Source organism: Stutzerimonas kunmingensis (assembly GCF_900114065.1).
Taxonomy (GTDB): domain Bacteria; phylum Pseudomonadota; class Gammaproteobacteria; order Pseudomonadales; family Pseudomonadaceae; genus Stutzerimonas; species Stutzerimonas kunmingensis.
Window position 1 is genome coordinate 110726 of record NZ_FORS01000004.1, and the last position, 112856, is coordinate 223581.

Sequence of the window (112856 nt, forward strand, 5' to 3'; positions counted from 1 at the left end):
ACAGGCGCTGGAGCGGCGCCTGGCCCTGGAAAGCCTGCAAGGAGATTGACCGATGCGCCGCCTGGCGACTCTGCTGCTCGTACTGACATTCAGTCCCCCCCTGTTCGCCGAAGACATTCGGATACCTGTTGGCCAACAAGGCCTGCCGGAAATGACCATGCCGACTCGTGGCGACTCGAAGAACCAGGTTCTGGACCGCTTCGGCCTGGCCGATGAAGAGCGACCCGCCGTCGGCCAGCCGCCGATCACCCGCTGGGATTACCGGGAGTTTTCCGTGTACTTCGAAGGCGACCGGGTGATCAACAGCGTGCGCCATCATCAACGCACCCCATCACCCCCTAAGGAAGACTTGCAACCGTGACACTCATCTACGGCCATCGCGGCGCCAAGGGCGAAGCGCCAGAAAACACCCTGGTGAGCTTCGAGCAATGCCTCCAGCACGGCGTGCGCCGCTGCGAGCTGGATCTGCATCTTTCCCGCGACGGCGAATTGATGGTCATCCACGACCCGACACTCAAGCGCACCACCGGTCGCCGGGGAAAAGTCCTGCAACATGATGCCGACGAGCTTGTGAACTACGACGCCCGGGAAGGCGGGCCTGGCTGGAAGACACCCAGCCCTATTCCGAGGCTGAGCGAGCTGTTCGAAAAATGCGATTTCGAGCACTGGCAGCTTGAGGTCAAGAGTGCTTCACGGGTGCGCGCCGCGCGTACGGTCATGGCGATCAAGGAGCTGGCCGAACAGCATCGGTTGCTCGATCGCATCACCGTCACGTCGAGTTCTCGTGAAGTCCTCCGCGCGCTGAACCGGCTGGCGCCGGAGATATCACGCGGGCTGGTAGCCGAGTACAACTGGCTAGACCCACTGAAGGTCGCCCGTCAATATGGCTGCAGCCTGCTGGCATTGAAGTGGACGCTGTGCACCCCGGAGCGCCTGGAAAAAGCGCGTAAACAGGGCCTGCATGTATCGGTGTGGACAGTCAATGAACCGGCCCTGATGCGCCGCTTGGCCGACTTCGGCGTCGACAGCCTGATCACCGACTACCCCGGCCTGGCTGTCAGTACGCTATCGCGATCCTGACAGCCAACACACCGCGGCACGATCCGGCAGCGCAGGCCGCTGCCGGACTCACCCTCACCTGATCAGAAGCTCTCCCGGTTAGGCCAATGCCAATCACGGGAGTCGCCGCCCTCTCCAGCCGCCTCAGGCCAGCGGCCGGAGCTGCTCAAAAAAGCCGGTTGAGCCCGTCGAACGCAGCGACGCGGTAGGCTTCGGCCATTGTCGGGTAGTTGAACGTGGTGTTGACGAAGTACTTGATGCTGTTCGCCGGCCCCTTCTGGTTCATGATCGCCTGGCCAATGTGCACGATCTCCGAAGCCTGATAACCGAAGCAGTGCACACCGAGCACTTCCAGCGTTTCGCGGTGGAAGAGAATCTTCAACATGCCCACTGGCTCGAACGAAATCTGCGCCCGCGCCATGCTTTTGAAGAACGCCTTACCGACTTCATAGGGAATCTTCGCCTGGGTCAGTTCGCGCTCATTCTTGCCGATCGAGCTGATCTCGGGAATGGTGTAGATACCGGTCGGTACGTCATCGACGAAACGCCAGGAGTCATTCTCGACGATGCTGCCCGCTGCCGAGCGGCCTTGGTCATAAGCGGCACTGGCCAGCGACGGCCACCCGATCACATCGCCGGCAGCGTAGATATTGCCGATCTCGGTGCGGTAGTGCTCATCAACCTGGACCTGACCACGACTGTTGGCCTTGAGCCCGATGTTCTCCAGCCCGAGCTTATCGGTATTGCCGGTACGTCCGTTGCTCCAGAGGAATGCGTCTGCCTTGATCTTCTTGCCCGACTTGAGATGCAGGATGACGCCGTTCTCCAGCCCCTCGACCCGCTCGTACTCTTCGTTGTGGCGAATCAGCACGTTGTTGTTGCGCAGGTGATAGCTGAGCGCATCGGAAATCTCGTCATCGAGGAAGCTGAGCAGCTGCTCGCGGTTGTCGATCAGGTCGACCAGCACGCCCAGACCGCTGAAGATCGATGCATATTCGCAACCGATGACGCCGGCCCCGTAGATGATCATCCGGCGCGGCGTGTGACTGAGAGTAAGAATGGTGTCGCTGTCGTAGATACGCGGGTGATTGAAGTCGATATCAGCCGGTCGATACGGGCGCGAGCCGGTGGCGATGACGAACTGGCTGGCAACCAGCTTTTCCACCATGCCATTGAGGCAGACCACTTCGACGCTCTGCTCATCGGAGAAGCTGGCAGTCCCGAAGAAGGTATCGATGCGGTTACGCGCGTAGTAACTCGTGCGGGAAGTGACCTGCTTGCTGATGACCTTCTCGGCACTCTTCAGCACGTCCGGAAAGGAGAACCAGCGTGGTTCGCCGATCTGGCGGAACAGCGGGTTGGTGTTGTACTGCATGATCTGCCGTACCGAATGGCGCAAGGCCTTGGACGGGATGGTGCCCAGGTGTGTGCAGTTGCCCCCAACCAGCGGACGGTTATCTACCACGGCGACCTTGCGTCCCGCCTTGACGGCATTTATTGCCGCGCCCTCCCCGGCCGGACCGGAACCCAATACCACCAAATCGTAGTTATAGACCGCCATATACACTCCTGAAAACGCAGCGGGAGACGCCGCTGCTGTCAACGAATTCGCCGATGTCCAAAGACGCAAACCAGCCACTTCTTTCAAGCTCTGCGCGCGCAGTGCCCGTCCGCGAGCCCGGCCAGGCAAGTCCGCTCAGGGCTGCCTGGACGCGCAAAGGTTCACATCAACGCTTGGTGGCGTCGTAGGCGAGATCGGCGTTACCCGCGTTCTTCGCCTCGTTCACTTCTTCGCACTTCTCGCGGCTACCGCCACAGATGGAGCACTCCTTCTCAATGCCCAGATTGGCGATACCCCCGCAGGAACCCGCGATGGGCTTGCGGCCCATGATCACGCCGATGGCCATGCCGAATACCACAAGCAGCATCACCAGAAAAACCAGTAACCAAGTCATTGCTCTACTCCCGCACCGAACAGCTCGTCAAAAGCCTTGGTGCTCGTTGTTACGAAGCCTTGCCCCTCGCGCACGACGAAGAACGCGGCGATCGCATTACGCTCTGCCAGTGCCAGCCCCCGCTCGGGCCCCAGCACCATCAGCGCGGTAGACAACCCGTCAGCACGCAAAGTCGATTTATCGATGACCGTCACCGCAGCGAGGTGATGCTCGATCGGTCTGCCGCTTTGCGGGTCCAGGGTATGTGAATAACGCCGGCCGTCCTGCTCGAAATAGTTTCGATAGTCGCCGGAGGTGGATACGCCCAGACCATCGAGTTCGACGATCTTCTGCGCAACCCGCTGGTCATCCCTGGGCGCTTCAATGGCTATGCGCCACGGTGAATCATCGGGCTTGCGGCCCTCAGCCTTGAGCTCGCCAGTGATCTCAACGAGGTAACTCTCTACGCCGAGCGCCTTCAAACGATCGACAACGCGATCAACCGCATAACCGGCAGCAATACTGTTGAAGTCCAGCTGCAGCGCCACCGTCTTGCACAACTGATCGCCATCGATACGTAAATGCCGATGGCCGGTCAACGCCCGCGCCGCCTCGATATCCGCCGCGGATGGAACCTGTTCGGCACGACCTTGCGGACCGAAGCCCCAAAGGTTCAGCAATGGCTCGAGTGTAAGATCGAACGCGCCATCGCTGTCGGCCGATAGCTGATCGCCCGCTGCGACCAATTCGCGCACCGTATCCGGCATCGGCTCGCAGCTTCCGGCGGGCAGCGCATTGAAGCGCTCGACATCGGAATCGCTTCGGTAGGTGGACAGCTGTTTGTCGATATCGCCGAGAATGGCCTCGACTTCACCGTGCAGCTCCTCCCTGGACGGGACGTCGCCGCTGCTTACGTACTTGACGGTATAGGTACTGCCCATCGTTGGGCCGCTGATGACCTCGACCCTGTCCTGAAACAGACAGCCCGTCAGGGCTGCCGCGAGAGCGACAGCGATGACGGGCCGGAGGTACACGACAGCATGGAGAGCCTGCAGTGACGCTCGGGTCATGCTAGCCGCCGAAGTCGTCGAGCAGAATATTCTCCGGCTCGACGCCGAGGTCGGTGAGCATCTTAATCACCGATGCGTTCATCATGGGCGGGCCGCACATGTAGAACTCGCAATCTTCCGGAGCCGGATGATCCTTCAGATAGTTCTCGTACAGCACGTTGTGGATAAAGCCGGTCGGGCCATCCCAGTTATCTTCCGGCAGCGGATCGGACAGGGCCAGATGCCATTGGAAGTTCGGATTCTCCGCCTGCAACTGGTCGTACTCTTCCACGTAGAAGGCCTCGCGCATGGAGCGCGCGCCATACCAGAAGCTCATCTTGCGCTTGGACTTCAGGCGCTTGAGCTGGTCGAAGATGTGCGAGCGCATCGGTGCCATCCCCGCACCACCACCGATGAAGACCATCTCGGCGTCGGTGTCCTTGGCGAAGAACTCGCCGAACGGTCCGTAAACGGTGATCTTGTCGCCCGGCTTCAGGCTGAAGACATAGGATGACATCTTGCCCGGCGGAATATCGTCACGGCCTGGCGGCGGTGAGGCGATACGGATGTTGAACTTCACCAGGCCACGCTCTTCCGGATAGTTGGCCATGGAGTAGGCGCGAATAACGGTCTCGTCGCACTTCGACACGTACTTCCACTGGTCGAACTTGTCCCAGTCGCCGCGATACTCTTCCTGAATGTCGAAGTCCCGGTAACGCACTTCATGCGGCGGGCACTCGAGCTGCACATAACCACCAGCGCGGAAGTCGACGTTCTCGCCTTCCGGCAGCTTGAGTGTCAGTTCCTTGATGAAGGTCGCGACGTTGGGGTTGGACTCGACGGTGCATTCCCACTTCTTCACGCCGAAGACTTCTTCCGGCACTTCGATCTTCATGTCCGCCTTGACCGGAGTCTGGCAGGACAGGCGCCAGCCCTCGCCCGCCTCACGACGGGTGAAGTGCGACTCCTCGGTAGGCAGCATCTCGCCACCACCGCTCTCGACGATGCACTTGCACTGCGCGCAGGTACCGCCGCCACCACAGGCTGACGAGAGGAAGATGTTGTTGGCGGCCAGGGTCTGCAGCAACTTGCCACCGGCGGGCACGGTAATCGTACGCTCACCGTTGATTTCGATTGACACGTCACCGCTGGATACCAGCTTGGCGCGTGCAGCCAGGATGATCACCACCAGCGCAAGCACGATGGCGGTGAACATACCGATGGCGAGGAAAATTTCGTAACTCATCAGTTCGTTCCGTCCTTACAGCTGTACGCCAGAGAAAGACATGAAGCCCAGCGACATCAGTCCGATGGTGATGAAGGTGATACCCAACCCCTGCAACCCATCCGGAACATCGCTGTATTTCAGTTTCTCGCGAATACCGGCCAGCAAAGCAATGGCCAGCGCCCAGGATGCGCCGGAGCCGAACCCGTAGACGACACTCTCGCCCAGGTTGTAATCACGCTCGACCATGAACAAAGTGCCGCCCATGATGGCGCAGTTCACGGTGATCAGCGGCAGGAATACGCCCAGTGCGTTGTAGAGGCTAGGTACGTACTTATCCAGCAGCATTTCCAAGATTTGCACAATGGCCGCGATCACGCCGATATAGCTGAGCAGACCGAGAAAGCTCAGGTCCACATCTGGCAATCCTGCCCAGGACAACGCACCGGCTTTCAGCAGGTAGGTGTAGATCAGGTTGTTGGCAGGCACGGTAATGGCCTGTACCACGATGACCGCGATACCCAGGCCGATTGCGGTTTCCACCTTTTTGGAAATCGCGATGAAGGTACACATGCCGAGGAAGAACGCCAGCGCCATGTTCTCGATGAACACCGCACGGACGAACAGGCTGATGTAATGCTCCATTAGTAAGCCTCCTTGTTCGAGACTTGCGGCGCCATCTTGAAGGCAGGCTTCTCGACCTGCTCCTTCTTCCAGGTGCGAATGCCCCAGATGAACAGGCCGATCAGGAAGAACGCCGAAGGTGGCAGCAGCAGCAAGCCGTTGGGCTGATACCAACCACCGTCGTTCACAACTGGAATAATGGTGTAACCCATCAGCTTGCCAGCTCCGAACAGTTCGCGAACGATGCCGAGCGCAATGAGCATGGCGCTGTAGCCCAGACCGTTGCCGATACCGTCGAAGAACGACAGCATTGGCGGGTTCTGCATGGCGAAGGCTTCCGCACGCCCCATCACGATACAGTTGGTGATGATCAGACCGACGAACACCGACAACTGCTTGGACAACGAGAAGGCATAGGCCTTGAGGATCTGATCAACCACGATCACCAGCGAGGCGATGATCACCATCTGCACGATCATGCGGATCGAGTTGGGGATCTGACTGCGGATCATCGAGATGAACAGGTTGGAGAACGCCGTGACCAGCGTCAGCGCCACTGACATCACCAGCGCCGTGTTCAGGTTGGACGTGACCGCCAGCGCCGAGCAGATTCCGAGAATCTGCAGGCCAATGGGGTTGTTATTGAAGATCGGATTGAGCAGAACTTCTTTGACAGTGGGTTGCGACATGATCAAGCCTCCCCAGCGCGCAGATTAGCGATAAATGGACCGAAGCCGTTCTCGCCCAACCAGAAGTGCAACAGCGAATTGACACCGTTGCTGGTCAGGGTCGCACCGGCCAGGGCATCGACCTGGTGGTCGGCTTTCGGGCTCTGAGGGTCGACACCGCCCTTGACGATCTGCACCGCCAGTTTGCCGTTGTCGTCGTACAGTTCCTTGCCGGGCCACATGCCGCGCCACTTCGGATTGTCGACCTCACCGCCAAGGCCCGGGGTTTCACCGTGCTGGTAGAAGCCGAAGCCGGCAACGGTATTCAGGTCACCCTCGACTGCCATGAAGCCATATAGCGTCGACCAGAGACCGTAGCCACGAACCGGCAGGATCAGCGTATCGATCTCGCCCTCGCCCTGCCCTTCGACGATATAAACGGTGCTGTAACGCTCGCGACGCTTGATCGAGGCAATATCCTGCTCCCCAGGCAGCGCCTGGGACAGCGCAGGGTCCTTGGCAGCGGCGAGCGGATCGAAGGTCTTGGCTTCGAATTCATCGCTGAACTTGCCGGTTTCCAGATCGACCAGACGGGCGACGATGCGCTCGTTGAACAACTGCTTGACCTGATTACCGGACATGCCCGCCTCGCCCAGACCGGCGATCGCCAGGATGCTGCGCTGCTTGTCCAGCAGACGGTTTTCCTGCTGAGTCGGGCGAAGCGCCACGGCGGCGCCAGCCACGAAGATGGAGCACACCAGGCAGACCAACAGGGCTACCGTCAGCGTGCGAACGGTGGATTCTTTCTGACTAGACATTACGTGCCAGCCTCCGCTTGATATTGGCCTGAATGACGAAATGGTCAATCAGCGGCGCACACAGGTTGGCGAACAGGATCGCCAGCATCATGCCTTCCGGGAAGGCGGGGTTGACCACACGGATCAGCACGACCATCACACCGATCAGGATGCCGAACACCCACTTGCCGGTATTGGTCATGGAGGCCGACACCGGGTCGGTCGCCATGAAGATCATGCCGAAGGCGAAGCCACCGACGACCATGTGCCAGTACCAGGGCATAGCGAACAGCGGGTTGGTGTCGGAACCGATCAGGTTGAACAGGAAGCTCAGACCGATCATGCCGAGCATCACACCGGAAACGATGCGCCAGGAGGCAATCTTGCTACCGATCAGGATCACGCCGCCGATGAAGATTGCCAGCGTGCTGGTTTCACCGATCGAGCCATGAATGGTACCGACGAAGGCGTCCATCCAGGTGATGCCGTTGTCGATCACGTTTTCGATACCGCCGACGAAGCCGAGGCTCAGCGCAGTTGCGCCGGCATAGCCATCGACCGCAGTCCAGACGCCGTCACCGGACATCTGTGCCGGGTAGGCGAAGAACAGGAACGCCCGCGCAGTAAGCGCCGGGTTCAGGAAGTTCTTGCCGGTCCCACCGAAGATTTCCTTGCCGATTACCACGCCGAAGCTGATACCCAGCGCGACCTGCCACAGCGGAATGCTCGGCGGCAGGATCAGGGCAAACAGCACGGACGTAACGAAGAAGCCCTCGTTGACCTCGTGCTTGCGGATCGAAGCGAACAGCACTTCCCAGAACCCACCGACGATGAAGGTCACCGCGTAGATCGGAAGGAAGTAGGCTGCGCCCTGGATGAAGTTATCCCAGAGACTGTTCGGATCGAAGCCCGCCAGTGCGCCGATCAGACCGAAGCGCCAGCCTTCCTGAGCTGCGAGCAGATCAGGGCTCTGCGCGAAGATCAGGTTGGCTTGGTAGCCGGTGTTCCACATCCCGAAGAACATCGCCGGGAAGGTACACATCCAGACGGTGATCATCATGCGCTTGAGGTCGATGCCGTCGCGTACGTGGGCCGTGGTCTTGGTGACGCTGCCGGGACGATAGAGGAAAGTGTCGGCCGCTTCGTAAAGCGCGTACCACTTCTCGTACTTGCCGCCTTTTTCGAAATGATGCTCGATCTTGTCGAGGAATGCGCGAATGCCCATGCCTTAACCCTCCTTCTCGATGCGGGTCAGATTGTCCCGCAGGATCGGGCCGTATTCGTATTTCCCGGCACAGACATAGCTGCACAGCGCCAGATCTTCTTCATCCAGCTCCAGGCAACCGAGTTTCTGCGCCACTTCGGTGTCACCCACGATCAGTGCACGCAGCAACTGGGTCGGCAGGACGTCCAGCGGCATGACCTCTTCGTAGTTACCTACCGGCACCATCGCCCGTGGGCTGCCGTTGGTGGAGGTAGAGAAGGCGAACTTCTTGCCGGCCATCAGCTTGGAGATATAGATATTGAGAATCGAATGCTTGTCGACGCCCGGGCGCATGTAATGGAGCATCTCGCGCTCCTTGCCCTCACGCAGGCAGGAAACCTGCTGGTGGTAGCGACCAAGGTAGGCGAACGCACCATGGGCGGTACGACCACCCAGCAGCGAGCCGGAAACGACGCGATTGGCTCCGGGTTGCAGCTCACCGGCGGTCAGTTCGTCGAGGTTGGCACCGAGACGGGCACGTACCAGACGTGGCTGCTCGACCACCGGGCCGGCCAGGGCGACAACGCGCTCCACCGACAAACGCCCACTGGTGAACAGCTTGCCCACGGCAATCACGTCCTGATAACCGATGGTCCAGACGCTTTTGCTGGCGCTTACCGGGTCGAGGAAATGGATGTGGGTACCAGCCAGCCCGGCAGGATGCGGACCGTTGAAGCTTTCGACCTGAACCTTGGCCAGGGACTCGCCTGGCAACGAGGCATTTGGCGCCTTGCACAGGAACACCTTGGCCAGATTAGTCAGGACCTTGAGTCCGGCTTCAAAGGCTTCAGGCTGTTCAGCGATGATGATCGCCGGATCGGCTGCCAGCGGATGCGTGTCGATCGCGGTCACGAAAATCGAGGCAGGCGTGGCATCGACGGCCGGCACCTTGCTGAACGGCCGCGTGCGCAGCGCGGTCCACAGGCCTGACTGCTGCAGGTTTTCACGCACCTGTTCGCCGCTCAGACCATCCAGCTGGGCTGGCGAATAGCTCGTGAAGGTGACCTCTTCATCGCCCTCGAGGTCGATGACCACCGATTGCAGCACGCGCTTTTCGCCGCGGTGAACTGCACTGACGACACCGGCGCCGGGCGCGGTGTAATGCACGCCTTCGGACTTCTTGTCGGAAAAAAGGATCTGCCCCAGCTTAACCCGATCACCGACCTGAACAGCCATGGTTGGCTTCATGGTCGGATAGTCGAAGCCGACGACGGCGACGCTGCGCACGGGCCTGCCGGCCTCGATACGCTGCGCCGGCGCACCGGCTATGGGCAAATCAAGCCCTCGTTTTATATTGATCATCGGTTTGCCTAACCACTGATTTTAGAAAGCTTTTTTTGCAGGCCCAGCGGCATGGCGCAAAGTAGGATTGCGCCGCGCGCGCCAATACGTTACTGACGCGACACCATGTCGCGGACCCAGGTAAAAAATCCGCCCGATTATAGAGGTCGCGGACCTTGACTGACCACCCAAGCATTGCGGATTTTTGACTCGAAACAAGAGAAGCAAAATTAGCGGTGCACGAAATCGAGCCGACCGCTCGGCCGCTCAACCCCGGCAGCTCGCGCTATTACTTACCGCCCAGAAACGCGAAACGGGAGCCTCGGCTCCCGTTTCGATTTCACCGTCCGCAGCGTTTAGCGCGGGAAGGCTGGCGGGTTAACCCCTGCCATGTCTTCCATCACCCGCACGACCTGACAGCTGTAGCCGAACTCGTTGTCGTACCAGACGTAAAGCACGACACGGTTGTCGTTGCAAATGGTCGCTTCGGCATCCACCACGCCGGCATGGCGCGATCCGACGAAATCAGTGGATACAACTTCCTGCGAGTTGACGAAGTCGATCTGTTTCTGCAGATCCGAGTGCATGGCCATCTGGCGCAGGTACTCGTTGATCTCTTCGCGACTGGTGGCCTTCTCCAGGTTCAGGTTGAGAATTGCCATGGACACGTTCGGCGTCGGGACGCGGATCGCGTTGCCAGTCAGCTTGCCTTTGAGCACCGGCAGCGCCTTGGCTGCAGCGGTGGCGGCACCCGTTTCGGTGATCACCATGTTCAGCGCAGCGCTGCGACCACGACGACTGCCCTTGTGGAAGTTGTCGATCAGGTTCTGGTCGTTGGTGTACGAATGCACCGTTTCCACGTGACCGTTGACGATGCCGTACTGATCGTTCACCGCCTTGAGCACCGGCACGATGGCGTTGGTGGTGCAGGATGCGGCGGAGATGATCTTGTCATCGGCGGTGATGTCGCCATGGTTGATGCCATGCACGATGTTCTTCAGCTCACCCTTGCCCGGCGCGGTCAATACGACGCGAGCAACACCCGGGCACTTGAGGTGCTGACCCAGGCCTTCGGCGTCACGCCACTTGCCAGTGTTGTCGACCAGCAGCGCGTTCTCGATGCCGTACTGGGTGTAATCCACCGAGGACGGATCGTTGGAGTAGATCACCTGAATCAGGTTGCCGTTGGCGGTGATGGTGCTGTTCTCTTCGTCGATGGTGATGGTGCCATCGAAAGGACCATGCACCGAGTCGCGACGCAGCAGGCTGGCACGCTTGACCAGATCGTTGTCCGCGCCCTTGCGCACGACGATGGCGCGCAGGCGCAGGCCGTCGCCACCACCGGTTTTCTCGATCAGGATACGCGCCAGCAGACGGCCGATACGGCCGAAACCGTAGAGAACCACGTCAGTGCCTTTGTGACCAGCTGCGGCGTGACGCTTGTCGGCCACCTCAGCCAGCTCTTCACGGACGAACTGCTCGAGATTGCGACCGTTGCCCGCTTCCTTGTACTTGGCGACCAGCTTGCCCAGGTCCACCGAAGCGGCGCCCAGGTTCATTTCGCTCATCGTCTTGAGGATCTGGAAGGTGTCGTGCACCGACAGCTCGGTTTCGTCGGCGATGCGGTGACGGGCGAAACGGTGTGCCTTGAGGATGGCGATCACCGAACGATTGATCAGGCCACGGCCGTAGATCGAAGTCACCACGTTGTTGTTGCGATACAGCTGACCAATCAGCGGAATCATCGCTTCGGCGAGCGCTTCGCGGTCAATCCATTCACCAAGACACTGGTCGGGCTTCTGAGTCACGGGCAGTTCCTTCCAACATGTAGGGGCTGAGAAAAGGGGCTACATTATGACGGCGCACCCTAGCGCCGGCAATCTGCAGCGGACGAAACACTGACAGCCAAGCGCCTCGATAGTTACAATCCCGGCGGCCTATTTTTTGATCGGAGCCACGCCCACTCGTGTCCGTCTTGCGCCTTCCCCCTCTGCCTGCCGCCAGCGGCAAGCAACATTGGGGCAATCTTCCAGGAGCTGCGCTAAGCCTGGCGATTGCCGAAGCAGCCAGCAACGCCAAACGCTTCACGCTCCTGCTCACTGCCGACAGCCAAAGCGCCGAGCGCCTGCAGGAAGAACTCGCCTTCTTCGCGCCACAGCTGGCGGTATTGCATTTTCCTGACTGGGAAACGCTGCCCTACGACATCTTCTCGCCGCACCAGGACATCGTCTCCCAGCGCATTGCCGCCCTCTACCAGCTACCGGAGCTGAGCCACGGCGTGCTGGTAGTGCCTATCACCACCGCCCTACACAGGCTGGCGCCAAAGCGCTTCCTGCTGGGTTCGAGCCTGGTGCTGGACGTCGGGCAGAAGCTGGATGTGGAGCAGATGCGCCTGCGCCTGGAAGCAGCCGGCTATCGCTGCGTGGATACCGTGTACGAGCACGGCGAGTTCGCCGTGCGCGGCGCGTTGATCGACCTGTTCCCCATGGGCAGCCCCCTGCCCTACCGCATCGACCTGTTCGATGACGAGATAGAGACGCTGCGCACCTTCGATCCGGAGAACCAGCGCTCGATCGACAAGGTCGAGTCGATCCGCCTGTTGCCAGCACGCGAGTTCCCCCTGAAGAAGGAGGCAGTCACCGGCTTCCGCGCGCGTTTTCGCGAGCGTTTCGACGTCGACTTCCGCCGCTGCCCGATCTACCAGGATCTCTCCACCGGTATCACCCCGGCGGGCATCGAGTACTACCTGCCGCTGTTCTATGAAGAAACCGCGACGTTGTTCGATTACCTGCCCGAAGACAGCCAGGTGTTCTCCCTGCCCGGCATCGAGCAGGCCGCCGAGCAGTTCTGGAGCGACGTTCGCAATCGCTACGAAGAACGCCGCGTCGACCCCGAGCGACCGCTGCTGCCGCCGGCCGAACTGTTCATGCCGGTGGAAGACTGCTTCGCTCGGCTCAAGCTCTGGCCGCGTGTGGTCGCCAGCCAACAGGATGTCGAGCCTGGCATCGGCCGCGAACGCTTCACCGCGCAGGCCCTGCCGGAACTGGCAATCGAGGCCAAGGCGAGCGAACCGCTGGGCAAGCTGCGACGCTTCCTCGACGAATATGCCGGGCGTGTGCTGTTTACTGCCGAATCAGCCGGCCGCCGCGAAGTATTGCTGGAGCTGCTCGCCCGTCTGAAGCTGCGCCCGCAAGAAGTCGAAGGCTGGGAGGAATTCCTCGCCAGCCAGGAGCGTCTGGCGATCACCATCGCCCCGCTCGACGAAGGCCTGCAACTGGACGACGTCGCACTGGTCGCGGAAAGCCCGCTGTTCGGTCAGCGCGTCATGCAGCGCCGGCGACGCGAGAAGAGCCGCGACGGCGGCGAGAACGTCATCAAGAACCTCACAGAGCTGCGCGAAGGCTCGCCGGTGGTGCACATCGATCACGGTGTCGGTCGCTACCAGGGCCTGGTCACTCTGGAGATCGAAGGCCAGGCGCAGGAATTCCTGCTGCTGCAGTACGCCGAGGACGCCAAGCTCTACGTACCGGTCGCCAGCCTGCACCTGATCGCCCGCTATACAGGCAGCGACGACGCGCTCGCGCCACTGCACCGGCTCGGCTCGGAGACCTGGCAGAAAGCCAAGCGTAAGGCGGCCGAGCAGGTCCGCGATGTCGCGGCCGAGCTGCTGGATATTTACGCCCGCCGCGCCGCACGCGAGGGTTATGCCTTCAAGGACCCGCAGGTCGACTACGAAACGTTCGCCGCAGGCTTTCCGTTCGAAGAAACGCCCGATCAGCAGGCCGCCATCGACGCGGTACGCGAGGACCTGCTGTCGGCCAAGCCGATGGATCGACTGGTCTGTGGTGACGTCGGCTTTGGCAAGACCGAGGTGGCCATGCGCGCCGCCTTCATCGCCGTCCATGGCGGCCGGCAGGTTGGCGTACTGGTGCCGACCACCCTGCTCGCTCAGCAGCACTACAACAGCTTCCGCGACCGCTTCGCCGACTGGCCGGTGCGGGTCGAGGTGATGAGCCGCTTCAAGTCCGCCAAGGAAGTGCAGAACGCTATCGCCGAGCTTGCCGAGGGCAAGATTGACATTCTCATCGGCACCCACAAGCTGCTGCAGGATGACGTCAAGTTCAGCAACCTGGGCCTGGTCATCATCGATGAGGAGCACCGCTTCGGCGTACGCCAGAAGGAACAGCTCAAGGCGCTGCGCAGCGAGGTGGACATTCTCACGCTGACCGCCACGCCGATTCCACGCACGCTGAACATGTCCATCGCCGGCATGCGCGACCTGTCGATCATCGCCACGCCGCCGGCGCGCCGGCTGTCGGTTCGCACCTTCGTCATGGAACAGCAGAACACCGTGATCAAGGAGGCGCTGCTGCGCGAGCTGTTGCGCGGCGGCCAGGTCTATTACCTGCACAACGATGTGAAGACCATCGAGAAATGCGCCGCCGACCTGCAGGCACTGGTGCCGGAGGCACGCGTCGCGATCGGCCACGGGCAAATGCGCGAGCGTGACCTTGAACAGGTCATGAGCGACTTCTACCACAAGAGGTTCAACGTGCTGGTGGCCTCGACCATCATCGAGACCGGCATCGACGTGCCCAGCGCCAACACCATCATCATCGAACGCGCCGACAAGTTCGGCCTGGCGCAGCTGCACCAGCTGCGTGGCCGGGTAGGCCGCAGCCATCACCAGGCCTATGCCTATCTGCTGACCCCGACCCGCAAGGCAATGACCGATGACGCGCAGAAGCGCCTGGAGGCCATCGCCAATGCCCAGGACCTCGGTGCAGGCTTTGTCCTCGCCACCCACGACCTGGAAATCCGCGGCGCCGGCGAGCTGCTCGGCGAGGGCCAGAGCGGGCAGATCCAGGCGGTTGGCTTCACCCTTTATATGGAAATGCTCGAGCGCGCGGTCAAGGCGATCCGCAAGGGCGAGCAGCCGAATCTGGAGCAGCCGCTCGGCGGCGGGCCGGAAATCAACCTGCGCCTGGCAGCCCTGATCCCGGAAGACTACCTGCCGGATGTGCATGCCCGCCTGATCCTCTACAAGCGCATTGCCAATGCGGCCGACGAAGACGGGCTGAAAGAACTGCAGGTGGAGATGATCGACCGCTTCGGCCTGCTACCGGAACCGACGAAGAACCTGGTGCGCCTGACACTGCTCAAGCTGCAGGCGGAAAAGCTCGGCATTACCAAGATCGACGCAGGCCCGCAGGGTGGGCGCATCGAGTTCTCGGCCGACACCTCGGTCGACCCGATGGTGCTGATCAAGCTGATCCAGAGCCAGCCGAATCGCTACAAGTTCGAAGGCGCCACGCTGTTCAAATTCCAGGTGCCGATGGAACGCCCGGAGGAACGCTTCAATACGCTGGAAGCGCTGCTCGAGCGGCTGGCGCCCAATGAGCAAGGATCGTAGATGCCACTTCGCTATCTGGTCTTGCTGCTGACGCTGCTGGCGCCTCAGGCTCACGCCGAGGCGCTATATCGCGTCGAGCTGATCCTGTTTCGCCACGCCCCGCCACTGGAAGCCAGCCAGCACGCGCCCTACGACTGGGCCGATAGTGCGCAGATGCTGGACAGGCGCGCCGAACGCCAGCCGGCCCTCGAGCATGTCGCCGCCAGGCTTACGCCGGACCAGGGCTACCAGGTACTGATGCAACGCGCCTGGCAGCAAGCAGTCAGCGAAGATGCGCCGACCATTGCACTGCACCAGGGGCAACGCCATTTCGAGCACTACCCGATTCAGGGTCTGCTGAGGGTCAGACCCGGGCGCTATATGCAGACCGACATGACCTTCTGGGTGAACCGCTTCGGCGAGTACGGCCAACTGCTCACCAGCGAGCGCCTGACGCAGCGGGTTCGCCTGATCCCTGGCCGGCTGACCTACATCGACCATGACAGCCTCGGGCTGCTGATCGAAATGAAGCCACTATGAGCACTTCGCACCGATATCCGGTCCACAGTCGGCTGACCTGCCTTGCCGCATTCCGACACAGAGGGCCTGGCAGATGAGCCCTCCGCTGGCGCCTCGCGACGAACGACTGATCGACGACCTGCCGCCCGTACCGCTGCTCAGTCTCGGCAGTCATCTAGCAATCAACTACCAGCCGGGCAACCAGCGCATGGTCAGCGACCATCAGCATCGCGCCGGCCTGTCGTTTCTCTACGGGGAGGCGTGTATCCATGGCAAACGCGACGGCGAACGTGTCCGCCATCTGGTCGGCAACGAGCTGCAGCTGATCGCACGCCACCCTCAGGCCGAACAGGCACTGCGCAGACAACTTGAACAGCTGGGCTTCCGGCCGGCGCTGCGCCAGAGCCTGGCGCTGCCGAAGGAGTCGGCGGAGATGTTCCAGCTGCCCGGCGAAGATGCCTGGCTCAGGTTCGTTCAGGAGCAACTGCCCGAACTGCGCCGACAAGGCTGGCAGATCGATATCCATCCCGGCTTCGCCTACGACCTGACCGCCATCGACAGCTGGTACGCGCAGATTGACGAGTCAGCTGATGAGGACTGGTTCGATCTCGATCTCGGCATCATCGTCAACGGGCAGCGTATCGGCATGCTGCCGATCCTGTTGCGGCTGATCCGCCAGAACCCTCAATTGCTCAGCCCTCGCGCCATCGCGCTGCGTAGCGATGAGGAGCAGCTGCGCGTGCAACTGGACCGGCCGGGACAACACGACAAGCAGGCGCTGCACGTGACGCTGCCGCTGGGGCGCATCAAGCCGATTCTGGCGACCCTCGGTGAGCTCTACATGCGCGAGCAGATGGATGGGCCATCGCTGCGTATGAGCAAGGCCGACGGCGCGCGCCTGGCCGGGCTCGACAGCCTGGCACCGCAATGGAAAGGCGGTGAACGACTGCGTGAGTTCGCCGGCCGCCTGCGCAACCCTGACATCAAGGCCTGCCCGACCCCAACCGGGCTCGCGGGCAAACTGCGGCCCTACCAGCAGCAGGGCCTGGTCTGGATGCAGACGCTGCGCGAGCTGGGCGCAGGCGGCATCCTCGGCGACGACATGGGGCTGGGCAAGACACTGCAGAGCCTCGCCCACATCCTCGCCGAAAAGCAGGCAGGACGGCTCGATCGTCCGGCGCTGGTGGTGATGCCGACCAGCCTGATTCCCAACTGGCAGGACGAGGCCAGCCGTTTCGCCCCGCAGCTACGGGTATTGACGCTCAAGGGCAGCACCCGGCAGAAACACTTCGGCGAACTTGGCGAGCACGATCTGCTGCTGACCAGCTATGCGCTGCTGACGCGCGACATAGCCGCACTGCGTGAGCAGCCGCTGCACCTACTCATTCTCGATGAGGCGCAGCACATCAAGAATCCGTCCGGCAAAGCGGCCCAGGCCGTACGCGAAATGCAGACCCGACAGCGCCTGTGCCTGACCGGCACACCGCTGGAGAATCACCTCGGCGAGCTCTGGTCGCTATTCCACTTCCTCATGCCCGGGTGGCTTGGAGACGCCAAAAGCTTCACCCAGGAGTACCGCAACCCGATCGAAAAACACGGCGACGATGCACGACTGGCGCATCTGCGCGCTCGCATTCGGCCGTTCCTGCTGCGGCGCACCAAGGAACAGGTAGCCACTGAGCTGCCGGCCAAGAACGAGTTCGTCCACTGGGTCGAACTGAATGACGTCCAGCGCGAGGTCTACGAGACCTTGCGGCTGGCAATGGATCGCAAGGTGCGCGACGAGATCGAGCGCAAGGGACTCGCGCGCAGCCAGATGGTCATCCTTGAGGCGCTGCTCAAGCTGCGTCAGGTCTGCTGCGACCTGCGCCTGCTGAAGGGTGAGTCGGCACGAGCCGCACGCGGCAGCAGCTCCGGCAAGCTCGACAGCCTGCTGGAGATGCTCGACGAGCTGATGAGCGAAGGCCGACGGGTGCTGCTGTTTTCCCAGTTCACCTCGATGCTGGCGTTGATCGAGCAGGCGCTGCACAAGCGCGGCATCGAGTACGTCAAGCTGACGGGTGAGACCGATGATCGACGCACGCCGGTCGAGCGCTTCCAGGCCGGCGAAGTGCCGCTGTTCCTGATCAGCCTGAAGGCCGGTGGCACCGGGCTCAATCTGACGGCGGCGGATACGGTGATCCACTACGATCCCTGGTGGAATCCCGCTGCGGAGAACCAGGCGACCGACCGCGCCTATCGCATCGGCCAGGACAAGCCGGTCTTCGTCTATCGTCTTATTAGCCGCGGCACCGTCGAGGAGCGCATCCGCGAGTTGCAGGCGCGCAAGGCCGAACTCGCGGCCGGTGTGCTCGAAGGTGCAGTCGACGGCAGCTTGCAGCTTGGCGAACGCGACATCGACGCCCTGTTCGCACCGCTACCCTGACGCTATGGCGGCATGCAAACTTGTGACACCGGCGAGTGCAGCAGTTTGCTCTTTGCCAGATCATCGCCACCTCGCTTACGTTTCCGTCCCGAGGCGCCCCGCCGCCTCCACGATCAATGGCATCGGTTACAAAAGGAACCGCACCATGAGTCTCTACGAGATCGCCTTTTCCGGCCAACTGCTTCCGGGCGCCAAGCTCGAGCAGGTCGAGGCCAACCTGACCAAGCTGTTCCAGGCCGACGCCCAGCGCATCGCGCTGCTGTTCTCCGGCCGGCGCATCGTGATCAAGCAGAATCTGGACTTCGCCGCGGCCGAAAAATATCGCCAGGCGATGGAGCGTGCCGGCGCGCAGGTAGAAATCAAACCGCTGCCCGTCGATGTGGAAGAAATCGAACTGGCGCCGCCTCCGGCATCGACGGCGGCCAGCGCGGCCAGCGCCGAGAGCAGCGCAGGAAAAACGAGCGACGCCCCGGCCACACTCAAGGTGACGCCGCGTGACGAATACATGGCAGCCTTCGCCGACGTCGAGGCACCGGACTTCGGTATTGCGCCGGTCGGCGTCGACCTGCAGGACGCCCGGCCCGAGCCAGAGGCGCCGCGCGTGGACCTTTCTCAGTTCAGCCTTGCCCCGGTGGGCAGCGACATGGGCGAAAAGCCGCGCGACACCACCGCCGTGGTGCCGGATATCTCGCATCTGAAGCTGCAGGACTGACGGGCACACGTTCGGGAGTGAGCGCCGCAGAGACTCCTCAGGCGCTCAGCTTCAGACCAACCAGCCCAGCCAGCAACAGCAGCACGCTCACCAGCCGCGCGGGCGAGGCGCTTTCGCCGAAGATGAGAATGCCCAGCAGCACGGTACCCAATGCGCCGATACCGACCCAGATGCCGTAGGCGGTGCCCACCGGCAGAACCTGCATGGCACGCGCGAGCAGGAAAAAGCTGCCAGCCATGGCCGCTATGGTGAGCACACTGGGTAGCGGGCGGGTGAAGCCTTCGGAAGCCTTGAGGCCAATGGCCCACCCCACTTCCAGAAGGCCGGCTACGATCAGCATGATCCAGGCCGAATGCATGACGATGACTCCATCAACTGCAGGGTCGTCCCCGCACGATTCGACATGCCAGCGGGTCGTCCCGCGGCGGACGCGACCCTAGCACAGCGGCGCACTGTTTTGGACCACTCGCAGCGCCCGTCGATCGCAGGTTTACTGATTGCTGAACGGAGATCGATGTTGGTCCCATGCTCCAGCGTGGAACCATCAGCAGCTCCCGTGTCCGCGCCGGAGCGTGGGTATGGTCATCAAAGATGTAGCCGATGCGGTCCCATCGCGAATGCCACGCGGTGGATGGGTGAAGCGTCATCCACCCTACGAACCACCCCGTAGGGTGGAAAACTGCGAAGCATTTTCCACCTTGGATAGCGGACAGATGAGCCCCTGCCTACGCCACCTCATGCCCGCGGGCCGCTTCGCTGAGGTAGAACCAGGTGGGACGGTCGAGGGTCAGTTCAGCGCCCAGCAGCGCCTCCTCGATCCGCTCCCAGCGCAGGCTGCCGAGGATCGGCAGCGGACGACCGGGCAACTGCCGCAGCCAGGACAGCGCTACCTGATTGGCAGTCGCGCCCCGATCCGCGGCGACTTCTTCGAGCGCGCTGCGTAAACGCTCGCCGAAGCGCCCACCCGCCATGGGCGACCAGGCCAGCACTTGCAGGCCCGCGGCCTGCAAGGCATGCAAACCGCCGTTCCATACCCCGTGCTGGGCTTGCAGCGAGAGTTCGATCTGGTTGCAGCGCAGTGGCACGCGCTGCGCCAGCGCCTGGCAGTGCAACACCTCTGCGTTGGACAGGCCGATTCAGCCCACCTTGCCGCTGGCGATCAGCTCGTTCAGCGTGTCGGCCACCTCGTCGACCTGCAGCAGCGGGTCCGGGCGATGCAGCAGAAAGCCGTCGAGCCGCTCGACACCCAGCCGCGTCAGGCTGCCGTCCACCGCCTGGCGCAGATAGCAGGAGCTGGAATCGTAGTGCTTGACCCGCCAGCGCGAACAATCCTGCCCGGCCGGCACGATGTCGGCCTTGCCGATGATCTGCAGGCGCTGACGCAGCCCCGGTGCCTGACTCAGGGCCGCGCCGAAGTGCGCCTCGCAGCGCCCGCCAGCATAGATATCGGCATGGTCGAAACCGTTCAGCCCGCGCTCGACACAGCGTTCGATGAACGCCAGCAGTGCCTGGGGTTCACCCAGCTCGGGGTATTCCAGCAGGCGCATCATGCCCAGCACCAGCGGCTGGGCGAGCACGGGTGCGGCCATTGTGGCGCTCCGTCAGAAGATGTAGTCGGTGGTCAGGAAGCTCGACTGCCGGTCACGAATGATCCGGTCGACCAGCTGCTTGTTGGCCTCGTTGAAGCGCGTCGCCACCAGGGTGCGGATGGAGAACACACGCAGGGCGTCATGTACCGACAGCGTGCCTTCGGCGGAATTCTTGCGACCATTGAACGGGTAGCTGTCCGGCCCGCGCTGGCACTGGGCATTGATGTTGATGCGACCGACCTGGTTGACGAAGGCATCCACCAGCTCGCCGACCTGCGCCGGATCGTTGCCGAAGATCGACAGCTGCTGGCCGTAGTCGGAGGCGGTCACATAGTCGATCACTTCCTGCAGGTCGCGGTACGGCACTACCGGCACCAGCGGGCCAAACTGCTCTTCGTGATAGACACGCATGGACGAATCAACCGGGCTCAGCACCGCCGGATGAAAGAAGGTTTGGTGCGACTCGCCGCCGCCGGCATTGACCACTCGCGCGCCCTTGGCCACGGCGTCTTCGAGCACCGCATGCAGGTAATCGGTCTTGCCCGGCTCGGGCAGCGGCGTCAGCGCGACGCCGGGCTCCCAAGGCATGCCCGGCTTGAGCGCGTTGACGCGAGCGGCGAAGCGTTCGAGAAAGCCATCGAGCACCGCCTCGTGCACGAAGAGGATCTTCAATGCCGTGCAACGCTGGCCATTGAACGACAGCGCACCGGTCACCGCCTCTTCCACAGCGTTGTCCAGATCGACATCCGGCAGAACGATGCCCGGGTTCTTCGCATCCAGCCCCAGCGCGGCGCGCAGGCGGTGCGGACGCGGGTGCAGTTTCTTCAGATCGGCGGCGCCCTTGTGGGTGCCGATAAAGGCGAACACGTCGATCTTGCCGCTGGCCATCAGCGCGCTGACCGTCTCGCGGCCTCGACCGTAGATGACATTGATGACGCCGGCCGGGAAGCTGTCGCGGAAGGCTTCGAGCAGCGGATGTACCAGCAGCACACCGAACTTGGCCGGTTTGAACACCACCGTGTTGCCCATGATCAGCGCCGGGATCAGCGTGGTGAAGGTTTCATTCAGCGGGTAGTTGTACGGCCCCATGCACAGCGCCACGCCCATCGGTACCCGACGGATCTGCCCCAACGTACCCTGCTCCAGCTCGAAGCGGCTGGAGCTGCGGTCCAGTTCCTTCAGAGCATGGATGGTGTCGACGATGTAGTCGCAGGTGCGGTCGAATTCCTTCTCCGAATCCTTGAGGTTCTTGCCAATCTCCCACATCAGCAGCTTGACCACCGCGTCGCGCTGTTCGCGCATGCGCGCCAGAAAGCTCTCGACATGGGCGATGCGCTCGGCCACGCGCATGGTCGGCCAGGCACCGCGACCGTAGTCATAGGCGGCGACAGCGGCGTCCAATGCACGCAACGCGGCGTCGGCATCCAGCAACGGCGTGCTGCCGAGGACCACCTGATGCTCGCTGCCATCGGCCTCGCGCAGAAACACCGGGCTGCGAACTTCGGCCAGCGGGCCGTCCCAGTGCATCAACTCGCCATCGACCAGATAATCGCGCTGCGTCACCGGTGCGTCCGGACGATAGGCTTCGGGAATCTCATCCAGACGGGGGAAAAGCTCGGAAAGCGGGCGCGCGTTGCTCATGCAACCTCCAGGTAGCGAGAAGATAGGGGAAGATGCGGCGGGCCTTCGCCCGCCGCGGGGGATGGGACGATTACAGCTCGCGCTGTTCGGCACGCTCGGCGCGCAGGTCGAAGTCGCGCGGCAGCTCGGCCGCCGGCGCGCTGTCCAGCGCCTGCAGGGCCTGGCGCGTGGCGCTTTCGATGGCGGCCCAGTCGCCGGCACGCACGGCCTTGGCGTCGACCATCCAGGTGCCGCCAACGCACATCACATTGGCCAGGCTGAGGTAATCCCGCGCATTGCGCGCATTGACGCCACCGGTCGGGCAGAAGCGGATGTCACCGAACGGCCCGCCCAGCGCCTTGAGCGCTGCCACGCCGCCACAGATCTCGGCGGGGAACAGCTTGAAGCGGCGATAGCCCATCGCGTAGCCGAGCATAATTTCCGAAGCACTGGCGACGCCTGGCAGCAGCGGTAGCGGGCCCTGCAAGGCGGCTTCAAGCAACGCCGGCGTGCTGCCGGGCGAGACGATGAACTGTGCACCAGCGGCCTCGGCCTGCTCGAGCATGTTGGCGTCGAGCACGGTGCCGGCGCCGACGATCAGCTCCGGACGCTGCTCGCGCAGCAGGCGAATGGCGCCCAGGCCCAGCGCCGAACGCAGGGTGATTTCGAGCACGCGCAGGCCACCGGCGGCCAGAGCATCGGCCAGCGGCAGAATGTCCGCCTCACGCTCGATGGTGATCACCGGCAGGATGCGCGCAGCGCTGCACCACTGGTCGATCAGGGCGATCTTGTCGTTCATGGCGTCGGCGCTGGTTTGGATAGATGTCATGGGTAATTCCTTGCGGCCTCAGGGGCACCAGTAGATTTCGAGGGGACGGGCGAGGAAGGCGCGAATCGGCATCGCTTCGTAGGGCTCGCCAGCCAGGGCCTGATTGAGCGTGGCCAGCTTGCCCGGGCCGTGCAGAGCGAGCAGCGTCAGGCGGGCGCTGGCCAGCAGCGACAGGCTCATACTCAGGCGCTGGCGCGGCACAGTTGGCGCCTGCATCGGCAGGCAGCGCCGCGTACCACGCGGGTCGAGCGCCTGCTGCAGATTCGGGCTCTCCGGGAACAGCGAGGCTGTGTGGCCGTCCTCGCCCATGCCCAGCACCAGCACGTCGATCGGCGGCAGCTCGGCCAATACGGCGTCGGCGCGTTCGGCGGCCTCTTCCAGACTCGCCGCGCTCTGGTACAGGCCAACCAGGCGTGCCGCGGCGGCCGGCCCCTGCAACAGATGGCGACGCAGCAGGCCTTCGTTGCTGTCGGGATGGCTGACCGGCACCCAGCGCTCGTCGGCGAGGCTGACGGTGACCTTGGCCCAATCCAGTTCCTGCTGCGCCAGGCGCTCGAAGAAGGCGATCGGGCTGCGGCCGCCGGAAACCACCAGGGTCGCCGCACCGCGCTCGGTGATCGCACCACGTAGGGCGTTGCTAACGGTCAGTGCCAGTTCGCCGGCCAACTGCTCGGCGTCACCAAGGCTGAAACCCAGGGTCTGCACGGGCAGATCGAGATTAGAGATCGTCATACCAACTCCTGCCATCACGGCTGATCAGGGCAATCGAGGCAGCCGGTCCCCAGCTGCCTGCTGCATAAGGTTTGGGTGGGGCGCCGACGCGCTGCCAGCCGTCGATCAGCTGGTCGCACCACTTCCAGGCGTATTCGATTTCGTCCTTGCGCACGAAGAGGTTCTGGTTGCCCTTCATCACTTCCAACAACAGGCGCTCGTAGGCATCGGGGATACGCGGGCTCTTGTAGGTTTCCGAGAAGTTCAGCTGCAGCGGGCCGCTGCGCAGCTGCATGCCCTTGTCCAGGCCCTGGTCCTTGGTCATCACCAGCAGCGAGATGCCCTCCTGCGGCTGCAGGCGGATGATCAGCTTGTTGCCGATCAGCTGGCGCTGTTCCGGGGCGAAGATGTAGTGCGGCGGCGCCTTGAAGTGGATAACGATCTGCGACAGCTTCTGCGGCATGCGCTTACCGGTACGCAGGTAGAACGGCACGCCGGCCCAGCGCCAATTGCAGATTTCCGCCCGCAGCGCGACGAAGGTTTCGGTGTCGCTCTGGGTGTTGGAGTTTTCTTCCTCCAGATAGCCCGGCACGTGGCGGCCAAGGATGCTGCCGGCGACGTACTGGCCGCGCACCAGCTGCTGGCCAAGATGTTCTGGCGCAATCGGCGCCAGCGCCTTGAGCACCTTGACCTTCTCGTCGCGGATGCTGTCGGCCGAGAGGTCGCTGGGCGGGTCCATGGCGATCAGGCAGAGCAGCTGCAGCAGGTGATTCTGAATCATGTCGCGCAACTGGCCGGCCTGATCGAAGTAGCCCCAGCGGCCTTCGATACCGACGGTTTCGGCAACGGTGATCTCCACGTGGGAGATGTGGTTCTGGTTCCACTGGGTTTCGAACAGGCTGTTGGCGAAGCGCAGGGCGATCAGGTTCTGCACCGTGTCCTTGCCCAGGTAATGATCGATGCGGTAGGTGCGGTCTTCCGGGAAGAAGCGCGCCACCGCGTCGTTCACTTCGCGGGAAGATTCCAGGTCATGGCCGATGGGCTTTTCCAGCACCACGCGGGTGCGCTCGGCCAGCCCGGCCTCGGCCAGCCCGGCGCAGATCGCACCGTAGACAGATGCCGGGGTGGCGAAGAAGGCGACGATGCTTTCCGCGTTGCCGGCCTTGTCCGCTAGCGCGACGAAATCCTCGGCGCGGCGGAAATCCATGCTCAGGTAGTCCAGGCGCGCCATGAAGCGCTGCAGCACGGCTTCGTCGAGGTCGCGCTCGCCGACGTGGCGACGCAGATGTTCTTCGATCATCGCCAGATGGCTCGCCGCCTCGCCGCTCTCACGAGCCAGCGCGAGCAGGCGCGTTTCGGTTGGAAGCAGGCCGGCGCGATCAAGCTGATAGAGCGCGGGAAACAACTTGCGCAGGGCCAGATCACCAAGGGCGCCGAACAGCGCCAGGGTGCAGGGTTCGACAGATAGTGGCGTCATGATGTTTGTTCTTCTACTAAAACTGCACTATGAATACACGGCGATGCCCTGTTATTCAAGTTCAATGTAGTAATAAAAACAACATTTACCGCAAATTTAGATACCTGTGGCCGCTCCGCACCGCCCTCAGTAGGATAGACCACCCCTTTGGCAAGCCGCATCAGGACCGACATGGACCGCGTACACAACCTGCTCGAGCAGATCCAGCGCCGCATCGAAGACCTCAACAAGGCCGAGCGCAAGGTCGCCGAGGTGATCCTGCGCAACCCGCAGCAGGCCACCCGCTTCAGCATCGCCACCCTGGCGCAGACCGCGCAAGTCAGTGAGCCGACAGTGAATCGCTTCTGTCGCTCGTTCGGCGTCAGCGGTTATCCGGAACTGAAGATGCAGCTGGCGCAGAGCCTGGCCAGCGGCGCCGCCTACGTCAGCCAGGCGGTGGAACCCGACGACGGCCCGGCGGAGTACACGCGCAAGATCTTCGGCTCGGCCATCGCCTCGCTGGACAGCGCCTGCCAGAGCCTCGACCCGCAGCTGGTCAGCCGCGCCGTCGACCTGATGATCCAGGCCCGGCAGATTCACTTCTTCGGCCTCGGCGCCTCGGCCTCGGTGGCGCTGGATGCGCAGCACAAGTTCTTCCGCTTCAACCTGGCGGTAACCGCCCATTCGGACGTGCTGATGCAGCGAATGCTGGCCTCGGTGGCGCACACCGGCGAGCTGTTCGTGATCATTTCCTACACCGGGCGTACCCGCGAGCTGGTGGAGGTGGCGCGCATCGCCCGGCAGAACGGCGCCTCGGTACTCGGCCTGACCGCCGCCGGCTCACCGCTGGCACAGGCCAGCACGCTGAGCCTGAACATTCCGCTGCCCGAGGACACCGACATCTACATGCCGATGACCTCGCGCATCATCCAGCTCACGGTGCTCGACGTGCTCGCCACCGGCATGACCCTGCGCCGCGGCGTGGATTTCCAGCCGCACCTGCGCAAGGTAAAGGAAAGCCTTAATGCCAGCCGTTATCCGGCGGACGAAGAGCCGAGCTGAGGCAATCGCGCCGGCATGAGACGCCGGATGTTGCTATAACAACATCCGGCCGCCACATATCCGAAAAAGCACCCGATCAGCGTGCCAGCGCCTGTTCCAGCGCCACACCGGCGCCCTCCAGCCCCGGATAGTCAGCGGTGACCAGCCACACCGGCACATCGCCGAGATAGCCGCTCATGGAACCCTTGCTGGCGAAGCCTCGGGCGAAACCGCTGGCCGCGAAAAAATCGGCGAAACGCGGCACCACACCACCGACGATATACACCCCACCGCGCGCGCCGAGCGTGAGCACGTTGTTGCCGGCGACCCGCCCGAGCCACACGCAGAACTGCTCCAGGGTCGCCACCGCGACATGATCGCCAGCCAGCGCAGCCGCCGTGACCTCAGCCGGCGACACCAGTCGCGGCATCAAACCGGCCAGGGCACAGACCGCACGATAGAGCAGCAACAGGCCGCCACCACTGAGCACGTCTTCCGCGCGCACATGGCCAAGCTGGGCGAAGAGCATCTGCCACAGCGCCGCCTCGTGAGCATCCGCCACGGGCAGATCGACGTGTCCACCCTCCCCCGGCAGAGCACGCCAATTACCGCCACCCAAGGGCAGCAACGCGGCGACGCCAAGCCCGGTGCCCGGCCCGATAACCAGGGCCGGCGCATCGGGCTCGGCCTCACCAGCACAGATCATGCGCCGCCCCGTCTCGCTTACCCGCGTCATGCCTAGCGCCATCGCGGCGAAGTCATTGATCAGCAGCAGCTCGTCCAGCTGCAGGGCGCCGCAGAAGTCGCTTCGCGTCAGCCGCCAGTGATTGTTGGTGAACGTGAATTGCTCGCCTTTGACCGGCCCGGCGCAGGCCAAACAGGCTGCCTCGACGCTGCCCGGCGCCAGGCCGAGGGATGCCAGGTAATACTCAACCGCCATTTCGGGCGTGGCGAAATCCGCCGCCGCCAGCACCCGTACCGACTCCAGCCGCGAGTCGCGCCACAGCGCGAAGCGCGCATTGGTGCCGCCGATATCGCCGACCAGCGCCAGCCTCATCGCAGCGCCTCCAGCCCAGCAGTGAACACGCTGGCGCCCTGCTCAGCGGAGCTGAACGCCGAGCGCATAAAGCCAAACAGCTCGCGCCCGCAGCCCTGCACACCCACAGGCGGCGCAGCAGCCGGCGACCGATCGGCCAGCTCGGCGGCATCGACCAGCACCTCGAGCACACCGTTCTGCCCATCCACACGCAGCAGATCGCCGTCGCGCACGCGCGCTAACGGGCCGCCATCGATTGCCTCCGGGCACACATGAATCGCCGCCGGCACCTTGCCCGACGCACCGGACATGCGCCCGTCGGTGACCAGCGCGACCTTGAAACCGCGGTCCTGCAACAGACCAAGATAAGGCGTCAGCTTGTGCAACTCGGGCATGCCGTTGGCGCGCGGCCCCTGGAAGCGCACCACCGCAACGACGTCGCGCTCCAGCTCGCCCGCCTTGAAGGCCTCGACCAACTCCAGCTGATCGGCAAAGACCCGCGCCGGCGCTTCCACGACACGGTGCTCGGGCGCCACGGCGGACACCTTCATCACCCCGCGACCGAGATTGCCGCTCATCACCCGCAGCCCGCCTTCAGCCGAGAACGGCCGCGCAACCGGCCGCAGGATGCTTTCGTCCAGGCTCGCCGCAGCGCCTTCACGCCAGGTCAATCGACCGCCTTCGAGGAAGGGCTCCTGGGTATAGCGACTGAGGCCACGACCCATCACGGTATGCACATCCTCATGCAGCAGGCCGGCATCGAGCAGCTCGCGCACCAGCAGCGCGACGCCGCCCGCGGCATGGAAGTGATTGATGTCGGCTGAGCCATTGGGATAGACCCGCGCCAGCGTCGGCACCACTGCGGAAAGGTCGGCCATGTCCTGCCAGGTCAGCTGGATGCCCGCCGCCTGGGCGATGGCCGGCATGTGCAGGGTGTGATTGGTCGAGCCGCCGGTGGCATGCAGCGCGACGATGGCGTTGACCAATACGCGCTCGTCGACGAGCTCACCGAGCGGCGTGAAGCTGCCGCCCTGTGGCGTCAGTCGAGTGACCTGCCGCGCGGCCTCGGCGGTCAGCGCATCGCGCAATGGCGTGCCCGGGTTGACGAAGGAAGAGCCCGGCAAGTGCAGGCCCATGACCTCCATCAGCATCTGGTTGGTGTTGGCGGTGCCGTAGAAGGTACAGGTACCGGGACTGTGATAGGCCTGCATTTCCGCCGCCAGCAGCTCGTCGCGACCTGCCTTGCCTTCGGCGTAGCGCTGGCGCACCGCGGCCTTGTCCTTGTTGGCCAGGCCGGACGGCATCGGCCCGGCCGGCACGAACACAGCGGGCAGATGCCCGAAGCGCAGCGCACCGATCAGCAAACCGGGAACGATCTTGTCGCAGATGCCGAGCAGCAGCGCCCCATCGAACAGGTTGTGCGACAGCGCCACCGCGGTGCTCATGGCGATCACCTCGCGACTGGCGATGGCCAGCTCCATGCCCGGCTCGCCCTGGGTGACGCCGTCACACATCGCCGGCACACCGCCGGCCACCTGCCCCACCGAGCCGATATCGCGCAGCGCGTGGCGCAGGCGCTCGGGGTAGTCCTCATAGGGCTGATGCGCCGAGAGCATGTCGTTGTAGGCCGTGACGATGGCGATGTTGGCCGCATCCGGCAGCCGCAGGCGCTGCTTGTCCTGCGCGCCGCAACCGGCAACGCCATGGGCGAAGTTCGCGCATTGCGCGCCGTTGCGGGCAGGCCCGGCACTGGCAGCGCCGCGAACCATGGCGAGATAGGCTTCGCGCGTAGGCCGGCTACGCTTGATCAGGCGCTGGGTGACTTCGACCACTACGGGATGCATGAAAACCTCCTGATTTGTAGTTTTTATAAACAATCAGGCGGCATCATAACGACGAGCGGGACGATTTCGAAGAAATATGTTTGTTTAAACAACAAAATAACACCACGCTCAACGACGTAGCAGTTCTAGCTGACGACGTAGCTGGGCGGCTTGCGCCTTTTCCGCCCGCAGCCCGGAAGTCAACTCAGCCTTGTCCTGCTCCAGGCGCACGATCACCTGACCAAGGCCATCCAGCAGTTCGCGCAGCACTTCCAGTTCTCGGCATTGGCTCTGCCGGCCCATCCATAGCAGCCAGAGCAGTACCAGTAGCACCATCACGCCGCACAGCGAGGTGCCGATCAGCAGCCAGGCGAGGCTCATTGCACTCATCGTTTCGCTCCTTTGCTTGCGGCGCAATGCCGCTTCCAGAGGCTCAACGATATGTAGCTTATGACGACAGGTCGATAATGTTTACTTGCACAGGTAAACATTTGCAGCAGGTCATTGCCGCCATCTGCTAGTGAAGGACGGCTATGGACCACGCAGGCCGCCCGGCGATGTGCCAGCATGACGCAGCGCCACTGCGACCACCTGTCGTGATTCGTTACAGGTCGACAGAGGATTACTCGCCGACGTCCACCGGTCGCCGCACATCGTCGTCATGGCCAGGGTCGCGATGTTCCAGCTGCAGGAACAATGCGGCAGCGAGCATCGCCATACCGCCGACGCAGAGAAACGTCAGCTGAAATGCCCGCAGCACCTCGCTGCCCTGCGCGTCGTCCACGGTAAAGCCTCCCAGCAGCGCACCGGCGGTGGCGACGCCAAGGCTCATTGATAGCTGCACCACCACCGACAGCAGGCTATTGCCGCTACTGGCGTCGGCATGGCTAAGGCCGACCAGGGTGACGGTGTTCATCGCGGTGAACTGCATCGAGTTGACCATGCCGATCAGGCCCAGATGCACCAGCAGCAGCCACGTCGGCGTTTGTCCATCGATGGTCGCCAGGCTGGCGATCAGGCAGCCGAGCAGCAGCGTGTTGCCGATCAGCAGACGGCGATAACCGAGACGATCGATGATCGGCTTGGCCAGGGATTTGACCGCCATCGCACCCAAGGCCAGCGGAATCATGCTCATCCCGGCCTGCGCCGGCGAATAGCCAAGCGCCACCTGCAGCAGCAATGGCAACAGGAACGGCAGCGCGCCACCACCCAGCCGGGCAAACAGGTTGCCGAAGATGCCCACCGCAAAGCTGCGCGTATGGAACAGCTTAGGGCTGAACAGCGGCGCATCGATGCGCCCGGCGCGCAGCCAGTAGGCCGCCATGCACGCTGCGCCGCCGAACAGCAGCAGCATCACCCGGGCATGCGACATGTGCATCTGGCCGAGCCCCTCCAGCGCGATGGTGACCAGCACCATCGCTGCGCCGAACAGCAGGAAGCCGAGCGTATCGAAGCGCACCCGCTCGGGCCCTTTGAGATCGGGCATGAAGCGCAGCGCGGCGATGCAGCCAATCACGCCCACCGGCAGATTGATCAGGAAGATCCAGTGCCAGGAGGCGTACTCCACCAGCCAGCCACCCAGGGTTGGCCCGAGCAACGGGCCGACCAGTCCTGGCAGTGCGATAAAGGCCATGATCCGCACGAAGTCGCTGCGCGGAAATGCCCGCAGCACCACCAGCCGCCCCACCGGCAGCATCAGCGCTCCGCCCAGCGCCTGCAGCACGCGGGAAGCCACCAGCTGGTTGAAGCTGGTCGACAACGCGCACAACAGCGAGCCCACGGAAAACAGCACGATGGCGGTCACGAAGATGCGCCGGCTACCGAAGCGGTCAGCAATCCAGCCGGATGCCGGAATCAGCAACGCCACTGTGAGCATGTACGCGATCACAACGCCCTGCATACGCAGCGGGTTTTCCGCCAGATCGCGCGCCATGGCGGGCAGCGCGGTATTGAGAATGGTGCCGTCCAGCGTCTGCATGAAGAAGGCGATGGCCACCAGCCACGGCAAAATTCGCGCGGTACGGGCGTCGAGTGAGACGGGCGGTTGCATGAAGTCCCCGGATACGAAAGGTGCACCATCTTAGAGGATTCGTTCGGCGCCGGTTCGGGTCGCTGCTCCCCGCACACCCACACCAAGCGCCACTGTGACGACCTGTCGCAGTTAGCCTGCAGCGCCCGCAAATAGCCATCTGCAGCGGCATACAGCCTTGCATTCAGACACCGGTAACAAAATATTTCTTGGGAAATTGACGCGAATCATTATCATTCGGAAGCGCAAGTGCAATCTTCGCTCCGTCCTTTCTGTTTCCGGAGAATTCCCAATGCGCATCCCCGCCACACTGGCCATCACCACCCTGCTGCTCACCCCGCTCGCCCAGGCGAAGGAATATCCCATCGGCGAACCGCAGCAGTGCGGCGGCATGGAGGTCGGCGCGGTGTATCTGCAGCCGGTCGAAATGGACCCACCGGGCATGATGCGTGCCGCGGCCGAGTCCGACGTGCATCTCGAGGCCGATATCAGCGCCACCGAAGACAACCGCAACGGCTGGCAGGAAGGCAGCTTCGTGCCATATCTGAGCATCCACTACACGCTGCGCAAGAAGGGTTCCGACGAAGTCGTCGAAGGCGATTTCCATCCGATGGTGGCAAACGACGGCCCGCACTACGGTGACAACGTCAAGCTGCTCGGCCCAGGCAAGTACCAGTTGACCTACAAGATCCTGCCGCCAGGCTCGGGGCACAACATGTTCGGTCGCCACACCGACAAGGAAACCGGCGTCGCCCCCTGGTTCGAAGGCTGCGAGCTGACGTACGAGTTCACCTACGCCGGCATCGGCAAGAAAGGGGGCTACTGATGCGTCGCGCCGGGCAATCGCTGCTCGGCGTGCTGCCGATACTGGTCGGGCTCGCGAGCCCGGCGCAGGCCGCGCTGCCGACGTACGAGCTGACCATACGTGACGGCCACTTCGAGCCAGCGACCATCGAAGTCCCTGCCCGCCAGCGCTTCAAGATCATCGTGCACAACGCCGGCAGCGGGCCGACCGAGTTCGAGAGCACCCCGCTACGCGTCGAGAAGGTGCTGTCACCCGGGGTGACCTCCTTCGTCGTGATCCACCCACTGAAGCCGGGCCGCTATCCATTCTTCGACGAATTCCATATGGATCTTCCCGAAGGCGAGATCGTCGCCAAGTAGTTGCTTTTCTGAGGAGAGTCCCATGGGCCAATCCATGTTCATCGTCTGGCGCGAAAGCGTCGAGGCCCTGCTGGTCATCGGCATCCTGCATGCCTGGCTGCGCCAGCAACCAGGCGCGGGCAATGCGCTGCGCATGCTCTGGGCCGGTGTCGCTGCCGGCCTCGGTCTGGCCGCTGCGCTGGGCTGGGGCGTACTGCAGGCCGGCGACTGGCTGGCGGGCAGCGGTGGCGAATGGTTCCAGTGCGCGATGCTGCTGGTAGCCAGCCTGCTGATCCTGCACATGGTCGGCTGGATGCATCAGCATGGCCGCACGCTGAAGACCAGCCTGCAGAACAGCGCTGCGGAAAAGCTCGGCCAGGGCAGCGGCATCGGCCTGTTGCTGCTGGCCATGCTCGCCGTCGGTCGTGAAGGCAGCGAGACAGTGGTGTTCCTCTACGGCATCGGTAACCAGCAGGCGGGTATGGACCTCACCCGCTTCGTCATCGGCGGTGTACTCGGTTTCGTCCTCGCAGTGCTCAGTTATGCAGCCCTGCAGGCCGGCAGCCGCTACTTCAGCTGGCGGCGTTTCTTCCAGGTCAGCGAAGTGATGTTGCTGCTGCTCGGCGGCGCATTGCTGATGGCCGCGCTGGATCGCTTCAGCGGCCAGCTGATGGGTATGGACGTGCCGGAAGTGCTGTACACGGTGTTCGGCGATCCGCTCTGGGATACCTCGGCCCTGCTGGATGATGGCGGCGCGCTCGGCGGCACCCTGGCCGGCCTCACCGGCTATCGCGCCATGCCTTCGCTGGCCGCCGCGGTAGTTCTGGGCCTTTACTGGCTCGCCGCGTGGGCATGGCTCAAACCGCGGGCACAGGTGCAGCTCGCTGCGAGGCCAGCATGATCACCCAGGCGCCGTGGCTGGCGCGACTCGGTGACCTGCTGCGCCAGCATGCGAAAGCCATTCGCGCGCTGCAGTGGCTGGTGGTGGGGTTCTACCTGACGCTGCTGGTGATCCCCGCCTTTCTTGATCTGCCGCCGGCCCAGGCCCGCATGCTCGACAACCTGACGGTACTGGCGCAGTTCATCTTCTGGGGCCTGTGGTGGCCCTTCGTGCTGCTGTCGATGATCTTCTTCGGCCGTCTGTGGTGCGGCGTGCTCTGCCCCGAAGGCTCGCTCAGCGAATGGATCAGCTGGCGCGGGCTGAACAAACGCACCCCGCGCTGGGTACGCTGGAGCGGCTGGCCGACCATCGCCTTCATCCTCACCACCGTCTACGGCCAGCTGATCAGCGTCTATGACTATGCCCAGGCGGCACTGCTGATCCTCGGCGGCTCCACCGTCGCAGCAATGCTGGTGGGCTTTCTCTACGGCCGCGGCAAGCGGGTCTGGTGCCGCCATCTGTGCCCGGTCAGCGGCGTGTTCGCCCTGCTCGCCCGCTTGGCGCCGGTGCACTACAAGGTCGACGAACAGCGCTGGCTGGAAAATCGTGAACCGCACCTGCCGACGCCCAACTGCGCCCCGCTTATCGACATCCGCCGCATGCAGGGCAATGCCGATTGCCATGCCTGTGGCCGATGCAGCAGCCAGCGCGGTGCAGTGCAGCTGAGCGCCCGTTCGCCCAATTCGGAAATTCTTATCGTCGGCGGCCAGCAGCAAAGCGATCACTGGGACAGCACGCTGTTGCTGTTCGGCATGATCGGCCTGGCCATGGGCGCCTTCCAGTGGACGGTCAGTCCCTGGTTCATCACCCTCAAGCAGGCCGCCGCGGAATGGCTGGTGGATAGCGACATCATCTGGCCGCTGGAAGCCAACGCGCCTTGGTGGCTGCTGACCCACTATCCGCAGGCCAACGATGCCTTCACCTGGCTCGATGGCGCCGTGATCCTCACCTACATCTTCGGTGCCTCGTTGCTCGTCGGCGGCGCGTTGTGGCTACTGCTGCGCGCCGCCGTGCGGGTAATGCGCCGTGGCGACAATGTGTTCCAGCACCTCGCATTGGCACTGGTGCCGCTGGGTGGCGCCGGGCTGTTTCTCGGCCTGTCCGCCACCACGGTCAAGCTGCTGCGCTACGAGGGCTTGCTACTGGCCTGGGCGCAACCGGCTCGCGCCGCGCTGCTGATCGGTGCCGTGGCGTGGAGTCTGTACCTGGCGTGGAACGTGATCAGCCGTCACGGCGGCAACGGCATGCGCCGGCTGCTGGCGTTCGCCTGCGTCAATGCCGGTTGCGCGCTGGTGGGCTATGGCTGGTGGCTGCAGTTCTGGGGCTGGAGCTGAGGTCGATCAGGCCTTGAGTGGGGTGCCCGTTGCGGCACCCCGCAGCGGCCTATCCACGCAGCACGAAGAATGGGAACAGTCGATCCAGGCGCTCCCACAGGCGCTGCTGATCGTAGGGTGCGCGGCTCTCGGCGAGGCTGTCGTCGAGCATGCGCGCGGTGCGCACGCACTGCACGGCGAAGCGTTCGACACCCAGCCGGCGCAGGCGCTGAGCCATGTCCCACAGCATGTCGGCGTCGAACAGTTGCCAGTGCACGGTGGTCCGGCACTCATGCTCGACGCCGCTTTCCAGCAGGTGTTCGAGACTCTTCCAGTTGGCCTTGCCGCTGCCATCCACGCCGGTGATCGCGCTGCTGTGCTCGGGTAGCGCCTTGATGTCGAAACCGACCCAATCCACCAGCGGCAGGATGTTGGCGAACAACTTCGGTTTGATGCCGGCGCTGTGCAGGCCGACCTTGTAGCCCAGCGCCCGCACCTGGGCGATGGCCTCGGGCAGCGCGGTCTGCAGGGTCGGCTCGCCACCGCTGAACACCACCGCCTCGAGCAGGCCGACGCGCTGTTCGAGAAAGGCGAGAATCTCCGGCCATGGCTTTTCCTCACTGCCACAGGCGGGGATCAGCTGCGGGTTGTGACAGTAGCGGCAGCGCCAGCCGCAGCCCTGGCAGAACAGCACGCAGGCCAGATGGTCTGGGAAGTCCAGCGTGGTCAGGGGGACCAGCCCCCCGACGCGAAGTGCTGCGGTCACCGCGCCGCTGCTTCAGTGAAATGCAGGCGCTCGCGATGCTCGGACTGCTTGCCCGGATTGAACGCGGTAACCGGGCGGTGATAGCCCATCACGCGGGTCCAGACTTCGCAACGTTGGCGCTGGTCCTGGGGCAGTTGGCTGGGTGGGTTCATGGTGACGCTCCTTTTGCTTAGGGTTGATTATGCGGCGCCGCACCTATTGGAGCGGCGTGACACGGGATCGCAGATCAGACCGCCAGGGCCGCTTCGGCTTGCTGCTTGTGCAGCAGCGCCTCATCGCACTTCGGGCAGAACTCGTGCTCGCCAGCGAGATAACCGTGCACCGGGCAGATCGAGAAGGTGGGCGTTACCGTCAGGTACGGCAGGCGGTAGCGCGACAGCGCATTGCGTACCAGCTTCTTGCAGGCCTCGGCCGAGGAAATCTGCTCGGCCATGTACAGGTGCAGCACGGTGCCGCCGGTGTACTTGCACTGCAGCTCGTCCTGCAGCTCCAAGGCCTCGAAGGGGTCGTCGGTGAAGCCGACCGGCAGTTGCGAGGAGTTGGTGTAGTACGGCGCCTCGGCCGAACCCGCCTGGAGGATGTCGGGGAAGCGCTTGCGGTCTTCCTTGGCGAAACGATAGGTGGTGCCTTCGGCCGGCGTCGCCTCGAGGTTGTAGAGGTGCCCGGTGTTTTCCTGGAACTGCACCAGCCGCGCCCGCACGTGGTCGAGCACCTCGATCGCCAGCGCGCGACCGGCAGCGGTCTGCAGCCCCTCGGTGTCGTCGGTGAAATTGCGCACCATCTCGTGCAGACCGTTCACCCCGATGGTGGAGAAGTGATTGCGCAGTGTGCCCAGATAACGCTTGGTGTAGGGGTAGAGCCCGGCATCCATATGGTGCTGGATGACCTTGCGCTTGACCTCCAGACTCTGCCGCGCCATGTCCAGCAGCGCATCCAATTGCTCGAGCAGCGCCGCCTTGTCACCGCGCAAGAGATAGCCCAGGCGTGCACAGTTCACCGTCACCACGCCCAGCGAACCGGTCTGCTCGGCAGAACCGAACAGCCCGCCACCGCGCTTGAGCAGCTCGCGCACGTCCAGCTGCAGGCGGCAGCACATCGAACGCACCTGGTTCGGCTGCATGTCCGAATTGAGGAAGTTCTGGAAGTACGGCAGCCCGTAGCGCGCGGTCATCTCGAACAGGCGCTCGGCGTTCTCGCTGTCCCAGGGAAAATCGTGGGTGATGTTGTAGGTCGGGATCGGGAAGGTGAAAACCCGGCCGAGGCCGTCACCGGCCTGCATCACTTCTATATAGGCACGGTTGATCAGCTCCATCTCGGCCTGCAGCTCGCCGTAGGCGAAGGGCATCTCCTCGCCGCCGATGTAGGGGATTTGCTCGCGCAGATCTTCCGGGCAGACCCAGTCGAAGGTCAGGTTGGTGAACGGGGTCTGCGTGCCCCAGCGCGACGGCACGTTGAGGTTGTAGATGAACTCCTGAATGGCCTGGCGGATTTCGGCGAAGCCAAGGTTGTCCTTGCGCACGAACGGTGCAAGGTAGGTATCGAAGCTGCTGAATGCCTGCGCGCCGGCCCACTCGTTCTGCAGCGTGCCGAGAAAATTGACCATCTGCCCCAGCGCGCTGGACAGATGCTTGGGCGGGCTGGCCTCAACCCGCCCCGGAATCCCGTTGAAGCCCTCATTGAGCAGGGTCCGCAGTGACCAGCCAGCGCAATAGCCGGCGAGCATGTCCAGGTCATGGATATGCAGATCACCTTCGCGATGCGCCGTGCCGATCTCCGGGCTGTAGACCTCGTCCAGCCAGTAGTTGGCGGTGACCTTGCCAGACACGTTGAGGATCAGCCCGCCGAGTGAGTAGCCCTGGTTGGCGTTAGCGCGCACCCGCCAGTCTTCGCGGGAGAGGTATTCGTTCATCGAGGCGGCGACCTCGACCACCACCTTGCGATCTCGGCGCAGACGCGCATGGCGTTCGCGGTAGACAATGTAGGCCCGGGCGGTATCGAAGTAGCCGGCTGCCATCAGGGCACGCTCGACGCCGTCCTGCACCTGCTCCACCTCCACCGCCGTGCGATGGGCCAGTTGCTGACGAACGGCCTGGGCCAATGCCTGCGCCACTGCCAACTCGAACTCGCCGGTCGCCGCGCCCGCCGCCGCGATGGCGCGCTCGATCTTGTCCACTTCGAACGCCGCCAGTCGGCCATCGCGCTTGCGCAGTGAAACCGGTTTCGCCACCTCTGCCTGCCTGGGCATCAACGCCTCCATAACCATATGTAGTGAATTTATTCGCAAGAAACACAATATGGTGTGACTTTAGAGGTGGAACCTCATTACCGAATTGATCATCGTCAAGCACAGGCAAGTGATCGCCCGACGGCGCCGACGGCTCATGGCCGACACTCTTGTCCGTGATCAAGGAAGCGGCGGACACCGGACTCCTAGGATGCAGGCTGATAAACCCGGTTCAATCCGGGGGAGGACACATGCTCACTGAAAAAACCCTGGTCGCGGAATTGCGCCGCCACCATCTGTTCAGCCGACTGCCCGAGGCGGCGTTACAGGAGGTGTGCACCTCTGCCAACCTGAAGCGCCTGCCTGCGGGGGCCTCGCTGTTTCATCAGGGCGATAAGGCCGACCGCTTCTATTTCCTCTTCAGCGGCCAGATCAAGCTGCACCGCGTAGTCTGCGACGGGCAGGAGAAGCTGGTGGAAGTGATGCGTGCCGGTGAATCGTTCGCCGAAGCGCTGTTGTTCAAGGGCACGCCGAGCTATCCGGTCAGCGCCACCGCGCTAAAGGCCAGCCTGGTGGCGAGCCTGAACGGGCCGCATTACCGGCGAATTCTCGAGCAGCACCCGGATATCTGCCTAGACATCCTCGCCACCCTGAGCATTCGTCTGCACCAGCGTATGACCGAGATCGACACCCTCACCCTGGCCAACGCCAGCCATCGCGTGGTGCGCTTTCTCGCGCAATCGCAGCAGGACGACAGCGGCGTGGTGGTGCTCGATGTGCCGAAACGCTTGATCGCGTCGAAACTGGGCATTCAGCCGGAAACCTTCTCGCGCATCCTGCATCGGCTGATCGACGCCGGAACCATATCGGTCCAGCGGCGACGCATCGAGATTCTCGACAACCGCAAGCTCGCCGCCTATGACGAGTGACCTGCGGCAGAACGCCCCAGTGTTCTTGATTGCTGTCAAAGCCAGTCGCCGGCGCGCCTTGGAAAATGACCCGCGCCACGCCACCGTCAGGAAAACGCGATGATCACCACAACGCCTGCGCCCCTGGTCTATTCATGCTCCGGTTGTTCGAATGTCGCGCAGCTGGCCAACACCCTGGCGGTGCGTCTCGATCGCGCCGGGCTGGCGGAAATGTCCTGCATCGCCGGCGTCGGCGGGCGCGTTGCAGCGCTGGTGAAGAAAGCCAACTCCGGCCGCCCCATTCTCGCCATCGACGGCTGCCCGATGCATTGCGCCCGCGCCTGCCTCGCGCAGCACGGCGTGACACCCGACGTGCACATCACCCTCAGCAGCTACGGCTTGCGCAAGCGCTATCGGGAAGACTGCAGCGAGGAGGAGATCAGCGCGCTGTTCGATGACATGAAAGACATTATCGCCAGTGACCGGATGCAGTTGCGCACGGCCTGAAACCCACGGACTGAGCGTGTCGCTGGAATCGCGGAACAGTTCGTTCCAGCGGGTAGCGCGCCCTGCGCCCCCCGCACTGCTGCGCCGCGCCGGGGCGGTCCGCCAGCCTGAGCCTTGCAGGCGCAGGCAGTTTGCGACGGCTGCGGGCGGAACAATCGGTCAGGCTCTGGCCGCCTGTGCCCGGCCGGCCGCCGCCACCTCCTCGCCGGCACCCTGCAGCAGTTTCCACAGCCAGCTCGGCAGCGTGTCGGGGTCGAGACTGTCGATCAGATTCTTGATCGCCAGGCCCAGCTCGGTATCACCCTCGATAACCAGCCGGCGGCGGAAGAACAGCGTATCCGGGTCTTCCTGACGGCTGGCCAACAGCAGGAACTCGCGCCAGTTGCCGCGAATGGTCACCTCCACCGGTGCCTGCGCCGCAATGCGCAGCTGCTCGCGCTCGCAGGTCAGGCACCAGGCAAGGCCGAGGTCGGCGACTTCGAGCTTCATCCAGTGGCCGTCAAGCACGTCAAAGGCGCCGTCGCTCAGTGCTTCGGCGAATACCTGATTGAGGCTGCGCTCCAGCGCAAGGCGCTGGAGCAGGAATGGCGTCTTGGCCGCAAGCGGCAACAGCCGCCCGCCGAGATTCACCAGATGGGCACGTGGATTCAGCATAATCCGGCCTCCTCGGCGCGCAGCATGCCCGGCTGGCCATGCCAATACCCATTGCAACCGTCCACCGCCAGCGGCGGCAGCGCGCCCTTGCGCACCGCATCGAAGGCAGCGACCACCTCGTCCATACCGGCAGCGCGCGGGCTCAGGCGCAGCAGATCGGCACCGCTGTCGACCAGACCCGCGTAGTCGGCGAGCAGGTTGCTGACCGCTGCAGACATGGTCTGGATACCGTTGATCGTGAACAGCGCCTCACCCTCCTGGCTCAGCAGCGGAATGCCCTCGGGATAGTTCTGGCAGCAGAACTGGCAGTCGTCCTTCGGCCGGTTCTCGGCACGGGCGGTGAAGCAGCGCGCCGAATAGGCCAGTGGCAGATGACCATAGGCGAATATCTCGATTTCCGGCAGTGCCACGCCCAGCTCCTGCAGTTGCGCGCGGGCACTCTTGATCAGCTTGCCGGAGGCTTCCACCGGCGGCACCCAGCGGGTCATGCCGCTGGCCACCAGCTCGGCCAGGGCGTGGCCGTTGTATAGGTTCAGCGCCGGGCCGCCAACGAAGGGCAGCTTGCGCTCGGACATCAGCTGCACCGCGCCCATGTCATTGGCTTCCACCAGCAGCTCGCCGTTGTCACACAGGCGGCGCAGGCTGGATAGCTCGGAAGCGGCTTCGACCAGGGTCAGGCCGGACAGCACCAGCTGCGCCGAGGAGGCTTCAGCCAGATCGCGGGCCAGACCAAGCCAGTCGTCGAGCATCAGCGCGCGGCGCTTGGAGCAAACGGTTTCGCCGAGGTAGATAACATCCAGCGGCTGGCTGGCCATGTTGGCGTAGAAGTCCAGCGTCTGCTGGCGATCCCAGTAGAACAGCACCGGGCCCAGAGAAAGTTTCATGGGTGACTCCTCGTTCATTGCCAGGCCCGATGGTAGGCACCCAGGGTGGTTTGCGAGCCTTCGGAGAGACCGTCCAGCACCTGCCGCCAGCCGGGTTCGACCGCGTAGCGCTGCGGCGCCTTGAGATAGCTGTCCAGCGCCGCGCGCCAGACCCGAGTGACCTGCTCGACATAGGCCGGGCTGCGCTGGCGGCCCTCGATCTTCATCGCGGTGACGCCGATGGCGGAAAGCTCGGGGATCAGATCCAGGGTGTTCAGGCTGGTGGGTTCTTCGAGCGCGTGGAAGCGCTGACCATTGACCATGAAGCGCCCTTTGCACAGCGTCGGGTAACCAGCCGATTCGCCTTCGGCGTAGCGGTCGATCAGTACGTTGTTGAGGCGCGAGGTCAGCCCTTCCGGCTCCTCGCTCCAGCGCACCGCCTTGGCCGGCGAGCAGACGCCACAGAGATTGGGTGATTCGCCGGTAAGGTACGAAGACAGATGGCAACGACCCTCGGCCATGATGCACAGGCTGCCAAAGGCGAACACTTCGATCGGCACCGGGCTGCTCGCCGCGACCTGCTTGACCTGCTTGAGCGAAAGCACCCGCGGCAGCACAGCGCGGCTGATGCCGTAGCGCTGCTGATAGAAGCCCAGCGCGGCGGCATTGGTAGCCGACCCCTGCACCGACAGATGCAGATTGAGTTTGGGATGGCGCTTGCTGGCATAGCCGAGCACGCCGGGGTCGGCCGCGATCAGCGCATCCACGCCCATGTCGGCGGCCTGATCCACGGCGCGCTGCCAGCGATTCCAGCCGTCCGGCTGGGCATAGGTGTTGACGGCGATATACAGCTGCCGGCCCTTCTCGCGGATCAGCTGCAGACCCTTGTCGAGCTGCTTTTCATCGAGATTGAGGCCGGCGAAATGGCGGGCGTTGGTGTCGTCGCGAAATCCGACATAAATGGCATCGGCGCCCTGCTGGACGGCGGCCTTGAGCGCGGGCAGGCTTCCTGCCGGGCAGACCAGGTGCATGACAACTCCTAGACATTCGGGTACATGCGCGCCACGCACCGATGGCGTGGCGGTCGTTCGGCTGAACGGAAAACAGCCGGCAGTCTAGGCAGCTGACCATTGGCCAGCATTGATAGGGGTCAAGTTTGCTCGGACGTCGCGACTGCGACGAAATGCAGCGGAAGGTGCGCGCCAGCTGTGCCATGGCTGGCGAGCAATTGCCTCAAATGCCCTCGTCGCCCTCGAATTCCTCGGTGGCACGGGCGACCATCTGCCGCCACGCGCCGGACTCCTCACCAAGCAGGCGTATGGCCTTCAGGCTCGCAGCGAAGGCGTCGCGATAGTGCAGCGGATTGTTTTCGCTGGCGGCGCGTTCGGCGAAGGCCTGCGCCTCGCTCAACAGCGCTTCGAATTCGTTCTGGTCCAGTGCCATGGAGCTCTCCTCGGTTGTGTTATGAGGTTAGACCATGGCAGGTCGTCTGCGACTCTCGCCGGCCGACGGGCGCTACTTGAGCTTCAGCCGTCGCGCCAGCTTGTGCAGGTTGCTCGGGTCGACATCCAGCAGACGGGCGGCTTGCGCCCAGTTCTCGCCGCTGGCCTCCAGCGCCCGGACGATGGCCTGGCGCTGGGCAGCATCGACGGTGTAGCGCAGCGGCAGCACCTCGTCGGCGACTACCGGCTCATCGGCTACCTGCGCCGCGACCGCACCGACAGCATGGCTGTCCAGGTCCAGCAGATCGGGCTCCAGCGTCAGGATCTCGCTGCGCGACGCGCCACGGCTGAGCAGGCGCAGCGCCGCGCGGCTGACCACATGCTCCAGCTCGCGCACGTTGCCCGGCCAGGAATAGGCCAGCAGAGCGCGCTCGGCGGCCGGCGACAGTCGCATGCTGCGCAGCCCCAGCCGCGCGCGATTGAGTTCGAGGAAGTGCCCGGCGAGGATCAGCACGTCGTTGCCACGCTCGCGCAAGGGTGGAATCGGCGCCGGATAGACCGACAGCCGGTGATAGAGATCGGCGCGAAAATGCCCGTCACGCACGCTTTCGCGCAGGTTGCGGTTGGTCGCGGCGATGATGCGCACATCGACCTGGCGCGGTTTGTCCGCACCGAGGCGCTGGATCTCGCCATTCTGCAAGGTGCGCAGCAGCTTGGCCTGCACCGTCAGCGGCAGCTCGCCAACCTCGTCGAGCAGCAGCGTGCCGCCATTGGCGGCGTCGAAACGACCGGGCCGATCGGTGGTGGCACCGGAGAACGCGCCTTTGACGTGGCCGAACAGTTCGCTCTCGGCCAGGGATTCCGGCAGTGCCGCGCAGTTGACGTGCACCAGCGGCTTGTTGCGCCGCCGCGAATGCCGATGCAGCCAGCGCGCGAACAGCTCCTTGCCGACACCGGTCTCGCCCAGCAGCAGCACTGGCAATTCGGAATCGGCCACCACCTGCAATTCGCGCAGCAGTTCGCGGATCACATCGCTCTGACCGAGAATTTCGCCATCACCATGATCGAGTGCGGCTTCCATTACGTCGCTACGCGCCAGGCGCAGACCGCGATTCTCATGCTCCAGCCGGGTAACCCGCACCGCGGCCTCGATCACCAGTGTGTAGCGCTGCAGGTCGCAGCGGGCGTCATCGCCAAAGGTGCCGGCATGCAGCGCATCCAGCGTCAGCGCACCCCACAGCTTGCCTTCGACGTAGAGGCTGACGCCCATGCAGTCATGCACCGGCAACGGCTCGCCGATGTGCTCGTCGAGCAAACCGTCATAGGGGTCCGGCAGGCGGCTGTCGGGCTCGAACCAGGTCGGCTCGCGCTGGGAGAGGATCGCCGCCAGACGCGGATGCTGCGCTACGACGAAGCGCCGGCCCAGCGCCTCCTGCACCAGCCCTACCGCCGCCAGTGGCCGCAGGCTGTCCTCGTCGAGGCGCAACAGCACGACGGCACCGCAGCGAAAGTGCTGGTGCAGGGTGTGCACCAGACGTTGCAGGCGCACCGCGTTGGGCAGTTCGGTGGTCAGGTCGGCAAGCAGTGCGTCAGCCATCATGGTGCTGGATACCCTCATGGTTTTTCGAACCATAACCGCTTCGGGTAATTTCCACCAGCAGCGTGTCGCAGCCGCCAGTTTCCGCGGTGTCGGCGCCTGGCACGGCTGTTGCGATGGACGGGTCATATCCATCAGGACCACTGCCATGACCACCGACCTAATCGACCAGACCCTCGGCAATCTCGCATGTTCGGTGCCGGGTGCCACCCGGGTATTCCGCCAGTTCCGCCTGGACTTCTGCTGCGGTGGCGACCTGCCGCTGAGCGAGGCCGCGGCGCGAATCGATGTCGATCCGCACATCATCGCCGACGCACTGCTCGCCCTCGAGCCGGAAGAGTCCGAGAAGGACTGGCGCGCCGAGCCCGCTGGCCAGCTGATCGAATACATCCTGGCGCGCTTCCATGAGCGGCATCGCGACCAGTTCCCGGAGCTGATTCGCCTGGCCAGCCGGGTCGAGCAGGTCCATGGCAGCCGCCCCGAATGCCCCAACGGTCTCGCCGAACACCTGTGGCACATGCAGCAGGAGCTGGAAAGCCACATGCTGAAGGAGGAACAGATTCTCTTCCCGATGCTGCAGCGCGGCATGCGCTTCCCGCAGGCACAGGGGCCGATCTCGGTAATGCGCTACGAGCATCAGGAGCACGGCAATGCCCTGGAACAGTTGGCAGCGCTGACCAACGACATCACCCCGCCGGCCAACGCATGCAATACCTGGCGCGCGTTGTATCGCGGGCTGGAGGAGATGCGCAGCGACCTGATGCAGCACATCCACCTGGAGAACAACGTGCTGTTCCGTAACGCGGAAATGACCGCGCCGACAGCGAGCGATGAAGGCGTACAACGTATTGAGGTGGCTCAACCATGAAACAGTATCTGCAACCTATCGCCTGGGGCGTGGCAATGGCCTCGGTCGTCGCCCTGGCCAGCAGCTTCGCCCTGAGCATGGCCGTCGGCACGGCGCAGGCGGCCACTGCACACGATCACAGCCACCCAACGCCCGTCGCCGCCCAAGCTACGCCAGGCGAGCGCTGGGCCACCGACGCCGCTCTGCGCGAAGGCATGACCCGTATCCACGAAGTCGTACAACGCAGCATGCCAAGTGCCCCCGGCCAGCCGGTCAGTGACGAGTCGGCGGCCGCGCTGCAACGCGACATCGAAGCGGCGACCAGCTATCTCATCGCCAACTGCAAGTTGCCGGAAGCCGCTGACAATGCGCTGCATGGCCTGTTGATCGACCTGCTCAAGGGCGCCGAGGCGCTGTCCGACGCCGAGCAGCGTGAACAGGGCCTGCAGCGCATTTTCGAGGCACTGGAACGTTATCCGCAGCTGTTTGCCGAGCCGGTATGGCGTGAAGGATTCATCGCGCATCTGCACTGATCGCCTACGCGGTACTGAGCCGCGTATGGCCAGATCATGACCGTCATCAACTTCTAACCTGCGTCATCGCCCATCACATGCGCTAGGCTGAAGGCCGACGTTTGTTGTTGTTCAATTGAAACAGGACGCCTTGCATGGTGCTTCACCGCGTACACCACCAGATTCTCCGCAGCCACCACCTGTTCGAACCGTTGAATGAAGAGCAGATGGAAGAACTGCTCAATGCCAGCCAACTGCTCAACCTCGACAAGGGTGACAACCTGTTCCACCAGGGCGAGCCGGCACACAACTTCTACTTCGTCATCTCCGGTGCGGTTAAGGTCTACCGCCTGACGCCCGACGGCCAGGAGAAGGTCTTCGAGGTCATCGGCAACCGCCAGACCTTTGCCGAAGCCATGATGCTGATGGACACGCCCAACTACGTGGCCTCGGCCCAGGCGGTCTGCCCGTCGCAGGTCTACCGGTTCTCCAACGCGGCCTACATGCGCCTGCTGGAAGCGAACCAGCGCCTCACCTTCGCCCTGCTCGGCAAGCTCTGCGTGCGCCTGCACCAGCGCATCAACGAGATCGAAACGCTGTCGCTGAAGAACGCCACCCACCGCGTGGTGCGCTATCTGCTGACGCAACTGGCGCGAGTGAAGGACGGCAGCAACAGCTTCGAACTACCGATGGCCAAGCAGCTGGTGGCCGGGCACCTGTCGATCCAGCCGGAGACGTTCTCGCGGATCATTCGTCGACTGATCGACGAGAGCATCATCACCCAGGAAGGCCGGCAGATCGCCATCCTCGATCGCCAGCGACTCGAGCAGTTCGAGTGAGTTGATCGTCGTCAAAGCCCGCGGATTTTCCGCCGTGTCAGGCTTTACCGACCGAGAGGAGCGCCGCCATGCCCAGATGCCTGTACTGCCAGCAGGACAACCCGCCGAAGCAAGCCGAATGCGGCAACTGCGGCATGCCGCTGCCGGAACACGCCGACAGCGCCCCGGAGCGCCGGCAGCGGCGCTTCCTGTGGTTCTGCATTGGTCTCAGCATCTTCTGCGCGGTGATGATCGTCTGGCTGCCGCGCCATCTGTTCTGATGGCGCCCCACCCAATGATGTCTACAGCGGATAGTCGCTTCGCAGTGAAACGCCGCCCCGTGCTGAAGCGGATGTGCCGCGAAACAGCTCAGCGACCACCCGCAGCAATCCTTCAGCGTGGCCCCATGATCTGCGCCAGCGCATCCGGCTGCGGCGCACCCTGGTGCTGCTGCAGGCGGTCGTTGTCGTCGAGATAGAAGATCGCCGGAGTCGCCTGGGCGCCCAGTTCGCTCATCAGCATCAGGTTGTCGGTGAGCTGTTTCTCCAGAGCTGCCGGGATCTTCTGCAACGGCTTCAGCTTGCTCGCCTTGCCGGCCGCCTCGTGCTCGTTGAGCGCTGCCTGCGGATCCTTGGCGCTGAGCAACGCGGCGGACTTGCCGGCACTGTCGGCGCGCAGCATGCCGACCATGATGTGCCGCAACTGCACCTTGCCGGACTCGACCCAGGGCCGTGCCTGCTTCCAGAACATGTTGCAGTACGGACAGTTCGGGTCGCTGAACATGTAGATGATGCGCGGCGCGTCGGCCTTGCCGTCGGCGATCCAGGTGCTGTTCTCCATGCGCGTCCACATTTCCTTGCCCAGCGGTTCGTAGACCAGCTTCTCCAGGTGCGCGCGGGTCAGGTCATCGCCTTTTGCATCGAGCAGGCTACCGATCAGCACGTGCTCGCCATCCGGGGTGAGATACAGCGCCATGCCCTGCCCGTTGTAACGCGCGGCATAGCCCTTGAGCCCGCCGGGTGCCTCGAAACGGCCGACGACCTCGGCGCCACGCGCCTCGACGGCCTTGATCGCCTCCGGCAATTCCTCGGCCTGCGCCATGGGCAGGGCCAGCAGGCTGACGCCGGCCAGCAGGTAGGGTAACGGCTTGAATCGAATCACTGCGCAGCTTCCTCTTTCAGTTTTTCCAGCGCGCGCGCCAGGCTGGCGTGCGAGAGTTCACCAAGATGGCTGCTGACCTGGCGGCCATCGGCGTTGTAGAACAGCGTGGTCGGCAGTGCCGTGGAGCCCACGTGCTGGCCGAGACGCCCGCCACTGTCGAGCAGGACGTTATCGAGACTCAGCCCTGAGGTTTCCAGGAAGCGGTTGATCTCCCCCTCCCCCTCGCCCTGATTGACGAAGAGAAACAGGGTGTCGCTTTCCCTCGCCTGCGCGTCGGCCAGCACCGGCATTTCGCGGCGGCACGGCGGGCACCAGGTCGCCCACAGATTGATCACCAGCGGCTGACCGGAATAATCCTCCAGCGCCACCGGGCGACCCTGGTTGTCGCGCAGGGCCATTTCCGGCAGCCGCGTGCCCTGCTCGAAGGAGTGCCAGGCCAGGTTACTGAAGCCCCAGCTGAGGATTCCCACCGTCAGCGCGATGCCCAGCGGCTTGCGCAGCTCGCGGTCACGCCAGCCCCACCAGATGCCCAACGCCAGCGCAGCGACCAGCCCAGGCCAGGCGATGAAGCCACCGTCACGGATATCGATGACGCTTAGCCAGTCATCTCGGTAGTACGCCCAGTACAGCGTGACAAAGGCCAGGCGAGCCACGAACAGCGCCACCAGCAGCAGGCGAAACAGCTGCCGCTCCGGGTTGCGCTCGCTGCGGCGGCCGACCCACCAGCCGGTCAGGGTCGCCAGCAGCAGGCTGCCCAGCAGCAATACATGGGGCACCGCCAGGGCCAGCGGCCCGATATTCACAGTCAGCATCAACCTCGCTCCCGGGTCTGGTTCCAGTTCTGCAGAAAGTCCTTGGCACCGACCTCACCGGTGATGCGACGTTCGCGGCGCTCGGCGCCATCCGGGCCGATCCACAGCAGCGTCGGCGGGCCGAGCACCTGGTAACGGTCCAGCAATTCGCGGCTGGCGGCGTCGCTGCGGGTCACGTCGGGGCGCAGCACGCGCACGCCGTCCAGGCTCGCCTGCACCTCGGCATTGCCAAAGACCTCCTTCTCCATGACCTTACAGGAGACGCACCAGTCGGCGTAGTAATCGATCAGCACCCACTGGCCCTGCGCTTTGGCCGCTGCCAGCTCACGATCCAGCACGGACGGATCGCTGAAACCGAACGCGTGAGCTTCGGCGGAGATGGCACCCGCCCCACCGCCGGCATAGATCGCCAGCGGCCGGCGTGGATCGTCCGCACCGCCGGCGGCACCGAGCAGCATCGCGGCGCCCCACAGGCCCAGCAAAATGCCGCTGGCCTGACAGAGCACGCGTTGGCGTTGCACTGCCTGCGCCACATTCAGCAATGCGGTGGCGAGCACCACCAACAACGCCCCCGACAGGCCCAGCCACAGCCAGTCGGCCAGCAGCGGACGCGCAACGAACAGCGCTGCCGCGAGGAAGAGAAAGCCGAACACCACCTTGACCCGATCCATCCAGGCGCCCGGCTTGGGCAGAAAGCGCTGGCCGACCGTCACCAGCAACAGCAACGGCGTGCCGATGCCCAGGCCCAGCGCGAACAGCACCAAGCCACCCTGCAGCGCACTGCCGCTCTGTGCGATGAACAGCAGCGCGGCGGCCAGCGGTGCGGTCATGCAGGGGCCGACCAGCAGGCCGGAGAGCACGCCCAGCGCGCCAGCCCCGGCGAGGCTGCCCCCGCGCTGGCGATCACCGACACGCTGCAGACGATCACGCAGCGCCACCGGCAATTGCAGCTCGAACAAACCGAACATCGGCAGCGCCAGCAACACGAACAGCACGGCGAAACTGGTCAGCAGCCAGGGCTGCTGCAGCGCCGCCTGCAGGTTGGCGCCGAGCAGCGCCGCCAGTACACCGAGCCCGGCGTAGACCAGCGCCATGCTGACCACGTACGCCGACGCCAGGGCAAAACCACGGCGCGAGGTGGCGCCGCTGCCGACCACGATGCCCGCCAGGATCGGCAGCATCGGCAGCGAACAGGGGGTGAAGGCCAGCAGCAAGCCGAGGCCGAAGAAGACCAGCAGGCTCCAGGCCAGTGCCTGACTTTCGAGGCCGCTGACCAGCGCCTGATCCTCAGCCAGCTCAGGCGCTGCCTCCGTGCCGTTGCCAGTCAACGACACCTCGCGGGTCTGCGGCGGATAGCAGAGCCCGGCATCGGCGCAGCCCTGCCAGCCGAGACGCACACTGTTCTCCGCGCCCGCCGGGATGGTCAGTTCGAGACTGTCGCGGTAGATCTGCGAATCGCCGAAGAACTCGTCGCTGTAGGGCTCCCCCTCGGGCAGCGGCGGCTGACGCTCCGGCGGCAGGCCGTCGAACTTCAGGCGCTGCTGATAGAGGTAATAGCCCGGTGCGATCCGCCAGTGCAGCCGCGTCGCGCCGTTCTCCTGCGGGCTGACCGTCAGCGCGAACGCCTCGTCCACCGGCAGAAAATCATCCTGCGAGTTGCCGCCAAACAGCCCACCGGCCGGCAGCGCCAATCCGGGCGCCAACAGAAACAGCAGAAGAACCAATATGCGCATGAGAGTCCTGGCCGAGAAATGACTGCCGCGCAGCATGCCGCGACGGGATTAACGCGCCATTAACACCGTGGTACGGGCTGCATAACGCTGCCTTAATCGCTAAGGTCCACCCTTGAGCTTTTTCTGCGGACCCTACCCATGCACGTGCTGCTTGCCGAAGACGATGTACTGATCGCCAGCGGCATCGTCGCCGGGCTCAATGCCCAGGGCTTGATCGTCGACCATGCTGCGACCGCGGCGGATGCCGAAGCCCTGCTGCGTGCGGCGCACTTCGATGTGCTGATCCTCGACCTCGGCCTGCCCGACGAAGACGGCATCACCCTGCTGCGACGCCTGCGCCAACAGGGCCTGGAACTACCGGTGCTGGTGCTCACCGCGCGCGATGCGGTCAGCGACCGGGTCACCGGCCTGCAGGCGGGTGCCGACGACTACCTGCTCAAGCCGTTCGACCTGCGCGAGCTGGCCGCGCGCCTGCACACGCTGATGCGGCGCATGTCCGGCCGCAGCGTCAACCTCATCGAACATGGCCGGTTGAGCTACGACCCGAGCCGCTGCGAAGCACGCCTGGACGGCCGCCTCGTCGACCTGTCGCGCCGCGAACAGGCACTGCTGCAGGCGCTGCTCAACAACCAGGGCCGGGTGCTCAGCAGCGAGCAGCTCAAGGACGCGGTCTACGGTTTTGCCGACGACGTCGAGAGCAACGCGCTGAACGTGCATATCCACCATCTGCGCCGCAAGCTCGGCAGCGGCATCGTCGAAACCGTCCGAGGCCTCGGCTATCGCCTCGGCCTCGCAGGCGACGAGGACGCGCCATGAGCCTGCGTCTGCGCCTGACCCTGATGCTCGGCTCGGCCTTCGTGCTGCTCTGGGCATTGGCTGCGACCTGGATGCTGGTCGATCTGCGCAGCCAGATGATGCTCTCGCTCGACCAGCGCCTGGCGGCCTCGGCGCGCATGGTCGCCGGTCTGCTGGTGCAGTTGCCGCAGCCGGTGCCCGGCGACGGCCCGCCGCAGCGTTTGAGCGCCGAGCAACTGGGCATCCCCAACGGCCTGGCCTGCCAGGTCAGCTCGCTGCGTGGCGAGGTGCTGGCGCGTAGCCACAGTGCGCCCGACCAGCAGCTGGACGCCGAGCAGAACGGCTTTCGCGACCAGTTGATCGACGGCGTGCCCTGGCGCAGCTTCACCCTGGTGCAAGGCGAGCTGCGCATCACCACGGCCGACCGCCTGGATGAACGTGCCGCGCTGAAACGCTCGGTGTTGCTGGCGGCGGCGCTGCCGGTGGCGGTCGCCCTGCTCGGCAGCCTGGGTCTGCTCTGGCTTGGCCTGGGCCGAGGGCTGGCGCCAGTGCGGCGGATTCGCGAGGCACTGACTCGACGCAGCGCCGACTCCCTCGAACCCTTGCCGGTCGAAGGCCTGCCGCCGGAGCTGCTGCCGCTGGTGCAGACGCAGAACCAGCTGTTCCAGCGCATCGCCCAGGCCATCGAACGCGAACGCCGGCTGACAGGCGACGCCGCCCACGAACTGCGCAGCCCGCTGACGGCGATCAAGACCCACCTGCAGGTAGCACGCATGACCGAAGGCGCCGCCGCCGAACAGGCGCTGGCGAACGCAGAGGCCGGCGCCGACCGCCTGCAGCGCACGCTCGAGCAGTTGCTGTTGCTGGCCCGGGTAGAAGGCAGTCTGGATTTCGACGATGGCCTGCAGTGCACGGCCGCCGAGGTCGCGCGACTGGCGATTCAGGACGCCAGTGGCGGTGACGGCGCGCCAATCCTGTTGCAGGTCCCGGTGGACCTGCCCGACACGCCGCTGGCCATGCCGCCGGTGCTGGCCATCGCCGCGCTGCGCAACCTGCTGGAGAATGCCCAGCGCCACACCGCGCCGGGCAGCGCCGTCACGCTGACCCTGCAGCCTGAAGCCGAGCGAGTACGCTTCGAAGTACGCGACCAGGGCCCGGGCATCGCGGCCGAGCATCTTCAGCACCTGACCCGCCGCTTCTGGCGACACGCCACCAGCAGTGGCAGCGGCCTGGGCCTGGCCATTGTCCAGGCGATCGCGCAACGCTGCGACTGCACCCTCGCCTTCGACAGCCAGGCCGACGGCCTGCGCGTATCGCTGACGGTGCCGTTGCAGCGCTGAGCACGCGCTTAGCCAGGGAATTCCAGGCGGAAGGACGTCCAGCCCTGCGCGGAACTGCAATGGATACGGCCCTGATGGGCCTGAACGATCGAACGAGTAATCGCCAGGCCCAGACCGGCATTGCTCGGGCAGCCTTCGCGGCGCGCGGGGTCGACCCGGTAGAAGCGGTCGAACAGCCGCTCCAGATGCTCAGGCGCGATGGTCGCGCCGGGATTGCTCACCTCAAGCGTCACCTGACCCGCGCCGCGCTCGATGGCCACCCGGATGCGCTCGCCGTCGGGGGTGTAGCGCAGCGCATTGGACAGCAGGTTCGACAGCGCCCGGCGCAGCATCGACAGGTCGCCCTGGATGGTGCCGGCACCGGACAGCTCGAAGCGCACCCCACGCTCGTCGGCCGAAAGCTGGTAGTAGTCCAGCAGCTGCGCGCACAACGCCTCCAGCGCGACGGGCTTGGCGTCCGGCACGATCAGCCCGTTATCCGCCTTGGCGAGAAACAGCATGTCGTCGATCATCCGCGACATGCGCTGCAGCTCCTCCAGATTCGAATGCAGGTTGTCCTGGTACTGATCCAGCGTGCGCGCGCGGGTCAGCGCCACCTCGGTGTGAGTCATCAGGTTGCTCAGCGGTGTGCGCAGCTCGTGGGCGATGTCGGCGGAGAAGTTCGACAACCGCACGAAGGCGTCCTCCAGTCGCGCCAGCATGGCGTTGAAGGCCTGCACCAGCTGTTGCAGTTCCGCCGGCGTCGACTCGTCGGGGATGCGCTCGCGCAGCGACTTGGCCGAGACGGAGGCGGCCACCTGGGTCACCTCGCGCAAGGATCGCAAGCCGCTGCGCACCAGCAGCCAGCCGAGCAACCCGCTGAGCAGCGCACAAAGCACCAGTGCCGCCCACAGCCAGCCGCTGAAGGTGTGAAAGAAGGCCTTGTGTGCGGTGACATCGAGCAGGATTAGCAAGGTCAGCCGCTGTGCGCCGATCTCGACATGCCCGGCCTCGCCACGCCAGACGCGCCCGTCCAGCGTCAGTTCCCCCGCCTCCCGGCCGATCAGATCGAGCAGCGGCGGCTCCGCTTCATCAACGCCCGGCTGAGGAAACAGCTGTGCACCGCGTTCATCGAAAATGAAACCGCGCATCTCGCTGTGCCCACCGAGCAGCACCTGCAGCTGTGGGCGAACGCGCTCGAAGTTCTGCAGGTCGTCCAGCTCCCCCAGCAGGCGTCGGCTTGCCTCGAGCTTTTCGTGCAGCGTATGGCGGTCCAGTTCGTCGAAGTGATGCTCGCTGAGCTGGCTGAAGAAGTAACCGGCGGCGGCCAACACGCCGGTCACCGCCAGCATGAACATCAGGCTCAGCCGCGCGGTCAGCGACAGCCGCTTCATGGCGCGTCCGGCTCGTCGAGCATGTAACCCATGCCCCGTGCGGTGTGGATCAGCTTGGGCTCGAAGCCATCGTCGATCTTCACACGCAAGCGACGGATCGCCACCTCGATGACGTTGGTGTCACTGTCGAAATTCATGTCCCACACCTGCGAAGCGATCAGCGACTTGGGCAGCACCTCGCCGCGCCGACGCAACAGCAGTTCCAGCAGGGTGAATTCCTTGGCAGTCAGGTCAATACGCTGGCCGGCCCGCACCGCGCGGCGCTTGAGCAGATCGACCTCCAGATCGGCGATCTTCAACTGGGTCTGCAAGGCCGCCGCGTTGCCTCGTCGCAGCAGGGTGCGCACGCGCGCCAGCAGCTCGGAGAAAGCGAACGGCTTGACCAGATAATCGTCGGCGCCCAGCTCCAGCCCCTTGACGCGATCCTCGACGCGATCGCGCGCGGTCAGAAACAGCACCGGCACCTCGTTGCCCGACGCCCGCACCAGGCGCAACACTTCCCAGCCATCCAGGCCCGGCATCATCACGTCGAGAATCAGCAGGTCATAGGGCGTACTCAGCACATGCTGCAGCGCGTCGGTTCCGCTGGTAACACGGTCGACGGTGAAGCCGGCCTCGCTCAGCCCCTGCTGCAGGTACATGCCGGTTTTCGGTTCGTCTTCAGCGACCAGCAATTTCATGGCGGCGAGTTCCTTCGGTGGCGACGCCGCAAGTGTGGCAGTGCCCGCAGCTGGGACGCCACGAAGCTGACAAAAAAGTAATCTTTCGATCAGCCTCTTGTCAGGCCGCCGGGGTTAGCGTGGTACTCAGAAAAATGAGGCTTGACCTTGCCATCGCGTCAAGGTTGAGCATCAAACCAGTGCTACCAGACTGGCTAACCGAGGACCATCCCATGACCAGCATTCAACTCAAGGTATCCGGCATGACCTGCGGCGCGTGCGTCCGGCATGTAACCGCGGCACTACAGCCCTTGGCGGGTGTCGAGCGCGTCGAGGTCGATCTGGCCGCCGGGGTCGCCCGGATAGACGGCACGGCCGATAGCGCGGAGCTGATCGCCGCACTCGACGAAGCCGGTTACCCTGCCGAGGTCACCACCGACTCGCCTGCCCCGACGCCCCGCAAAACCGGATGCGGTTGCGGCTGCAACTGAACATCGCTCTGGAGAAGCCCATGAAACTCTACCTCACCGCACTCGCCGCTCTGCTGATGTCCGGCATGGCCCACGCCGCGGACGTCATCGATGTGCATCGCGATGCCAACTGCGGCTGCTGCAAGGACTGGATCAAGTACCTGGAGGCCAACGGTTTCGAGGTGCGCGATCACGTCGAAAGCAACATGTCGGCGGTCAAGCAGAAGCTGGGTGTCGCGCCTCGCCTGGGCTCATGCCACACCGGTGTGATTGACGGCAAGTTCGTCGAAGGCCACGTTCCGGTTGCGGCGATTCATGAGCTGAAGAAGCGCGACGATCTCGCCGGTGTTGCCGTACCGGGCATGCCGGCGGGCTCGCCGGGCATGGATTATGGCCAGCCGCACCAGCAGTACCAGGTGATCGGCCTGACCACCAAGGGCCGCGATCTGGTGCTCGGCGACTACCTCGGCGCGCAACCGGTTCGCTAAGCCGCGCTGCCATCAGGACAGGCGATGCCGTTCGGCATCTCCGGCAGGGCCAGCCCGATTGGGGCTGGCCACGCTGCCAGCTGACAAAATCGTAATTTTCGCTTCAGGTCGCTGACAGATGCACCGCGCTATGGTGCTTGTCACAAGCGTTGCAACGTCGCGCCTGCGCGGCGGCAAACCAACAATTCGATCGACCGAACAGGACCCGCATGCAATTGACCAGTTCTCGGCGCACCTTCGTCAAAAGCCTGGCTGCCGGCGGCGCCGTCGCTGGCCTCGGGCTGTGGCAACAGCCCGTCTGGGCGCTGACCAGCCCAGGTCAGCCGACGGTGCTCAGCGGCACCGAGTTCGACCTCACCATTGATTCCATGAGCGTGGACTTCACCGGCAAGCGCCGCACTGCCATGGCCATCAACGGCAGCATCCCCGGCCCATTGTTGCGCTGGCGCGAGGGCGACACCGTGACCCTGCGCGTGCGCAACCGGCTACCCCACGACACTTCCATCCATTGGCACGGCATCCTGCTGCCGGCCAACATGGACGGCTTACCGGCTTCAGCTTCGCCGGCATCGCGCCGGATGGCATGTACGAATACCGCTTCAAGGTCGTCCAGAGCGGCACCTACTGGTACCACAGCCACTCCGGTTTTCAGGAACAGCTAGGCGTCTATGGCGCGCTGATCATCGATCCCAAGGAGCCGGAGCCTTTCAGCTACGATCGCGACTATGTGGTGTTCCTTTCCGACTGGACCGACGAAAGCCCGGCACGGGTGCTGGCCAAGCTGAAGAAGCGCTCGGACTACTACAACCGGGGCCGCCGCACGCTTGGCGATTTCATCAATGACGTCGCCGACAACGGCTGGAGTGACACCGTCAGCAAGCGCTGGGCCTGGGCGAAGATGAACATGTCGCCGACCGATCTGGCCGATATCAGCGGTGCCACCTACACCTACCTGCTCAACGGCCAGGCGCCGGACGGCAACTGGACCGGCCTGTTTCAGCCAGGCGAGCGCATCCGCCTGCGCCTGATCAACGGCTCGGCGATGAGTTATTTCGACTTCCGCATCCCCGGTCTCAAGCTCACCGTGGTCGCCGCCGACGGGCAGAACGTCAAACCGGTGCAGGTGGACGAAGTGCGCCTGGCCGTGGCGGAAACCCTCGACGTGATCGTCGAGCCGGACGGCAGCCAGAACGCCTACACCCTGTTCGCCCAGGCCATGGACCGCAGCGGCTATGCCCGCGGCACGCTGGCAGTGCGCGATGGCTTGCAGGCGCCGGTGCCCGAGCCCGATCCGCGCCCAGAACTGAGCATGGAGGACATGGGCCACGGTGATCATGCCGCCCACGGCCAGGCTGCTGCGCCTGCGCCGAGCGACGATCCTCACGCCGGGCATGGCGACATGAATCACGGCGCGATGAATCAGAATGAGATGAATGGCCAGATGGACCACGCGACCATGGGCCACGGCTCGTCCGGCGGCGGCATGCAGACGCATCCGGCAAGCGAAACCGACAACCCGCTGGTGGACATGCAGACCATGATGCCGGTGTCCAAGCTGGACGATCCCGGCATCGGCCTGCGCGACAACGGCCGGCGCGTGCTGACCTACGCCGACCTGCGCAGCACCTTCGCCGATCCGGACGGCCGTGAGCCGACGCGCACCATCGAACTGCACCTGACCGGACACATGGAGCGCTTCGCCTGGTCGTTCGACGGCATCCCCTTCGCCGACGCCGAGCCGATCCGCCTCAGATACGGCGAGCGGGTGCGCTTCGTGCTGGTCAACGACACCATGATGCACCACCCCATCCACCTGCACGGGCTGTGGAGCGATCTGGAGGACGAACACGGCAATTTCCAGGTGCGCAAGCACACCATCGACATGCCACCGGGTTCGAAACGCAGCTATCGCGTCACCGCCGACGCCCTCGGGCGCTGGGCCTATCACTGCCACATGCTGATGCACATGGACCTCGGGATGTTCCGCGAAGTCCGCGTAGAAGAATGACGGAGAAAACCATGAAAACAATCAAGCGCACCGCCCTGCTCGCCTTCGGCCTGGCCGCCGCTCTCAGCCTCAACGCCGCCTACGCGCAAAGCGAGCAGGACGGTCATCATCCCGCCAACGCGCCAGCCGAACAGGCCGCGCCGCAGGCCAGCCAGCCCAAGCCCGGACAAAAGCAGGGCGACATGATGCAGGGCATGGACCACGACAAGATGCAGGACATGCACGACCAGCACATGGGTTCCGACCACATGGACCACGGCAGCATGGGCAACGGAAAGATGCAGAACGACCTGCCAAAGGGCGCCGAACAAGGCAAGCCGCATGATCATTAAGACACTGCCGGTCGCCATCGCCCTCGCACTGGCTGCGACGGCGAGCCAGGCGCAGCAGGCCATGGATCATTCCGGACACGCCGGGCACGCTGCGCCAGCGGACCACAGCCAGATGGATCCTGGGCAGATGGGTCACAGCCAGATGAACCATGAGCCTGTGAACCAAGGCGGCATGGATCATCGCGATCACAGCAGCATGGATCACAGTTCAATGGCTCACCCGCCGGTCACCGGCGTCGGCACCGGACAGGAGCCGCGCACGCCAATTCCTACGATCAGCGATGCTGACCGCGCCGCGGCATTTCCCGACCTGCCGCCTCATTCTATGCATCAGGGCGGCAGCAATTTTCTGTTCCTCGCCGATCAGCTGGAATGGCAGGACGCCGATGAAGGCAGCACGCTGGCCTGGGACCTTTCCGGCTGGTATGGCGGCGATATCGACCGCCTCGCCTTCCGCTCCGAGGGTGAGCGCACCAATGGCCACACCGAGGAGGCCGAACTGCAGCTGCTCTGGAGCCACGCCATCGGCCCCTGGTGGGAAACCGTCGCCGGCGTGCGCCAGGACTTCAAGCCTGGTTCGCCACAGACCTGGGCCGCCTTTGGCGTGCAGGGCATGCCACTGTTCGGTCTGGAAACCGAAGCCACGGCTTTCCTTGGCGAGGGCGGCCAGAGCGCGCTGCGCCTGGAGGCTGAATACGACATCCTGCTGACCCAGCGCTGGGTACTGCAGCCCACCGCGGAGCTGAACCTGCACGGGCGCAACGACCAGGCGCGCGGCGTCGGCTCCGGTCTCAGCGACGCCAGTGTCGGTCTGCGCCTGCGTTACGAGATAAGTCGTCAGTTCGCGCCTTATGTCGGCGTCAGCTGGGGCCGTGCCTACGGCAATACCGCTGACCTGCTGCGTGCCGATGACGAAGACGTCAGCGAGGCGAAGCTGGTAGCCGGTATTCGCTTCTGGTTCTGAGGCCCCACGTATGAAGACTGTCCTGGCGACACTGGCACTGAGCACCCTGCTGGTTGCAATCGGCGGCGCGCTGGTGGTGTATTCCGGCATCATCGATGTCGGCGCGGACGCCCCGCACAGCGCGCCACTGCACGCCGTGCTGGAGACCACCCGTGAACGCGCCGTGGCCGTGCGCGCCCGCGACCTCGAAGTGCCGACGCTGGGGTCTGCGGAGCAGATTCGTTCCGGGGCGGGCAACTACGCGGCCATGTGCGTCGGTTGCCACCTGGCGCCCGGCGTCGAGCCGACCGAACTGAGCCAGGGCCTCTACCCCGCGCCCCCAACGCTTGCCGAGGACTCCCGCGACAACGACCCGGCCGCGACTTTCTGGGTCATCAAGCATGGACTCAAGTCCACCGGCATGCCGGCGTGGGGCAAGTTCATGGAGGACCGCTACATCTGGTCGCTGGTCGCCTTCGTCGAACAACTGCCCTCACTCACCCCGCTGGAATACCAGACGCTAGTGGACTCTAGTGACGGCCACCAGCACGGTGGCGGTGAATCGGACATGCACGATCACAGCGGCCAGCACCCCGCTCCTGCCGCCGATCAGCAGCCAGCAGGCGCAGACCATCATCAGGGCGCACACGACGGCCATGCGCCGGCACAATCGGAAGCAGCACCGCAAGCCGATGTACACCACCACCCGGACGGCAGCCGCCACGTGCATTGATGCGCTGCGCCATGAACGGCGCAATCGTCCTTCAAGGCGTTCGCTTCAGCGCCTCGCCTCGATCTGTCCGACTCGCTCCAGCCAACCCGACTCCAGGCGTGGCTGGTCGGTGTCCATGTTCCGCGCCTCCATCGCCTCGCGGTGACGATCAATCTCGGCAACCGAATCGCTGAGGCCGCTGGAGTTGCCATCGAGCCGATGCATCTGCGTCAGCCCCAGGTGATAGAAGCGCAGCAGCTTCATCGCGTCCGGATCGCCCGCACTTACGCCTGCCTTGACCTGGTGCATCATGTTCGTCACACGCATCAGGCTGCGCTTGAGCTGCCAGCCGTATACCGCTGCGGCCATCCACGGCTGCTGCCAGTACAGCCACCTGACGATTCCGATCGTCAGCGCCAGTCCGGCCACGACACCAATGATGTTCAGCCGCAGGTTGTCGCCACCGGGCTCACCGAACAGCGCCACGGCAAGGGTCGACAAGCCCATGGCGAGGACGGCAAAGGTCGCGGCGACGATCAGCGTGCTGCGCCGGGTCTGCTGGCGATAGGTTTCGGGGCTGAGCGGAACGATCTCGAATAGCACCACAGGGCGATGTCCTTGGCTGAGGCGGAAGATGAGCGGTGGCCATTATCACCTCAATCGGCGAGCGATGACTGACGCAGCGCAGTTTCTTCCGGGACCCGGCTATGCTGGAGCCGTCCCAACAGGAGAACCCCATGCGCCGCCTCGCCACGCCCGCCGATGAGCAGCGGGTCTATAACATCTACATGCACCCGGACGTGGTGCCCTACCTGGGCTTCGATCCCATGCCGCGCGAGCACTTCGGCAAGGTTTTCGAACCGCTGTTCGAAAGCGCCAGCTTCTATGTCTTCGAAGACGACGGCATGGTGCAGGGCTTCTACAAGGTGCAGCGCCATCTGGGCCGCGCCGCCCATGTGGCCTACCTCGGCACCCTGGCCGTCGCGCCCGAGGTCAGGGGCAGCGGCCTGGCGCAGCGGATGATGCAGGAAGCCCTCGACAAGCTGGCCGGCAGCGGCATTCGTCGTGTGGAATTGACGGTGGAGGCGGACAACCCGCGGGCGATCGCCTTCTACGAGCGTTTCGGCTTCGTCCACGAAGGCACGCAACGCGCTGCCTACAAGCGCAGCAGCGACGACGGCTTCGTCGACGAACTGATGTATGGACTGTTGCTGGGACCCGGGCGGGTCCCAGCGTAGGTACTGCGTCGTTCGTCAGCCCTTGAGCTTGCTGGTGATCTTCGCCACGTGCTCGCCCTGGTAGCGTGCGATGGCCAGTTCCTTCTCCGAAGGCTGACGCGAGCCGTCGCCACCGGCGATGGTCGTGGCGCCATAGGGCGTGCCACCGTTAGTTTCGGAGATGTCGAAGAACTCGCTGATGCCATAACCGGTCGGCACGATGACCATGCCGTGGTGCGCCAGGGTGGTCCAGGTCGAGGTGATGGTCATCTCCTGACCGCCGCCGGTGCCGGTCGAGGCGAATACGCTGGCGGCCTTGCCGTGCAGCGCGCCCTTGGCCCACAGGCCGCCGGTGCGGTCGAGGAAGTTGCGCATCTGCCCGGACATGTTGCCGAAGCGGGTCGGGGTGCCAAAGATGATTCCGTCGTAGTCCGGCAGCTCGTTCGGATCGGCGATATCGGCTGGCTGATCGACCTTGCCGCCGGCGTTGCGGAAGGCGTCTTCCGGCATGGTTTCCGGCACGCGCTTGATCGTCACCTCCACGCCCGGCACACGGCGCGCGCCTTCGGCGACGGCATTGGCCATCGTTTCGATATGGCCGTACATGGAGTGATAGAGCACGAGAATCTTCGCCATCTTGCTTTCCTCTTTCGGTGGGTGAGTCTGAATTAAGTGGTGGATGGGATAACGCGCCAGACGGGTCGTTCCGACAGCAGGCGTCAGAGCGACTCGACCAGGACAACTTCGCTGTCTGCTACGGCCCTGATGCTCAGCCGTGTCTCATCACGCACGGCCACGCCATCGCCGGCGGCGACCGCAAGTCCGTTGATCTCGATCTGGCCGCTGGCCGGCACCAGATACACCCGGTGCCCGGCAGCAATTTCGTAGTCGGCGCTCTGCCCTGCTGCAAGCGTAGCCGCTGCCAGCCTGGCTTCAGCACGAATCGGCAGCGCCTCGGCATCGCCGGACAGGCCACTGGCGAGCGTGACGAAGGCGCCGGCGCGCTCGCCGGTGGGGAACTGGCGAGTGCCCCAGGCCGGCGGCAGTCCGGTCTGCTGCGGGTGAATCCATATCTGGAAAATGCGCGTTTCCACATCCTCCAGGTTGTACTCGCTGTGCACGATCCCGGTGCCGGCGCTCATCACCTGCACATCGCCAGCGACGGTACGGCCGCGGTTGCCGAGGCTGTCTTCATGGGTGATGGCGCCTTGGCGGACGTAGGTGATGATTTCCATGTCCCGGTGCGAGTGCGGTTCGAAGCCCGATTGCGGCGCGATGCTGTCGTCGTTCCATACGCGCAGGCGGCCCCAGCGCATGCGCTCGACGTCGTGATAACCAGCAAAGGAAAAGTGGTGACGCGCGTTCAGCCAGCCGTGCTGCGCATGGCCAAGCTGGGCATATGGACGTAGTTCGGTCATCTCGCTCTCCACAGATCGGGGCACCGGGACGAACCCGGCCAATGAGGGAGATGATCCATTCAATCAGATCAATATTGTTTGCAATTTTCAGCCAATAACTATCGATGAGATCGATACGTATGCAGGCGAACTGGCTCGGCGCTCTAGCGTAGCGACCAGTCTCTTGCCCGTAGCGCATTTACCTGCCACAAAGCGCTCCCCTCTTTCAGCTTTCAGGAAGCGCATGAATGAACGATGAATTGCTGGTCGAAGACATTCAGCTCGGCGATGGCAAAGCGGTGGTCAAGGGTGCGCTGATCACCACCCAATACCGCGGCACGCTGAGCGACGGCACGCTGTTCGACAGCTCCTACGAGCGCGGCAAACCCTTCCAGTGCGTGATCGGCACCGGTCGGGTGATCAAGGGTTGGGACATCGGGCTGATGGGCATGCGGGTCGGCGGCAAGCGCCGGCTGTTCGTGCCGGCGCAGCTGGGCTATGGCGAGCGCCAGGTCGGCGCGCATATTCCGCCCAATTCGGATCTGCACTTCGAGATCGAGCTGCTCGAAGTGCTGACCCGAGACGACTGACCAGCCTCTCTGACGACCCCTGCCGGCCGCCAGAAAGTCGCGCGTATCAGGCCTCGCTGGCGAGGTCCGGGCGCGCCACACCGTGGGGATACTGCTCCCGATAGCGCGCCAACCAGACGGCCCCCGCCGGATTTTCCCAGGCGTGACGGTGCAACAGCGCCATGCCATCCGGATCGTTCAGCAGGCGCCAGCGCGCCGCCTCGGCATCCGCGCCGTCCGGGCCGACCGCCAGCACCTGACCGAGGCGCTGCTCGCGCAAACGCTCGGCGCCGGTGACCACCCTGGCATGCCGGGCGCGCGCCATGGCACAGACCAGCGCGTTGTACAGCGGATCGACCACCGCCACGAGGAAGCCATGGCGCAAGGCAACCGCCTGGTTCTGCTGCTGGTACAGGTCGGTATTGGCCAGCTCGGTGGGCGGTGCGTATTCCTCCGGGATCAGGAACAGCTTGCTGCGCCGCGCGGCCACGCCGAGACCGGTACGGCTGGTGATCACCGATACCGGCGCCGACAGGATCAGCGACACCACGATTGGCGCCAGCCACCAGAGAAAGGCCGCATCCAGCCAGGCGACCAGGGCCGTCCAGAGCACACCGATGACGATCTGCGAGCCATGCCGGCGCAGGGCTTCACCCCAGGGAGTTGCGTTATCGCCGCGCTGCGGCGAATTCCACTGCACCGACCAGCCGAGGAAGGCCGCAGTGACGAACACGCTGTGGAAGAGCATGCGCACCGGCGCCAGCAGCACCGAGAACAGCGTTTCGATCAGCATCGACAGCAGCACCCGCAGCCGCCCGCCATAGGCTTCAGCTCCCTGGATGCAAACCAGCAGCACGCTGAGCAGCTTGGGCAGAAACAGCAGCGTCATGGTCGCCGAGAACAGCGCGATGGCTTCCTGCGGATGCCAGCGTGGCCACAGCGGGTAAAGCTGGTTCGGCTGCAGGAAGTACTCCGGCTCCATCAGCGTATGGATCGCCAGCAGGCCGGTGGACAGCAGCAGGAAGAGGAACCACAGTGGCGCCGACAGGTAGGACATCACGCCGGTAAGGAACACCAGGCGATGCACCGTGTGCACACCGCGCACCATGAACAGGCGGAAGTTCATCAGGTTGCCGTGGCACCAGCGACGATCGCGCTTGAGTTCGTCGAGCAGGTTCGGCGGCAGCTCCTCGTAACTGCCCGGCAGGTCGTAGGCGATCCACACGCCCCAGCCGGCACGGCGCATCAGCGCGGCTTCGACGAAGTCGTGGGAGAGGATCGCCCCGGCGAACGAGCCGGTGCCGGGCAACGGCGCCAACGCGCAGTGGTCGATGAACGGCTTTACGCGAATGATCGCGTTGTGGCCCCAGTAGTGCGATTCACCCAGCTGCCAGAAGTTGAGCCCGGCGGTGAACAGCGGGCCGTAGACCCGCGTGGCGAACTGCTGCAGCCGCGCATAGAGCGTGTCCATGCCCGACGCCTTGGGCGCGGTCTGGATGATGCCAGCATTGGGGTTTGCCTCCATCAGTCGGACCAGGCTGGTCAGACATTCGCCACTCATCACGCTGTCGGCGTCCAGCACCACCATGTAGCGGTAGCTGCTGCCCCAGCGACGACAGAAGTCGTCGATGTTGCCGCTCTTGCGCTTCACCCGGCGCCGGCGGCGGCGGTAAAAGATGTGGCCGAAGCCATCCACCGCACGGCACAACTCGACCCAGGCCTTCTGCTCGGCAACACAGGTGTCCGGGTCGTTGCTGTCGCTGAGCACGAAGATGTCGAAATGCTCGAGCTCACCGGTTGCTTTGAGCGACTCGTAAGTCGCGCGCAGGCCGGCGAACACACGCGGCACGTCCTCGTTGGCGATCGGCATCACCAGCGCCGTACGCGCCTCGGCCGGTATCGGTTCGGTGCCGGGGCTGCTGGCCGAGATGCTGTAGCGGTCCTTGCCGCGCAGTAGCTGGAAGAAGCCCATCAGCGCGGTCCAGAAGCCCACCGAGACCCAGCAGAACAGCAGTGCGAAGAGCAGCAGGATGCTCGTCTGCACCACATAGGGAAGGATCTGCCGGGCCGATTCGGACAGCGGCTGGACGAACACTTCCTGCATGTCGACCAGGAACCAGCCCTGGTAAGGCAGCACCGCCTTCATCTGCCAGGTGGCGAAGGCGGTCTGGCCGAGCATCAGCAACAGCAGCGCCGCGCGGCGCAAGGCCGCGACCCGGCGCCAGCGCGCCTCGTCGAGCGGCTGCGGACTGGGCTCGAAGTGACGCCGCGGCGGCGTGCGACCCAGCATCCGGCGCCAGCCACGGCGCAGGATATTGGTATGCCAGGGCTCCGGCACCATGCGCGTGCGCACGATCGGCGGGGTCGACTGCACATAGGCGCGCCCCTGGTGATCCTCAGCGATCACGCCGGTGCGGTCGAACAGATCGCCCCAGCCCAGCCGCAGTCGCGCAACCACCGAATCGAGCAGACGCCGCGACGGGCTGCGCTGCGCGCTGGTCTCGGCAGACAGTTCATCATGCAGCGCGAACAGGCCGCCCCGCTCGGCCGCCTGCCGGTATCTGGCCGGGTCCTCGGTTTCGTTCAATGCCAGGCCGTCGCAATAGTTTTGCGTCAGACCATTCACTGCATGCTGCTCATTCATGGGGAGGAATCTGGTAGGTCCAGGTTTCGGAAAGGGTCTTGTCGCCGTCGACCAGCGCCGCACGCATCTCGACCGGGCGCGCCGGGTCGCGCACCTTCAAGCGCAGCGTCAGGCGCCAGCCCTTGGTGACGGTGTTGTAGCGCAGGTTGTTTTCCACCAGCTCGGCATTGTCATCGACGCTGACGCGCGTGCTGACCGGCGCATCCTCGGCGAGCTTCTCCAGCACCGGCCCGATGAAGTCCACGACCAGAGCCGTGCTGCCGTCAGGCTGGCGGATCAGGTTGGCCTGCTTGACGTCGCCGGTGGAGATACGGGTCTGCTGCACCCACGCCAGCTCAGGATCGTGCAGGCTCGGTTCGTCCATGGAGAAGTGCAGGCGGTATTCCAGATCCAGCGACTGGCCGGGCTCCGGCTGCTTTTCCGGGGACCAGAAGGCGACGATGTTGTCATTGGTCTCGTCAGGCGTCGGGATCTCGACCAGCTCGACATGGCCCTTGCCCCAGTCGCCGCGGGTTTCCACCCAGCCGCTCGGGCGCAGCTCGTAGCGGTCGTCCAGGTCTTCGTAACGGCCGAAATCGCGAGTGCGCTGCATCAGCCCGAAGCCGCGCGGGTTCTCCACGCTGAACGCACTCACGGCCAGCCGCTTCGGATTGTTCAGCGGACGCCAGATCCATTCGCCACTGCCGGCATGAATCGCCAGACCCTCGGAGTCATGCAGTTGCGGACGGAAGTTGGTGACATTGCTCGGCTGGTTGGCGCCGAACAGGAACATGCTGGTCAGTGGCGCAATCCCGAGCTTGCCGACCTGCTCGCGGAGAAACACCTTGGCCTGCACGTCCAGCGTGCTGTCCTTGCCCGGCGTCAGCACCATGCGATAGGCGCCGGTGGCGCGCGGCGAATCGAGCAGCGCGTAGATCACCAGGTTGCGCCGATCAGCCTGCGGCCGCTCGACCCAGAATTCGCGGAACCGCGGGAACTCCTCGCCCACTGGCAGTGCCGTGTCGACCGCCAGCCCGCGCGCGGAGAGCCCGTACCACTGGCCCTTGCCGATGATGCGGAAGTAGCTGGCGCCGAGCAGGGTCATCACCTCGTCCTGCTTGTCCTTCTTGTTCAGCGGATAGAGCACCTTGAAGCCGGCGAAGCCCAGCCCCTCCAGCGAGGCCGGGTCGATGTCGACACCGCCGAACTCGAACATCGACGGGTCGTAGCGAATCTCGCGCACTTTCGTCGCGGTGATTTCATTGATGCGCACCGGCGTGTCGAAGTGCATGCCCTGGTGATAGAACTGCAGATGGAACGGGGTTTCGACGTCCTTCCAGTAGGCATGCTCCGGGTTGAAGCGCACGCGCTGGTAGTCGGCGAATGCCATCTTGCGGAATTCGTCGGGCAGGTTGCTCACCGGCTCCTCGTAACCGCTGGCAGCCAGTTCCTGAGCCCGCTTGGCCACATCGTCGAGGCTGAACGCCAGCGCACTGCCGGCCATCAGCATGCACAGGCCACCCGCCAGACCGGCCAGCATGCGCGCCGGCTGATTCCCCGTGTTCCATTGAAAAATGCGTAACACACCGCCTCCGAATTACACGTTTGTGCAGAGTCCGCTCTGCTTCGCTGTTTCTGATCGCCTACAACCCACGTATTCCGCCGCTTTGCTCTACAGCGCGGCAGCGATCGCGGGCTGGATGCAGATCGCCATACAGAAAAAAGTCTTACAACAACTCGAATCGCGCGCTTTGCACCGACCGCGAGTCGAGCCCCAACTGGACCTCGAACTCGCCGGGCTCGGCCACGTAGTCGAGTCGCGCGTCAGGAAACTTCAGATCGCCCTCGCCCAGTTCAAAGCGCACTACCCGCGACTCACCTGGCTCTAACATGAGCTTTTCGAAGCGCTTGAGTTCCTTGACCGGGCGCACGCTGGAGCCGACCAGATCCTGCAGATACAGCTGCACTACCGTCGCGCCGGCGCGTGCTCCAGTGTTCTTTACCGTTACGCTGACCTCCAGAATCTGGCCGCGTTTCAGCTGATGTCGTGAAAGCTGCGGCTTCGCCAGCTCGAACTCGGTGTAGCTCAGGCCATAACCGAACGGGTACAGCGCACCGTTGGGTTCTTCGAAATACTGCGAGGTGTAGTTGCCGGGGCGACCCTCGACGTAGGGTCGGCCGAGTCGCGGGTGGTTGTAGTAGGTCGGAATCTGGCCAACCGAGCGCGGAAAGGAGATCGGCAGTTTGCCGGACGGGTTGTGCGCACCGAGCAGCACCTCGGCAATCGCGTGCCCGCCCTCGGTGCCGGCGAACCAGGTTTCCAGCACCGCGTCGGCGTGCTCCCTGACCCAGCCCAGCTGCAACGGCCGGCCGTTCATCAGCACCACCACCAGCGGTTTGCCGGTGGCAGCCAGCGCTTCGAGCAGCGCCTGCTGGCTGGCCGGCAGCGTAAGGCTGGTACGGCTGGAGGATTCGTGGGACATGCCGCGTGACTCGCCCACCGCAGCAACGATCACGTCAGCCTCGCGCGCGGCACGCACGGCCTCGTCGATCATCGCCTGCGGCGGGCGCGGGTCCTGCGTCACTTCCGGGCGATCCCAGTTGAGAAAGTTCAGGTACTCAATCAGTCGCGGATCGTCGGTGACGTTCGCGCCACGGGCATGAATGACCCGACCGGAATCGCCCACTGCTGCCTCGAGGCCCTGACGCAGCGTCACCGTCTGTGCCGCCACACCGGCCGCCGACCAGCTGCCGAGCATGTCAACGTGGGAATCGGCCAGCGGGCCGACCAGCGCTATGGTCGCGTCCTTGCGCAGTGGCAGCGTCTGTTGACGGTTCTCCAGCAGGACCAGCGAGTCGCGCGCCACTTGCCTTGCCGCCTGGCGATGCAGGCGGATTTCGGCATTGACCTCGACGGGATCGTCCGCCGCCTTGCCGATACGCCGATAAGGATCATGGAACAGGCCGAGGTCGTACTTGGCACCGAGCACACGCCCCACGGCCTGGTCGATCAGCTCGATCGGCACCTCACCGCGCTCGACCAGCCCCGGCAGTTCCTGCAGATAAAGCGAGTCATGCATGCTCAGATCGATACCCGCCTCGATCGCCAGGCGCGCAGCCTCGCGCCCGTCGCGGGCCACGCCGTGGCGCAGCAGTTCGTCGATGGCGCCGTGGTCGCTGATGTTCAGCCCACGGAAGCCCCAGTCGTCGCGCAGCAGGTCGCGCAACAGCCAGCGGTTGGCGCTGGCCGGCATGCCGTTGACGGTGTTCAGCGCGATCATCACGCCGCCTGCGCCGGCGTCCACCGCGGCACGGTATGGCGGCAGATAATCCTGATGCATACGCTGCGGACTCATGTCGACCACGTTGTAGTCGCGGCCCCCTTCCACCGCGCCATACAGGGCGAAGTGCTTGACGCTGGCCATCACGCTGTCCGCGGTGCTCAGGCGCTCACCCTGATAGGCGCGCACCAGCGTGCCGGCGATCTGCGAGACCAGGTAGGGATCTTCGCCGAAGCCTTCGGAGGTCCGGCCCCAGCGCGGATCACGGGTGATGTCGACCATCGGTGCAAATGTCAGGTCCAGGCCGTCGGCGCTGGCCTCGATGGCCGACACGCGACCGCTAACGGCGATGGCCTCGAGGTCCCAGCTCGAAGCCAGCGCCAGGCTGATCGGGAAGATGGTGCGGTGGCCGTGAATGACGTCGTAGGCGAAAAAGATAGGAACGCCCAGGCGGCTGCGCAGCGCCGCATCCTGCATGGGTCGGTTGTCGGCGCGGGTGACCGAATTGAAGGTGGCGCCAATGCGTCCAGCGGCGATTTCCTCGGCGATCCGCTCGCGGGGCATGTCGCCACCGATGCTGATCAGGCGCAACTGGCCGATCTTCTCCGCCAGGGTCATGCGCTCGAGCAGGGTTTCGATCAGCGCCTGCCGGTCATCCAGCGGCAACGCGGGCTGTGCCGCACAGGGGAACGAGCCCATCGCGCTGGCAAGCAGGACAAACGGCAACAGCCTTTTCATCATCACGTTCCGCAACCCCATTCGTTGAACCGATCAGCCACACACAGGCACACCCATCGCGCCGGCCATGAAGTCCGTTCGCAATGGGTTAAAAACTATTTTTAAAGTTCGATGGTGCCGTCGAGATAAAGCACGGCCTGCCCGGCCACCATCACACGATCCGCTTCGACCCGGCAGAGCAGGATGCCGCTACGTTTCGACGCCTGCAGCGCCACCAGCTCGTTACGCCCCAGCCGCTCGGCCCAGTAAGGCGCGAGCCCGGCATGGATGGAGCCGGTAACCGGGTCCTCGTCGCCGCCGTTGGCTGGCCAGAAGTAGCGCGAGACGAAATCCTGCTCGCTACCTGCGGCGGTCACTACCACGTCCAGTGGGGCCAGCGTACGCAGCGCCTGCAGATCGGGCGCCAGCGCCCTGACCTCGCGCTCGTCACGGTAGACGGCGAACCACGCCTGCGAGCTGCGCAGCACCGCTTCCGGCTCGCACCCAAGCCCCTGCAACAATGCCGCCGGCGGTTCGGCAACTGGTTCCGGTGCGCGGTTGGGGAAGCTCATTTCCAGCATGCCATCAGCCCGTCGCTGCACCGCCAGGTCACCCACGGCGGCAGCGCGGAAGGTCAGCGGCGCCCGAGCTAGGCCCGTTTCCAGCAGCACAAAGGCGCTGGCCAGCGTGGCATGGCCGCAGAAGTCGATTTCAGTCAGTGGCGAAAACCAGCGGATGTGAAACGCCCCGTCCGCTTCGCGTATGAAAAAGGCCGTTTCAGAAAGGTTGTTTTCGGCGGCGATGGCTTGCATCAGCTCGTCCGACAGCCAGGTTTGCAGGGGTATCACTGCCGCGGGATTGCCCCTGAAGCGCTCGGCAGTGAAGGCATCGACCTGGAACATCCGCAATTTCATGTTTGCACCCTGTGCACGGTCAAGCGACCGCCGCCTACTCTAACCGGGCTGACGGGGTGCTAGCCAGTGGTGCGTGAAGGCTGAAGGGCCCGGAATCCGTCCGGTTCACCTACTTTCGGCAGCGCCGCGCATCAGCCCAGGGCAAAGGGCAGCAGCAGCGCGATCAGGATGCCCAGCAGACTCATGCCCAGCGCGGCGAAAGCGCCGCATTCGTCACCCTCTTCCAACGCCCTCGCCGTACCGATGGCATGCGCGTTGATGCCATAGCTGAGGCCCCGCGCGGCGGGATGCTCGACACCGGCCCAGCGCAACAACAGCGGCCCCAACGCGGTGCCGATAACGCCGGTGAGCATGACGAACACCGCCGCCAGCGAGGCCAGCCCGCCGAGCTGCTCGGCCACCAGCATGGCGATCGGCATGGTCGCCGACTTCGGCGCCAGGCTCATCAGCACCGGCAGCTGCGCGCCCAGCGCCCAGGCGATCGCCAGCGTCAGCACCACGCTGAGCACGCCGCCCACAGCCAGGGTAATGACGATCGGCCAGAACAATTGCTGAATCCGCTTGAGGTGACGATGCAGCGGCACCGCCAGCGCCACGGTTGCAGGCCCCAGCAACATGGCGATCAACGAGGCACCCTCGCGGTAGCGCGCGTAGTCCAAATCCACCAGGGTGAGCGTGCCGACTACCAGCAGCATGCCGATCATCACCGGCTGCAGAACCAACCAGCCGCTACGCCGATAGAGCATCAGCGCGAGTTGGAAAGCGATCAGCGTCAGCGCCACGGCGAACAGCGGATGCACCACGACGGCCGCCCAGGCCGTGCGCCAGTCGAGAACCGTCATGCCTGATCCTCCCGCTTGAGGTCGAGCCGGCGAATCAGTCGCTGCATCAGCCAGCCGCAGAACGGCACGGTGATCAGCAACGACAGCACCAGCCCGGCGGCGATGGCAGGCAGGTCATCCAGCAGCGCGGCGCCGCTGGTCATGATTCCGGCGGCAGGCACGATGAGCAGCAGCGGCAGGTACTGCAGCAGCAGCGCCGCGGTCTTCTCCAGCGACTCGGGAATGCTGCGGCGCAGCAACAGGAGGACGAACAGCAACAGCATGCCGATGATCGGCCCAGGCAATGCCGGCAGCAGCACCAGATTGATCAGGTTGCCGAACAGTTGCAGCAGCACCAGCCAGGTCAGGCCCTTGAGAATCATCGGCGGTGCTCCATTGGCGGCAGGTCAGAAATCATGACGACAGCTCCTCAGTGCGTGGCAAAAGGTTTCGACTATGGCTGCGTTGGCAGCGGCGCAACAGATGCAGATTGGCACTAAAAAAGCAGATCAGCCGATCCCGAAACGTTCCACTGATACAGGTCAACCCATTGTCCGAAGCCGTTGCAGGGCAGGCAGCCGATGCTCATCTGATCTGTATTTTGGCTGTTCATCTGAGTCTGTTATGCAGCACCACCGGCAGGGATCATCCGCTTCGCCTGAAATGCCTATGGGGCGAAGCCTAATGACCGACCGCATACCCGCGCAGATCATCGAAACCGTTGATCCCAGCCAACCGATCCGCCTGACCCCCGCGCAGAGCGGCGGGCCCATTCATACGCGCAGTTTCAGCGGCCGGTTCCGCAACCTGCGCCTGTTGGGCGGCGCGCTGCTGATGCTGCTCTACTTCGGTACCGTCTGGCTGAACTGGAACGGGCGCCAGGCGGTGCTGTGGGATCTGGACCGGCAGCAGTTCCATATCTTCGGCGCCACCTTCTGGCCGCAGGATTTCATCCTGCTCTCGGCGATTCTGATCATCGCCGCGTTCGGCCTGTTCTTCATCACTGTGCTGGCCGGGCGCATCTGGTGCGGCTACGCCTGCCCGCAGAGCACCTGGACGTGGATGTTCATGTGGGTGGAAAAGATCACCGAGGGTGATCGCCTGCAGCGCATCAAGCTCGACGCCGCGCCCTGGTCGCCCGCCAAGCTGCTGCGCCGTGCCGCCAAGCACACGCTGTGGCTGGCCATCAGCCTGGCCACGGCGCTGGCCTTCGTCGGCTACTTCACGCCAGTACGCGAGCTGGTGGGCGACCTCGCTCGCTTCGAGCTCGGCGCGACCACCGGTTTCTGGCTGCTGTTCTTCACTGCTGCGACGTACATCAACGCCGGCTGGCTGCGCGAACAGGTGTGCCTGCACATGTGCCCCTACTCGCGCTTCCAGAGCGTAATGTTCGACGCCGATACCCTGCTCGTCTCCTACGACACAGCCCGTGGCGAGAACCGCGGCGCGCGACGCAAGGGCAGCGACCCGCGCGCGCAGGGCCTCGGTGACTGCGTCGACTGCACGCTGTGCGTGCAGGTCTGCCCCACCGGCATCGACATCCGCGACGGCCTGCAGCTGGACTGCATCAGCTGCGGCGCCTGCATCGACGTCTGCGACAGCGTCATGGACCGGATGGGTTACGCTCGCGGCCTGCTGCGCTACACCTCCGAACGCGCGCTCAAAGGCGGCGCCACCCGCCTCTTGCGGCCGCGCCTGATCGGATATGCCGTGGCGATGACGGCGATGATCGCCGCCTTCATCTGGGCACTGGACGCGCGGCCGCAGCTGCAGCTGGACGTCACCCGCGACCGCACCCTGTACCGCGAGAACATGCAGGGGCAGATCGAAAACATGTACCGCCTCAAGCTGATCAACAAGACCCAGCAACCGCGCCGCTACGCGCTCGGGCTGGAAGGCGGGCCGTTCGCACTGCAGGGACCGCGCGAGATCGCCCTGGCCCCGGGCGAGATCGCCGACCTGCCGGTCAGCGTTGCGCTGCTCGACAACGCCCGCGACTTCAGCCGCGAGCTGCGCTTCGAGGTCAGCGACCTGGCCGAGCCAAGCAGCCGGGTGAGTACGCCGAGTACCTTCGTCGCCCCCATCGCGGCGCTGCGCCAGTAGACTGGCCATGCCCAACCGCCACGGCCCGGACACGATGAAACGCTACGAGAAATTCGCCGACGAGATTGCCGAACTGATCCGCAGTGGCGTGCTCGCGCCGGGAGAAAAGGTGCCCTCGGTGCGCCACGCCAGCCGCACCTACGGCGTCAGCCCGTCCACCGTGTTCCAGGCCTACTACCTGCTGGAAGACCGAGGGCTGATCCAGGCGCGGGCGCGTTCGGGCTATTTCGTCCGCGAGCATGCCAAGCGCCCGTTGCACGAACCGGACATCAGCCTGCGTCCGGCGGAAACCACCGATGTCGGCGTCAGCGAGCTGGTGTTCTCGGTGCTCGCCTCGCTGCGCGACCCGGCCACGGTGCCCTTCGGTTCTGCCTTTCCCAGTCCCGAGCTGTTTCCCCTGCAGCGCCTGGCGCGCTCGATGGCACAGAGCGTGCGCGACATGCCGGCACGCGAGGTGATTGCCGAGATGACCGCCGGCAACCCGGACCTGCGCCGGCAGATCGCCCTGCGCTACATGGTCAGCGGTGTGATGCTGCCGATGGACGAACTGGTGATCACCACCGGTGCGATGGAGGCTCTGAACCTCTGCCTGCAGGTGGTGACCGAACCGGGCGACCTGGTGGCCATCGAGGCGCCAGCGTTTTACGCCACGCTGCAGGTACTGGAACGGCTCAAGCTCAAGGCGGTGGAGATTCCGGTGCACCCGCGCGAAGGCATCGACCTCGACATCCTCGCCGATCGCCTCGCGCACTTGCCGATCAAGGCCTGCTGGTTCATGAGCAGCCTGCAGAACCCGCTGGGCGCGAGCATGGGCGAGGCGAAGAAGCAGCAGCTCTATGAGCTGTTGCAGCGCCACCAGGTGCCGTTGATCGAGGACGACGTCTACGCCGAGCTGTACTTCACCCGCGAGCCGCCCAAACCGGTGAAAAGCCATGATCGCGAAGGTCTGGTGATGCACTGCGGTTCGTTCTCCAAGAGTCTCGCGCCCGGTTACCGGGTCGGCTGGGTTGCCGGCGGTCGCTATGCCGAGCAGATCGCCCGGCTCAAGCTGATGACCACCATTTCCCCTTCCGTGCCGGCGCAGGCCGCCATCGCCGATTACCTGCAGCATGGCGGCTACGACCGTCACCTGCGCAAGCTGCGTCACGCGCTGGAGATGCAGCAGGGTGCGATGCTCGCTTCCGCCGCCCGCCATTTCCCTGCGAGCACGCGAGTCACCCGGCCCAGCGGCGGCTACTTTCTGTGGTTCGAATTTCCCGAGCAGGTGGATTCGCTGCAGCTGCTGCAACTGGCGCTGGCCCAGGGCATCAGCCTGGCGCCAGGGCCGATCTTTTCGGCGACCCAGCGCTTTCGCAACTGCGCGCGGCTGAATCACGGCCATCCATGGGACGCCCGCAGCGAGCAGGCGATGGAGTTGCTGGGCAGGATGCTGAAGTCGTTCTGAGGCGCGGTGCCGATATGTCCGGGATCTTCAGTCGCAATCCTGCGGCTGGCCGCCACGGGCCTTCATCAGATACATGCGGTCGTCGGCCTGCTTGAGCAGCTGGGCCTCCGCATCACCGTCTTCGGGATAGAGCGCGGTGCCGATGCTCAAGCCGATATCGAGACTGTGCTCGGCAATCTGCATCGGCTCCTCGAAGGCCGCGCGGATCTTGTCGACGACGCCGCGGGCATCTTCTGCCTCGGCGATGCTTTCCAGCAGCACCACGAACTCATCGCCACCCAGCCGCGCCACGGTATCGGTGTCGCGCACGCAGTGCGTTAGGCGATCGGCCACTGCGCGCAGCAGCTGGTCGCCACCGCTGTGGCCGTAGGTATCGTTGACCTGCTTGAAGCGATCCAGATCCACGTAGAGCAAGGCGACGCGTCCGCCATTGCGCCGCACCCGCGCCAGGGCCGTGTCCAGGCGATCGCGAAAACAGGCGCTATTCGGCAGGCCGGTGAGTTCGTCGTACTGCGCCATCCGGTGCAGTCGCGCATACAGCTGCTTGCGCTCGATTGCCGTGACCACCTGCATCGAGACGAACTGCAGCAGCTCCTGATCCTTCTCGGTGTAGGGCGCCGCCGTGCTCTTGAGCAACAGCACGCCGATCACGCCCTCGCTCGAACTGAGCGGCACCCCCAGCCACCAGGCATGGGTATCCCCATCACCGAGCGGAAGCGCCAGCGCCAGCGCCGGCATCGTGTCCGCATTGAAGCGCAACGGCTGCGCGCCATGCAGAACGGAGAAACACAGGGACGCCGCGGGCTCCGCTGGCAGCCCGGCCGAATCGAGCGCCAGCGACTGGTAGGGATAACTCAGCTCGCCGCTGGCAGCATTGCGGATGGCCACGATGAAATCGTCCACCGGCAGCAGCTGGGCGATGGTCAGATGGATCTGCTGATACAGCGCCGCGAGGTCATTGGCCCCGTGCGCCGCCTCGGAGATCGAATAGAGAGCGGCCTGCATCGCTTCGGACTGCTTGCGCTGGGTGATATCGCGCGCTACGCCGATGCGCAGCTTGTTATCGGTCGACCAGCAGGCCGACCACATGATGTGCACCACACCGCCGTCCTTGCGCACGTAACGGTTCTCGAAGTGCAGCAGCGGCTGATCAGCCATTACTTCCTTGGCGGCGGCCAGGGTCCGGGCACGGTCTTCGGGATAGACCAACTCGATCATCCGCTTGCCGAGCATCTCCTGCGGGGTGTAGCCGAAGATGCGCTCGCAGGCGGCGCTGACGTAGACGAAGTTGCCCTGCGCATCGACCACGCAGATGGCATCCAGCAACAAATCGATGACACTCGCAAGAGGCGCGTAGCTATCCGTCTTCACAGCGGCAGACCTACTTCGGCCATTGGGCACGGGCCTGGCGATCGGGGCGGCGCCGTCGCGCGGCTGATCGCTCGTTCCCATGCCCTAAGCATCGCCCAAATCCGCAGCCGCTGCGCTGTTTTTTTATTGTCCGGCTCCCTCCACCCAGCGCGGATAGAAGCCGAGCGAAGCCTGGGTGTTGGCATCCTGCAGCGCGATAACGTCCTCTGGCGCATCGCCGGCGTCCCGTTCCAGTCGGTCGCCGCGAAAGAAGAAGCGGCGGCCATCGGCAAGCGTGAGGAACAGGCCGACCGCCCCATGGCCATCCAGCGGCACCAGCACGACCTGGCCGTCGCCGAACAGATCCAGGCTGCGACGGTGCTCCCGATAGGGGCTCGCCTGGAACTCCAGCGACTGCCAGCGGACCGGGTGGCGAAACTGGCTGGACAACACCGCTGGCGGCGTGGCAGCCTCCAGATAGCCTAGGCTGTCCGCGCTGGCCAATACCGGTACCTCGGGATAGTCGGCCAGCCCCGAAGCGTGCTCCCAGCGCACGCAGCCCAGCACTATACGGTCGATGTCCAGCCCGTCCCGCTCCAGCTGGTCGCGTGCCGGTTGCACCTCGCCGTAGCGCTTGATCCGCCACGGCAGCTCGGCGTCCAGCTGCGCGTCGATCTGCCTACCGAGCCCGGTTCCAAACAGCAAGCGGCTGCCGCGATGCTCGATCAGAATCGCGATGTGCTGCGTGGGCGGCGCCTCCTGCCAACCGTTCCGTCCCAGCAAGAAGTCGCCACTGTCGCTCTGCGCCGTCTTCACCAGGCTGAAGCGCAACCCTTGCACAGCCGAAGCATCCTCGACGAAGCCAAACAGGGACACTGCCAGCCCGATCACCACCAACAGCGATACTCCGATCCGGCGGCCCGAATGCCGGCCTTGCTCGCCTGGCATCCGACCATTCTGCACGTTCATGGCGTCACAACCCCAGCATGCCGAGATAACCCGGCAACGCTCGAACGCGGGCGAACCACGCCTGCAGCGCCGGATATGCCTGCAGATCGAGCCCGCCATCGCCTCCGAGCGCAACGTTCGGGTAGACGGCGATATCGGCGATGGTCGGTTCGCTGGTCTGCGCCAGCCAGGCGTGCTGTGCAAGGTGCCGCTCGAGCGTACGCAGGGTGCTGGCGGCACGTGCCTGCGCCAGCGGCTCGTCGATGGGCCGGCCGAAAAGCTTGCCCAGACGCAGCGTAGCCGGACCGTGCTGCACCTCGTTGGCAGCGAAGCTCAGCCAGCTGGCGATGCGGCCTTGGGCCTCGGCGTCCTGCGGGAACCACTCAGGGGCATAACGCTGGGCCAGATAAACCAGGATCGCCTGGGAATCGCCAAGTCGAAAGTCGCCGTCCTCGAGCACCGGAATCTGCCCCCGCGGGTTGATTTCCCGAAATGCAGGCTGCTTCTGCTCGCCCGCCAGTAGATTCACCGGCACCAGCTCGACTGGCTGGCCGATCAGGCTGAGAAACAGGCGAACCTTGTGGCAATTGCCGGATAGGGTCAGGTCGTAAAGCTTCATGGTGTTGCCCTCGTGATTGGCTGTGACTGGATAATAGACAGACCTGTCTGTACACTGCAAGCACCAGCGCAACTCCGCCCAACTGGAGCAAGCCGCGAGCGCTCCCGCATAATGTCGAACCACAGGAGGTATCCATGGCATCGAACAAGCGCGACCAGTTGCTCAACACCGCAGAGAATCTGTTCTATCGCGAGGGTTATCACGCCACCGGCATCGACCGCATTCTGGCCGAATCCGGTGTGGCCAAGATGACGCTGTACAAGCACTTCAAGTCCAAGGACGAGCTGATCCTCGCCGTACTGGAAGCGCGCCACGAACTGATGCTGACACGCCTGCGCGAACGCGCCACCAGGCTGCCGCCGCGCGAAGCGCTACTGGGAATTTTCGATGGATTGCACGGAATGATTCACGGCAACGACGCCTTCTGCGGCTGCCTGTTCATCAACGCAGCGGCCGAATATCACGACCGCGACCACCCGATTCACCGCCGCTCCTCCGCCTACAAGGCAGAACTGCTGGCCTACCTTCGCGAGCTGCTGGAACGCCTGGATGCGCCACAGCCGCTGCAGCTGGCGCGCCAGCTGCAGTACCTGCTCGAAGGGGCGTTGAGCATGGCGCACATCGAAGGCCCGGGCGAGCAGGCGCGGGATGCCAAAGTCGCCGCCGAACGACTGCTCGAAGCCGCCGGCATCTAGGCGCGCCGCAGCGGGCGCGCCTAGATGCCGTTCAGAGGGTGCCGGCTTCGTCTTCCCGGACCTTGAACCAGGCGGCATACAGGGCCGGCAGGAACAGCAGCGTCAGCGCCGTGGCGACGATCAGGCCACCCATGATCGCCACCGCCATTGGCCCGAAGAAGATACTGCGCGACAACGGAATCATCGCCAACACCGACGCCAGCGCGGTCAGCACGATGGGCCGGAAGCGGCGCACCGTGGCATCGACGATAGCGGTGAAGCGCGCCTGACCGGCACCGATGTCCTGCTCGATCTGATCCACCAGAATCACCGAGTTACGCATGATCATCCCCGACAGCGCGATGGTGCCGAGCATCGCCACAAAGCCGAACGGCTGCCCGAACAGCAGCAGGAACAGTGCAACACCGATGATGCCCAGCGGCGCGGTGAGGAACACCATGGCCGAGCGCGAGAAACTCTTGAGCTGCGCCATCAACAGGGTCAGCACGACGATGACGAACAGCGGCATGCCGGCATTCACCGAACGCTGGCCGCGCTCGGAGTCCTCCACCGTTCCGCCGACCTCGAGCAGATAGCCGCCGGGCAACTGATCCCGGATGTCGGCCAGGGTCGGCTCGATCTCACGCACCAGTGCCGCCGGCTGCTGCTCTCCGTACACATCGGCGCGCACGGTGACCGTCGGCAGGCGGTTGCGATGCCAGATCACGCCCTCCTCGAATCCGTACTCGAGCGTCGCCACCTGCGACAGCGGCACGCTGCGCCCGCTCTCGGTGGGAATCGCCAGGCTCGGCAGCATCGACAGCTCGAGCCGCTCGCGCTCGGTGCCGCGCAGGAGGATCTCGATCAGCTCATTGTCCTCGCGGAACTGGCTGACGCTGCTGCCGGTGAAGGTGCGCCGCAGGAAGCCGGACAGCTCGGCGGTGGTCACGCCCAACGCACGGGCACGATCCTGATCGACGTTGAGCCGGACCATCTTGCTCGGCTCCTGCCAGTCCAGATGGACGTTGGCCACGTGCGGGTTCTCATTGACCTTGGCAGCGACCTGGCGAGCCAGCCCACGCACCACGTCGATATGCTCGCCGGTGACACGGAACTGCACCGGATAGCCCACCGGCGGGCCATTCTCCAGCCGCGTCACGCGACCGCGCAGGCTCGGGAAATCTTCGCGCATGCGTTCGATCAGCCAGGCGCGCAGGGACTCGCGGGACTCGATGCTGTCGGCCAGCACGACGAACTGGGCGAAGCTGGTCGCCGGCAGCTGCTGGTCCAGCGGCAGGTAGAAACGCGGCGAGCCGGTGCCGACGTAGGCCACATAGTTGTCGATGCCGGCCCGTTCCTTGAGCAGCTGTTCCAGCCGCGCCACCTCTGCTTCGGTCGCCTTCAACGAGGCGCCTTCGGCCAGTTTGAGATCGACCATCAGCTCCAAACGGCCGGAAGCGGGGAAGAACTGTTGCGGCACCAGACGGAACAGCACCACCGCGGCGACGAAGATCGCCAGGGTGAGCAGGATAACGGTCTTGCGCCGGCGCACGCAGAAGGTCACCACGCGCCGTACGCGCTGGTAGAACGGCGTTGCGTAAGGATCGTGGCCTTCACTGCTTGCGCCGTGCTTGTGTGCCGATTTTTTGGCCAGGTCCGGCAGCAGCTTTTCGCCGATCAGCGGCACGAACATCACCGCGGCGATCCAGGACGCGATGAGCGAAATGGCGACCACCTGGAAGATCGAACGGGTGTATTCGCCGGTACTGGAATTGGCAGTGGCGATCGGCAGGAAACCCGCCGCGGTGATCAGCGTGCCGGTCAGCATCGGGAATGCCGTGCTGGTCCAGGCGAAGCTGGCGGCCTTGAGGCGGTCGTAGCCTTGCTCCATCTTGATCGCCATCATCTCCACCGCAATGATCGCGTCGTCCACCATCAGCCCGAGAGCCAGGACCAGGGCGCCAAGGGAGATCTTGTGCAGGCCGATGTCCAGATAGCTCATGGCGGCGAAAGTCATCGCCAGCACCAGCGGAATCGACAGCGCGACCACCAGCCCGGTACGCACGCCTAGCGAGAAGAAACTCACCAGCAATACGATCACCAGCGCTTCGATCAACACCTTGACGAACTCACCTACGCTGGTCTTCACCGCAGCGGGCTGATCCGAGACCTTGCGCAGCTGCATCCCCGCCGGCAGCTCCTGCTGCAGGCGGGCGAACTCCTGCTCCAGTGCCTCGCCCAGCACCAGGATGTCGCCACCGCTTTTCATCGAAACCGCCAGACCCAGGGCCGGCTCGCCCATGAAGCGCATGCGCGGCGCGGGCGGGTCGTTGAAGCCGCGATGCACCTCGGCAACATCGCCGATACGGAAGGTGCGGCCGGCAACGCGGATGGGGAAATCACGAATCTCCTTGACCGTCTCGAAGCTACCGGTGACGCGCAGCTGCACCCGATCGCTGATGGTCTCGACGAAACCGGCAGCTGTTACCGCGTTCTGCGCCTCCAGCGCCTGGCGCACGGCTTCCAGCGGGACGCCAAGCGTGGCCAGTTTGACGTTGGAGAGCTCGATCCAGATCTTCTCGTCCTGCAGGCCGATCAGCTCGACCTTACCGACGTTCTTCACCCGCTGCAGCTGGAGCTGGATGCGGTCGGCGTAGTCCTTGAGGATCGCGTAGTCGAAACCGTCGCCGGTCAGGGCGTAGATGTTGCCGAAGGTGGTGCCGAACTCGTCATTGAAGAAGGGCCCCTGTACACCCGGCGGAAAGGTGTGCTGGATGTCGCCGATCTTCTTGCGAATCTGGTACCAGAGGTCGGGTATGTCCTTCGAGCGCATCGAGTCGCGTGCCATGAAGGTGACATTGGATTCGCCCGGTCGGGAGAACGAGACGATGCGCTCGTACTCGCCGGTTTCCATCAGCTTCTTCTCGATGCGCTCGGTGACCTGGCGCGACATCTCTTCAGCGGTAGCGCCCGGCCACTGGGTCTGGATGACCATCGCCTTGAAGGTGAATGGCGGATCCTCGCTCTGGCCTAGCTTGCTGTAGGACAGCGCGCCGACGATCGCCAGCAGCAGCATCAGGTAGACGACGATCTGCCGGTTCTGCAGCGCCCAGGCGGAGAGATTGAAGCGCATCGCGATTACTCCTGGGCGGCCAGCTCGACGGGGCGATTGTGGCGATCCACCGGGCGAACCGGCTGGTTATCGCTGAGCATCTGCACCCCGGCCAGGACGATCCAGTCGTCGGCGTCGAGCCCTTCGAGGACTGGCACCAGCTGTTCGCCGAAGGGCCCGGTCCGAACCTCGACCCGCTCGACGGTGGAATCGGCTCTGAGCCGCCAGACATGCGCCCGGCCCTTTTCCGCACTCAGCGCTGACAGCGGCACCGCCAGCGACACTTCGCCATCGCGGCGAATGCTCACCAGCGCGCTCTGTCCCAGCTCGGCTGGCACCTCCTGTTCGCTGAAGGCAACGCGCGCGGAATAGGTCCGCGACTGCGCATCGGCGGCTGGCGAGAGTTCGCGGATCTTGCCGAGATAGTGGCGCCCCGGTTGCGACCAGAGTTCGACCTCGACTTCCTGGCCAACCCGGTAGCGCTCCAGCGATTGCTCCGGCAGATCGATGGCCACTTCCCGCTCGCCATCCGCTGCCAGTACGAACGCGGTCTGCCCCGCAGCGACCACCTGCCCCACCTCGACTCGGCGCTGCGCGATCAAGCCATCGCTGGTGGCGCGCAGTACCGCGTAATCGACCTGATTGCTCGCCACATCGAATTCGGCGCGCGCCTGCTGCAAGCGGGCAGCCGCGGCGCGATAGGAGTTGTCGGCGTTATCGAACTGCGACTGGCTGACAAGCTGGCGACCGAGCAGCGCCTTGTAGCGGTCATGTTCGGCCTTGGCCACGCGCAGATTGGCTTCCGCGGCCGCCACCTGCGCGCGCATGCCGTCCAGCTGCAGCCGCACATCCTGCGGATCGAGACGAGCCAAGGGCTGGTCCTTGCGTACACGGTCGCCCGCTTCGACCAGCCGCTCGACGACCTTGCCGCCGATGCGAAAGGCCAGCTCAGGCTCGTAGCGCGCGTGCACTTCGCCGGGATAGCTCTCGCGTGCTTCGCTGGCCGGCTGCGGCTGCACCACCATGACCGGACGAGGCAGCTGCTGCGGCGGCTCGCCGTTGCCGCAGGCGACCAGAACAAGTGCACAACCGAACATAGAGGCAAGGGACAAGGCATGTCGGAACACGATGAAGTCTCTCTGTCGCGAAGCGGATTGGAATACTTATACTGAGCGGTATAGTAAAAATAGCGTACCAGCCAGTCCACTATTAAAACGCCCATGACAGAAATCCATTCCGTATCGCCCGGCCCAGGCCGCCCGAAGGACCCCGCCAAGCGCGAGGCGATCCTCGCTGCCGCGCAGGTGCTGTTCCTCGGCAACGGCTACGAAGGCAGCAGCATGGAGGCCATCGCCGCCGAAGCCGGCGTTTCCAAGCTCACGCTGTACAGCCACTTCAAGGACAAGGAGGCGCTCTTCAGCGCGGCCGTGAAGACCACCTGCGAAACGCGCCTGCCGAGGCGGCTGTTTCAGGTGGAGGCGGATTGCGACATCGAGAAGGTGCTGCTGGCCATCGGCGGCGCCTTCAATGAACTGGTCAATAGCCCCGAGTCCATCGGTCTGCATCGGGTGATGGTGGCGATGGCGACGCAGAATCCGGGGCTGGTGAAGATGTTCTTCGATGCCGGCCCGCAACAGCTGCTGTGCGATCTGCAACAGCTGTTCAGCAGGGCCGGCGCGCTGGGCCTGCTGGAGATCGACGACCCACTGCGCGCCGCCGAGCATTTCTGCTCGCTGATCAAGGGTGCCCAGCATTTCCGCCTACTGGTCGGCTATGCCGAGGCGCCAACCGATGAGGAAGGCAACCTGCACGTCCGGGACGCGGTGAGTGTGTTTCTGCGCGCCTATCGTTGCTGACCTGAGCAAGCGAGAGGTTCGCGGACTGCGGAATCAGCCCTGCAGCTTCTTCTTCGGATAGATGTCGTAGCGGCTGGATTTTCCTTCCAGGCTGTAGCCGGGCTTGGCGCCTTCGATGACCGGCGCCTTGCGCGGACGCTTGACCACCACACGATGGCTGGCCAGATCCAGTGCCGCGGCCAGCAGCGCCGGCGCGTCCATATCGTCGCCGACGAACGGCCGAAACAGGCGCATCTCCTTCTTCACCAGCGCACTCTTGTCGCGATGGGGAAACATCGGGTCGAGGTAGATGACCTGCGGCGCCTCGCCCTGCCACTGCGTCATCAGCTCGATGGCATTGCCCTTGAGCAGGGTCATCCGCGCGGCGATCGCCCCCACCTCGGCGTCCCCAGACGCGCGACCCAGACCATCCTCCAGCAGCGCGGCAATCAGCGGCTGGCGTTCGATCAGGCTCACTTCACAGCCCAGCGTCGCCAGCACAAAGGCATCGCGCCCGAGCCCCGCTGTAGCATCCAGCACCCGTGGCCGGATACCGGGCTGGATGCCCACGGCCTTGGCGATCATCTGCCCACTGCCACCACCGAACTGACGCCGGTGCGCTGCGGCCCCCTCGACGAAATCCACCCGTACCGGCCCCGGTGCCTGCGCATCAAGCAACTGCAGCTGCAAGCCGTACGCGCCAATCTGCAAAGCGAATTCGGCCGCGTCCTGAATTTCCGGCAAGCCGAGACGCTGCGCCCATTGATGGGCGGCAGCGGCGAACTGAGGAGTCAGCGGTTCGACTCGAACCACAGGGTTGCGTGCGGACATGGGGCATCCAGCGGTGATGGAAAGCCGCGCATTGTGCCAGAGCATCCCAGGCTGCGCGCGAGCGTTCAGCGGCACATACCGAAGCCACCCATGTCGACGTGAAAGTGGTCGTGGTGGGCCGCGTTGTACTCCGGCCCGAGCGTCACGTTGAACGCATCGCAGGCCGCATCGCGAACCAGCCGCAGGAAACGCGCCTTGTCGCCCTCGCCCTGCCAGTCCCGAGCCACGGTGATGCGGGTGCCATCCTCAAGGTGAAAGCCCGCCATATCCAGCGCATTGGCGCTGGCGTGCTGGCTGCGGCGGTTGCTGCGGGCGATGTTGCGACAGGCAAAGCTGCCGAAGTGATCAATGCGCACCACCGGCTGCTCGAATACTGCCTGGGCCGCCGGCTGAAGTCCGTGCAACTCGAACATCGCATAAGCCGCCGCCAGCGGACAGGTGGCGAGAAAAGGCCCGTTGAACCGCACGTCCGAGCCCTGCACCCGAACGCTGTTCTCGACCGGACAGCCGGGCTCCGGCGTGCTGTCCGGCACGGCTGAATAACGCAGCGGCGCCGTGGCGAGCGCCTGTTCGCAGAGCGTTCGGTCCTGCTGCAGGCGCCGTAGCTTGAGTGGCGTCAACAGGTTCGGCGGCTCACGGATGTCCAGCGGCGCCCAGGGGTTCCAGCGCGGCGGGATGTCGATCAGGTCCTGCCGCACCGCCAGGGCGAAGCCGGCAAGCAGCAACAACAGGAAAAGAAAGAAACGGCCAAAGGTCATTCCTTATGGGCAACAGCCAACCCGCGAAGTTGAAAGGGATGTTTTACAAAACTGGTCGAAACCGCTCGCTCAGTCGGTCAGCAAGGACATCTGCGGCGCAGGGCGCAATGCAGACAGGGCCGGCAGGCCGGGCAAGCGTTCGCTCAGCAAGCCGTGAAAACGCATCGCCAGCTCGGGCGCACGATGATTGTCGGGGGTATGCAAATAGACGTGCGGCGTCTTGCCGGCCTCGATCCAACCAGCCACCTTGTCCAGCCAGGGCGCCATGAATTCGTCGTTCGCCTCCAGCTCGGGGTGACCGACGAAGCGCACCTGCGGCGAATCGCTGAATGCCACCGGGCGTACCGGCAGACGCGGCTTCTTGCTCTGCGCATGCAACACGGCGGGGTCGCGAGAGTGGCAGCTGAACAGCGCGCGGGTATCTAGGCAGATGCGCTCAATGCCGCGATCACGCAGCAATCGGTTCAACGCGCGCTCGCCATCCCCTCGGTCGAAGAATCCGGGATGCCGCACCTCGATCGCCAGCGCTGCGTCGAAGCCATCGATGAACGCCGCAAGCTCGCTCAATCTGGATGGCCCAACGCTGGCGGGCAGTTGCAGCCAGAACGGAGTTACCCTTCGCCCCAATGGCAGCAACAGCCGCTGGAAGGCATGCGCCTGCTCCAGCGCCGCACGCAGATCGCCGGCCTGGCTGACATCGCGGGGAAATTTGGCACAGAAGCGGAAGCCCTCGGGCATCTCGCCGGCCCAGCGCTGGACCTTCTGCTCCGATGGCCAGGCGTACAGCGTGGTATTGCCCTCGACTGTATTGAAGGTGGAACAGTAGCCGGCAAGGAAATCGGAAGCCGGCGTAGCCGTCGGGTACAACGAGCCGAGCCAGGCACTCTCGTTCCAAGAGGGACAACCAATGTAATAGGGAAGCTCTGGCAGATCGAACCGCCTCAGGCGTAGAGGTCGAGCCCGAGCACCTCTGCGCCGTCGAACTCGACGCTCATGCTGGCGGTGCTGGCGTAGCTAGCCAGCGCCTGGGCCACGCGACTGGTCAGTGGGCGCTCGGGCTGCGGTTCGTCATAGCGGAATGCGGAGTAGCGTTCGACCAGCGCGCTGGAATTGACCCGCTGCTGCGGACGATCGGCCTGGGGCTGGTAATCCTGACCGGAGCGGCTGTCGACCCCGCGCTGCGCCTGCGCGACCCGCTGCGTTTCCCCATAGCTATCCGCCGCCCTGCCGGTACGGGCAGAACGATCCGTTGAATAGGGAACGGGAAAGGAGCTTTCGACGCGCATCATTGGACTCGATCAGAGGCCCGGCGACTCTAACGGGCAGCCAGGAGTTTGGCAACGTTCCTCGTCATTTGATCCCTTTGGGCGTCGCAACATTGTCCCGCAGGTAGACCGGCTGGGCCTGATCGGCCTCCAGCGCCTCGCCTCGGTGCCAGGCGAAACTAGCCAGACTCAGCAGATCTTCGGCATGCGGCAGCATCCCGGCGTCGTGCGCACGTACGGCCGCGGTTATCCGCTCGGCGTAACCCCAGCCGGTACCGGCGCCAAACCAGTCCTCACCTGCATCGCGCGGCAGCACCGCCTGCTCGGGCGGCAGCACGGCCTCACTGCCGACCAGCTGCATCTCCCCGGCCTGCTCGCGATAACAGCCCCAGTAGACCTCGTCCATGCGCGCATCGATGGCCGCCGCGACCTGCGCGGCGCCGTGCTCACGCCAGGCCCGTTGGGCAATGGTCGCGAGGGTCGAAACCGGCAGCACCGGCCGCTGCAACGCGAACGCCAGGCCCTGCACCACACCGATGGCAATCCGCACGCCGGTAAAGGCACCTGGCCCCCGCCCGAAAGCAATGGCATCTACCGCGGACAGCGCAACCCCGGCCTCGCCGAGCAGCGTCTGCACCATCGGCAGCAGCCGCTGGGCATGCAAGCGCGGAATCACCTCGTAGTGACTCAGCACCTTGCCGTCGTGCAACAGCGCGACTGAGCAGGCTTCGGTGGCAGTATCCAGGGCCAGCAGAGTGGTCATCGGGTCGGTCCGGTCGGTAAAAAGGCGCCGATTCTAACGTATTCGCGGAGCGGGTTCTTTCGCGCCGGTCCTGATCTCTGGGCAAAAAAATGCCCGTATCTTTCGATACGGGCATTTCTATCGCTCGTGCCAGGCAGCTTCGATCAGCTCAGTGCAGCGAACACCTTGGCCGTAATCTCGTCCACCGAACCGACACCTTCGATGCAGCTGTACTTCGGCGTGCCTTCCGCGGCTGCCAGGCTCTGGTAGAAGTCCACCAGCGGCTTGGTCTGCGCATGGTAGACGGACAGGCGATGACGCACGGTCTCTTCCTTGTCGTCTTCGCGCTGGATCAGCTCATCGCCGGTTTCGTCGTCCTTGCCAGCAACCTTCGGTGGGTTGTGCTCGGTGTGATAGACGCGGCCGGAAGCCGGATGCACACGGCGACCCGCGATGCGGCCGACGATCTCCTCGTCGTCCACGGCGATCTCGATGACGTTGTCGATGCGCACGCCTGCTTCCTTCAAAGCTTCGGCCTGCGGAATGGTGCGCGGGAAGCCGTCGAAGAGGAAGCCATTGGCGCAATCCGGCTGCGCGATGCGCTCCTTGACCAGGTTGATGATCAGGTCATCGGAAACCAGGCCACCGGCATCCATCACGCTCTTGGCCTTGAGGCCCAGCTCGGTGCCCGCCTTGACTGCGGCACGCAGCATGTCGCCCGTGGAGATCTGCGGAATACCGAATTTTTTGGTAATGAAGCCAGCCTGGGTACCTTTTCCGGCACCGGGCGCTCCCAGCAGAATCACACGCATGATGAGTCCTCGAGTTTCTTAGAAGGGGGCGATCCTGCCAGCGGGCCGGAGTGGCTCTTCGCTGACGAATCAAAAATTCTGGTTTGCCGCCATGCGACAAAAGGTTGAACACGATACACAGCGCACCGAGGCGGCACAAGCCGTCCCGAAAGCGTCTATCGACCCGTATAAATGTCACGATTCGACGCGAGTTGCGCTCAACGACTACGCATCGCGCAGCCGTTCAGCGCCGGGAACCGCCACTTCAGCCCGTGTTGCGCAAGCCCGCCGCGATACCCGCCACACTGACCAGCAGCGCCTGCTCGAGCGGGCTGTCTGCCGGGTTCTGCTGCTGCCTTGAGCGAGCCAGCAGTTCTATCTGCAGCAGGTGCAACGGATCAAGATAGGTGTTGCGCAGACTGAACGCCTCCTGGGTCTTCGGGCTGTGATCGAGCAGATCGGCCTGGCCGGTCACACTCAGCACAGCGCCGACCACCTGCGACAATCGGTCACGCAAATCGCCACCAAGGGAAAGCAGTTCCGGCTGCACCAGGCGTTCATCGTAACGCCTTGCGATATCGGCATCGGCCTTGGCCAGCACCATTTCCAGCATGTCGATGCGCGTCGTGAAGAACGGCCATCGCGCACGCATTTCGGCCAGCCGCTCGCCCTCCCCGCGCGTCAGTGCGCTCTGCAGCGCCTGCTCCCACCCAAGCCAGGCGGGCAGCATCAGCCGCGTTTGCGTCCAGGCGAAAATCCAGGGAATCGCCCGCAGGCTTTCCACTCCTCCCTCGCGACGTTTGGAGGGGCGACTGCCCAACGGCAAACGGCCCAGTTCCAGCTCGGGTGTCGCCTGGCGGAAGTAATCGACGAACTGCGGATGCTCGCGTACCACGCCACGATAGGCCGCCACCCCTTCGGCGGACAGGCGATCCATGGTCTCACGCCAGTCGGCCTCGGGCATCGGCGGCGGCAACAGAGTCGCCTCGAGCACCGCGGCGAGGTACAGATTGAGGTTCTGCTCGGCGATGTCCGGCAGGCCGAATTTGAAGCGAATCATTTCGCCCTGTTCGGTGGTACGGAAGCGCCCGACTACCGAGCCCGGCGGCTGCGACAGGATCGCCGCATGCGCCGGGCCACCGCCACGCCCCACGGTGCCGCCGCGGCCATGGAACAGCAACAGTTCGACGTCGTGCTCCCGGCATACGTCCACCAGCCGTTCCTGAGCGCGGTATTGGGCCCAGGCGGCGGCAGTGGTGCCAGCATCCTTGGCCGAGTCGGAGTAGCCGATCATCACCTCCTGCGGGCCATGCAGACGCTGGCGATACCCGGGCAGCGCGAGCAGACGGTCGATGATCGGCGCGGCGTTATTCAGGTCGTCCAGGGTTTCGAACAGCGGCACCACACGCATCGGTCGCTGCAGGCCGGCTTCCTTGAGCAGCAACTGCACGGCGAGTACATCGGAGGCCGCATGGGCCATGGAAATGACATAGGAGCCAAGTGACGCCGCTGGCGCCTCGGCGATCACCGCGCAGGTGGCGAGCACCTCGGCGGTATCGGCCGACGGATGATAATGCGCCGGCAGCAGCGGGCGGCGATTGCCCAGTTCAAGCTGCAGCCAGTCCAGTCGCCGCTGCTCGTCCCACGCCTGATAGTCGCCCAGCCCGAGGTAATCGGTGATTTCCGCCAGCGCTGCGGCATGCCGTGCCGCGTCCTGGCGAATGTCCAGCCGTACCAGGAACAACCCGAACACGGCCAGTCGCCGCAGGCAGTCAAGCAGCGCGCCATCGGCGATCATGCCCATCCCGCGGGCATGCAACGAGCGGTAGCAGAGTTCCAGCGGCCGACGCAGCTCGGCGCAGTCCTGCAGCACTTCCGCCGGAGCCGGCTGGCCATGCTCGATGGCCGCTCGCGCCCACTCCCGGGTCGCCCGCAGGCGTTGACGCAGGGGCTTGAGCAGGACCCGGTATGGCTCGGCCGAATCACCGGTCAGGCGCAGCAGTTCCTCACTGGCTTCGCTCATCGACAATGCGGTGATCAACCCTTCGATCTCCCGCAGGTACAGATCGGCAGCCACCCAGCGCGCGGTAAGCAACACTTCGCGGGATACCATCGCGGTCACGTTCGGGTTGCCATCGCGGTCGCCGCCCATCCAGGAGGCGAAGCGGATCGGCGCGGCTTCCAGTGGCAGGTGCAGCCCGGTCGTCCGCCTGAGCGTCGCATCGGTCTGACGCAATACATTGGGTACGGCCTTCCACAGCGAGTTCTCGATGGCGGCGAAGCCCCACCGCGCCTCTTCCACTGGCGTCGGTCGGTTGCGACGGATTTCCTCGGTGTGCCAGACCTCGGCGATCAGGCGCTGCAGCTGCAGCTCGATCTTCGCCTGCTCGGCGTCGGAGAGGTCGGTGTGGTCCCGTGCGGCCAGCTGTTCGGCGATGGCGTCGTACTTCTGGATCAGCGTGCGCCGTGAAACTTCGGTGGGGTGCGCTGTCAGCACCAGTTCGATTTCCAGGCGACTGACCTGCCGTGCAATGAACTCGTCGCCGTGTCCGGCGGCCTTGAGGCGTTCGATCAGATCGGCGAACACGCTGGTTTCGAACGGTACCGGCTCGCCTGCCGTACGGCGACGAACCTGATGGTACTGCTCGGCGATATTGGCCAGGTTGAGGAACTGGTTGAACGCCCGTGTCATCGGCAGCAGTTCATTCTCGTCAAGGCTGTCGAGCGTCTCGGACAGCAGTTGAGCACCCTCGGCCGAGCCTTTGCGTGCCGCCTTGGCACCCTTGCGGATGCGTTCGATCTTGTCGAAGAACTGGTCGCCATGCTGGGCGCGAATGGTGTTGCCGAGCAGTTCGCCAAGCAGGTGTACGTTGTCGCGCAGGCGCGCGTCGATGATTTTCGCCATGACCTTCTTGCTCCTCCTGGGCTGCCGCCTTCACATGAGCGACTCGCCGCTGCTTATCAGACGCGCCGCGGAGAAAACGATCCTGAACGGCTACGCTGAAATTACCTCCAACCAGAGTGCCCACAGCATCCGGTCATGACAAGGCGTCAACGCCGACGACCCTGTTGCGGACAGCACGATTGCACATGTCATCACCGCTCGTAAGCGCGGGCAAAGGAGTAATCATGAGAATTTCCGAGCTGGTCAGCCATTGGGAACGCGACGCCAAGGGTCACATGAGCCAGACAACCTACAGCATTCCGCTGGACGTCGAGAGCGCGGCTCGGCTCGCGGCGCTCGCCGAGATGTACCCCAAGCGCAGCACCGAAGCGCTGCTCGGCGAGCTGGTTGGTGCGGCCCTCGAAGCCGTCGAAACCAGCCTTCCGTATGAGCGCGGCACCCAGGTCATCGCCACTGACGAACAGGGTGACCCGGTCTACGAGGACGTCGGCCCTACCCCGCGCTTTCTCGAGCTCTCGCGCAAACACCTCAAGCGCATGCTCGACGAGGAAGCGTCTTCCACCCCGCCGGCCTGACCCGAAAGCGCACCCTGCACGCTCGGCGCCCGCTCAGGGCGCCATCACACAGGTCACCTTTGTTGCATACGCCCGCCCTGCCCGCACAGGCCAGTCCCCACCCCGTTAATACCGCGCTGGTAGCGGATTCCCCGATGACAACCGCTCTAGCACGCCAACTTTCACTGAACGATTAGCGCCATTTGGCCTCACAAAGATATGTCCCGACATCGGTAGTGCCCTATTCAGCACACTGCCCGGCCAGGGACGGTAGCTATTCGTTGAGCAATTCGAACTGGAGACTGACCATGAACAAAGCTGTCGCAACCCACGCTTCGAGATTTCAGCTACCCAAGCTGGCGGCCATTGCACTTGGTGGCCTGCTGCTGACCGCATGCGCCGGCAACCCACCGACCGAGCAGTTCGCCGTGACTGAATCGGCCGTGCGCAGCGCCGTAAGCGCTGGTGGTACCGAGTATGCCGCAGTGGAAATGCGCGCCGCGCAGGAAAAGTGGAAAGAGGCCGAACTGGCCATGCAGAAAGAAAACTACGAACAAGCCCGCAAGCTGGCCGAACAGGCCGAATGGGATGCCCGCGTAGCCCAACGCAAGGCTGAAGCGGCGAAGGCTCAGAAGGCCGTAGAAGATGCGCAGCAGGGGATTCAGGAATTGCGCGAAGAAGGCATGCGCAACGTTCGCTGATTCCTCGCCACGCCCGCCATTCCGTTTATAGCCAATAGGATGAACTCGTCATGCACAAGCTTGTAACCCTACCTACCATGCTGGCCCTGAGCATCGGCCTAGTGGCCTGCGCCAACCAGCCCAATCAGAACCTTGAAGAGGCGCGCAGCAGCTTCTCCGCTCTGCAGAGCGACGCCCGCTCAAGCAAGGTCGCAGCCCTGGAAACCCAGGACGCCAGCAACATGCTGGACAAGGCCAACAAGGCATATCTGAACGATGCCGACGAAGAAACGGTGGATCAGCTGGCCTACCTGACCAAGCGCCGCATCGAACTGGCCGAGCAGACTATTGCCCTGCGCGCGGCCGAAGAGGATCTCGGCAAGGCCTCCGCGCAGCGCGCCGAAGCCCGCCTCGAAGCCCGGGACGCGCAGATCCGCAAGCTGCAGGAGGACATGCAGGCCAAGCAGACCGAGCGCGGCACCCTGGTGACCTTCGGTGACGTTCTGTTCGACCTGGACAAGGCCGAACTTAAACCGGCCGGTATGCGCGGCATCCAGAAGCTCGCTGAGTTCCTGAACGAGAATCCGGAGCGCAAGGTGGTAGTCGAGGGTTATACCGACAGCACCGGCTCCGACTCTTACAACCAGCAGCTTTCCGAGCGCCGCGCCCAATCCGTGCGCCGCGCATTGACCCACGCGGGCGTCGATCCACAGCGCATCCAGGCGGTGGGCTATGGCGAGCAATACCCGGTTGCGAGCAACGACTCGCCGTCCAGCCGCGCGATGAATCGCCGCGTCGAGGTGACTATCTCCAACGACAGCCAGCGCGTCGCGCCACGTTCGTCGATGGAGTGACCACGGACCGTGGGCATGGCGAGCTGATGCCCTGCCCCTTTAGCAGCCCGTCGCCCTGACGGGCTGTTTTATTTGCTCTCCTGCGGCGCATCCTGACCCATGCAGCGCACGGCGCGCTTCTTCCTGTCGACCAGCACGCCTGTCAGGCCCTTCTGTTCGGTATCGAACAGCACCAGCACACCATCGATGCACTGAGCCACCTGCGACGCCGGCTTCAGCGATACCCGGTAATCCTCGCCGGGAACGGTCTTGAGCATGGTGTAGTCAGCCAGCAGCAACGCATCCTCTGGCTTGGCGATATGCACGTAGCCGTAATAGGACAGCACCGCGACCGTGCCAAGCACGCTGCCGATGGCGGTCAGGATCAGGGGAATGGGATTGCGTTCGGACATGGACGGTCTCATCGAGGCAAAGAGGCGCATTGTGACAAATTCGAAGGTCGCCTGCGGCTCATTTACCGCTGGCGCGGGTTTCACCGCGGGCCTGTGAGGTCGCCTCGTAGACCCGCTCGGCCAGGCGCGAGAAGGGCAGGCTCTGGATCCAGACGCTGCCGGTGCCCTTGAGGGTGGTGAGCAGCAGCCCTTCGCCACCGAACAGCATGCTCCGGAGGCCGCCGGCAAGCTGGATGTCGTAGTCGATGCCCTGCGTGAAGGCCACCAGGCAGCCGGTATCCAGCCGCAGGGTTTCGTTGTTCAGCTCCTTGCGAATCACGGTGCCGCCGGCATGCACGAAGGCCAGTCCATCGCCTTCCAGGCGCTGCAGGATGAATCCCTCGCCACCGAAGAAGCCTGCGCCGATGCGCTTGCTGAAGCTTATGCCGATGCACGTGCCATAAGCCGCGCAGAGAAAGGCATCCTTCTGACAAAACAGCTTGCCGCCCACAGCAGCAAGATCAATCGCTACCACTGTGCCCGGATAAGGCGCGGCGAAGGCCACGCGTGCCTTGGCCTTGCTTTCATTGGTGAAGTGAGTGAGGAACAGTGACTCGCCGGTGAACATGCGCTTGCCCGCGCCCCACAGCTTGCCGAGCACGCCGCTCGCCGAACCGTCGCCCATGCGCGCTTCGAAACGCACGCCGTCGGTCATGTAGTTCATTGCTCCGGCTTCGGCGATCACCGTCTCGTCTGGATCGAGGATGATCTCCACGCTTTGCGCGGACTGACCGAGGATTTCGTATTCGAGTTCGTGGCTGGACACGGCGAGCTCCTGAAGCGATCGGGTTGCGGCGCTGCAAGGATCCGGCAGCGTCCCGCCGTTGCCTATCTGCGCCCGAGAATACGCAGGATACGCAGGAACAGGTTGATGATGTCCATATAGAGCGCGGCTGCGCTGTCAATGGCGTTGTCCAGCGTCTTGGGGATCTGATTCGCCCGCCCCCAGTCCACGCCGACATAGCCGCAGAAGATCATCACGACGATCCAGTCGATCACGCCGTGATGAATGCCGAGGATGAACACCTCGACCAACTCGACGACGATCACCAGCAACAACGCCACTGTCAGCGCACCGGCGATGCTGGCGAAGAACTTCGGAAACAGCATGCCGAGCAGCATCATGCCCAGGGTAACAAGCGCGGTGATGCGTATCGCCTCATGCACCAGAGAGGCGTCGTAGCGGCCCACCACCAGGTTGACGATAAGCCCGAACGGCACCACCACCAGGTTGTAACCGAAAAAACTCACCCAGGGCTGGTTCGAACGATGAAACAGCCAGGCGCCGGTGAGGCAGCAGGCGAAGTAGCCGCCAAAGAACAGCCAGGGATGGATGCTGCGAATGGACTCGACCGGGATGTTGCCGACCATCCACCAGTTGACCCAGAAGCCCCAGCAAAGCGTGAGGCCGATGACGAGGTTGTAGGCGCCAGCCGAGAGGGTGCGATCCAGCGGACTGGACTGGCGGGCAAAGACCGGGTTTTCCATATCGTTACGCTTCCTTGCGTGGGTGGTGTCGGATATTCGGGATCAAAGGATGTTCGCGTAGTCGGCTTCGATGCGATCCAGGCTCAGGTGATTGAGGAAGTTGGAGAAGCACATCCAGGCCGACAGCGCATTGAGGTCCTGAAATTGCTGCGGCAGATACTTGGGCGGGACGACCATGCCCTCGTCTACCAACTGGCGCAGCGTGCGCATGTCCTCAAGCGTGGTCTTGCCGCAGAACAGCAGCGGGATCTGCTCCAGCCGGCCTTTGCGCACGGCTAGCTGGATGTAGTTGTAGATCATGATGAAGCCCTTCAGGTAGGACAGGTCCTTGGTGAAGGGCAAACCATCGGGGGTCGAGCCGCGGAACACCCGGCTGGCATTGCTGTAGCAATCGTCGTCGCCATAGCCCTGCTCGCGGAAGAAGGCGAACACGTCGAGGAAATCCGCGCCCTCCTCGGCCATGTGGATGGCGCGGGTGCGGTTGGTCAGCTTGCGCAGGCGCGTCGGGTAGGAGGCGAAGGCGATGACTTCCATCAGGATGGCCAGGCCCTCCTGGGTCACCGTCGAGGACGGTGGCCCCTTGGCGAGGAAGGTGCAGATCGGCTGGTTCTGCCCGTTGAGCGTGGTGCCGACATGCACCAGTCCTTCGTGCACTTCCAGCGCGCGCACATCACGCTCGTTGAACAGCGCATCGCTGCGGATCTTGATGTAGTCGGCGCCCGCTGCCGCATCGGCGAGGATGCCGTCGGACTCGAAAACACGGATCACGCCCTCGCCTTCGCCGAACACCACATCCAGCCGCTTCTGCAGCAGCTCGACGGCCTGCGGCGCGGTGAGATTCTTCGGCTCGTCACGCAGATCGCCACGGTCGGCGATGTTGTTCAGGTAGTCGGAGAGCATAAGGCCGAGGTCGGCCAGGGTTGGATCGCCAGCATGGAAGGCGTCGGATGCCGCGCCGTAGAGCTCCTGGGAGATCATGCCGAAGTCCGGTGTGCCACGCGCCTCGAGCATGCGGATAACCATGCGGTATTCCTTACACATGCGCCGCATGATCTGCCCGACCGGGTTGAACTGACCGAGCTGACGGGTGATGTCGCGCTCGATGTCCTGGAATTCCTGCTTCTTGGCGCTGGAATCGAAGGCCAGTGGCCGGCCCTCGTAGTAGCCGCGATCGATCTTCGGCAGCTCGCGGCCCTTGGCGGCGAAAAAACCCTGGCGGGTATTCTCGTCCCACTTCACCGCGTCCAGTACGCGCACTGGCGTCTGCGCCTCGACGATGCGGTCGGACAGCCCGCGCACGATGGTCTGATACTCATCCAGGTTGTTACGGCTGTTCATCAGTCCCTCTTCACGGATGACCCGTACCCTTGAGGTTATACCCGCAGCCGCCGAGGCCGGCACACTGCGGTGTCAGTCGACGCTCAGTGGATCAGAGTTCCGGACGCATGTGCGGGAAGAGGATCACGTCGCGGATCGAAGGCGAGTTGGTCAGCAGCATCACCAGGCGATCGATGCCGATACCCTCGCCCGCGGTCGGCGGCATGCCGTATTCCAGCGCACGCACGAAGTCGGCGTCGAAGTGCATGGCTTCGTCATCGCCGGCATCCTTGTCGGCTACCTGCGCGTGGAAACGTTCGGCCTGATCCTCGGCATCGTTGAGCTCGGAATAGGCGTTGGCGATCTCGCGGCCACCAATGAACAGTTCGAAGCGGTCGGTGACGTTGGGGTTGCGATCATTGCGTCGGGCCAGCGGCGAGACCTCGAACGGGTACTCGGTGATGAAGGTCGGCTGTTCCAGCTTGTGCTCGACCAGCTCCTCGAAAATCATCACCTGCAGCTTACCCAGCCCTTCGTGGCCGAGCAGCTTGGCGCCGGCCTTCTTGGCGATGGCGCGAGCCTTCTCGACGTCGTTCAGGTCATCCGCGGAGATTTCCGGGTTGAACTTGAGGATCGAGTCGAACACCGACAGCCGCGCGAAGGGCTCGCCGAAGTGGAACACCTTGTCGCCGTAGGGCACGTCGGTGCTGCCAAGCACGGCCTGGGCCAGCTCGCGGAACAGCTCCTCGGTGAGATCCATATTGTCTTCGTAGTCGGCGTAAGCCTGGTAGAACTCGAGCATGGTGAACTCGGGGTTATGCCGGGTCGAGACGCCTTCGTTGCGGAAGTTGCGGTTGATCTCGAACACGCGCTCGAAGCCACCGACCACCAGACGCTTGAGGTAGAGCTCCGGCGCGATGCGCAGGAACATCGGCATGTCCAGCGCGTTGTGATGGGTCTCGAACGGTTTGGCCGCAGCGCCGCCGGGAATGGTCTGCAGCATCGGCGTTTCGACTTCGAGGAAGTCACGCTCGGCGAGGAACTTGCGGATATGCGAGATGACCTGGGAGCGCACGCGGAACGTTTCGCGCACCTCCTCGTTGACCATCAGGTCGACGTAGCGCTGGCGGTAGCGCTGCTCGGTGTCGGTCAGGCCGTGGAACTTGTCCGGCAGCGGGCGCAGCGACTTGGTCAGCAGGCGCACGCTGTTCATGTAGACGTACAGGTCGCCCTTGCCGGAGCGCGCCAGTGTGCCCTCGGCGGCAATGATGTCGCCCAGGTCGAAGTGCTTGACCGCGTCGACCTGCTCGGCCGGCAGCGTCTTGCGATCGACATAGACCTGGATGCGCCCGCTCATATCCTGCAGCACCATGAATGGCCCGCGGTTGAGCATGATGCGCCCGGCGACCTTGACCGGAATGGCGGCCGCCTCCAGCTCCTCCTTGGTCTTCTCGGCGTACTGTTTCTGCAGGTCGCCTGCATAGCGGTCGCGACGGAAGTCATTGGGGAAGGCATTGCCCTGCTCGCGCACGGCAGCAAGCTTTTCCTTGCGCTGGGCAATCAGCTTGTTTTCTTCCTCTTGGATGGCGTGCTGGTTCAGCGGTTGTTCGCTCATTGCGGGTCGTCCCGGTCAAATCGTTTCAATGGAGGTGCTTGCGGCTTGAGGCTTGCAGCTGCTCTCAGAGCCCCTGTTTCAGGCTGGCTTCGAGGTATCCGTCGAGGTCGCCGTCGAGCACCTTCTGGCAATCGCTGCGCTCCACACCGGTACGCAGATCCTTGATGCGCGAGTCGTCGAGCACGTAGGAACGGATCTGGTGCCCCCAGCCAATGTCCGACTTGCTGTCTTCCAGCGCCTGAGAGGCGGCGTTGCGCTTCTGCATTTCCAGTTCGTACAACTTGGCCCGCAGCATCTTCATGGCGGTGTCCTTGTTGGCGTGCTGGGAACGTTCGTTCTGGCAGGCCACCACGGTATTGGTCGGGACGTGGGTGATACGCACGGCCGAATCGGTGGTGTTTACGTGCTGACCACCGGCGCCGGAGGAACGGTAGGTATCGATGCGCAGGTCGGCCGGGTTGATCTCGATCTCGACCCTGTCGTCGATCTCGGGTGAGGCGAACACTGCCGAGAACGAGGTGTGGCGGCGCGCGCCGGAGTCGAACGGGCTCTTGCGAACCAGGCGGTGCACACCGATCTCGGTGCGCAACCAGCCAAAAGCATATTCACCCTTGATGTGCACCGTGGCACCCTTGATGCCGGCGACTTCGCCCTCGGACAGCTCGACGATCTCGGCAGTGAAACCGCGCTTGTCGGCCCAGCGCAGGTACATGCGCAGCAGGATGTTCGCCCAGTCCTGCGCCTCGGTGCCGCCGGAACCGGCCTGGATGTCCAGGTAGCAGTTATTCGGGTCCATCTCATGGCTGAACATGCGGCGGAATTCGAGCTTTTCGAGGATTCCGCGCAGACGGTCCAGCTCGGCGGCCACATCATCAACGGCGCCTTGATCATCTTCTTCGACCGCCATGTCGAGCAGGTCGCGAGAGTCGGCAAGTCCGCCATCGAGGTCATCGATGGTTTCGACAATCTGCGCCAGGGTGGCGCGTTCACGGCCCAGGCTCTGGGCGTATTCGGGCTTGTTCCAGACGTTGGGGTCTTCGAGTTCGCGGTTTACTTCGACGAGACGATCATGCTTCTGATCGTAGTCAAAGATACCCCCGAATTGACAGGGTGCGCTCGGACAGGTCCTTGATGCTGTTGAGGATCGGGTTGATTTCCATAGGTAGGCAGCTCTCAATCGGACGGTGCAAAAGCCGGCGATTATAACTCAGCCAACCCGCGCTGACAGCCCGCCGGACGTGCCGGCGGACGGTCAGGAAACGGATTTGCCCTCATGACGGTCGATCAGGCACTCACACCGCGTACCTGGCTTTCCAGCTCGGCTTTGAGTTGCGGATCGAGCTGCAGACAGCGGGCAAGTTCATCCAGATAGGCACGCTCCATGAAATGCTCCTCGTCGACCATCAGCACGCTGGCCAGATACATCTCCGCAGCCATCTCGGGGGTACTGGCGGCACTGGCCACGTCAGCCGGGTCCAGCGGCTTGTTCAGTTCGGCCTCGAGCCAGTGCTGCAGATCAGCATCGGCCAGCTTGCCCAGCTCCGCCTCGATCAGCTGACGCTCTCGGGCATCGACATGGCCGTCGGCCTTGGCCGCTGCCACCAGTGCCTTGAGAATGCCCTGGCTGTGCACCTCGACCTCTGCCGGCGGCAGGCGATCGATGGTCTGTGGCGTCTGCTGTTGCGCCCCGCCCTGCTGCGCCTGCCAGTTGCTGTAGGCCTTGTAGGCCAGCACGCCGAGCGCCGCCAGACCGCCGTAGGTCACCGCCTTGCCGCCCATCTTGCGCACCTTGCGGTTGCCCAGCAGCAACCCCATGGCACCGGCCGCCAGCGCGCCGCCACCGGCACCCGACAGGGCATTGCCGAGCGAACCGCCGCCAACGCCGGAAAGCAGGTCGCTCAAACCGCCTTTGCCAGGTTTGCCACCTGCACTGGATTGCTGCTTCTGCAGCAGGTCCTGACCGGACCTGAGCAGTTGATCGAGAAGGCCACTGGTTTTCATCGAAGTCCCCAAACGGATTGAATCAGGATTTGAACAGCAGTGCTCAGTCAAACGACTCGGGCACCTGACGAATCGGCGTGTCGCGATGGGCAGCACGCACGTACTGCGCCGGCCAGGCCACGGAACTGTCACGCAGGTCCTCGGCAGCATGCAGCGGCCAGTACGGATCACGCAGCAGTTCGCGGGCGAGCAGAATCAGGTCGGCCTGGCCGGTGCGCAGGATGTGCTCGGCCTGCACCGCCTCGGTGATCATGCCGACCGTGCCGGTGGCGATACCCGCCTCCTTGCGCACGCGCTCGGCGAACTGGGTCTGGTAGCCGGGCCCGACCGGGATATCGGCGTTGGCAGCAGTGCCACCGGACGACACATCGATCAGGTCGACGCCAATCTCCCTGAGCCGCCGCGCGAGTTCGACGGTTTCGTCGGCATTCCAGCCATCATCGACCCAGTCTGTTGCCGAGAGGCGGACGAACAGCGGCAATTCCTCGGGCCAGACCTGGCGAACAGCTGCCGTAACCTCCAGCAGCAGGCGGATACGGTTGTCGAACGAGCCGCCGTAGCGATCCTGCCGCTGGTTGGATAGCGGCGAAAGGAACTGATGCAGCAGGTAGCCGTGGGCCGCATGTACCTCGGAAACCTTGAAGCCGGCCGCCAATGAGCGCTCGGCCGCCTCGACGAAGGCCTGCACGACGCCCGCGATGCCGGCGTCGTCCAGCGCCGTCGGCACGGCATGTTCAGGCGAGAAAGCAATGGTCGAAGGACCGACCGGGGTCCAGCCGCCAGCGGCGATCGGCACGCTGCCGTGCTTGCCGAGCCAGGGCCGCCAGGTGCTCGCCTTGCGCCCGGCATGGGCCAGCTGCACGCCGGCGAATGCGCCCTGCGCCTCGATGAAGCGGGTGATCCGCCGCAATGGCTCGACATGCTCGTCGGACCAGATACCCAGGTCGTCCGGCGAAATACGCCCCTCAGGGCTGATCGCCGTCGCTTCGATGATCACCAGCCCGGCGCCACCGACGGCCCGACTGCCCAGATGCACCAGATGCCAGTCGTTGGCCATCCCGGCCTTCGCCGAGTACTGGCACATGGGCGATACGGCAATCCGGTTGGGCAGTTTGAGCTGGCGCAGGGTAAGCGGCTGAAAAAGCTGGGACATGTCGGCCTCTACTGTCGGTGATGCGGATTTGACACCCGTCAGTAGAGACCGTTTCGCCGCTCATGCCCAGCCCGACATCGGTGGAACTGTCAGCCTCAGGCAGCGCTGACCTGCACCGGCACACCGTTGAGCGCGGCATTGCCGGATACATCCAACTGGCGCTCGTCAGTCAGGTCGTTACTGCTGGCGCCCGGTTGCTGCCGGGCGATATCCATTTGCACGCCAGGACGGGCGTGGCCCCAGCCATGCGGCAGGCTGACCACGCCGGGCATCATCTCCTCGCTGGCCAGCGCCTCCACCTCGACCACGCCGACCCGGGAATGCACGCGCACCCGCTGGCCATCCTGCAAAGTCCGAGCAGCCATGTCCGCAGGGTGCATCAGCAGCTGATGACGAGGTTTGCCCTTCACCAGGCGCTGGTAGTTGTGCATCCAGGAATTGTTGCTGCGTACATGCCGGCGGCCGATCAGCAACAGCTCGTCGGCACCTGCCTGAGGCTGCGCGGCGAAACGCTGCAGATCGTCCAGCATCAGCGCCGGCGCGGTCTGGATGCGCTTGTTCGGCGTTTTCAGGCGCCGCGCCAGGTTTGGCTTGAGCGGCCCGAGATCCAGCCCGTGGGGATGATCCTCCAGTGCTGCCAGGCGCAGCTTGCGCTCGGACTTGTCGCCGTATGGCCCATGGCGTAGCGCCAGGTCCATCATTTGCTGCGGCGGCATGGTGGGCTTCAGCTCGACGCCGACCCGCGCTGCGTACGCCTTAGCCAGCCCGATGAAGATTTCCCAGTCGTGCAGCGCACCCTCGGGTTTGGGCAGTACCGGCTGGTTGAAGCGGGTAACGTTGCGCACGGCGAGCAGGTTGAAGGTGGCGTCGTAATGGTCGTGCTCCAGCGGCGCGGTCGGCGGCAGGATCACGTCGGCATAGCGAGTGGTTTCGTTGATGTAGAAATCCACACTGAGCATGAACTCCAGCCCATCCAGCGCCTGCTCCAGCTTGCGCCCGTTGGGCGTGGAGAGCACCGGGTTTCCGGCCACGGTGATCAGTGCACGCACCTGCCCTTCCCCGGGTTCAAGCATCTCCTCGGCCAGTGCCGCTACCGGTAGTTCGCCGCCGTATTCAGGCAACTGCGAAACCCGGCTATGCCAGGCGGCGAAGTGGCCGCCGGAGGTGGTCTCCACCAGATCCACCGCAGGCTCGGTACACAGCGCGCCGCCGACCCGATCGAGGTTACCGGTGACCAGGTTGATCAGCTGCACCAACCACTGGCAGAGCGTGCCGAAGGCCTGGGTCGAGACGCCCATCCGCCCGTAGCAGACTGCCTTGTCCGCCGCCGCGAAATCCCGCGCCAGCTGGCGGATCTGCTCGGCCGGAATCCCACAACGGGCGCTCATCGCCTCGGCGGTAAAGGCGGCGATCGCCGTGCGCACCTCCTCGATGCCGTCCAGCGGGAGCTCGCTGGTGCGCGTCAGGCCTTCCTCGAACAGAGTATTGAGCAGGCCAAACAGCAGCGCCGCGTCTTGTCCCGGCCGCACGAACATATGTTGATCGGCGATCGCTGCGGTCTCGCTGCGACGCGGGTCGACCACCACCAGCTTGCCGCCGCGGGCACGGATCGCCTTCAACCGCTTCTCTACGTCGGGCACGGTCATGATGCTGCCATTGGAGGCCAGCGGGTTGCCGCCGAGGATCAGCATGAAATCGGTGTGATCGATGTCCGGCACGGGTAATAGCAGGCCGTGGCCGTACATCAGATGGCTGGTCAGGTGATGCGGCAGCTGATCGACCGAGGTCGCGGAAAAGCGATTGCGCGTCTTCAGCAGCCCGAGGAAGTAGTTGCTGTGGGTCATCAGCCCGTAGTTGTGCACACTCGGGTTGCCCTGGTAGATGGCCACGGCATTGGCGCCGTGGCGCTCGCGGATCTCAGCCAGGCGCTCGGCGACCAGTTCGTAGGCCTCCTCCCAGCTGATCGCCTGCCACTCATCGCCGCAGCGCCGCATCGGGTGGCGCAGCCGGTCACGGTCGTTCTGGATGTCCCGCAGGGCGACAGCCTTGGGACAGATATGGCCGCGGCTGAAGCTGTCGAGGGGGTCGCCCTTGATCGAAAGGATGCGCTCGCCTTCGGTCTGGATGGTCAGGCCGCAGATGGCTTCGCACAGATGACAGGCACGGTGATGGACGCTGATCTCGCTCATTTCGGATTCCCGCATGGCGCTGTTGTTGTCCAGCCACTCTAGGCGCCATGGCCGCGGGCAACAATCAGACGTCTTGACGGGGAATGGCGCTGGATTCAGCCGGCCTATCGTCAGCCGGCATGCATCGATCAGCGCGGGGCGATATGCGCCACCATCAGCTGCACGCTTTCCTGACCGCGGTACTCGTTGACGTCGAGCTTGTAGGCCAGCTCGGCCCAGCGCACCGTCGGATTCGGCCAGATTTCGCGGTCGACGTTGAAGGCAATGCCGTCGAGGGTCAGCGAGCCGCATTCGCTCTTGAGCACCAGCTTCAGATGGCGCTCGCCGACGATACGTTGCTGCACCAACTGGAACACCCCATGAAACATCGGCTCGGGAAAATGCTGGCCCCAGGGCCCGGCGTTGCGCAGCGCACGCGCCAGTTCCAGGTGGAACTCCTCGACGCTGAGCTGGCCGTCGGTTAGCAGCCGGCCGGTGAGATCATCCTCGCACAGCTGGCGGCGCACTTCGGCGTCGAAGGCGGCAGCGAATGCGCCGAAGCTGGCTTGCGGCAGCGACAGCCCGGCCGCCATGGCATGCCCGCCAAACTTGCTGATCAAGCCGGGATGCTTGGCGGCGACCGCATCCAGCGCATCGCGGATATGAAAGCCCGGCACCGAGCGCGCAGAGCCTTTGAGCAGGCCGTCGCCGGCATCGGCGAAGGCGATGGTCGGGCGGTGGTAGCGCTCCTTCATACGCGAAGCCAGGATGCCGATCACGCCCTGATGCCAGTCCGCCTCGAATAGGCACAGGCCGAACGGCAGGTCTTCCAGGGGCAAATCCTTGAGCTGCGCCAGTGCCTCGCGCTGCATGCCCTGCTCGATGCTCTTGCGGTCCTTGTTCAGCTCATCGAGCTGGACCGCCATATCGCGCGCCAGTGCCTCGTCCTCGCAGAGCAGGCATTCGATGCCCAGCGACATGTCATCCAGCCGCCCGGCCGCGTTGAGCCGCGGTCCGAGAATGAAGCCCAGGTCGGTAGAGGTGATGCGTCGATGGTCGCGCCCCGTCACTTCGAGAATCGCCCGCAGGCCCGCCCTCGCCCGCCCCGCGCGAATCCGCGCCAATCCCTGATGGACCAGGATGCGATTGTTGGCATCCAGCGATACCACGTCGGCGACACTGCCCAACGCCACGAGGTCCAATAGCTCAGCCAGGTTCGGCTCTGCCCAGCCCTGACGGATGAACCAGTCCAGCTCACGCAGGCGAGCGCGTAATGCCAGCAGCACATAGAAGATGACCCCGACACCGGCGATGCACTTGCTGGGAAAGGCGCACTCAGGCTGATTGGGGTTAACGATGGCATCAGCCGCCGGCAGTTCGTGACCCGGCAGGTGATGGTCCGTGACCAGCACCTTGAGCCCTGCGGCCTTGGCCGCCGCCACGCCGTCGACACTGGAAATGCCGTTGTCCACGGTCACCAACAGATCGGGCTCGCGCTGCAAGGCAACGGCAACGATTTCCGGCGTCAGACCGTAGCCATATTCGAAGCGATTGGGCACCAGGTAATCGACGTGGGCAGCGCCAAGCTGGCGCAAGCCAAGTACACCCACGGTGCTGGCCGTGGCGCCATCGGCATCGAAATCGCCGACGAACAGGATGCGTTGACGCTTCTCCAGCGCCTCGACCAGCAGCTCGACCGCGGCATCGATGCCCTTGAGCTGCTTATAAGGAATCAACCGCGCCAGCCCCTTGTCCAGCTCCTCTGCGCAGGTCACACCACGGGCCGCGTAGAGGCGCTGCAGCAGCGGCGGCAGCTCGCCAAGGTCGGGCAGCTGCTCGGGCAGGGGGCGGGGTTCGATACGCATCGTCGGATTCCAGACTCGGTGAAACGGATTACAGGGAGGTGGCCGCACGTGCGGCCTGGTCGTACAGGCCCGACATAGCGCGCAGCATGCCCGCCAGGCGGTGGATCTCATCAGGGTCGATATTGAGGTTCTCGAACGAGGCGATCAGGCATTCGCGGCGGATGTCGGCGTACTCCTGACAAAGCGCACGGCCCTTGTCGGTGGTGCGATAGAACATCTCCTTGCCCTGCTTCGCCCCTTCCACCAGGCCGAGCTTGCTCAGCTTCTTCAGCGCGTAAGTCACGGTGTGGGTGTCTTCCACATTGAGCAGCAGGCAGATATCCGCCTGTCGCTTGGCGCGGCCACGGCTGGTGAGATTGTGCAGCACCATGACGTCCAGCGCGTTCATCTCCACCGTGCCGCAGGCCTGCATGCAACGCTCCATCCAGCGCATCAGCGCGGCGCTGGCGACGATGATGCCGTACTCCAGTTCAGACAGTTCCTGGGACTGCTCGGCGAGGTGCGCCGAAGCGACGATCGAAGATCGCAACGGGCGGGGGCTTTTGGCGTCAACCATCTTGAGTTCCTGATTGATGAAGCGGCAGCGCCGTTCGTATCGATGGGGCGGGCAAGGATACAGCAATGTCCGCTCAGGCACTTCAGACGCCCAACGGCAGAAATACGTTGATAATTTATCAATACTTTATCAGTGTATCGACCCTCAACGCCGCCGCAAACGCACCAGTCCATTTCGAAAGGAGCAGCCATCGTGAGTCGTCTCTTACTCAATTGCGATATAGGGGAAAGCTTCGGCGCCTGGACCATGGGCCTGGATGCCGAGGTGATGCCGTTCATCGATTGCGCCAATGTCGCCTGCGGCTTCCATGCGTCCGATCCGCAGATCATGCGGCGCACAGTGGCGTTGGCACGCAAGCATGATGTGCGCATCGGCGCCCATCCGGCCTATCCGGATCTGGTCGGCTTCGGCCGGCGCTCCATGGCCTGCAGCCCGGCCGAAGTGGAGAACATGCTGCTCTATCAGATCGGCGCACTCGACGGCATCTGCCGCGCTGAAGGCACGCAGGTTCGCTACGTCAAACCGCACGGGGCGCTGTACAACGACATGATGCGCCAGCCCGAACTGCTGCGCGCAGTGATGAGCGCCATCAAGGCCTACAGCGCCAACCTGCCGCTGATGCTGATGTCCACCCGCGACAACAGCGCAAGCCAAGCACTGGCAGAGGAAATGGGCATCACCCTGTGGTTCGAGGTGTTCGCCGACCGCGCCTATGACGCCGCCGGCATGCTTGTTTCGCGCAGCCTGCCAGGCGCCGTCCACCACGATGCAGAAACCGTGACCGACCAGGCCCTGCGCCTGGCCAAGGGCGAGGCGCTGATCGCGAGCGATGACAGCGCGCTGATTCTGCAGGCCGATACCCTCTGCGTGCATGGCGACAACGCCGGTTCCATAGCCGCCGTCCAGCGCATCCGCCACGCGCTGCAAGCGCTTCCCGCATGAAGCCGCGGATCGAAGTGGTGGGCGTCGACAGCCTGTTGTTGCGCCTGTTCGATCAGATCGACGAAGGCAACATGCCCTGGATGCTTGCCGCCAGTCAGCGGGTGCGCGACGCCTTCGGCACGGCACTGATCGATCTGGTGCCTTCCTACACCACCCTGCTGGTGCATTACGACCTGATCCAACTGGACGACCTGCAGGCTCGCCAGCACCTTCACCAAGCGCTCGAGGGTCTGCAGCCCGCCGCCGCCGAAACTGCGCGCCAGCATGCAATCCCAGTGTGGTACGACGCCAGCGTCGGCCCCGAGCTACGAGCGCTAGGCAAGCGCAGCGGGCTCGGTGTAGCCGGCGTGATCGAGCAACACAGCGCACACATCTATCAGGTCTTCGCCCTCGGCTTCGCACCCGGCTTCGCCTTTCTCGGGCTGGTCGATGAGCGTTTGGCCAGCCCGCGCCTGGCCACACCACGCAAGCAGGTGCCGGCCGGAAGCCTGGGCATCGCCGATCGGCAGACCGCCATATATCCGCTGGTATCGCCGGGTGGCTGGAATCTGATCGGGCGCAGCCCGGTTCGTCTGTTCGACCGCGAGCCCGACGGCTACAGCCTCTGGCAGCCAGGCGACCGGGTGCGCTTCGTGCCCATCGAGCGCGCCGAATTCATCCGCTTGGGCGGCAACGACAGCCCTTTTCAGGAGACTGCCGTATGAGTCTGCTTATCGAACGCGCCGGCGCATTGGCCAGCTTGCAGGACGGCGGCCGTATGGGCGTCCGCCACCTCGGCGTTACCCAGGGCGGCCCGGTGGACTGGATTTCCCACAGCTGGGCCAACTGGCTGCTTGGAAATCCTGTGCAGGCCGCTACGGTGGAAATCACGCTGGGGAATTTCAGCCTTCGCGCGCAAACCGATACCTGCCTGGCGATCTGCGGTGCCGATCTCGGCGCCGCGCTCGATGACGAAGCCATCGCACCGGGGCGTAGCTTCGAGGTCCGTAAGGGCCAACTGCTTACCTTCACGCACCCAAAGCGAGGCGTTCGCGCCTATCTCGCTGCGCCAGGCGGCTTTCAGGCGACACCGGTATTGGGGAGCTGCGCCACGGTCCGGCGCGAGCAACTCGGCGGCTTGGCCGGTGACGGCCAAGCGCTGGCCGAGGGCGGCCGCTTGCACTGGCTCAGTGGTGTTTCTGCTGCTCGCCGAGAGCTGCCAGTGCCAACCGTCACCCCACTACCGAGCCCGACCCTGGCGGTCGTGCTCGGCGCGCAGATTGGTGATTTCAGCGGCCAGAGCCTGTTCGATGCCTTCAACAGCGACTGGACAGTCGATCAACGAGCCGACCGCATGGGCGTGCGCTTGCTCGGCCCAACGCTTCACAGCACGCGCTCATCCATGATTTCCGAAGGCGTGCCGCTGGGGGCGATCCAGGTTCCGGCCGACGGGCAGCCGATCATCCTGCTCAACGACCGCCAGACAATCGGCGGCCATCCACGCCTCGGCGCGCTGACACCTGCGGCGGTGGCCCAGCTGGCGCAGTGCCTGCCAGGCACCTCGCTCAGGCTCAAACCGATTTCACTGGAGGCCGCGCAACGCGCGCACCGCGAACTGCTCGCCCAGTGGCGGTAGTCGCTCATAAGGAGCCGCTGACCAGCAGCCAGTTATTCCAACAAGAACAACATTGCCGGGTATGACCCGGGCGCATTTCTACCTGCCCCAACGCCAAGAAAAAGAAGGTATCCAATGCAAGCCACACAAGCCGAACGCGGCACTCCCGCCCAGCGCAACGTCCTGCGCGGCGCCATTTTCATCATGGCGACTTCGTCCATCGGACCCGCGTTTCTGACCCAAACGTCGCTGTTCACCGAGAAGTATCTGGCGAGTTTCGCCTTCGCGATCCTGATCTCTTTGCTCATCGACATCGGTGCCCAGCTTAATATCTGGCGGGTGATCACCGTTGCCAACCTGCGCGGCCAGGACGTCGCCAACCGCGTGATACCCGGCGTCGGCCATCTGATATCCGCCTTCATCGTGCTTGGCGGCATTGCCTTCAACATCGGCAACATCGGTGGCGCCGGCCTGGCGATGAATGTGATCTTCGGTATCCCGCCGATAATCGGCTCGTTGATCGCCGCCGTGCTGATCATCGGCATCTTCCTGCTGCGCAACGCCAAGGGCGTGATGGACTCGGTGATGCAAGTCCTTGGCCTGGTGATGCTGTGCATGATCGGCTACGCCATGCTGCAGTCGAATCCACCACTGCTCGAAGCGATGAGTCGCAGCTTCAATCCGGACGACCCATTGATCCTGCTGCTGCCGATCGTGACATTGGTGGGCGGCACGGTCGGCGGCTACATATCGTTTTCCGGTGGCCATCGCCTGGTAGAGGCCGGCATCACCGGTGTAGAGAATGTCAGGCTGGTAACCCGCGCGGCCGTGATCGGTATCGCTACCACTGGCGTCGTGCGCATCTGCCTGTTCCTCGCAGCCCTCGGTGTCGTCAGCCAGGGCCTGACTCTCGACCCGAGCAACCCCGCTGCATCGGTGTTCTCCCATTCGATGGGCACCATCGGCTACAAGATTTTTGGCGTAGTGCTACTGGCCGCATCGGTTTCATCGGTGATCGGCGCCGCTTATACCAGTGTGACCTTCATGTACTCGCTGCATGACAGCATCCGCCGGCATAACCAGCGTGTGGTGATCGCCTTTATTGCCTGCTCGACGCTCATCTACAGCCTGGTCGGCCAGCCCGTGAAGGTTCTGGTGGTGGCGGGCACCCTGAATGCCCTGGTACTGCCGCTGGCGCTGGGCTGCATATTGCTCGCGTCGCGCAAATCGAACATCGTCGGCGATGCCTACCGTCACCCTACCTGGATGCTGATGTTCGGCATATTGGCCATGCTGGCCACGGCGGTTGGGGTGGTGATGTCGTTCAATGCGCTGCTGGAGTTCTGGCAAGCGTGACTGGCACGGCGGGCGCTCTCAGCGCTCGCCGAGCAACCAACCCAACTTCACTTCGAACTGGCCACGCTCATCGGTGATGAACAACGTGCCGTCACTGATCATCACGCCCCACTGCAGACTACGCGGCAAGTCCTTGACCAACGCGGCAAGTGACTCCGAGTCGATGGTGGCAATGGACAGATTCTTCAATCCCTTCACCGCATCGATCACCTTGCCCTGCCAGACGCGCAGATTGCCATAGGCAACCAGGCTGACGCGTTCGGCTCGTCGCGAACACCAAGTCAATCGCTCTGCATCCGGCTGACCCACTTCGATCCAATGAAGGACGCGGCCATCCAGACTCTTTTCCCAGAGTGCTGGCTCGTCCACATCAGAGAGGCCGCGACCAAAGGCCAGCTGCTCGCTATACCAGAGCGCATAGGCAATCAATCGCACGCCGAGGCGTTCTTCGGTTTCCGACGGGTGTTTGGCGACCGTAAAGCGCAGATTCTCGTAAACCCCGCGGTCCAGGTCCGTGAGATTCAGCTCGACTTTATATGGTGTGGCTTGCAGGGCCATGAACGGCCTCCGTTGCGAAAAGGCGCGCAGTCTACCGCAAAGCGGTCAACACCGATCCTCGCTGCGGCCTTCGACACCGTCGGTACGAACGGAAAAATACGCTCATCGGGAGAAACCCCCGACGAACGAACTTTGACAATTATTCTCATTCTGATTAGCATCCCAACCGTCAACGAATTCAACGGGTAGTGCTTCTATGTACGTCTGTCTTTGCCAGGGTGTAACCGACGGCCAGATTCGCGATGCCATCTACGAAGGCTGCTGCAGCTACCGTGAAGTACGGGAAACGACGGGCGTCGCCACCCAGTGCGGCAAGTGCGCCTGCGTCGCCAAGCAGGTCGTGCGCGAGACGCTCAGCAACGTGCAGAGTGCCCAGGCCTCCCTCGCGTACCCTGCCAGTTTTGTTCAGGCTTGACAGACTGAAGCCATGAAGCCGGGCCATGCCCGGCTTTTTTTTGCCTGCAAATCAGCAAGTTGCTCAGAAGGATGCGGAACGCAACTATTCTCGCTAGGGTTTAGCTTTAGCATTCAATGACTTAGGTTTGACAGGTCGCCTGAGCGTGGCCAGACTGCTTGCATTCCCACCGCGTCAGGCAGGCTAACTACATGAAAGGCGACAAGCTGGTCATTCAGCACCTCAACAAGATCCTCGGCAATGAGCTGGTAGCCATCAACCAGTACTTCCTGCACGCGCGCATGTATGAGGACTGGGGTCTCGGCAAGCTCGGCAAGCATGAGTACGAAGAATCCATCGACGAGATGAAGCATGCGGACAAGCTGATCAAGCGCATCCTGTTCCTGGAAGGCCTGCCGAATCTGCAGGATCTGGGCAAGTTGCTGATCGGTGAGAACACTCGCGAGATGCTCGAGTGCGACCTCAGGCTGGAGCAAGGTGGCGTGCAGGATCTGAAGGTCGCCATCGCTTACTGCGAAAGCGTCGGCGACTACGGCAGTCGCGAGCTGCTGGAAGACATCCTCGAATCCGAGGAGGAACACATCGATTGGCTGGAGACGCAGTTGAGCCTGATCGACAAGGTGGGCATGGAAAACTACCTGCAGTCGCAGATGGACGACTGATTCAGTAGCAAGCCCATATAAAAACGCCCCGACTAGATCGGGGCGTTTTCGTTTGCAGCGAAGAGAACCGCTTATTCCTGCTCGGCTGCTTCAGCAGGCTGCTCGGCTGCGGGCTGCTCGGCCTCGTCACCCTTGATATCCAGCAGCTCGAGATCGAAGACCAGCACGGAGTTGGCCGGGATCAGCGGGCTCGGGCTCTGCTCGCCGTAGGCCAGTTCGCTCGGGATGTAGAGCTTGTACTTCTCGCCCACATGCATCAGCTGCAGACCTTCGACCCAACCTGGAATCACACCGCCGACCGGCAGATCAATCGGGCTGCCGCGCTTGATCGAGCTATCGAAGACGGTGCCGTCGGTCAAGCTGCCCTCGTAGTGCACGGTCACCACGTCGTTCTCGGTCGGTTGACGGCCTTCGGCCGCCTTGACGACTTCGTACTGCAGACCGGATTCGGTGGTCTTCACGCCCTCACGCTTGGCGTTGTCTTCGAGGAACTTCTTGCCAGCCTCGACCGCTTTGGCATTCATCTCAACCATGCGCTCTTCGGCACGGGTCTGCAGGAAGGTGAAAGCCTCCATCAGCTGCTCATCGGTGAGCTTCTGCTCCTTCTTGCCGATGGCATCTTCAATACCCTGCGCAACAGCCTGGGAGTCGAGATCATCCATACCCTCCTGCGCAAGGCTCTTGCCCATGTTCAGGCCGATACCATAGGACGCCTTCTGCGTCGGAGTGTCCAGTTTGACACTGGTCTGCGAGTCGCAGCCGGCCAGCACCAGGCCAACCAGGGCAACCGCAGGCGCCAAACGATGATGTCTCAGTCTCATGCTGTTTCCTTAAATACGCTGTTGGGCATTCGAAAAACCGATGGTCGAGCTTAGCAGCGCATCCCGGCACTGGCTACCGCACCCCAAGGCAAGGACCGTAAAGAGATTGCAAAGAACGGACGCGCGTAGCAATCCGATAGCAGGATCGAGCCGAGCGAGAAGCGGCACCCGTAGCTTCAGCCCAAAAAAATCCAGGCAAAAAAAAACGGCCTAGATGGCCGTTTCTTTCGTTGCTTCAGGGCGTTCAGTGGACCCGTGAAGCGAATATGGCGCAGCGGACGGGACTCGAACCCGCGACCCCCGGCGTGACAGGCCGGTATTCTAACCGACTGAACTACCGCTGCGCTAAACCTCGAGTGGTGGGTGATGACGGGATCGAACCGCCGACCCTCTGCTTGTAAGGCAGATGCTCTCCCAGCTGAGCTAATCACCCGTTTGCTCTCGAAGTGGGGCGCATTCTAGAGAGGGTTCCGCACCTTGGCAACCCCCTTTCGAAAAAAAAATTGCAGAAGTTCCAAAGACTTAGGAAAACCCTCGATTTACCAGCCGATTTTTCTCGTCCGCCGTGCATTAACATCCCGCAGGGTTGGCCTGAACTGGCCAGGCAGGAATAATGCACCCCTTTGCTTTCCGGAGATCTACCCCGCCATGTGGTTTCGTAACCTGCTCGTTTACCGTCTCACCCAGAACGTCGCTCTAGATGCCGAGACACTCGAAGCTGCACTGGCCGCCAAACCTGCCCGCCCCTGCGCCAGCCAGGAGCTGAGCACCTACGGCTTCGTCGCCCCCTTTGGTAAGGGTGAAGACGCCCCCCTGGTGCACGTCAGCCAGGGTTTCCTGCTGATCGCCACGCGCAAGGAAGAACGCATTCTTCCGGGCAGCGTCGTCAAGGATGCGCTGAAGGAAAAGGTTGACGAGATCGAAGCCGAGCAGATGCGCAAGGTCTACAAGAAGGAGCGCGACCAGATAAAAGACGAGATCATCCAGGCCTTTCTGCCGCGCGCCTTCATCCGCAAATCCGGCACCTTCGCCGCAGTCGACGCCGAGCGCGGGCTGATCCTGGTGAACTCGGCCAGCCCGAAGAAGGCCGAGGACCTGCTGTCCACCCTGCGTGAAGCGATCGGCTCGCTGCCGGTGCGCCCGCTGACCGTGAAGATCGCGCCAAGCGCCACCCTGACCGATTGGGTCAAGACGCAGAAGTCCGCAGACGATTTCTTCGTGCTCGACGAATGCGAGCTGCGCGACACCCACGAGGACGGCGGCGTGGTGCGCTGCAAGCGCCAGGACCTGACCAGCGACGAGATCCAGCAGCATATGGAAGCCGGCAAGCAGGTCACCCAGCTGTCGCTGGCCTGGCAGGACAAGCTGTCCTTCGTGCTGGACGACAAGTTGATCATCAAGCGCCTGCGCTTCGAGGAACTGCTGCAGGACCAGGCCGAGCAGGACGGTGGTGAAGACGCCCTTGCCCAGCAGGACGCCAGTTTCCTGCTGATGATGATGACCTTCCGCGAGTTCCTGCCTGCGCTGTTCGAGGCGTTCGGTGGCGAAGAAGTCCCCCAGGGCCTCTGACACCAGCCCGGGGCGCTGATCGGCGCCCCGCTCCCCTCAACGCACCTTCAGCTGCAACGCCAGCGCCCCGCCCAATCGCTCCCCCAGCGACCAGATCAGAAAACGCTCGATGAACTCCGGCGCATCGACGAACAGCGCCCCGCAGACCAGCACGCTGAGCAACGAAACAGTCAGGAAAAGCTGCGGTATCGAGAGCTTCAGCAGCACCAGCAGGACAATTGCGATGATCGCCGACGCGACCATGAACAGCGCGTTGAGAATGTTGTTCGCTGCCACCACTCGCGAGCGCTCGTGAACCACACTGCGTGACTGGATCAGGGCATACAACGGGACGATGTACAGCCCACCGAAAATCCCCAGCCCGAGGATATCCATCAGTACCCACCAGGCAGAAGGCTCGCCGAGCAGCGCAAGCCAGTCGACCGTACCCACAGGCTCCCCGTGGCCGCTCGCATGCCACCACAGCAGCACTCCGCAAAGGCTCAGGCCAATGGCTCCGAACGGGACCAGGCCGATCTCCACGTGATGCCGCGACAGCCGCTCGCAAAGCAGCGACCCCAGCGCGATGCCGACCGAAAACAGCGTCAGGATCAACGTCACCACGCTTTCATCGCCACCGAGATAGTCCTTGGCAAACGCCGGGATCTGCGTCAGGTAGGTCGCACCGAGAAACCAGAACCAGGAATTGCCCAGCATGGCCCGGGACACCGCCCGCTGCTGACCGAGCCCCAGCCGCAGAATGCGCCATGACTGACGCAGCACGCGCCAATCCATATGCAGGGTCGGCAGCGCTGCCGTACCGGCTGGAATGGCCAGACTGGTGAGATAACCGACGAGCGCGATCAGCACCACGCTGATCGCCACCAGCTCGGCGTAGCCCTCACTCGCCATCAACACA

General features: G+C 64.0%; 108 protein-coding genes, 2 tRNA genes and 2 pseudogenes (2 of these 112 running past the window's edge). 42 read left to right on the forward strand and 70 right to left on the reverse strand.

Translation table 11 applies throughout. The features are described 5' to 3' along the window. The 3 genes in view from BM275_RS11550 to BM275_RS11560 are tightly spaced (at most 3 nt apart) and all read left to right on the forward strand, a layout consistent with a single transcriptional unit that may run on beyond the window. Positions 1 to 49, forward strand: the end of a protein-coding gene (locus BM275_RS11550; protein ID WP_082041321.1) for a PilZ domain-containing protein. 587 nt of this gene lie to the left of the window's left edge; 49 of the gene's 636 nt are visible here — the last part of the coding sequence; its start codon lies off the left edge, out of view; it ends in the stop codon at positions 47 to 49. Between the two features lie 3 nt (positions 50 to 52). After that, on the forward strand, positions 53 to 361 hold the full coding sequence (locus tag BM275_RS11555; protein ID WP_014820912.1) for a hypothetical protein: 309 nt from the start codon (positions 53 to 55) through the stop codon (positions 359 to 361). Continuing rightward, on the forward strand, positions 358 to 1080 hold the full coding sequence (locus BM275_RS11560) for a glycerophosphodiester phosphodiesterase (RefSeq protein WP_041014490.1): 723 nt from the start codon (positions 358 to 360) through the stop codon (positions 1078 to 1080). Before BM275_RS11555 ends, BM275_RS11560 begins: the two co-directional genes overlap by 4 nt. A 145-nt stretch (positions 1081 to 1225) precedes the next feature. Here BM275_RS11560 and sthA read toward each other — a convergent pair whose 3' ends face one another. From sthA to BM275_RS11610, 10 genes are all read right to left on the reverse strand, one after another. Then, the gene (gene sthA / locus BM275_RS11565) at positions 1226 to 2620 is read right to left on the reverse strand and encodes a Si-specific NAD(P)(+) transhydrogenase (RefSeq protein ID WP_003299651.1); all 1395 of its coding nucleotides are present in this window, start codon (positions 2618 to 2620) and stop codon (positions 1226 to 1228) included. Between the two features lie 166 nt (positions 2621 to 2786). Next, on the reverse strand, positions 2787 to 3014 hold the full coding sequence (gene nqrM, locus BM275_RS11570) for a (Na+)-NQR maturation NqrM (protein WP_003283705.1): 228 nt from the start codon (positions 3012 to 3014) through the stop codon (positions 2787 to 2789). Further along, positions 3011 to 3934 carry an FAD:protein FMN transferase gene (locus tag BM275_RS11575; RefSeq protein WP_041014590.1) on the reverse strand — a complete coding sequence of 308 codons (924 nt, stop codon included), beginning with the start codon at positions 3932 to 3934 and terminating at the stop codon, positions 3011 to 3013. Before BM275_RS11575 ends, nqrM begins: the two co-directional genes overlap by 4 nt. A gap of 130 nt (positions 3935 to 4064) precedes the next feature. Next, on the reverse strand, positions 4065 to 5291 hold the full coding sequence (gene nqrF / locus BM275_RS11580; protein ID WP_172602804.1) for an NADH:ubiquinone reductase (Na(+)-transporting) subunit F: 1227 nt from the start codon (positions 5289 to 5291) through the stop codon (positions 4065 to 4067). A 12-nt stretch (positions 5292 to 5303) separates the two neighbouring features. Continuing rightward, positions 5304 to 5912 carry an NADH:ubiquinone reductase (Na(+)-transporting) subunit E gene (gene nqrE, locus BM275_RS11585; protein WP_003283709.1) on the reverse strand — a complete coding sequence of 203 codons (609 nt, stop codon included), beginning with the start codon at positions 5910 to 5912 and terminating at the stop codon, positions 5304 to 5306. Next, positions 5912 to 6586 (reverse strand): NADH:ubiquinone reductase (Na(+)-transporting) subunit D, encoded by a 675-nt coding sequence (locus BM275_RS11590; RefSeq protein ID WP_173425604.1) that lies wholly within the window; start codon positions 6584 to 6586, stop codon positions 5912 to 5914. Before BM275_RS11590 ends, nqrE begins: the two co-directional genes overlap by 1 nt. Further along, positions 6583 to 7377: a Na(+)-translocating NADH-quinone reductase subunit C gene (locus BM275_RS11595; RefSeq protein WP_014820917.1), complete on the reverse strand. Its 795-nt coding sequence runs from the start codon at positions 7375 to 7377 to the stop codon at positions 6583 to 6585. Before BM275_RS11595 ends, BM275_RS11590 begins: the two co-directional genes overlap by 4 nt. Continuing rightward, the gene (locus tag BM275_RS11600) at positions 7370 to 8581 is read right to left on the reverse strand and encodes an NADH:ubiquinone reductase (Na(+)-transporting) subunit B (RefSeq protein ID WP_014820918.1); all 1212 of its coding nucleotides are present in this window, start codon (positions 8579 to 8581) and stop codon (positions 7370 to 7372) included. Before BM275_RS11600 ends, BM275_RS11595 begins: the two co-directional genes overlap by 8 nt. Before the next feature lie 3 nt (positions 8582 to 8584). Next, a complete protein-coding gene (locus BM275_RS11605) occupies positions 8585 to 9922 on the reverse strand; it encodes a Na(+)-translocating NADH-quinone reductase subunit A (protein ID WP_003299658.1) in 1338 nt (445 codons plus the stop codon). 335 nt (positions 9923 to 10257) lie between these two features. After that, on the reverse strand, positions 10258 to 11709 hold the full coding sequence (locus BM275_RS11610; protein ID WP_014820920.1) for a glyceraldehyde-3-phosphate dehydrogenase: 1452 nt from the start codon (positions 11707 to 11709) through the stop codon (positions 10258 to 10260). A 158-nt stretch (positions 11710 to 11867) separates the two neighbouring features. Between BM275_RS11610 and mfd the strand changes: the two genes are divergently transcribed. The 4 genes from mfd (at position 11868) to BM275_RS11630 (ending at position 18949) form a co-directional block, all read left to right on the forward strand. Then, complete coding sequence (gene mfd, locus BM275_RS11615) at positions 11868 to 15314, forward strand: transcription-repair coupling factor (RefSeq protein ID WP_014820921.1); 3447 nt, start codon at positions 11868 to 11870, stop codon at positions 15312 to 15314. Continuing rightward, positions 15315 to 15833: a CsiV family protein gene (locus BM275_RS11620; RefSeq protein WP_041014492.1), complete on the forward strand. Its 519-nt coding sequence runs from the start codon at positions 15315 to 15317 to the stop codon at positions 15831 to 15833. A 73-nt stretch (positions 15834 to 15906) separates the two neighbouring features. Continuing rightward, positions 15907 to 18237, forward strand: a complete 2331-nt coding sequence (locus BM275_RS11625) for a DEAD/DEAH box helicase (RefSeq protein ID WP_041014493.1) — start codon at positions 15907 to 15909, stop codon at positions 18235 to 18237. Positions 18238 to 18382: 145 nt separating this feature from the next. Beyond that, positions 18383 to 18949 (forward strand): hypothetical protein, encoded by a 567-nt coding sequence (locus tag BM275_RS11630; RefSeq protein WP_041014494.1) that lies wholly within the window; start codon positions 18383 to 18385, stop codon positions 18947 to 18949. A gap of 37 nt (positions 18950 to 18986) precedes the next feature. Here the strand turns inward: BM275_RS11630 and sugE are convergent, their stop codons facing one another. The 6 genes and pseudogenes from sugE to zwf form a co-directional block, all read right to left on the reverse strand. Then, positions 18987 to 19307 carry a quaternary ammonium compound efflux SMR transporter SugE gene (sugE, locus tag BM275_RS11635; protein ID WP_014820923.1) on the reverse strand — a complete coding sequence of 107 codons (321 nt, stop codon included), beginning with the start codon at positions 19305 to 19307 and terminating at the stop codon, positions 18987 to 18989. 367 nt (positions 19308 to 19674) lie between these two features. After that, a pseudogene (locus BM275_RS11640) lies at positions 19675 to 20538 on the reverse strand (aldo/keto reductase). 12 nt (positions 20539 to 20550) lie between these two features. Then, positions 20551 to 22179: an NADP-dependent glyceraldehyde-3-phosphate dehydrogenase gene (locus tag BM275_RS11645; RefSeq protein ID WP_041014495.1), complete on the reverse strand. Its 1629-nt coding sequence runs from the start codon at positions 22177 to 22179 to the stop codon at positions 20551 to 20553. 70 nt (positions 22180 to 22249) lie between these two features. Continuing rightward, complete coding sequence (locus BM275_RS11650; RefSeq protein WP_003283588.1) at positions 22250 to 22987, reverse strand: bifunctional 4-hydroxy-2-oxoglutarate aldolase/2-dehydro-3-deoxy-phosphogluconate aldolase; 738 nt, start codon at positions 22985 to 22987, stop codon at positions 22250 to 22252. A gap of 18 nt (positions 22988 to 23005) precedes the next feature. After that, positions 23006 to 23719 carry a 6-phosphogluconolactonase gene (pgl, locus tag BM275_RS11655; RefSeq protein ID WP_041014496.1) on the reverse strand — a complete coding sequence of 238 codons (714 nt, stop codon included), beginning with the start codon at positions 23717 to 23719 and terminating at the stop codon, positions 23006 to 23008. Next, positions 23706 to 25175: a glucose-6-phosphate dehydrogenase gene (gene zwf, locus BM275_RS11660; RefSeq protein WP_041014497.1), complete on the reverse strand. Its 1470-nt coding sequence runs from the start codon at positions 25173 to 25175 to the stop codon at positions 23706 to 23708. The genes pgl and zwf overlap by 14 nt, the downstream gene beginning before the upstream one ends. Before the next feature lie 171 nt (positions 25176 to 25346). On the opposite strand from zwf, the gene BM275_RS11665 reads away from it, so the two are divergent. Continuing rightward, positions 25347 to 26216, forward strand: a complete 870-nt coding sequence (locus tag BM275_RS11665; RefSeq protein WP_014820929.1) for a MurR/RpiR family transcriptional regulator — start codon at positions 25347 to 25349, stop codon at positions 26214 to 26216. A gap of 76 nt (positions 26217 to 26292) precedes the next feature. Here the strand turns inward: BM275_RS11665 and BM275_RS11670 are convergent, their stop codons facing one another. From BM275_RS11670 to mdtD, 4 genes are all read right to left on the reverse strand, one after another. Then, a complete protein-coding gene (locus BM275_RS11670) occupies positions 26293 to 27252 on the reverse strand; it encodes a glucokinase (protein WP_041014498.1) in 960 nt (319 codons plus the stop codon). Further along, a complete protein-coding gene (gene edd, locus BM275_RS11675) occupies positions 27249 to 29075 on the reverse strand; it encodes a phosphogluconate dehydratase (protein ID WP_041014499.1) in 1827 nt (608 codons plus the stop codon). Before edd ends, BM275_RS11670 begins: the two co-directional genes overlap by 4 nt. A 108-nt stretch (positions 29076 to 29183) precedes the next feature. Next, a complete protein-coding gene (locus BM275_RS11680; protein ID WP_003299674.1) occupies positions 29184 to 29444 on the reverse strand; it encodes a hypothetical protein in 261 nt (86 codons plus the stop codon). A gap of 232 nt (positions 29445 to 29676) precedes the next feature. Further along, entirely contained in the window at positions 29677 to 31104 is a 1428-nt protein-coding gene (mdtD, locus tag BM275_RS11685; RefSeq protein WP_041014500.1) for a multidrug transporter subunit MdtD, read from the reverse strand. A gap of 271 nt (positions 31105 to 31375) precedes the next feature. Here mdtD and BM275_RS11690 point away from each other — a divergent pair, with 271 nt between their 5' ends. Genes BM275_RS11690 through BM275_RS11705 form a run of 4 tightly spaced genes read left to right on the forward strand, consistent with a single transcriptional unit; the run spans position 31376 to position 34500 of the window. Beyond that, a complete protein-coding gene (locus BM275_RS11690) occupies positions 31376 to 31909 on the forward strand; it encodes an iron transporter (protein WP_014820933.1) in 534 nt (177 codons plus the stop codon). Then, entirely contained in the window at positions 31909 to 32247 is a 339-nt protein-coding gene (locus tag BM275_RS11695) for a cupredoxin domain-containing protein (RefSeq protein WP_041014501.1), read from the forward strand. The genes BM275_RS11690 and BM275_RS11695 overlap by 1 nt, the downstream gene beginning before the upstream one ends. A 22-nt stretch (positions 32248 to 32269) precedes the next feature. After that, positions 32270 to 33127, forward strand: coding sequence for an FTR1 family iron permease (locus BM275_RS11700; RefSeq protein WP_041014502.1), 858 nt, complete (start codon positions 32270 to 32272; stop codon positions 33125 to 33127). Beyond that, positions 33124 to 34500 carry a 4Fe-4S binding protein gene (locus BM275_RS11705; protein WP_041014503.1) on the forward strand — a complete coding sequence of 459 codons (1377 nt, stop codon included), beginning with the start codon at positions 33124 to 33126 and terminating at the stop codon, positions 34498 to 34500. Before BM275_RS11700 ends, BM275_RS11705 begins: the two co-directional genes overlap by 4 nt. Positions 34501 to 34549: 49 nt before the next feature. Here BM275_RS11705 and BM275_RS11710 read toward each other — a convergent pair whose 3' ends face one another. From BM275_RS11710 to BM275_RS11720, 3 genes are all read right to left on the reverse strand, one after another. Continuing rightward, positions 34550 to 35245, reverse strand: coding sequence for an anaerobic ribonucleoside-triphosphate reductase activating protein (locus tag BM275_RS11710; RefSeq protein ID WP_041014504.1), 696 nt, complete (start codon positions 35243 to 35245; stop codon positions 34550 to 34552). After that, the gene (nrdD, locus tag BM275_RS11715; RefSeq protein WP_041014505.1) at positions 35242 to 35397 is read right to left on the reverse strand and encodes an anaerobic ribonucleoside-triphosphate reductase; all 156 of its coding nucleotides are present in this window, start codon (positions 35395 to 35397) and stop codon (positions 35242 to 35244) included. The genes BM275_RS11710 and nrdD overlap by 4 nt, the downstream gene beginning before the upstream one ends. 74 nt (positions 35398 to 35471) lie before the next feature. After that, on the reverse strand, positions 35472 to 37490 hold the full coding sequence (locus BM275_RS11720) for a ribonucleoside triphosphate reductase (RefSeq protein ID WP_041014506.1): 2019 nt from the start codon (positions 37488 to 37490) through the stop codon (positions 35472 to 35474). A 230-nt stretch (positions 37491 to 37720) separates the two neighbouring features. Between BM275_RS11720 and BM275_RS11725 the strand changes: the two genes are divergently transcribed. Beyond that, positions 37721 to 38398, forward strand: a complete 678-nt coding sequence (locus BM275_RS11725; protein ID WP_003299686.1) for a Crp/Fnr family transcriptional regulator — start codon at positions 37721 to 37723, stop codon at positions 38396 to 38398. A gap of 99 nt (positions 38399 to 38497) precedes the next feature. Then, positions 38498 to 38884 carry a putative zinc-binding protein gene (locus BM275_RS11730; protein ID WP_003299688.1) on the forward strand — a complete coding sequence of 129 codons (387 nt, stop codon included), beginning with the start codon at positions 38498 to 38500 and terminating at the stop codon, positions 38882 to 38884. 159 nt (positions 38885 to 39043) lie between these two features. Here the strand turns inward: BM275_RS11730 and ubiT are convergent, their stop codons facing one another. The 5 genes from ubiT to norR all read right to left on the reverse strand — a co-directional run bounded on the left by ubiT (position 39044) and on the right by norR (position 43443). Continuing rightward, a complete protein-coding gene (gene ubiT / locus BM275_RS11735) occupies positions 39044 to 39538 on the reverse strand; it encodes a ubiquinone anaerobic biosynthesis accessory factor UbiT (RefSeq protein ID WP_003279700.1) in 495 nt (164 codons plus the stop codon). Beyond that, on the reverse strand, positions 39532 to 40422 hold the full coding sequence (locus tag BM275_RS11740; protein WP_041014507.1) for a U32 family peptidase: 891 nt from the start codon (positions 40420 to 40422) through the stop codon (positions 39532 to 39534). Before BM275_RS11740 ends, ubiT begins: the two co-directional genes overlap by 7 nt. 14 nt (positions 40423 to 40436) lie before the next feature. After that, on the reverse strand, positions 40437 to 41432 hold the full coding sequence (ubiU, locus tag BM275_RS11745) for a ubiquinone anaerobic biosynthesis protein UbiU (protein ID WP_003299693.1): 996 nt from the start codon (positions 41430 to 41432) through the stop codon (positions 40437 to 40439). 202 nt (positions 41433 to 41634) lie between these two features. Then, positions 41635 to 41844: a hypothetical protein gene (locus BM275_RS11750; protein WP_003299695.1), complete on the reverse strand. Its 210-nt coding sequence runs from the start codon at positions 41842 to 41844 to the stop codon at positions 41635 to 41637. Positions 41845 to 41916: 72 nt separating this feature from the next. Continuing rightward, the gene (gene norR / locus BM275_RS11755; protein WP_041014508.1) at positions 41917 to 43443 is read right to left on the reverse strand and encodes a nitric oxide reductase transcriptional regulator NorR; all 1527 of its coding nucleotides are present in this window, start codon (positions 43441 to 43443) and stop codon (positions 41917 to 41919) included. Positions 43444 to 43588: 145 nt separating this feature from the next. Between norR and ytfE the strand changes: the two genes are divergently transcribed. The 4 genes from ytfE to BM275_RS11775 all read left to right on the forward strand — a co-directional run bounded on the left by ytfE (position 43589) and on the right by BM275_RS11775 (position 45898). Further along, positions 43589 to 44308: an iron-sulfur cluster repair protein YtfE gene (gene ytfE, locus BM275_RS11760; RefSeq protein ID WP_041014509.1), complete on the forward strand. Its 720-nt coding sequence runs from the start codon at positions 43589 to 43591 to the stop codon at positions 44306 to 44308. Beyond that, complete coding sequence (locus BM275_RS11765) at positions 44305 to 44820, forward strand: DnrO protein (protein ID WP_090521262.1); 516 nt, start codon at positions 44305 to 44307, stop codon at positions 44818 to 44820. The genes ytfE and BM275_RS11765 overlap by 4 nt, the downstream gene beginning before the upstream one ends. A 134-nt stretch (positions 44821 to 44954) precedes the next feature. Beyond that, positions 44955 to 45638 carry a Crp/Fnr family transcriptional regulator gene (locus BM275_RS11770; protein WP_003299699.1) on the forward strand — a complete coding sequence of 228 codons (684 nt, stop codon included), beginning with the start codon at positions 44955 to 44957 and terminating at the stop codon, positions 45636 to 45638. A 68-nt stretch (positions 45639 to 45706) separates the two neighbouring features. Beyond that, a complete protein-coding gene (locus tag BM275_RS11775; RefSeq protein ID WP_041014511.1) occupies positions 45707 to 45898 on the forward strand; it encodes a hypothetical protein in 192 nt (63 codons plus the stop codon). Between the two features lie 112 nt (positions 45899 to 46010). Here BM275_RS11775 and dsbG read toward each other — a convergent pair whose 3' ends face one another. From dsbG to dsbD, 3 genes are read right to left on the reverse strand one after another with little or no spacing between them, the layout of a single operon-like run. Then, entirely contained in the window at positions 46011 to 46778 is a 768-nt protein-coding gene (gene dsbG, locus BM275_RS11780; RefSeq protein WP_090521265.1) for a thiol:disulfide interchange protein DsbG, read from the reverse strand. After that, a complete protein-coding gene (locus tag BM275_RS11785) occupies positions 46775 to 47590 on the reverse strand; it encodes a TlpA disulfide reductase family protein (protein ID WP_090521268.1) in 816 nt (271 codons plus the stop codon). The genes dsbG and BM275_RS11785 overlap by 4 nt, the downstream gene beginning before the upstream one ends. Next, positions 47590 to 49323, reverse strand: coding sequence for a protein-disulfide reductase DsbD (gene dsbD / locus BM275_RS11790; protein ID WP_090521270.1), 1734 nt, complete (start codon positions 49321 to 49323; stop codon positions 47590 to 47592). The genes BM275_RS11785 and dsbD overlap by 1 nt, the downstream gene beginning before the upstream one ends. A gap of 138 nt (positions 49324 to 49461) precedes the next feature. Between dsbD and BM275_RS11795 the strand changes: the two genes are divergently transcribed. Both BM275_RS11795 and BM275_RS11800 read left to right on the forward strand, forming a co-directional pair. Next, positions 49462 to 50139, forward strand: coding sequence for a response regulator (locus tag BM275_RS11795; RefSeq protein ID WP_023446765.1), 678 nt, complete (start codon positions 49462 to 49464; stop codon positions 50137 to 50139). Further along, entirely contained in the window at positions 50136 to 51458 is a 1323-nt protein-coding gene (locus BM275_RS11800; RefSeq protein ID WP_090521273.1) for a sensor histidine kinase, read from the forward strand. The genes BM275_RS11795 and BM275_RS11800 overlap by 4 nt, the downstream gene beginning before the upstream one ends. Before the next feature lie 8 nt (positions 51459 to 51466). Here the strand turns inward: BM275_RS11800 and BM275_RS11805 are convergent, their stop codons facing one another. Both BM275_RS11805 and BM275_RS11810 read right to left on the reverse strand, forming a co-directional pair. Beyond that, on the reverse strand, positions 51467 to 52831 hold the full coding sequence (locus tag BM275_RS11805) for a heavy metal sensor histidine kinase (RefSeq protein ID WP_090521275.1): 1365 nt from the start codon (positions 52829 to 52831) through the stop codon (positions 51467 to 51469). Continuing rightward, positions 52828 to 53511: a heavy metal response regulator transcription factor gene (locus tag BM275_RS11810; RefSeq protein ID WP_046618700.1), complete on the reverse strand. Its 684-nt coding sequence runs from the start codon at positions 53509 to 53511 to the stop codon at positions 52828 to 52830. The genes BM275_RS11805 and BM275_RS11810 overlap by 4 nt, the downstream gene beginning before the upstream one ends. Before the next feature lie 212 nt (positions 53512 to 53723). Between BM275_RS11810 and BM275_RS11815 the strand changes: the two genes are divergently transcribed. From BM275_RS11815 to BM275_RS11840, 6 genes and pseudogenes are all read left to right on the forward strand, one after another. Further along, positions 53724 to 53981 carry a heavy-metal-associated domain-containing protein gene (locus tag BM275_RS11815; protein ID WP_044315680.1) on the forward strand — a complete coding sequence of 86 codons (258 nt, stop codon included), beginning with the start codon at positions 53724 to 53726 and terminating at the stop codon, positions 53979 to 53981. Positions 53982 to 54001: 20 nt separating this feature from the next. Then, positions 54002 to 54448: a DUF411 domain-containing protein gene (locus BM275_RS11820; protein ID WP_044315681.1), complete on the forward strand. Its 447-nt coding sequence runs from the start codon at positions 54002 to 54004 to the stop codon at positions 54446 to 54448. Positions 54449 to 54657: 209 nt separating this feature from the next. Further along, positions 54658 to 56456: pseudogene (locus BM275_RS11825) on the forward strand (copper resistance system multicopper oxidase). Positions 56457 to 56467: 11 nt separating this feature from the next. After that, positions 56468 to 56788: a hypothetical protein gene (locus BM275_RS11830; protein ID WP_044314887.1), complete on the forward strand. Its 321-nt coding sequence runs from the start codon at positions 56468 to 56470 to the stop codon at positions 56786 to 56788. Then, a complete protein-coding gene (locus tag BM275_RS11835) occupies positions 56778 to 57752 on the forward strand; it encodes a copper resistance protein B (RefSeq protein ID WP_046618703.1) in 975 nt (324 codons plus the stop codon). Before BM275_RS11830 ends, BM275_RS11835 begins: the two co-directional genes overlap by 11 nt. A 10-nt stretch (positions 57753 to 57762) precedes the next feature. Beyond that, positions 57763 to 58464 carry a c-type cytochrome gene (locus BM275_RS11840; protein ID WP_090521277.1) on the forward strand — a complete coding sequence of 234 codons (702 nt, stop codon included), beginning with the start codon at positions 57763 to 57765 and terminating at the stop codon, positions 58462 to 58464. Between the two features lie 45 nt (positions 58465 to 58509). Here the strand turns inward: BM275_RS11840 and BM275_RS11845 are convergent, their stop codons facing one another. Next, positions 58510 to 59049, reverse strand: coding sequence for a DUF3087 domain-containing protein (locus BM275_RS11845; RefSeq protein ID WP_090521278.1), 540 nt, complete (start codon positions 59047 to 59049; stop codon positions 58510 to 58512). Positions 59050 to 59180: 131 nt separating this feature from the next. Here BM275_RS11845 and BM275_RS11850 point away from each other — a divergent pair, with 131 nt between their 5' ends. Then, positions 59181 to 59681 carry a GNAT family N-acetyltransferase gene (locus tag BM275_RS11850; RefSeq protein WP_090521280.1) on the forward strand — a complete coding sequence of 167 codons (501 nt, stop codon included), beginning with the start codon at positions 59181 to 59183 and terminating at the stop codon, positions 59679 to 59681. A 15-nt stretch (positions 59682 to 59696) separates the two neighbouring features. On the opposite strand, the gene wrbA is transcribed toward BM275_RS11850, so the two are convergent. Then, complete coding sequence (wrbA, locus tag BM275_RS11855; protein ID WP_090521282.1) at positions 59697 to 60296, reverse strand: NAD(P)H:quinone oxidoreductase; 600 nt, start codon at positions 60294 to 60296, stop codon at positions 59697 to 59699. Between the two features lie 83 nt (positions 60297 to 60379). Continuing rightward, the gene (locus BM275_RS11860) at positions 60380 to 61078 is read right to left on the reverse strand and encodes a pirin family protein (RefSeq protein ID WP_090521284.1); all 699 of its coding nucleotides are present in this window, start codon (positions 61076 to 61078) and stop codon (positions 60380 to 60382) included. 227 nt (positions 61079 to 61305) lie between these two features. Here BM275_RS11860 and BM275_RS11865 point away from each other — a divergent pair, with 227 nt between their 5' ends. After that, positions 61306 to 61647, forward strand: coding sequence for an FKBP-type peptidyl-prolyl cis-trans isomerase (locus tag BM275_RS11865; RefSeq protein WP_014820962.1), 342 nt, complete (start codon positions 61306 to 61308; stop codon positions 61645 to 61647). Between the two features lie 46 nt (positions 61648 to 61693). Here BM275_RS11865 and mdoH read toward each other — a convergent pair whose 3' ends face one another. From mdoH to BM275_RS11895, 6 genes are all read right to left on the reverse strand, one after another. Beyond that, the gene (gene mdoH, locus BM275_RS11870) at positions 61694 to 64270 is read right to left on the reverse strand and encodes a glucans biosynthesis glucosyltransferase MdoH (RefSeq protein ID WP_208607459.1); all 2577 of its coding nucleotides are present in this window, start codon (positions 64268 to 64270) and stop codon (positions 61694 to 61696) included. Continuing rightward, positions 64263 to 65789 (reverse strand): glucan biosynthesis protein G, encoded by a 1527-nt coding sequence (locus BM275_RS11875; protein ID WP_090521287.1) that lies wholly within the window; start codon positions 65787 to 65789, stop codon positions 64263 to 64265. The genes mdoH and BM275_RS11875 overlap by 8 nt, the downstream gene beginning before the upstream one ends. A gap of 187 nt (positions 65790 to 65976) precedes the next feature. Then, positions 65977 to 68268, reverse strand: a complete 2292-nt coding sequence (bglX, locus tag BM275_RS11880) for a beta-glucosidase BglX (protein WP_090521289.1) — start codon at positions 68266 to 68268, stop codon at positions 65977 to 65979. A 101-nt stretch (positions 68269 to 68369) separates the two neighbouring features. Continuing rightward, positions 68370 to 69149, reverse strand: coding sequence for a PhzF family phenazine biosynthesis protein (locus tag BM275_RS11885; protein ID WP_090521291.1), 780 nt, complete (start codon positions 69147 to 69149; stop codon positions 68370 to 68372). Positions 69150 to 69292: 143 nt separating this feature from the next. Further along, positions 69293 to 70003, reverse strand: a complete 711-nt coding sequence (locus tag BM275_RS11890; RefSeq protein WP_014820967.1) for an LrgB family protein — start codon at positions 70001 to 70003, stop codon at positions 69293 to 69295. Continuing rightward, positions 70000 to 70365 carry a CidA/LrgA family protein gene (locus tag BM275_RS11895; protein ID WP_090521293.1) on the reverse strand — a complete coding sequence of 122 codons (366 nt, stop codon included), beginning with the start codon at positions 70363 to 70365 and terminating at the stop codon, positions 70000 to 70002. Before BM275_RS11895 ends, BM275_RS11890 begins: the two co-directional genes overlap by 4 nt. Before the next feature lie 301 nt (positions 70366 to 70666). Here BM275_RS11895 and ccoG point away from each other — a divergent pair, with 301 nt between their 5' ends. Together ccoG and mapR are read left to right on the forward strand one after the other, a co-directional pair. Then, entirely contained in the window at positions 70667 to 72085 is a 1419-nt protein-coding gene (gene ccoG, locus BM275_RS11900; RefSeq protein WP_090521295.1) for a cytochrome c oxidase accessory protein CcoG, read from the forward strand. A 34-nt stretch (positions 72086 to 72119) separates the two neighbouring features. After that, the gene (gene mapR, locus BM275_RS11905; RefSeq protein ID WP_003300787.1) at positions 72120 to 73529 is read left to right on the forward strand and encodes a GntR family transcriptional regulator MpaR; all 1410 of its coding nucleotides are present in this window, start codon (positions 72120 to 72122) and stop codon (positions 73527 to 73529) included. Positions 73530 to 73556: 27 nt separating this feature from the next. Here mapR and BM275_RS11910 read toward each other — a convergent pair whose 3' ends face one another. From BM275_RS11910 to BM275_RS11920, 3 genes are all read right to left on the reverse strand, one after another. Next, positions 73557 to 74900: a sensor domain-containing protein gene (locus BM275_RS11910; RefSeq protein WP_090521297.1), complete on the reverse strand. Its 1344-nt coding sequence runs from the start codon at positions 74898 to 74900 to the stop codon at positions 73557 to 73559. Positions 74901 to 75023: 123 nt separating this feature from the next. Continuing rightward, complete coding sequence (locus tag BM275_RS11915) at positions 75024 to 75827, reverse strand: MBL fold metallo-hydrolase (protein ID WP_090521299.1); 804 nt, start codon at positions 75825 to 75827, stop codon at positions 75024 to 75026. Between the two features lie 25 nt (positions 75828 to 75852). Next, positions 75853 to 76446 (reverse strand): glutathione S-transferase family protein, encoded by a 594-nt coding sequence (locus BM275_RS11920; protein ID WP_090521301.1) that lies wholly within the window; start codon positions 76444 to 76446, stop codon positions 75853 to 75855. Between the two features lie 134 nt (positions 76447 to 76580). On the opposite strand from BM275_RS11920, the gene BM275_RS11925 reads away from it, so the two are divergent. Continuing rightward, positions 76581 to 77141 carry a TetR/AcrR family transcriptional regulator gene (locus tag BM275_RS11925; protein WP_014820974.1) on the forward strand — a complete coding sequence of 187 codons (561 nt, stop codon included), beginning with the start codon at positions 76581 to 76583 and terminating at the stop codon, positions 77139 to 77141. 31 nt (positions 77142 to 77172) lie between these two features. On the opposite strand, the gene BM275_RS11930 is transcribed toward BM275_RS11925, so the two are convergent. Beyond that, positions 77173 to 80253 (reverse strand): efflux RND transporter permease subunit, encoded by a 3081-nt coding sequence (locus BM275_RS11930; RefSeq protein WP_090521303.1) that lies wholly within the window; start codon positions 80251 to 80253, stop codon positions 77173 to 77175. A 5-nt stretch (positions 80254 to 80258) separates the two neighbouring features. Beyond that, positions 80259 to 81359, reverse strand: a complete 1101-nt coding sequence (locus tag BM275_RS11935; RefSeq protein WP_041754518.1) for an efflux RND transporter periplasmic adaptor subunit — start codon at positions 81357 to 81359, stop codon at positions 80259 to 80261. Between the two features lie 93 nt (positions 81360 to 81452). Between BM275_RS11935 and BM275_RS11940 the strand changes: the two genes are divergently transcribed. Then, a complete protein-coding gene (locus BM275_RS11940) occupies positions 81453 to 82088 on the forward strand; it encodes a TetR/AcrR family transcriptional regulator (protein ID WP_014820977.1) in 636 nt (211 codons plus the stop codon). Positions 82089 to 82121: 33 nt separating this feature from the next. On the opposite strand, the gene BM275_RS11945 is transcribed toward BM275_RS11940, so the two are convergent. The 7 genes from BM275_RS11945 to ppc all read right to left on the reverse strand — a co-directional run bounded on the left by BM275_RS11945 (position 82122) and on the right by ppc (position 89359). Continuing rightward, on the reverse strand, positions 82122 to 82898 hold the full coding sequence (locus BM275_RS11945) for a class I SAM-dependent methyltransferase (protein WP_014820978.1): 777 nt from the start codon (positions 82896 to 82898) through the stop codon (positions 82122 to 82124). Between the two features lie 65 nt (positions 82899 to 82963). Further along, positions 82964 to 83656, reverse strand: coding sequence for an extensin-like domain-containing protein (locus BM275_RS11950; protein ID WP_014820979.1), 693 nt, complete (start codon positions 83654 to 83656; stop codon positions 82964 to 82966). A 69-nt stretch (positions 83657 to 83725) separates the two neighbouring features. Then, positions 83726 to 84523, reverse strand: a complete 798-nt coding sequence (locus tag BM275_RS11955) for a DUF72 domain-containing protein (protein WP_090521305.1) — start codon at positions 84521 to 84523, stop codon at positions 83726 to 83728. Positions 84524 to 84597: 74 nt separating this feature from the next. Then, positions 84598 to 84942, reverse strand: coding sequence for a hypothetical protein (locus BM275_RS11960; protein WP_014820981.1), 345 nt, complete (start codon positions 84940 to 84942; stop codon positions 84598 to 84600). Between the two features lie 64 nt (positions 84943 to 85006). Beyond that, on the reverse strand, positions 85007 to 85684 hold the full coding sequence (tsaB, locus tag BM275_RS11965; protein ID WP_046618737.1) for a tRNA (adenosine(37)-N6)-threonylcarbamoyltransferase complex dimerization subunit type 1 TsaB: 678 nt from the start codon (positions 85682 to 85684) through the stop codon (positions 85007 to 85009). 143 nt (positions 85685 to 85827) lie between these two features. After that, a complete protein-coding gene (gene adk / locus BM275_RS11970; protein ID WP_041014541.1) occupies positions 85828 to 86475 on the reverse strand; it encodes an adenylate kinase in 648 nt (215 codons plus the stop codon). A gap of 244 nt (positions 86476 to 86719) precedes the next feature. Continuing rightward, positions 86720 to 89359: a phosphoenolpyruvate carboxylase gene (ppc, locus tag BM275_RS11975; protein WP_090521306.1), complete on the reverse strand. Its 2640-nt coding sequence runs from the start codon at positions 89357 to 89359 to the stop codon at positions 86720 to 86722. A gap of 224 nt (positions 89360 to 89583) precedes the next feature. Here ppc and BM275_RS11980 point away from each other — a divergent pair, with 224 nt between their 5' ends. From BM275_RS11980 to lptF, 3 genes are all read left to right on the forward strand, one after another. Continuing rightward, on the forward strand, positions 89584 to 89934 hold the full coding sequence (locus BM275_RS11980; RefSeq protein WP_014820985.1) for a hypothetical protein: 351 nt from the start codon (positions 89584 to 89586) through the stop codon (positions 89932 to 89934). A 287-nt stretch (positions 89935 to 90221) separates the two neighbouring features. After that, entirely contained in the window at positions 90222 to 90614 is a 393-nt protein-coding gene (locus tag BM275_RS11985) for a DUF4398 domain-containing protein (RefSeq protein ID WP_014820986.1), read from the forward strand. A gap of 50 nt (positions 90615 to 90664) precedes the next feature. After that, complete coding sequence (gene lptF / locus BM275_RS11990) at positions 90665 to 91447, forward strand: lipotoxin F family OmpA-related lipoprotein LptF (protein ID WP_014820987.1); 783 nt, start codon at positions 90665 to 90667, stop codon at positions 91445 to 91447. Between the two features lie 68 nt (positions 91448 to 91515). On the opposite strand, the gene BM275_RS11995 is transcribed toward lptF, so the two are convergent. The 11 genes from BM275_RS11995 to BM275_RS12045 all read right to left on the reverse strand — a co-directional run bounded on the left by BM275_RS11995 (position 91516) and on the right by BM275_RS12045 (position 104041). After that, positions 91516 to 91839: a PA3694 family proteiin gene (locus tag BM275_RS11995; RefSeq protein WP_014820988.1), complete on the reverse strand. Its 324-nt coding sequence runs from the start codon at positions 91837 to 91839 to the stop codon at positions 91516 to 91518. Positions 91840 to 91897: 58 nt separating this feature from the next. Then, entirely contained in the window at positions 91898 to 92644 is a 747-nt protein-coding gene (locus BM275_RS12000; RefSeq protein ID WP_014820989.1) for a TIGR00266 family protein, read from the reverse strand. Between the two features lie 62 nt (positions 92645 to 92706). Beyond that, a complete protein-coding gene (locus BM275_RS12005; protein ID WP_014820990.1) occupies positions 92707 to 93366 on the reverse strand; it encodes a Bax inhibitor-1 family protein in 660 nt (219 codons plus the stop codon). A 42-nt stretch (positions 93367 to 93408) separates the two neighbouring features. Next, positions 93409 to 94704 carry a flavohemoglobin expression-modulating QEGLA motif protein gene (locus BM275_RS12010; protein ID WP_003283839.1) on the reverse strand — a complete coding sequence of 432 codons (1296 nt, stop codon included), beginning with the start codon at positions 94702 to 94704 and terminating at the stop codon, positions 93409 to 93411. A gap of 91 nt (positions 94705 to 94795) precedes the next feature. Continuing rightward, on the reverse strand, positions 94796 to 96298 hold the full coding sequence (gene lysS / locus BM275_RS12015) for a lysine--tRNA ligase (protein WP_044315257.1): 1503 nt from the start codon (positions 96296 to 96298) through the stop codon (positions 94796 to 94798). Positions 96299 to 96362: 64 nt separating this feature from the next. After that, positions 96363 to 97458 (reverse strand): peptide chain release factor 2 gene (gene prfB, locus BM275_RS12020; RefSeq protein WP_102832577.1). Its coding sequence is split into 2 segments (ribosomal slippage): positions 96363 to 97385 and positions 97387 to 97458, totalling 1095 coding nucleotides; the frame shifts between segments, so codons are not numbered across the junction. 124 nt (positions 97459 to 97582) lie between these two features. Beyond that, positions 97583 to 98299 carry a tellurite resistance TerB family protein gene (locus BM275_RS12025; RefSeq protein WP_044315258.1) on the reverse strand — a complete coding sequence of 239 codons (717 nt, stop codon included), beginning with the start codon at positions 98297 to 98299 and terminating at the stop codon, positions 97583 to 97585. A 43-nt stretch (positions 98300 to 98342) separates the two neighbouring features. Next, positions 98343 to 99452, reverse strand: a complete 1110-nt coding sequence (locus BM275_RS12030; RefSeq protein ID WP_044315259.1) for an NADH:flavin oxidoreductase/NADH oxidase — start codon at positions 99450 to 99452, stop codon at positions 98343 to 98345. Between the two features lie 95 nt (positions 99453 to 99547). Then, on the reverse strand, positions 99548 to 101641 hold the full coding sequence (locus tag BM275_RS12035) for a molybdopterin oxidoreductase family protein (RefSeq protein WP_044315260.1): 2094 nt from the start codon (positions 101639 to 101641) through the stop codon (positions 99548 to 99550). 128 nt (positions 101642 to 101769) lie between these two features. After that, complete coding sequence (recJ, locus tag BM275_RS12040) at positions 101770 to 103485, reverse strand: single-stranded-DNA-specific exonuclease RecJ (protein ID WP_044315261.1); 1716 nt, start codon at positions 103483 to 103485, stop codon at positions 101770 to 101772. Between the two features lie 28 nt (positions 103486 to 103513). Further along, entirely contained in the window at positions 103514 to 104041 is a 528-nt protein-coding gene (locus BM275_RS12045; RefSeq protein ID WP_038658189.1) for a winged helix DNA-binding protein, read from the reverse strand. 192 nt (positions 104042 to 104233) lie between these two features. Here BM275_RS12045 and BM275_RS12050 point away from each other — a divergent pair, with 192 nt between their 5' ends. The 4 genes from BM275_RS12050 to BM275_RS12065 all read left to right on the forward strand — a co-directional run bounded on the left by BM275_RS12050 (position 104234) and on the right by BM275_RS12065 (position 107933). Further along, positions 104234 to 104983 carry a 5-oxoprolinase subunit PxpA gene (locus tag BM275_RS12050; protein ID WP_044315262.1) on the forward strand — a complete coding sequence of 250 codons (750 nt, stop codon included), beginning with the start codon at positions 104234 to 104236 and terminating at the stop codon, positions 104981 to 104983. Continuing rightward, positions 104980 to 105687: a 5-oxoprolinase subunit PxpB gene (gene pxpB, locus BM275_RS12055; RefSeq protein WP_044315263.1), complete on the forward strand. Its 708-nt coding sequence runs from the start codon at positions 104980 to 104982 to the stop codon at positions 105685 to 105687. The genes BM275_RS12050 and pxpB overlap by 4 nt, the downstream gene beginning before the upstream one ends. Then, positions 105684 to 106598 carry a 5-oxoprolinase subunit C family protein gene (locus BM275_RS12060; RefSeq protein ID WP_090521310.1) on the forward strand — a complete coding sequence of 305 codons (915 nt, stop codon included), beginning with the start codon at positions 105684 to 105686 and terminating at the stop codon, positions 106596 to 106598. Before pxpB ends, BM275_RS12060 begins: the two co-directional genes overlap by 4 nt. 114 nt (positions 106599 to 106712) lie before the next feature. Then, on the forward strand, positions 106713 to 107933 hold the full coding sequence (locus BM275_RS12065) for an NRAMP family divalent metal transporter (RefSeq protein WP_090521312.1): 1221 nt from the start codon (positions 106713 to 106715) through the stop codon (positions 107931 to 107933). Between the two features lie 18 nt (positions 107934 to 107951). On the opposite strand, the gene BM275_RS12070 is transcribed toward BM275_RS12065, so the two are convergent. Next, entirely contained in the window at positions 107952 to 108491 is a 540-nt protein-coding gene (locus BM275_RS12070; RefSeq protein WP_003300734.1) for a YaeQ family protein, read from the reverse strand. A gap of 196 nt (positions 108492 to 108687) precedes the next feature. Here BM275_RS12070 and BM275_RS12075 point away from each other — a divergent pair, with 196 nt between their 5' ends. Both BM275_RS12075 and bfr read left to right on the forward strand, forming a co-directional pair. After that, positions 108688 to 108906: a bacterioferritin-associated ferredoxin gene (locus BM275_RS12075; RefSeq protein WP_014821003.1), complete on the forward strand. Its 219-nt coding sequence runs from the start codon at positions 108688 to 108690 to the stop codon at positions 108904 to 108906. A gap of 191 nt (positions 108907 to 109097) precedes the next feature. After that, positions 109098 to 109568, forward strand: coding sequence for a bacterioferritin (gene bfr / locus BM275_RS12080; protein ID WP_003300730.1), 471 nt, complete (start codon positions 109098 to 109100; stop codon positions 109566 to 109568). Between the two features lie 71 nt (positions 109569 to 109639). Here the strand turns inward: bfr and BM275_RS12085 are convergent, their stop codons facing one another. From BM275_RS12085 to BM275_RS12095, 3 genes are all read right to left on the reverse strand, one after another. After that, a complete protein-coding gene (locus tag BM275_RS12085; protein WP_090521315.1) occupies positions 109640 to 110389 on the reverse strand; it encodes a BamJ family beta-barrel-assembly machinery protein in 750 nt (249 codons plus the stop codon). Between the two features lie 267 nt (positions 110390 to 110656). Then, a tRNA-Asp gene (locus BM275_RS12090) sits at positions 110657 to 110733 on the reverse strand. Between the two features lie 13 nt (positions 110734 to 110746). After that, positions 110747 to 110822: transfer RNA gene (locus BM275_RS12095), tRNA-Val, on the reverse strand. A 215-nt stretch (positions 110823 to 111037) separates the two neighbouring features. On the opposite strand from BM275_RS12095, the gene rdgC reads away from it, so the two are divergent. Beyond that, entirely contained in the window at positions 111038 to 111958 is a 921-nt protein-coding gene (gene rdgC / locus BM275_RS12100; RefSeq protein ID WP_090521316.1) for a recombination-associated protein RdgC, read from the forward strand. 36 nt (positions 111959 to 111994) lie between these two features. Here rdgC and BM275_RS12105 read toward each other — a convergent pair whose 3' ends face one another. Next, positions 111995 to 112856: the 3' portion of an MFS transporter gene (locus BM275_RS12105; protein WP_090521318.1), read on the reverse strand. 551 nt of this gene lie beyond the right edge of the window; 862 of the gene's 1413 nt are visible here — the last part of the coding sequence; the start codon falls outside the window, past its right edge; it ends in the stop codon at positions 111995 to 111997.

Excerpts from the sequence above, each read along its gene's own strand:
- BM275_RS11555 (WP_014820912.1), top strand. The coding sequence starts at position 53 with ATGCGCCGCCTGGCGACTCTGCTGCTCGTACTGACATTCAGTCCCCCC.
- sthA (WP_003299651.1), bottom strand. The coding sequence starts at position 2,620 with ATGGCGGTCTATAACTACGATTTGGTGGTATTGGGTTCCGGTCCGGCC.
- nqrM (WP_003283705.1), bottom strand. The coding sequence starts at position 3,014 with ATGACTTGGTTACTGGTTTTTCTGGTGATGCTGCTTGTGGTATTCGGC.
- BM275_RS11575 (WP_041014590.1), bottom strand. The coding sequence starts at position 3,934 with ATGGGCAGTACCTATACCGTCAAGTACGTAAGCAGCGGCGACGTCCCG.
- nqrE (WP_003283709.1), bottom strand. The coding sequence starts at position 5,912 with ATGGAGCATTACATCAGCCTGTTCGTCCGTGCGGTGTTCATCGAGAAC.
- BM275_RS11595 (WP_014820917.1), bottom strand. The coding sequence starts at position 7,377 with ATGTCTAGTCAGAAAGAATCCACCGTTCGCACGCTGACGGTAGCCCTG.
- BM275_RS11600 (WP_014820918.1), bottom strand. The coding sequence starts at position 8,581 with ATGGGCATTCGCGCATTCCTCGACAAGATCGAGCATCATTTCGAAAAA.
- BM275_RS11605 (WP_003299658.1), bottom strand. The coding sequence starts at position 9,922 with ATGATCAATATAAAACGAGGGCTTGATTTGCCCATAGCCGGTGCGCCG.
- BM275_RS11620 (WP_041014492.1), top strand. The coding sequence starts at position 15,315 with ATGCCACTTCGCTATCTGGTCTTGCTGCTGACGCTGCTGGCGCCTCAG.
- BM275_RS11625 (WP_041014493.1), top strand. The coding sequence starts at position 15,907 with ATGAGCCCTCCGCTGGCGCCTCGCGACGAACGACTGATCGACGACCTG.
- BM275_RS11630 (WP_041014494.1), top strand. The coding sequence starts at position 18,383 with ATGAGTCTCTACGAGATCGCCTTTTCCGGCCAACTGCTTCCGGGCGCC.
- sugE (WP_014820923.1), bottom strand. The coding sequence starts at position 19,307 with ATGCATTCGGCCTGGATCATGCTGATCGTAGCCGGCCTTCTGGAAGTG.
- BM275_RS11645 (WP_041014495.1), bottom strand. The coding sequence starts at position 22,179 with ATGAGCAACGCGCGCCCGCTTTCCGAGCTTTTCCCCCGTCTGGATGAG.
- BM275_RS11650 (WP_003283588.1), bottom strand. The coding sequence starts at position 22,987 with ATGACATCTATCCAAACCAGCGCCGACGCCATGAACGACAAGATCGCC.
- pgl (WP_041014496.1), bottom strand. The coding sequence starts at position 23,719 with ATGACGATCTCTAATCTCGATCTGCCCGTGCAGACCCTGGGTTTCAGC.
- zwf (WP_041014497.1), bottom strand. The coding sequence starts at position 25,175 with ATGACGCCACTATCTGTCGAACCCTGCACCCTGGCGCTGTTCGGCGCC.
- BM275_RS11665 (WP_014820929.1), top strand. The coding sequence starts at position 25,347 with ATGGACCGCGTACACAACCTGCTCGAGCAGATCCAGCGCCGCATCGAA.
- BM275_RS11670 (WP_041014498.1), bottom strand. The coding sequence starts at position 27,252 with ATGAGGCTGGCGCTGGTCGGCGATATCGGCGGCACCAATGCGCGCTTC.
- edd (WP_041014499.1), bottom strand. The coding sequence starts at position 29,075 with ATGCATCCCGTAGTGGTCGAAGTCACCCAGCGCCTGATCAAGCGTAGC.
- BM275_RS11680 (WP_003299674.1), bottom strand. The coding sequence starts at position 29,444 with ATGAGTGCAATGAGCCTCGCCTGGCTGCTGATCGGCACCTCGCTGTGC.
- mdtD (WP_041014500.1), bottom strand. The coding sequence starts at position 31,104 with ATGCAACCGCCCGTCTCACTCGACGCCCGTACCGCGCGAATTTTGCCG.
- BM275_RS11690 (WP_014820933.1), top strand. The coding sequence starts at position 31,376 with ATGCGCATCCCCGCCACACTGGCCATCACCACCCTGCTGCTCACCCCG.
- BM275_RS11695 (WP_041014501.1), top strand. The coding sequence starts at position 31,909 with ATGCGTCGCGCCGGGCAATCGCTGCTCGGCGTGCTGCCGATACTGGTC.
- BM275_RS11700 (WP_041014502.1), top strand. The coding sequence starts at position 32,270 with ATGGGCCAATCCATGTTCATCGTCTGGCGCGAAAGCGTCGAGGCCCTG.
- BM275_RS11705 (WP_041014503.1), top strand. The coding sequence starts at position 33,124 with ATGATCACCCAGGCGCCGTGGCTGGCGCGACTCGGTGACCTGCTGCGC.
- nrdD (WP_041014505.1), bottom strand. The coding sequence starts at position 35,397 with ATGAACCCACCCAGCCAACTGCCCCAGGACCAGCGCCAACGTTGCGAA.
- BM275_RS11720 (WP_041014506.1), bottom strand. The coding sequence starts at position 37,490 with ATGCCCAGGCAGGCAGAGGTGGCGAAACCGGTTTCACTGCGCAAGCGC.
- BM275_RS11725 (WP_003299686.1), top strand. The coding sequence starts at position 37,721 with ATGCTCACTGAAAAAACCCTGGTCGCGGAATTGCGCCGCCACCATCTG.
- BM275_RS11730 (WP_003299688.1), top strand. The coding sequence starts at position 38,498 with ATGATCACCACAACGCCTGCGCCCCTGGTCTATTCATGCTCCGGTTGT.
- ubiT (WP_003279700.1), bottom strand. The coding sequence starts at position 39,538 with ATGCTGAATCCACGTGCCCATCTGGTGAATCTCGGCGGGCGGCTGTTG.
- BM275_RS11740 (WP_041014507.1), bottom strand. The coding sequence starts at position 40,422 with ATGAAACTTTCTCTGGGCCCGGTGCTGTTCTACTGGGATCGCCAGCAG.
- ubiU (WP_003299693.1), bottom strand. The coding sequence starts at position 41,432 with ATGCACCTGGTCTGCCCGGCAGGAAGCCTGCCCGCGCTCAAGGCCGCC.
- BM275_RS11750 (WP_003299695.1), bottom strand. The coding sequence starts at position 41,844 with ATGGCACTGGACCAGAACGAATTCGAAGCGCTGTTGAGCGAGGCGCAG.
- norR (WP_041014508.1), bottom strand. The coding sequence starts at position 43,443 with ATGATGGCTGACGCACTGCTTGCCGACCTGACCACCGAACTGCCCAAC.
- ytfE (WP_041014509.1), top strand. The coding sequence starts at position 43,589 with ATGACCACCGACCTAATCGACCAGACCCTCGGCAATCTCGCATGTTCG.
- BM275_RS11765 (WP_090521262.1), top strand. The coding sequence starts at position 44,305 with ATGAAACAGTATCTGCAACCTATCGCCTGGGGCGTGGCAATGGCCTCG.
- BM275_RS11770 (WP_003299699.1), top strand. The coding sequence starts at position 44,955 with ATGGTGCTTCACCGCGTACACCACCAGATTCTCCGCAGCCACCACCTG.
- BM275_RS11775 (WP_041014511.1), top strand. The coding sequence starts at position 45,707 with ATGCCCAGATGCCTGTACTGCCAGCAGGACAACCCGCCGAAGCAAGCC.
- BM275_RS11785 (WP_090521268.1), bottom strand. The coding sequence starts at position 47,590 with ATGCTGACTGTGAATATCGGGCCGCTGGCCCTGGCGGTGCCCCATGTA.
- dsbD (WP_090521270.1), bottom strand. The coding sequence starts at position 49,323 with ATGCGCATATTGGTTCTTCTGCTGTTTCTGTTGGCGCCCGGATTGGCG.
- BM275_RS11795 (WP_023446765.1), top strand. The coding sequence starts at position 49,462 with ATGCACGTGCTGCTTGCCGAAGACGATGTACTGATCGCCAGCGGCATC.
- BM275_RS11800 (WP_090521273.1), top strand. The coding sequence starts at position 50,136 with ATGAGCCTGCGTCTGCGCCTGACCCTGATGCTCGGCTCGGCCTTCGTG.
- BM275_RS11805 (WP_090521275.1), bottom strand. The coding sequence starts at position 52,831 with ATGAAGCGGCTGTCGCTGACCGCGCGGCTGAGCCTGATGTTCATGCTG.
- BM275_RS11810 (WP_046618700.1), bottom strand. The coding sequence starts at position 53,511 with ATGAAATTGCTGGTCGCTGAAGACGAACCGAAAACCGGCATGTACCTG.
- BM275_RS11815 (WP_044315680.1), top strand. The coding sequence starts at position 53,724 with ATGACCAGCATTCAACTCAAGGTATCCGGCATGACCTGCGGCGCGTGC.
- BM275_RS11820 (WP_044315681.1), top strand. The coding sequence starts at position 54,002 with ATGAAACTCTACCTCACCGCACTCGCCGCTCTGCTGATGTCCGGCATG.
- BM275_RS11830 (WP_044314887.1), top strand. The coding sequence starts at position 56,468 with ATGAAAACAATCAAGCGCACCGCCCTGCTCGCCTTCGGCCTGGCCGCC.
- BM275_RS11835 (WP_046618703.1), top strand. The coding sequence starts at position 56,778 with ATGATCATTAAGACACTGCCGGTCGCCATCGCCCTCGCACTGGCTGCG.
- BM275_RS11840 (WP_090521277.1), top strand. The coding sequence starts at position 57,763 with ATGAAGACTGTCCTGGCGACACTGGCACTGAGCACCCTGCTGGTTGCA.
- BM275_RS11850 (WP_090521280.1), top strand. The coding sequence starts at position 59,181 with ATGCGCCGCCTCGCCACGCCCGCCGATGAGCAGCGGGTCTATAACATC.
- wrbA (WP_090521282.1), bottom strand. The coding sequence starts at position 60,296 with ATGGCGAAGATTCTCGTGCTCTATCACTCCATGTACGGCCATATCGAA.
- BM275_RS11860 (WP_090521284.1), bottom strand. The coding sequence starts at position 61,078 with ATGACCGAACTACGTCCATATGCCCAGCTTGGCCATGCGCAGCACGGC.
- BM275_RS11865 (WP_014820962.1), top strand. The coding sequence starts at position 61,306 with ATGAACGATGAATTGCTGGTCGAAGACATTCAGCTCGGCGATGGCAAA.
- mdoH (WP_208607459.1), bottom strand. The coding sequence starts at position 64,270 with ATGAATGAGCAGCATGCAGTGAATGGTCTGACGCAAAACTATTGCGAC.
- BM275_RS11875 (WP_090521287.1), bottom strand. The coding sequence starts at position 65,789 with ATGCTGGCCGGTCTGGCGGGTGGCCTGTGCATGCTGATGGCCGGCAGT.
- bglX (WP_090521289.1), bottom strand. The coding sequence starts at position 68,268 with ATGAAAAGGCTGTTGCCGTTTGTCCTGCTTGCCAGCGCGATGGGCTCG.
- BM275_RS11885 (WP_090521291.1), bottom strand. The coding sequence starts at position 69,149 with ATGTTCCAGGTCGATGCCTTCACTGCCGAGCGCTTCAGGGGCAATCCC.
- BM275_RS11890 (WP_014820967.1), bottom strand. The coding sequence starts at position 70,003 with ATGACGGTTCTCGACTGGCGCACGGCCTGGGCGGCCGTCGTGGTGCAT.
- BM275_RS11895 (WP_090521293.1), bottom strand. The coding sequence starts at position 70,365 with ATGATTCTCAAGGGCCTGACCTGGCTGGTGCTGCTGCAACTGTTCGGC.
- ccoG (WP_090521295.1), top strand. The coding sequence starts at position 70,667 with ATGACCGACCGCATACCCGCGCAGATCATCGAAACCGTTGATCCCAGC.
- mapR (WP_003300787.1), top strand. The coding sequence starts at position 72,120 with ATGAAACGCTACGAGAAATTCGCCGACGAGATTGCCGAACTGATCCGC.
- BM275_RS11915 (WP_090521299.1), bottom strand. The coding sequence starts at position 75,827 with ATGCCAGGCGAGCAAGGCCGGCATTCGGGCCGCCGGATCGGAGTATCG.
- BM275_RS11920 (WP_090521301.1), bottom strand. The coding sequence starts at position 76,446 with ATGAAGCTTTACGACCTGACCCTATCCGGCAATTGCCACAAGGTTCGC.
- BM275_RS11925 (WP_014820974.1), top strand. The coding sequence starts at position 76,581 with ATGGCATCGAACAAGCGCGACCAGTTGCTCAACACCGCAGAGAATCTG.
- BM275_RS11930 (WP_090521303.1), bottom strand. The coding sequence starts at position 80,253 with ATGCGCTTCAATCTCTCCGCCTGGGCGCTGCAGAACCGGCAGATCGTC.
- BM275_RS11940 (WP_014820977.1), top strand. The coding sequence starts at position 81,453 with ATGACAGAAATCCATTCCGTATCGCCCGGCCCAGGCCGCCCGAAGGAC.
- BM275_RS11945 (WP_014820978.1), bottom strand. The coding sequence starts at position 82,898 with ATGTCCGCACGCAACCCTGTGGTTCGAGTCGAACCGCTGACTCCTCAG.
- BM275_RS11950 (WP_014820979.1), bottom strand. The coding sequence starts at position 83,656 with ATGACCTTTGGCCGTTTCTTTCTTTTCCTGTTGTTGCTGCTTGCCGGC.
- BM275_RS11960 (WP_014820981.1), bottom strand. The coding sequence starts at position 84,942 with ATGCGCGTCGAAAGCTCCTTTCCCGTTCCCTATTCAACGGATCGTTCT.
- tsaB (WP_046618737.1), bottom strand. The coding sequence starts at position 85,684 with ATGACCACTCTGCTGGCCCTGGATACTGCCACCGAAGCCTGCTCAGTC.
- adk (WP_041014541.1), bottom strand. The coding sequence starts at position 86,475 with ATGCGTGTGATTCTGCTGGGAGCGCCCGGTGCCGGAAAAGGTACCCAG.
- ppc (WP_090521306.1), bottom strand. The coding sequence starts at position 89,359 with ATGGCGAAAATCATCGACGCGCGCCTGCGCGACAACGTACACCTGCTT.
- BM275_RS11980 (WP_014820985.1), top strand. The coding sequence starts at position 89,584 with ATGAGAATTTCCGAGCTGGTCAGCCATTGGGAACGCGACGCCAAGGGT.
- BM275_RS11985 (WP_014820986.1), top strand. The coding sequence starts at position 90,222 with ATGAACAAAGCTGTCGCAACCCACGCTTCGAGATTTCAGCTACCCAAG.
- lptF (WP_014820987.1), top strand. The coding sequence starts at position 90,665 with ATGCACAAGCTTGTAACCCTACCTACCATGCTGGCCCTGAGCATCGGC.
- BM275_RS11995 (WP_014820988.1), bottom strand. The coding sequence starts at position 91,839 with ATGTCCGAACGCAATCCCATTCCCCTGATCCTGACCGCCATCGGCAGC.
- BM275_RS12005 (WP_014820990.1), bottom strand. The coding sequence starts at position 93,366 with ATGGAAAACCCGGTCTTTGCCCGCCAGTCCAGTCCGCTGGATCGCACC.
- BM275_RS12010 (WP_003283839.1), bottom strand. The coding sequence starts at position 94,704 with ATGAACAGCCGTAACAACCTGGATGAGTATCAGACCATCGTGCGCGGG.
- lysS (WP_044315257.1), bottom strand. The coding sequence starts at position 96,298 with ATGAGCGAACAACCGCTGAACCAGCACGCCATCCAAGAGGAAGAAAAC.
- BM275_RS12025 (WP_044315258.1), bottom strand. The coding sequence starts at position 98,299 with ATGAAAACCAGTGGCCTTCTCGATCAACTGCTCAGGTCCGGTCAGGAC.
- BM275_RS12030 (WP_044315259.1), bottom strand. The coding sequence starts at position 99,452 with ATGTCCCAGCTTTTTCAGCCGCTTACCCTGCGCCAGCTCAAACTGCCC.
- BM275_RS12035 (WP_044315260.1), bottom strand. The coding sequence starts at position 101,641 with ATGAGCGAGATCAGCGTCCATCACCGTGCCTGTCATCTGTGCGAAGCC.
- recJ (WP_044315261.1), bottom strand. The coding sequence starts at position 103,485 with ATGCGTATCGAACCCCGCCCCCTGCCCGAGCAGCTGCCCGACCTTGGC.
- BM275_RS12045 (WP_038658189.1), bottom strand. The coding sequence starts at position 104,041 with ATGGTTGACGCCAAAAGCCCCCGCCCGTTGCGATCTTCGATCGTCGCT.
- pxpB (WP_044315263.1), top strand. The coding sequence starts at position 104,980 with ATGAAGCCGCGGATCGAAGTGGTGGGCGTCGACAGCCTGTTGTTGCGC.
- BM275_RS12060 (WP_090521310.1), top strand. The coding sequence starts at position 105,684 with ATGAGTCTGCTTATCGAACGCGCCGGCGCATTGGCCAGCTTGCAGGAC.
- BM275_RS12065 (WP_090521312.1), top strand. The coding sequence starts at position 106,713 with ATGCAAGCCACACAAGCCGAACGCGGCACTCCCGCCCAGCGCAACGTC.
- BM275_RS12070 (WP_003300734.1), bottom strand. The coding sequence starts at position 108,491 with ATGGCCCTGCAAGCCACACCATATAAAGTCGAGCTGAATCTCACGGAC.
- BM275_RS12075 (WP_014821003.1), top strand. The coding sequence starts at position 108,688 with ATGTACGTCTGTCTTTGCCAGGGTGTAACCGACGGCCAGATTCGCGAT.
- bfr (WP_003300730.1), top strand. The coding sequence starts at position 109,098 with ATGAAAGGCGACAAGCTGGTCATTCAGCACCTCAACAAGATCCTCGGC.
- BM275_RS12085 (WP_090521315.1), bottom strand. The coding sequence starts at position 110,389 with ATGAGACTGAGACATCATCGTTTGGCGCCTGCGGTTGCCCTGGTTGGC.
- rdgC (WP_090521316.1), top strand. The coding sequence starts at position 111,038 with ATGTGGTTTCGTAACCTGCTCGTTTACCGTCTCACCCAGAACGTCGCT.